This window comes from Streptomyces armeniacus, from assembly GCF_003355155.1.
Lineage (GTDB): Bacteria > Actinomycetota > Actinomycetes > Streptomycetales > Streptomycetaceae > Streptomyces > Streptomyces armeniacus.
This window is the reverse complement of sequence record NZ_CP031320.1, coordinates 6,322,287-6,435,900: the sequence shown is the minus strand read 5'-3', so window position 1 is coordinate 6,435,900 and position 113,614 is coordinate 6,322,287. Positions and strand designations below refer to the sequence as shown.

The 113,614-nt window shown below is 69.6% G+C and carries 111 protein-coding genes, 3 tRNA genes, 3 pseudogenes and 1 CRISPR repeat array (1 of these 118 running past the window's edge); of the genes and pseudogenes, 54 read left to right on the top strand and 63 right to left on the bottom strand.

Going from position 1 to position 113,614, the window contains the following annotated elements:
* The 4 genes from DVA86_RS27990 to DVA86_RS27975 form a co-directional block, all read right to left on the bottom strand.
* Positions 1-221, bottom strand: partial view of a PPOX class F420-dependent oxidoreductase gene (locus DVA86_RS27990; RefSeq protein WP_208882454.1) — the 5' portion only. It extends 184 nt beyond the left edge of the window; 221 of the gene's 405 nt are visible here — the first part of the coding sequence; its start codon is at positions 219-221; its stop codon lies beyond the left edge, outside the window.
* A 115-nt stretch (positions 222-336) separates the two neighbouring features.
* Positions 337-858 carry a 2-C-methyl-D-erythritol 2,4-cyclodiphosphate synthase gene (gene ispF, locus DVA86_RS27985; protein WP_245997763.1) on the bottom strand — a complete coding sequence of 174 codons (522 nt, stop codon included), beginning with the start codon at positions 856-858 and terminating at the stop codon, positions 337-339.
* 19 nt (positions 859-877) lie between these two features.
* The gene (ispD, locus tag DVA86_RS27980; RefSeq protein ID WP_208882452.1) at positions 878-1,636 is read right to left on the bottom strand and encodes a 2-C-methyl-D-erythritol 4-phosphate cytidylyltransferase; all 759 of its coding nucleotides are present in this window, start codon (positions 1,634-1,636) and stop codon (positions 878-880) included.
* Positions 1,637-1,998: 362 nt separating this feature from the next.
* Entirely contained in the window at positions 1,999-2,481 is a 483-nt protein-coding gene (locus tag DVA86_RS27975; RefSeq protein ID WP_121517532.1) for a CarD family transcriptional regulator, read from the bottom strand.
* Between the two features lie 510 nt (positions 2,482-2,991).
* Here DVA86_RS27975 and DVA86_RS27970 point away from each other — a divergent pair.
* Positions 2,992-3,768 (top strand): DUF461 domain-containing protein, encoded by a 777-nt coding sequence (locus DVA86_RS27970; protein ID WP_208882451.1) that lies wholly within the window; start codon positions 2,992-2,994, stop codon positions 3,766-3,768.
* A 121-nt stretch (positions 3,769-3,889) separates the two neighbouring features.
* Here the strand turns inward: DVA86_RS27970 and phoP are convergent, their stop codons facing one another.
* Positions 3,890-4,561, bottom strand: coding sequence for a two-component system response regulator PhoP (phoP, locus tag DVA86_RS27965; protein ID WP_484421926.1), 672 nt, complete (start codon positions 4,559-4,561; stop codon positions 3,890-3,892).
* Positions 4,562-4,566: 5 nt separating this feature from the next.
* Positions 4,567-5,859: a two-component system sensor histidine kinase PhoR gene (phoR, locus tag DVA86_RS27960; protein ID WP_208882448.1), complete on the bottom strand. Its 1,293-nt coding sequence runs from the start codon at positions 5,857-5,859 to the stop codon at positions 4,567-4,569.
* Between the two features lie 194 nt (positions 5,860-6,053).
* Here phoR and phoU point away from each other — a divergent pair, with 194 nt between their 5' ends.
* Both phoU and DVA86_RS27950 read left to right on the top strand, forming a co-directional pair.
* On the top strand, positions 6,054-6,749 hold the full coding sequence (phoU, locus tag DVA86_RS27955; RefSeq protein WP_208882447.1) for a phosphate signaling complex protein PhoU: 696 nt from the start codon (positions 6,054-6,056) through the stop codon (positions 6,747-6,749).
* Positions 6,750-6,892: 143 nt separating this feature from the next.
* Entirely contained in the window at positions 6,893-7,042 is a 150-nt protein-coding gene (locus DVA86_RS27950) for a hypothetical protein (RefSeq protein WP_208882446.1), read from the top strand.
* 48 nt (positions 7,043-7,090) lie between these two features.
* Here DVA86_RS27950 and DVA86_RS27945 read toward each other — a convergent pair whose 3' ends face one another.
* Complete coding sequence (locus tag DVA86_RS27945) at positions 7,091-7,852, bottom strand: phosphoglyceromutase (RefSeq protein WP_208882444.1); 762 nt, start codon at positions 7,850-7,852, stop codon at positions 7,091-7,093.
* 174 nt (positions 7,853-8,026) lie between these two features.
* Between DVA86_RS27945 and DVA86_RS27940 the strand changes: the two genes are divergently transcribed.
* Positions 8,027-9,331 carry an MDR family MFS transporter gene (locus DVA86_RS27940; protein WP_245997762.1) on the top strand — a complete coding sequence of 435 codons (1,305 nt, stop codon included), beginning with the start codon at positions 8,027-8,029 and terminating at the stop codon, positions 9,329-9,331.
* 873 nt (positions 9,332-10,204) lie between these two features.
* Here the strand turns inward: DVA86_RS27940 and DVA86_RS27930 are convergent.
* The 11 genes from DVA86_RS27930 to DVA86_RS27880 all read right to left on the bottom strand — a co-directional run bounded on the left by DVA86_RS27930 (position 10,205) and on the right by DVA86_RS27880 (position 18,175).
* Positions 10,205-10,588 (bottom strand): pilus assembly protein TadG-related protein, encoded by a 384-nt coding sequence (locus tag DVA86_RS27930; protein ID WP_245997278.1) that lies wholly within the window; start codon positions 10,586-10,588, stop codon positions 10,205-10,207.
* Positions 10,589-10,656: 68 nt separating this feature from the next.
* Positions 10,657-11,157 carry a TadE/TadG family type IV pilus assembly protein gene (locus DVA86_RS27925; protein WP_222623376.1) on the bottom strand — a complete coding sequence of 167 codons (501 nt, stop codon included), beginning with the start codon at positions 11,155-11,157 and terminating at the stop codon, positions 10,657-10,659.
* Positions 11,154-11,504, bottom strand: a complete 351-nt coding sequence (locus DVA86_RS27920; RefSeq protein ID WP_222623375.1) for a pilus assembly protein — start codon at positions 11,502-11,504, stop codon at positions 11,154-11,156. The genes DVA86_RS27925 and DVA86_RS27920 overlap by 4 nt, the downstream gene beginning before the upstream one ends.
* A gap of 137 nt (positions 11,505-11,641) precedes the next feature.
* A complete protein-coding gene (locus DVA86_RS27915) occupies positions 11,642-11,830 on the bottom strand; it encodes a hypothetical protein (protein WP_208882441.1) in 189 nt (62 codons plus the stop codon).
* Positions 11,831-11,870: 40 nt separating this feature from the next.
* Positions 11,871-12,767, bottom strand: a complete 897-nt coding sequence (locus tag DVA86_RS27910; protein ID WP_208882439.1) for a type II secretion system F family protein — start codon at positions 12,765-12,767, stop codon at positions 11,871-11,873.
* Positions 12,764-13,666 (bottom strand): type II secretion system F family protein, encoded by a 903-nt coding sequence (locus DVA86_RS27905; protein WP_208882437.1) that lies wholly within the window; start codon positions 13,664-13,666, stop codon positions 12,764-12,766. Before DVA86_RS27905 ends, DVA86_RS27910 begins: the two co-directional genes overlap by 4 nt.
* On the bottom strand, positions 13,663-15,114 hold the full coding sequence (locus DVA86_RS27900; RefSeq protein WP_245997277.1) for a TadA family conjugal transfer-associated ATPase: 1,452 nt from the start codon (positions 15,112-15,114) through the stop codon (positions 13,663-13,665). Before DVA86_RS27900 ends, DVA86_RS27905 begins: the two co-directional genes overlap by 4 nt.
* Positions 15,111-15,923, bottom strand: a complete 813-nt coding sequence (locus tag DVA86_RS27895; RefSeq protein ID WP_208882436.1) for a MinD/ParA family ATP-binding protein — start codon at positions 15,921-15,923, stop codon at positions 15,111-15,113. The genes DVA86_RS27900 and DVA86_RS27895 overlap by 4 nt, the downstream gene beginning before the upstream one ends.
* Positions 15,924-15,934: 11 nt before the next feature.
* The gene (locus DVA86_RS27890) at positions 15,935-16,540 is read right to left on the bottom strand and encodes an SAF domain-containing protein (RefSeq protein ID WP_208882434.1); all 606 of its coding nucleotides are present in this window, start codon (positions 16,538-16,540) and stop codon (positions 15,935-15,937) included.
* A gap of 217 nt (positions 16,541-16,757) precedes the next feature.
* On the bottom strand, positions 16,758-17,426 hold the full coding sequence (locus DVA86_RS36025) for a hypothetical protein (protein ID WP_281279328.1): 669 nt from the start codon (positions 17,424-17,426) through the stop codon (positions 16,758-16,760).
* Between the two features lie 368 nt (positions 17,427-17,794).
* A complete protein-coding gene (locus DVA86_RS27880; protein WP_222623374.1) occupies positions 17,795-18,175 on the bottom strand; it encodes a hypothetical protein in 381 nt (126 codons plus the stop codon).
* A gap of 664 nt (positions 18,176-18,839) precedes the next feature.
* Between DVA86_RS27880 and DVA86_RS27875 the strand changes: the two genes are divergently transcribed.
* Positions 18,840-19,547, top strand: a complete 708-nt coding sequence (locus DVA86_RS27875) for a cupin domain-containing protein (protein WP_208882432.1) — start codon at positions 18,840-18,842, stop codon at positions 19,545-19,547.
* A 1,163-nt stretch (positions 19,548-20,710) separates the two neighbouring features.
* Here DVA86_RS27875 and DVA86_RS27870 read toward each other — a convergent pair.
* The 4 genes and pseudogenes from DVA86_RS27870 to DVA86_RS27855 all read right to left on the bottom strand — a co-directional run.
* Positions 20,711-22,735: a coiled-coil domain-containing protein gene (locus tag DVA86_RS27870; RefSeq protein ID WP_208882431.1), complete on the bottom strand. Its 2,025-nt coding sequence runs from the start codon at positions 22,733-22,735 to the stop codon at positions 20,711-20,713.
* Complete coding sequence (locus DVA86_RS27865) at positions 22,732-23,307, bottom strand: ABC-three component system middle component 2 (protein WP_208882429.1); 576 nt, start codon at positions 23,305-23,307, stop codon at positions 22,732-22,734. Before DVA86_RS27865 ends, DVA86_RS27870 begins: the two co-directional genes overlap by 4 nt.
* Positions 23,308-23,353: 46 nt before the next feature.
* Positions 23,354-24,328 (bottom strand): serine/threonine protein kinase, encoded by a 975-nt coding sequence (locus DVA86_RS27860; protein WP_245997274.1) that lies wholly within the window; start codon positions 24,326-24,328, stop codon positions 23,354-23,356.
* 103 nt (positions 24,329-24,431) lie between these two features.
* Positions 24,432-24,745 (bottom strand): annotated as a pseudogene (locus DVA86_RS27855) (XdhC family protein); the annotation flags it as partial.
* 181 nt (positions 24,746-24,926) lie between these two features.
* Here DVA86_RS27855 and DVA86_RS27850 point away from each other — a divergent pair.
* Positions 24,927-25,097, top strand: a complete 171-nt coding sequence (locus DVA86_RS27850) for a hypothetical protein (RefSeq protein ID WP_208882428.1) — start codon at positions 24,927-24,929, stop codon at positions 25,095-25,097.
* Between the two features lie 49 nt (positions 25,098-25,146).
* On the opposite strand, the gene DVA86_RS27845 is transcribed toward DVA86_RS27850, so the two are convergent.
* Positions 25,147-25,521, bottom strand: coding sequence for a YybH family protein (locus tag DVA86_RS27845; protein WP_245997273.1), 375 nt, complete (start codon positions 25,519-25,521; stop codon positions 25,147-25,149).
* Between the two features lie 285 nt (positions 25,522-25,806).
* Complete coding sequence (locus DVA86_RS27840; RefSeq protein ID WP_208882426.1) at positions 25,807-28,650, bottom strand: SAM-dependent methyltransferase; 2,844 nt, start codon at positions 28,648-28,650, stop codon at positions 25,807-25,809.
* A gap of 439 nt (positions 28,651-29,089) precedes the next feature.
* Here DVA86_RS27840 and DVA86_RS27835 point away from each other — a divergent pair.
* Positions 29,090-30,024 (top strand): annotated as a pseudogene (locus DVA86_RS27835) (SDR family NAD(P)-dependent oxidoreductase).
* A gap of 632 nt (positions 30,025-30,656) precedes the next feature.
* On the opposite strand, the gene DVA86_RS27830 reads toward DVA86_RS27835, so the two are convergent.
* The 6 genes from DVA86_RS27830 to DVA86_RS27810 all read right to left on the bottom strand — a co-directional run bounded on the left by DVA86_RS27830 (position 30,657) and on the right by DVA86_RS27810 (position 33,379).
* Complete coding sequence (locus DVA86_RS27830; protein ID WP_208882424.1) at positions 30,657-30,827, bottom strand: hypothetical protein; 171 nt, start codon at positions 30,825-30,827, stop codon at positions 30,657-30,659.
* Positions 30,824-31,999, bottom strand: coding sequence for a methyltransferase domain-containing protein (locus DVA86_RS27825; protein WP_245997270.1), 1,176 nt, complete (start codon positions 31,997-31,999; stop codon positions 30,824-30,826). Before DVA86_RS27825 ends, DVA86_RS27830 begins: the two co-directional genes overlap by 4 nt.
* Entirely contained in the window at positions 31,996-32,118 is a 123-nt protein-coding gene (locus tag DVA86_RS36020; RefSeq protein WP_281279327.1) for a hypothetical protein, read from the bottom strand. Before DVA86_RS36020 ends, DVA86_RS27825 begins: the two co-directional genes overlap by 4 nt.
* 65 nt (positions 32,119-32,183) lie before the next feature.
* A complete protein-coding gene (locus tag DVA86_RS27820; RefSeq protein WP_208882423.1) occupies positions 32,184-32,345 on the bottom strand; it encodes a hypothetical protein in 162 nt (53 codons plus the stop codon).
* A gap of 207 nt (positions 32,346-32,552) precedes the next feature.
* Positions 32,553-33,023 carry a hypothetical protein gene (locus tag DVA86_RS27815; protein WP_208882421.1) on the bottom strand — a complete coding sequence of 157 codons (471 nt, stop codon included), beginning with the start codon at positions 33,021-33,023 and terminating at the stop codon, positions 32,553-32,555.
* Positions 33,020-33,379 (bottom strand): hypothetical protein, encoded by a 360-nt coding sequence (locus DVA86_RS27810; RefSeq protein ID WP_208882419.1) that lies wholly within the window; start codon positions 33,377-33,379, stop codon positions 33,020-33,022. The genes DVA86_RS27815 and DVA86_RS27810 overlap by 4 nt, the downstream gene beginning before the upstream one ends.
* Positions 33,380-33,655: 276 nt before the next feature.
* On the opposite strand from DVA86_RS27810, the gene DVA86_RS27805 reads away from it, so the two are divergent.
* From DVA86_RS27805 to DVA86_RS27790, 4 genes are all read left to right on the top strand, one after another.
* Complete coding sequence (locus DVA86_RS27805) at positions 33,656-34,975, top strand: helix-turn-helix domain-containing protein (RefSeq protein ID WP_245997268.1); 1,320 nt, start codon at positions 33,656-33,658, stop codon at positions 34,973-34,975.
* Positions 34,976-35,363: 388 nt separating this feature from the next.
* Positions 35,364-35,436 (top strand) — tRNA-Glu (locus DVA86_RS27800).
* A gap of 42 nt (positions 35,437-35,478) precedes the next feature.
* Positions 35,479-35,553, top strand: a tRNA-Asp gene (locus tag DVA86_RS27795).
* A 4-nt stretch (positions 35,554-35,557) separates the two neighbouring features.
* Positions 35,558-35,631 (top strand) — tRNA-Phe (locus tag DVA86_RS27790).
* A gap of 86 nt (positions 35,632-35,717) precedes the next feature.
* Here the strand turns inward: DVA86_RS27790 and DVA86_RS27785 are convergent.
* The 11 genes from DVA86_RS27785 to DVA86_RS27735 form a co-directional block, all read right to left on the bottom strand.
* Positions 35,718-36,920: a site-specific integrase gene (locus tag DVA86_RS27785; protein WP_208882417.1), complete on the bottom strand. Its 1,203-nt coding sequence runs from the start codon at positions 36,918-36,920 to the stop codon at positions 35,718-35,720.
* Positions 36,920-37,111: a helix-turn-helix domain-containing protein gene (locus tag DVA86_RS27780; protein WP_281279326.1), complete on the bottom strand. Its 192-nt coding sequence runs from the start codon at positions 37,109-37,111 to the stop codon at positions 36,920-36,922. The genes DVA86_RS27785 and DVA86_RS27780 overlap by 1 nt, the downstream gene beginning before the upstream one ends.
* Positions 37,112-37,437: 326 nt before the next feature.
* Entirely contained in the window at positions 37,438-39,411 is a 1,974-nt protein-coding gene (locus DVA86_RS27775) for a YfjI family protein (protein WP_208882415.1), read from the bottom strand.
* A gap of 87 nt (positions 39,412-39,498) precedes the next feature.
* Complete coding sequence (locus tag DVA86_RS27770) at positions 39,499-40,068, bottom strand: hypothetical protein (RefSeq protein ID WP_208882413.1); 570 nt, start codon at positions 40,066-40,068, stop codon at positions 39,499-39,501.
* 53 nt (positions 40,069-40,121) lie between these two features.
* Positions 40,122-40,361 (bottom strand): hypothetical protein, encoded by a 240-nt coding sequence (locus DVA86_RS27765; protein ID WP_208882411.1) that lies wholly within the window; start codon positions 40,359-40,361, stop codon positions 40,122-40,124.
* A gap of 59 nt (positions 40,362-40,420) precedes the next feature.
* A complete protein-coding gene (locus DVA86_RS27760; RefSeq protein WP_208882409.1) occupies positions 40,421-40,615 on the bottom strand; it encodes a hypothetical protein in 195 nt (64 codons plus the stop codon).
* A 21-nt stretch (positions 40,616-40,636) separates the two neighbouring features.
* Positions 40,637-40,891, bottom strand: a complete 255-nt coding sequence (locus tag DVA86_RS27755; protein WP_208882407.1) for a hypothetical protein — start codon at positions 40,889-40,891, stop codon at positions 40,637-40,639.
* A gap of 140 nt (positions 40,892-41,031) precedes the next feature.
* A complete protein-coding gene (locus DVA86_RS27750) occupies positions 41,032-43,266 on the bottom strand; it encodes a cell division protein FtsK (RefSeq protein WP_208882405.1) in 2,235 nt (744 codons plus the stop codon).
* Positions 43,267-43,389: 123 nt separating this feature from the next.
* Complete coding sequence (locus tag DVA86_RS27745) at positions 43,390-44,358, bottom strand: DUF2637 domain-containing protein (RefSeq protein ID WP_208882402.1); 969 nt, start codon at positions 44,356-44,358, stop codon at positions 43,390-43,392.
* Entirely contained in the window at positions 44,358-44,675 is a 318-nt protein-coding gene (locus tag DVA86_RS27740; protein WP_208882401.1) for a hypothetical protein, read from the bottom strand. Before DVA86_RS27740 ends, DVA86_RS27745 begins: the two co-directional genes overlap by 1 nt.
* A 98-nt stretch (positions 44,676-44,773) precedes the next feature.
* A complete protein-coding gene (locus DVA86_RS27735) occupies positions 44,774-45,130 on the bottom strand; it encodes a hypothetical protein (RefSeq protein WP_208882399.1) in 357 nt (118 codons plus the stop codon).
* Positions 45,131-45,465: 335 nt separating this feature from the next.
* Here DVA86_RS27735 and DVA86_RS27730 point away from each other — a divergent pair, with 335 nt between their 5' ends.
* The 6 genes from DVA86_RS27730 to DVA86_RS27705 all read left to right on the top strand — a co-directional run bounded on the left by DVA86_RS27730 (position 45,466) and on the right by DVA86_RS27705 (position 52,377).
* Positions 45,466-45,822, top strand: coding sequence for a GntR family transcriptional regulator (locus tag DVA86_RS27730; protein ID WP_208882397.1), 357 nt, complete (start codon positions 45,466-45,468; stop codon positions 45,820-45,822).
* Between the two features lie 173 nt (positions 45,823-45,995).
* Positions 45,996-47,498, top strand: coding sequence for a helix-turn-helix domain-containing protein (locus DVA86_RS27725; protein WP_484421923.1), 1,503 nt, complete (start codon positions 45,996-45,998; stop codon positions 47,496-47,498).
* 11 nt (positions 47,499-47,509) lie between these two features.
* Positions 47,510-48,058 (top strand): GNAT family N-acetyltransferase, encoded by a 549-nt coding sequence (locus DVA86_RS27720; protein WP_208882395.1) that lies wholly within the window; start codon positions 47,510-47,512, stop codon positions 48,056-48,058.
* An 80-nt stretch (positions 48,059-48,138) separates the two neighbouring features.
* Complete coding sequence (locus DVA86_RS27715; RefSeq protein WP_208882393.1) at positions 48,139-48,867, top strand: SAVMC3_10250 family protein; 729 nt, start codon at positions 48,139-48,141, stop codon at positions 48,865-48,867.
* 44 nt (positions 48,868-48,911) lie between these two features.
* On the top strand, positions 48,912-51,047 hold the full coding sequence (locus DVA86_RS27710) for an AIPR family protein (RefSeq protein ID WP_208882391.1): 2,136 nt from the start codon (positions 48,912-48,914) through the stop codon (positions 51,045-51,047).
* Positions 51,037-52,377 carry a serine/threonine-protein kinase gene (locus tag DVA86_RS27705; RefSeq protein WP_281279325.1) on the top strand — a complete coding sequence of 447 codons (1,341 nt, stop codon included), beginning with the start codon at positions 51,037-51,039 and terminating at the stop codon, positions 52,375-52,377. The genes DVA86_RS27710 and DVA86_RS27705 overlap by 11 nt, the downstream gene beginning before the upstream one ends.
* Positions 52,378-52,498: 121 nt before the next feature.
* Here DVA86_RS27705 and DVA86_RS27700 read toward each other — a convergent pair whose 3' ends face one another.
* A complete protein-coding gene (locus DVA86_RS27700) occupies positions 52,499-53,848 on the bottom strand; it encodes a hypothetical protein (RefSeq protein WP_245997265.1) in 1,350 nt (449 codons plus the stop codon).
* Between the two features lie 302 nt (positions 53,849-54,150).
* Here DVA86_RS27700 and DVA86_RS27695 point away from each other — a divergent pair, with 302 nt between their 5' ends.
* The 3 genes from DVA86_RS27695 to DVA86_RS27685 all read left to right on the top strand — a co-directional run bounded on the left by DVA86_RS27695 (position 54,151) and on the right by DVA86_RS27685 (position 55,874).
* A complete protein-coding gene (locus DVA86_RS27695; RefSeq protein WP_208882388.1) occupies positions 54,151-54,585 on the top strand; it encodes an ATP-binding protein in 435 nt (144 codons plus the stop codon).
* A gap of 783 nt (positions 54,586-55,368) precedes the next feature.
* The gene (locus DVA86_RS27690; protein WP_208882386.1) at positions 55,369-55,593 is read left to right on the top strand and encodes a hypothetical protein; all 225 of its coding nucleotides are present in this window, start codon (positions 55,369-55,371) and stop codon (positions 55,591-55,593) included.
* Positions 55,590-55,874 (top strand): DUF7848 domain-containing protein, encoded by a 285-nt coding sequence (locus tag DVA86_RS27685; RefSeq protein WP_484421922.1) that lies wholly within the window; start codon positions 55,590-55,592, stop codon positions 55,872-55,874. Before DVA86_RS27690 ends, DVA86_RS27685 begins: the two co-directional genes overlap by 4 nt.
* Before the next feature lie 165 nt (positions 55,875-56,039).
* Here DVA86_RS27685 and DVA86_RS27680 read toward each other — a convergent pair whose 3' ends face one another.
* Positions 56,040-56,801 carry a GntR family transcriptional regulator gene (locus DVA86_RS27680; protein WP_208882382.1) on the bottom strand — a complete coding sequence of 254 codons (762 nt, stop codon included), beginning with the start codon at positions 56,799-56,801 and terminating at the stop codon, positions 56,040-56,042.
* Between the two features lie 78 nt (positions 56,802-56,879).
* Here DVA86_RS27680 and DVA86_RS27675 point away from each other — a divergent pair, with 78 nt between their 5' ends.
* Both DVA86_RS27675 and DVA86_RS27670 read left to right on the top strand, forming a co-directional pair.
* Complete coding sequence (locus DVA86_RS27675) at positions 56,880-57,176, top strand: hypothetical protein (protein WP_208882380.1); 297 nt, start codon at positions 56,880-56,882, stop codon at positions 57,174-57,176.
* Positions 57,177-58,280: 1,104 nt separating this feature from the next.
* Positions 58,281-60,131, top strand: a complete 1,851-nt coding sequence (locus DVA86_RS27670; RefSeq protein WP_208882378.1) for a lipase family protein — start codon at positions 58,281-58,283, stop codon at positions 60,129-60,131.
* 344 nt (positions 60,132-60,475) lie between these two features.
* Here the strand turns inward: DVA86_RS27670 and DVA86_RS27665 are convergent, their stop codons facing one another.
* Complete coding sequence (locus DVA86_RS27665) at positions 60,476-60,874, bottom strand: DUF3592 domain-containing protein (protein ID WP_208882376.1); 399 nt, start codon at positions 60,872-60,874, stop codon at positions 60,476-60,478.
* Between the two features lie 127 nt (positions 60,875-61,001).
* Between DVA86_RS27665 and DVA86_RS35590 the strand changes: the two are divergent.
* Positions 61,002-61,205: pseudogene (locus DVA86_RS35590) on the top strand (IS110 family transposase); the annotation flags it as partial.
* A 14-nt stretch (positions 61,206-61,219) separates the two neighbouring features.
* A CRISPR array of direct repeats spans positions 61,220-63,335; the repeat unit is 29 nt; unit sequence GGGACCAACCCCGCGTCCGCGGGGAGCAC.
* Between the two features lie 58 nt (positions 63,336-63,393).
* Here the strand turns inward: DVA86_RS35590 and DVA86_RS36140 are convergent.
* From DVA86_RS36140 to DVA86_RS27620, 9 genes are all read right to left on the bottom strand, one after another.
* The gene (locus DVA86_RS36140) at positions 63,394-63,627 is read right to left on the bottom strand and encodes a hypothetical protein (RefSeq protein WP_245997264.1); all 234 of its coding nucleotides are present in this window, start codon (positions 63,625-63,627) and stop codon (positions 63,394-63,396) included.
* A 524-nt stretch (positions 63,628-64,151) separates the two neighbouring features.
* The gene (locus tag DVA86_RS27655; RefSeq protein WP_208882373.1) at positions 64,152-64,466 is read right to left on the bottom strand and encodes a lantibiotic dehydratase C-terminal domain-containing protein; all 315 of its coding nucleotides are present in this window, start codon (positions 64,464-64,466) and stop codon (positions 64,152-64,154) included.
* 19 nt (positions 64,467-64,485) lie between these two features.
* Entirely contained in the window at positions 64,486-64,698 is a 213-nt protein-coding gene (locus DVA86_RS36005; RefSeq protein ID WP_208882372.1) for a lantibiotic dehydratase C-terminal domain-containing protein, read from the bottom strand.
* Positions 64,688-65,185: a lantibiotic dehydratase C-terminal domain-containing protein gene (locus DVA86_RS36000; protein ID WP_208882370.1), complete on the bottom strand. Its 498-nt coding sequence runs from the start codon at positions 65,183-65,185 to the stop codon at positions 64,688-64,690. Before DVA86_RS36000 ends, DVA86_RS36005 begins: the two co-directional genes overlap by 11 nt.
* Positions 65,186-65,615: 430 nt before the next feature.
* The gene (locus DVA86_RS27640) at positions 65,616-66,158 is read right to left on the bottom strand and encodes a DUF6368 family protein (protein WP_208882368.1); all 543 of its coding nucleotides are present in this window, start codon (positions 66,156-66,158) and stop codon (positions 65,616-65,618) included.
* Between the two features lie 165 nt (positions 66,159-66,323).
* Positions 66,324-66,941 carry a hypothetical protein gene (locus tag DVA86_RS27635; RefSeq protein WP_208882366.1) on the bottom strand — a complete coding sequence of 206 codons (618 nt, stop codon included), beginning with the start codon at positions 66,939-66,941 and terminating at the stop codon, positions 66,324-66,326.
* 368 nt (positions 66,942-67,309) lie between these two features.
* Positions 67,310-67,690 carry a hypothetical protein gene (locus DVA86_RS27630; RefSeq protein WP_208882364.1) on the bottom strand — a complete coding sequence of 127 codons (381 nt, stop codon included), beginning with the start codon at positions 67,688-67,690 and terminating at the stop codon, positions 67,310-67,312.
* A 105-nt stretch (positions 67,691-67,795) separates the two neighbouring features.
* The gene (locus DVA86_RS27625; protein ID WP_208882362.1) at positions 67,796-68,476 is read right to left on the bottom strand and encodes a hypothetical protein; all 681 of its coding nucleotides are present in this window, start codon (positions 68,474-68,476) and stop codon (positions 67,796-67,798) included.
* A 17-nt stretch (positions 68,477-68,493) separates the two neighbouring features.
* Positions 68,494-68,910, bottom strand: coding sequence for a hypothetical protein (locus DVA86_RS27620; protein ID WP_208882361.1), 417 nt, complete (start codon positions 68,908-68,910; stop codon positions 68,494-68,496).
* Positions 68,911-69,099: 189 nt separating this feature from the next.
* Between DVA86_RS27620 and DVA86_RS27615 the strand changes: the two genes are divergently transcribed.
* The 3 genes from DVA86_RS27615 (at position 69,100) to DVA86_RS27605 (ending at position 71,066) form a co-directional block, all read left to right on the top strand.
* On the top strand, positions 69,100-69,942 hold the full coding sequence (locus DVA86_RS27615) for a helix-turn-helix domain-containing protein (protein ID WP_208882360.1): 843 nt from the start codon (positions 69,100-69,102) through the stop codon (positions 69,940-69,942).
* The gene (locus DVA86_RS27610) at positions 69,939-70,157 is read left to right on the top strand and encodes a DUF397 domain-containing protein (RefSeq protein ID WP_208882358.1); all 219 of its coding nucleotides are present in this window, start codon (positions 69,939-69,941) and stop codon (positions 70,155-70,157) included. The genes DVA86_RS27615 and DVA86_RS27610 overlap by 4 nt, the downstream gene beginning before the upstream one ends.
* 75 nt (positions 70,158-70,232) lie before the next feature.
* The gene (locus DVA86_RS27605; protein ID WP_342776417.1) at positions 70,233-71,066 is read left to right on the top strand and encodes an ATP-binding protein; all 834 of its coding nucleotides are present in this window, start codon (positions 70,233-70,235) and stop codon (positions 71,064-71,066) included.
* A 194-nt stretch (positions 71,067-71,260) separates the two neighbouring features.
* Here the strand turns inward: DVA86_RS27605 and DVA86_RS27600 are convergent, their stop codons facing one another.
* Positions 71,261-71,656: an ATP-binding protein gene (locus tag DVA86_RS27600; protein ID WP_208882355.1), complete on the bottom strand. Its 396-nt coding sequence runs from the start codon at positions 71,654-71,656 to the stop codon at positions 71,261-71,263.
* Between the two features lie 270 nt (positions 71,657-71,926).
* On the opposite strand from DVA86_RS27600, the gene DVA86_RS27595 reads away from it, so the two are divergent.
* The 16 genes from DVA86_RS27595 to DVA86_RS27520 all read left to right on the top strand — a co-directional run bounded on the left by DVA86_RS27595 (position 71,927) and on the right by DVA86_RS27520 (position 86,241).
* A complete protein-coding gene (locus tag DVA86_RS27595) occupies positions 71,927-72,406 on the top strand; it encodes a helix-turn-helix domain-containing protein (protein ID WP_208882354.1) in 480 nt (159 codons plus the stop codon).
* 23 nt (positions 72,407-72,429) lie between these two features.
* Positions 72,430-72,936 (top strand): hypothetical protein, encoded by a 507-nt coding sequence (locus DVA86_RS27590; RefSeq protein WP_208882352.1) that lies wholly within the window; start codon positions 72,430-72,432, stop codon positions 72,934-72,936.
* A gap of 12 nt (positions 72,937-72,948) precedes the next feature.
* A complete protein-coding gene (locus tag DVA86_RS27585; RefSeq protein ID WP_208882350.1) occupies positions 72,949-74,181 on the top strand; it encodes an MAB_1171c family putative transporter in 1,233 nt (410 codons plus the stop codon).
* Positions 74,150-75,559, top strand: coding sequence for an amidase (locus DVA86_RS27580; protein ID WP_208882348.1), 1,410 nt, complete (start codon positions 74,150-74,152; stop codon positions 75,557-75,559). Before DVA86_RS27585 ends, DVA86_RS27580 begins: the two co-directional genes overlap by 32 nt.
* Positions 75,560-75,918: 359 nt before the next feature.
* Entirely contained in the window at positions 75,919-76,461 is a 543-nt protein-coding gene (locus tag DVA86_RS27575; RefSeq protein WP_245997261.1) for a hypothetical protein, read from the top strand.
* 278 nt (positions 76,462-76,739) lie between these two features.
* Entirely contained in the window at positions 76,740-77,282 is a 543-nt protein-coding gene (locus tag DVA86_RS27570; protein WP_245997260.1) for a hypothetical protein, read from the top strand.
* 216 nt (positions 77,283-77,498) lie between these two features.
* Positions 77,499-78,062, top strand: a complete 564-nt coding sequence (locus DVA86_RS27565; protein WP_245997256.1) for an SAF domain-containing protein — start codon at positions 77,499-77,501, stop codon at positions 78,060-78,062.
* A complete protein-coding gene (locus DVA86_RS27560) occupies positions 78,062-78,850 on the top strand; it encodes a hypothetical protein (protein WP_208882345.1) in 789 nt (262 codons plus the stop codon). Before DVA86_RS27565 ends, DVA86_RS27560 begins: the two co-directional genes overlap by 1 nt.
* On the top strand, positions 78,847-80,160 hold the full coding sequence (locus tag DVA86_RS27555; protein ID WP_245997254.1) for a TadA family conjugal transfer-associated ATPase: 1,314 nt from the start codon (positions 78,847-78,849) through the stop codon (positions 80,158-80,160). The genes DVA86_RS27560 and DVA86_RS27555 overlap by 4 nt, the downstream gene beginning before the upstream one ends.
* Positions 80,160-81,068: a type II secretion system F family protein gene (locus DVA86_RS27550; protein WP_245997252.1), complete on the top strand. Its 909-nt coding sequence runs from the start codon at positions 80,160-80,162 to the stop codon at positions 81,066-81,068. The genes DVA86_RS27555 and DVA86_RS27550 overlap by 1 nt, the downstream gene beginning before the upstream one ends.
* Entirely contained in the window at positions 81,065-81,955 is an 891-nt protein-coding gene (locus DVA86_RS27545) for a type II secretion system F family protein (protein ID WP_208882341.1), read from the top strand. The genes DVA86_RS27550 and DVA86_RS27545 overlap by 4 nt, the downstream gene beginning before the upstream one ends.
* 40 nt (positions 81,956-81,995) lie before the next feature.
* Positions 81,996-82,190 carry a hypothetical protein gene (locus DVA86_RS27540; RefSeq protein ID WP_208882340.1) on the top strand — a complete coding sequence of 65 codons (195 nt, stop codon included), beginning with the start codon at positions 81,996-81,998 and terminating at the stop codon, positions 82,188-82,190.
* A gap of 5 nt (positions 82,191-82,195) precedes the next feature.
* Complete coding sequence (locus DVA86_RS27535) at positions 82,196-82,603, top strand: TadE family protein (RefSeq protein ID WP_208882338.1); 408 nt, start codon at positions 82,196-82,198, stop codon at positions 82,601-82,603.
* The gene (locus DVA86_RS27530) at positions 82,600-83,040 is read left to right on the top strand and encodes a TadE family protein (RefSeq protein WP_342776377.1); all 441 of its coding nucleotides are present in this window, start codon (positions 82,600-82,602) and stop codon (positions 83,038-83,040) included. Before DVA86_RS27535 ends, DVA86_RS27530 begins: the two co-directional genes overlap by 4 nt.
* Positions 83,037-83,495, top strand: coding sequence for a pilus assembly protein TadG-related protein (locus DVA86_RS27525; protein ID WP_245997249.1), 459 nt, complete (start codon positions 83,037-83,039; stop codon positions 83,493-83,495). Before DVA86_RS27530 ends, DVA86_RS27525 begins: the two co-directional genes overlap by 4 nt.
* 247 nt (positions 83,496-83,742) lie before the next feature.
* The gene (locus tag DVA86_RS27520) at positions 83,743-86,241 is read left to right on the top strand and encodes an AfsR/SARP family transcriptional regulator (protein ID WP_245997247.1); all 2,499 of its coding nucleotides are present in this window, start codon (positions 83,743-83,745) and stop codon (positions 86,239-86,241) included.
* Positions 86,242-87,246: 1,005 nt separating this feature from the next.
* Here DVA86_RS27520 and DVA86_RS27515 read toward each other — a convergent pair.
* The 4 genes from DVA86_RS27515 to DVA86_RS27500 form a co-directional block, all read right to left on the bottom strand.
* Positions 87,247-87,918, bottom strand: coding sequence for a GNAT family N-acetyltransferase (locus DVA86_RS27515; RefSeq protein WP_208882336.1), 672 nt, complete (start codon positions 87,916-87,918; stop codon positions 87,247-87,249).
* A complete protein-coding gene (locus DVA86_RS27510) occupies positions 87,915-89,222 on the bottom strand; it encodes a lysine N(6)-hydroxylase/L-ornithine N(5)-oxygenase family protein (RefSeq protein ID WP_208882334.1) in 1,308 nt (435 codons plus the stop codon). The genes DVA86_RS27515 and DVA86_RS27510 overlap by 4 nt, the downstream gene beginning before the upstream one ends.
* A 50-nt stretch (positions 89,223-89,272) precedes the next feature.
* Positions 89,273-90,886: a pyridoxal phosphate-dependent decarboxylase family protein gene (locus DVA86_RS27505; RefSeq protein ID WP_208882333.1), complete on the bottom strand. Its 1,614-nt coding sequence runs from the start codon at positions 90,884-90,886 to the stop codon at positions 89,273-89,275.
* A 268-nt stretch (positions 90,887-91,154) separates the two neighbouring features.
* Positions 91,155-92,450: a DUF1015 family protein gene (locus tag DVA86_RS27500; protein WP_208882331.1), complete on the bottom strand. Its 1,296-nt coding sequence runs from the start codon at positions 92,448-92,450 to the stop codon at positions 91,155-91,157.
* Between the two features lie 198 nt (positions 92,451-92,648).
* On the opposite strand from DVA86_RS27500, the gene DVA86_RS27495 reads away from it, so the two are divergent.
* Positions 92,649-93,674 (top strand): HAD hydrolase-like protein, encoded by a 1,026-nt coding sequence (locus DVA86_RS27495; RefSeq protein ID WP_208882330.1) that lies wholly within the window; start codon positions 92,649-92,651, stop codon positions 93,672-93,674.
* A gap of 79 nt (positions 93,675-93,753) precedes the next feature.
* Here the strand turns inward: DVA86_RS27495 and DVA86_RS27490 are convergent, their stop codons facing one another.
* Both DVA86_RS27490 and DVA86_RS27485 read right to left on the bottom strand, forming a co-directional pair.
* Complete coding sequence (locus DVA86_RS27490) at positions 93,754-94,653, bottom strand: siderophore-interacting protein (protein ID WP_208882328.1); 900 nt, start codon at positions 94,651-94,653, stop codon at positions 93,754-93,756.
* 47 nt (positions 94,654-94,700) lie between these two features.
* Entirely contained in the window at positions 94,701-95,723 is a 1,023-nt protein-coding gene (locus tag DVA86_RS27485) for an ABC transporter substrate-binding protein (RefSeq protein ID WP_208882326.1), read from the bottom strand.
* A gap of 130 nt (positions 95,724-95,853) precedes the next feature.
* Between DVA86_RS27485 and DVA86_RS27480 the strand changes: the two genes are divergently transcribed.
* The 8 genes from DVA86_RS27480 to DVA86_RS27445 all read left to right on the top strand — a co-directional run bounded on the left by DVA86_RS27480 (position 95,854) and on the right by DVA86_RS27445 (position 105,269).
* Complete coding sequence (locus DVA86_RS27480; protein WP_208882325.1) at positions 95,854-96,918, top strand: FecCD family ABC transporter permease; 1,065 nt, start codon at positions 95,854-95,856, stop codon at positions 96,916-96,918.
* Positions 96,915-97,952, top strand: coding sequence for a FecCD family ABC transporter permease (locus DVA86_RS27475; protein WP_208882323.1), 1,038 nt, complete (start codon positions 96,915-96,917; stop codon positions 97,950-97,952). The genes DVA86_RS27480 and DVA86_RS27475 overlap by 4 nt, the downstream gene beginning before the upstream one ends.
* 74 nt (positions 97,953-98,026) lie before the next feature.
* Complete coding sequence (locus DVA86_RS27470) at positions 98,027-99,031, top strand: ABC transporter ATP-binding protein (protein WP_245997243.1); 1,005 nt, start codon at positions 98,027-98,029, stop codon at positions 99,029-99,031.
* 95 nt (positions 99,032-99,126) lie between these two features.
* Entirely contained in the window at positions 99,127-99,576 is a 450-nt protein-coding gene (locus DVA86_RS27465) for a hypothetical protein (protein ID WP_245997242.1), read from the top strand.
* Positions 99,577-99,589: 13 nt separating this feature from the next.
* A complete protein-coding gene (locus DVA86_RS27460) occupies positions 99,590-100,405 on the top strand; it encodes a TlyA family RNA methyltransferase (protein ID WP_208885243.1) in 816 nt (271 codons plus the stop codon).
* Positions 100,402-101,310, top strand: coding sequence for an NAD kinase (locus tag DVA86_RS27455; protein ID WP_208882321.1), 909 nt, complete (start codon positions 100,402-100,404; stop codon positions 101,308-101,310). Before DVA86_RS27460 ends, DVA86_RS27455 begins: the two co-directional genes overlap by 4 nt.
* A gap of 472 nt (positions 101,311-101,782) precedes the next feature.
* On the top strand, positions 101,783-103,534 hold the full coding sequence (gene recN, locus DVA86_RS27450) for a DNA repair protein RecN (protein ID WP_208882320.1): 1,752 nt from the start codon (positions 101,783-101,785) through the stop codon (positions 103,532-103,534).
* A 412-nt stretch (positions 103,535-103,946) separates the two neighbouring features.
* Positions 103,947-105,269: a glycosyltransferase family 4 protein gene (locus DVA86_RS27445; protein ID WP_425470937.1), complete on the top strand. Its 1,323-nt coding sequence runs from the start codon at positions 103,947-103,949 to the stop codon at positions 105,267-105,269.
* 79 nt (positions 105,270-105,348) lie between these two features.
* On the opposite strand, the gene DVA86_RS27440 is transcribed toward DVA86_RS27445, so the two are convergent.
* Positions 105,349-106,398, bottom strand: coding sequence for a LacI family DNA-binding transcriptional regulator (locus DVA86_RS27440; protein WP_208882318.1), 1,050 nt, complete (start codon positions 106,396-106,398; stop codon positions 105,349-105,351).
* A 110-nt stretch (positions 106,399-106,508) separates the two neighbouring features.
* Between DVA86_RS27440 and DVA86_RS27435 the strand changes: the two genes are divergently transcribed.
* Both DVA86_RS27435 and DVA86_RS27430 read left to right on the top strand, forming a co-directional pair.
* Positions 106,509-107,546 carry a glycoside hydrolase family 16 protein gene (locus DVA86_RS27435; RefSeq protein ID WP_245997241.1) on the top strand — a complete coding sequence of 346 codons (1,038 nt, stop codon included), beginning with the start codon at positions 106,509-106,511 and terminating at the stop codon, positions 107,544-107,546.
* Positions 107,543-108,712 (top strand): beta-1,3-glucanase family protein, encoded by a 1,170-nt coding sequence (locus DVA86_RS27430; protein ID WP_245997238.1) that lies wholly within the window; start codon positions 107,543-107,545, stop codon positions 108,710-108,712. The genes DVA86_RS27435 and DVA86_RS27430 overlap by 4 nt, the downstream gene beginning before the upstream one ends.
* 121 nt (positions 108,713-108,833) lie before the next feature.
* On the opposite strand, the gene DVA86_RS27425 is transcribed toward DVA86_RS27430, so the two are convergent.
* Together DVA86_RS27425 and DVA86_RS27420 are read right to left on the bottom strand one after the other, a co-directional pair.
* Positions 108,834-109,874 (bottom strand): NAD(P)/FAD-dependent oxidoreductase, encoded by a 1,041-nt coding sequence (locus DVA86_RS27425; RefSeq protein WP_208882316.1) that lies wholly within the window; start codon positions 109,872-109,874, stop codon positions 108,834-108,836.
* Between the two features lie 52 nt (positions 109,875-109,926).
* A complete protein-coding gene (locus DVA86_RS27420; RefSeq protein WP_208885238.1) occupies positions 109,927-111,738 on the bottom strand; it encodes a glycoside hydrolase family 15 protein in 1,812 nt (603 codons plus the stop codon).
* A gap of 331 nt (positions 111,739-112,069) precedes the next feature.
* On the opposite strand from DVA86_RS27420, the gene DVA86_RS27415 reads away from it, so the two are divergent.
* Positions 112,070-113,614: CTP synthase (locus DVA86_RS27415; RefSeq protein ID WP_208882314.1), on the top strand; the 1,545-nt coding region annotated here is incomplete at its 3' end.

The following is a 113,614-nucleotide window of genomic DNA, read 5'->3' as shown; positions in this document are numbered from 1 at the left end:
GGCTCGTCGGCCGGCTGCACCACGACGGACACGCGGGGGTCGCGGCGCAGGTTGGCGGTCTTGCGGCGGTCGACGGTGGTCGAGATCAGCAGGTCGTCGCCGTCCCGCTTCACCCACACCGGGGAGACCTGAGGGCTGCCGTCGGGCTGGATGGTGGCGATGCTGACGAAAGTGCGGTCGTCGAGGATCTTCTTCAGGCTGTCGGAGAGCGTGGCTGACACGTGTGGGGTCCTCTCGGGAGGTTGCTGCTGACGCTTCGGGTACCGCGATTATGCGAACCACACGCGTGCACGCTGTGTTCCCACGCGGTGACGCGACCGTACGGGCAGCGGCCGGTCAGTGCGCCCGTACAAGCAGCGCCGTCGCGACGGCCGCCAGCCCTTCGGCCCGGCCCGTGAGGCCCAGGCCGTCCGTGGTGGTGCCGGACACCGAGACGGGCGCGCCGGCCGCGTCCGACAGGACGCGCTGCGCCTCCGTACGGCGGCGGCCGATCTTGGGCCGTACGCCGATCACCTGGATCGCCACGTTGCCGACGCGGAAGCCCTCGGCCCGTACGATCCGCGCCGCCTCCGCGAGCAACGTGGCGCCGGAGGCGCCGGACCACTCGGGGCGGCCGGTGCCGAAGTGGGCGCCGAGGTCGCCGAGGGCGGCGGCGGAGAACAGCGCGTCGCAGGCGGCGTGCGCGGCGACGTCGCCGTCGGAGTGGCCGGCGAGCCCGTACTCCTCGCCCTCCCACAGCAGCCCGGCACACCACAGCTCCCGCCCGCGCTCGAAGGCGTGCACGTCGGTGCCGACGCCGACGAGCGGCAGCGGGGGCATGGGGCCGGCCGGCCCGGCGCCCGTCGGCCGGGCAGCCATCGGTTCAGAAGCCATCGGTTCAGAAGCCATCGGTGATCCTGCGGCGGGCGAGCACGGCCTCGGCCAGCACGAGGTCCAGCGGCCTGGTCACCTTGAACGCCTCCTCGTGCCCCGGCACGACCACGACCTGCACCCCGAGCCGTTCGACCATCCCCGCGTCGTCCGTCGCACCCTCGCCCTCGCGGGCGACCTGCTCGTGCGCCTCCACCAGCGTCTTGCGCGCGAAGCCCTGCGGGGTCTGTACGGCGCGCAGCAGCGCACGGTCGGGCGTGCCGACGACCGGTTCGGGCTCGCCCTGCGGCACCTCGGGCGCCACCTCCTTGACGGTGTCCGAGACGGGCAGCGCCGGAACGACGGCGGGCGCGCCGTCCCGTACGGCCGAGGCCACCGCGTCCACCGTCTCGACCGGCACCAGCGGCCGGGCGGCGTCGTGGACGAGGACGGTGCCGATGTCGTCGGGGAGGACGGCGAGGCCGAGCCGTACCGAGTCCTGGCGTGTGCCGCCCCCGGGCACGACCAGCACCTCGACACCCTCGAGGGTCTCGGGCAGCAGCTGCCCGTCCAGCAGCGTTCGGACCTCGGCGGCGCCGTCCGGGGGCGCGACCACGACGACGAGGGAGACGGCACGGGCGCGCGCCATGGCGCGTACGGCGTGCACCAGCATGGGCGTGCCGTTCAGCGCGCGCAGGGCCTTGGGGGCGCCGGGGCCCAGTCGCACGCCTCGGCCCGCTGCTGGAATCACGGCTGCGGTACGGGAGTTGGGCGACTCGGATGACATTGGTTGCACGTTCAGGTTTGTTTCCTCAGCCGAGATGGGTATGGCCTCAGCGTGCCGGGCGCGATGCCTCGATCGGCCCCTTCCGTGACGACCGGTCGAGCCAGCAGCCCGGGCCCGGCACACCAGCAGAAGAGGCAGAGCACAGCGCACCTTACCCAGGCGCCCGTAGCAATACCGACGGCAGTCCACGCGGACGCGGCCGTACCAGCAGACATGCCGACCGAGCCCGGACATACCGAGGGGCCCGGTTACGGACCTTCGGTCCCCGGGCACCACGGTATATGTGTGCTGTTGGGCACGTGACGGCTTCGGACCTTCAGACGAGTCGGTCGGACACGACGTCGGGCGTCAGCCATCGGGTATCAGGAAGCGAGAACCTCGTCGAGCAGGGCCTCGGCCTTGTCCTCGTTGGTCTTCTCCGCCAGAGCAAGCTCACTCACGAGGATCTGACGCGCCTTCGCGAGCATGCGCTTCTCTCCCGCGGACAGCCCGCGCTCCCGCTCGCGGCGCCACAGGTCGCGGACGACCTCGGCCACCTTGATGACATCACCGGAGGCGAGCTTCTCGAGATTCGCCTTATAGCGCCGGGACCAGTTGGTCGGCTCTTCGGCGTACGGTGCGCGGAGCACCTCGAAGACCCTGTCCAGACCGTCCGAACCGACAACATCCCGAACGCCTACGAACTCCGCATTGTCCGCCGGGACACGCACCGTCAAGTCGCCCTGCGCAACCTTCAGAACCAAGTAGGTCATGTCCACGCCTTTGATCTGGCGAGTTTCGATAGCCTCGATCAGCGCGGCCCCGTGATGGGGATAGACCACGGTGTCGCCAACCTTGAACGTCATGTGTCAGGTACCCCTTCCGTGACTATCCATGCTAACACGGGAACGGCCCGTTCTGAATGACGTTTTCGCAGGTCAGGGCATATTTCGGGGCTTGACAAGCGGGCCCGTATCGTGCTGCGGACGGCGCGCGGGGCATGGTATTCGCAGGTCGGGACCGGTCTGCGTACGGCATCAAACGCGCGGGTCATGTGAGAGTAAACCTTGTTTCGCCGTGCGTTTTGCCCGTTTTGTCCATACAGCGGGTGGCGTCCGTTCGGCTGTTCCCGAGAATTGATCAGCGTTCGAGTTGATCAATTCAGCCACGTGCTCACATTCTTTCCGGAGAATCACACGCAAGGATGTTCCCCCCGATATTCGACCGGCCGCGCGCCGCCGCCCGCGCGGCCCGGGAGGGGTGGGTGCGGGAACGGCGCCCGGGGTCGGTAACCTGAGCCCGCCAGCAGATCACCACCGTCCGCGACCGGGCACGCCGTTCGGCCGCCAGAGCTCGTCCAAGGAGATGCCGCCGCCGTGAGCAGCAGCCTTCGACGCGGCACCCTCGCCGCCAGCGCCCTCGCACTCTCCGTAGCCGCCCTCACCGCCTGTGGCGCCGGGAACAACGCCCAGACGCTGGGCGTCCAGCCGGACAACGCCGCGACCTCCGTCGGCGACATCGAGGTCCAGGCCGTCAACGTCATCACGTCCGGCGAGGGCGCCGGACCCGCGTCCGTCACGGCGCGCATCTTCAACGCCGGCAAGAAGGCGCAGACGCTGGAGCAGATCCGCATCAACGGCACCAGTCTCAAGGTGGAGTTGAGCCCGGCCAAGGGCGAGCGGGGCAAGACCCTGCGCGTGCCGGCCGGCGGTGAGCTGGCGCTCGGCGGCAAGGACAACGCGTCCGCCGTCATCACCGAGGGCACGTCCGCGCTCAAGAACGGCGCGGCGCAGGCGGTCACGTTCGACTTCAGCTCGACGGGCGGGGTCAAGCTGCGGGCCCTGGTGGTGCCCAACACGCACACCGACTACAAGCCGTTCGGGCCCAGCGTCCGGCCGTCCGAGCCCGCCGAGACGTCGCCGTCCGGGCAGCCGAGCGGCGAGCCCGGGGGCTCGCCCTCCCCGACGGACACCGCGGGGAACGAGGGCGGCGCCGACGAAGCTGCGACCGAGGGCGGCGCCAACGAGGGCGCCGGCAACGAGGAGCGGCAGCCCGGCGCCGACGAGTCGGCCCAGCCGGGCGCCTCGGGCGCGCCCGAGGGCGGCGCGGAGGAGCCCGCGGCGGGCACCGACGGCGAGCACGCGGGTCACTGACAGCTCAGCACGCAGGCGCGCCCGCCCCGCGTACGGCGGGCGCGTCAGCGCGTACGCGGCTGCCTCAAGAGGTCGGCCCCACCGGGTCGGCCCCGGGGGTCGGGGTCGGGGGTCGGCGGGCTCAGGGCTCGAACTTGTAGCCGAGGCCGCGCACCGTCACCAGATACCGCGGCGCGCCCGGGTCCGGCTCGATCTTGGCGCGCAGCCGCTTCACGTGGACGTCGAGCGTCTTCGTGTCCCCTACGTAGTCCGCGCCCCACACCCGGTCGATGAGCTGCATACGGGTCAGCACGCGGCCCGCGTTGCGCAGCAGCATCTCCAGCAGGTCGAACTCCTTGAGCGGCAGGTCGACCTTCCCACCCGAGACGGTGACGACGTGCCGGTCCACGTCCATGCGGACCGGCCCCGCCTCCAGCGCGGCCGGGGTGACCTCCTCGGGCTCGCCGCGGCGCCGCAGCACCGCGCGTACCCGCGCGACCAGCTCGCGGGAGGAGAAGGGCTTCGTCACGTAGTCGTCGGCCCCTATTTCCAGCCCGACGACCTTGTCGATCTCGCTGTCCTTCGCCGTCACCATGATCACCGGTACGTTGGAGCGGCCGCGCAGCTGGCGGCACACCTCCGTGCCCGGCAGCCCCGGCAGCATCAGGTCCAGCAGCACCAGGTCGGCGCCGTTCCGCTCGAACTCATCGAGCCCTTCCGGCCCCGTGGCCGCGATGGCGACCTCGAAGCCTTCCTTGCGCAGCATGTACGACAGTGCGTCGCTGAACGATTCCTCGTCCTCGACGACGAGCACTCGGGTCACGGGAGGACCTCCGGGGCAGAAAGGTGTTGTTCAGAAGTGAAGGTCTCGTCGCCGTCTTCGTCGTCGAAGTCGGCGGGATCCTGCAATGCGCCGCTCAGGCTGTTCCGGCCGCGCCGGTTCGCCTCGGCCCTCTCCCGTGCACTGCCTGCTTCCGGCAGCCTCAGGGTGAAGGTGGAGCCCTGTCCCTCGGCGCTCCATACGGTGACCTCCCCGCCGTGCGAGGCGGCCACGTGCTTGACGATGGCGAGGCCGAGGCCGGTCCCGCCGGTTGCGCGGGAGCGGGCGGGATCGACGCGGTAGAACCGCTCGAAGATCCGCTCCTTGTCGGCCGACGAGATCCCGATGCCCTGGTCGGTCACCGCGATCTCGATCAGGTCGCCGCCTGGCGCCGCTATCCGGCGCCCGGCTATCCCGACCCGCGTACGGGCCGGGGAGTAGTTCACGGCGTTCTCGACGAGATTGCCGAGCGCCGCCGCGAGCTGGCCGCGGTTCCCCCATACGTGCAGGTCGGCGGTGCCGCCCGAGGCCAGCGTGATCTGTTTGCTGCTCGCCGTCTGCCGGCACCGGTCGATGGCTTCGTCGACCAGCCCTTCCACGGAGATCGGCTCCGAGTCCTCCAGCGGGTCGTCGTTCTGCACCCGGGAGAGGTCGATCAGCTCCTGTACGAGGCTGGTGAGCCGGGTCGCCTCGTTCTGCATACGGCCCGCGAAGCGCGTCACCGCCTCCGGGTCCTCGGCCGCGTCCGACACCGCTTCGGAAAGCAGGGACAGGGCGCCGACCGGGGTCTTCAGTTCGTGGCTGACGTTCGCCACGAAGTCACGCCGGACCGCCTCGATGCGGCGGGCCTCGGTCAGGTCCTCGACCAGCAGCAGCACAAGACGGGAACCGAGCGGGGCCACCCGGGCGGACACCGCGAGGGCGTCGCCGCGGCCGGAGCCGCGCCGGGGCAGGTCCAGCTCGATCTGGCGTATCTCCCCGTCCCGACGGGTGTCGCGGGCCATCAGGAGCATCGGCTCCACGGCGAGCTTCCCGCCGCGCACCAGCCCCAGGGCGTACGCGGCGGAGCTGGCCTTGACCACGGCGTCGGACTCGTCGAGCACGACGGCCGAGGAGCGGAGCACGGACAGGACGGTGTCGACGCCGGGCGGCAGCACGGCCTCGGAGTGCAGCGAGGTCCGCGTCGGCCGGGCCTGCTCGCGCTCACTCCAGCGGAACGCCAGCATGGCGATCACACCGGTGCAGACACCGGCGATCGCTGCCGCTGCGGCAACCGCCGCGTTCACGTCCATGCGTCCAGGTTATGCGGCATCTGGGACACCGCCCCAGCCCTTCCTGCGTGGACTCGAACACTCGTCCCCCAGAGTTCACCTTGGTGTCGGGGCTGATTCACTTAGGAGGACGGAAGCGGACGCATTACGCCCCGAACGTGGAAGCGTCGGGGGCCCGTGCTCCCATGATTACGCCATGCGAGGGAAGGACACTCATGCGGGACGCGTACCACGAGGAGCTGGACTCCATCAGCGACAGCCTGGTCGAAATGGCCCGGCTCGTCGGCTCCGCGATCGGGCGCGCCACGACGGCGATGCTGGACGCGGACCTGAATCTCGCCGAGAACGTGATCGCGGCGGACGAGAAGGTGGACGACCTGCAGCGCGACCTGGAGACCCGGGCCATCCAGCTGCTGGCCCGGCAGCAGCCGGTCGCCACGGACCTGCGGATCGTCGTCACCTCGCTGCGGATGAGCGCCGACCTGGAGCGCTCCGGTGACCTCGCCCAGCACGTGGCCAAGGTCGCCCGGCTGCGCTTCCCCGCCTCCCCCGTGCCGCGCGACCTGCAGGCCACGCTGCTGGAGATGGGGCAGCTGGCGCAGCGCCTGATGGCGAAGGCGGGCGAGGTCATCATCACCAAGGACGTCGACCTCGCGCTCCAGCTGGAGCAGGACGACGACAAGATGGACGACCTCCACCGGACGCTGTTCCAGCACCTGATGGACGACCGCTGGCAGCACGGCATCGAGACCGCCGTGGACGTCACGCTGCTCGGCCGCTACTACGAGCGGTTCGCCGACCACGCCGTGTCCGTCGCCCGCCGCGTCGTCTACCTGGTCACGGGCGACTACGCCGACGAGCTGGACGGCGTCGCCACCACGGACGGAACGGCGCCGGTCGAGAGCGCGTGAGGGCGGCCGGGGGCGCGTGAGCCACGCAGGGGCGCCCGGGAGCGCCCGGGTGCATCCGAGCGCGGACGATGCGCCGCCGACGCGCCGTTGATGCGGCGCGCGGGCGGCTGTGCAATGGGCACACGCCTGCCGAGGAGGAATTCATGGCCGACTCCCCGAACCAGCCCGCGTCCCCCGCGCCCTCCGAAGACCGCCCCCGGCTGCCCGTGCTCGGCGCCTGCGGCTGCGGCCCCGGCTGCCGCTGCGGCTGCCAGTCCGGGGGCCCGTGCCAGTGCGGCGGATGCTGCGGCTGACGTACGGAGCCCGGCCGTGACGGAACGGCCGGGCACCGCCCGTGGGCTCTACTTCTTCTTGCCCTGGTTCTTGACCGCCTCGATCGCGGCCTTCGCCGCGTCCGGGTCGAGGTAGGTGCCGCCCGGGTTGACGGGGCGGAAGTCGGCGTCCAGGTCGTACGAGAGCGGGATGCCCGTCGGGATGTTGAGGCCCGAGATGTCCTCGTCCGAGATCCGGTCCAGGTGCTTGACCAGCGCGCGCAGCGAGTTGCCGTGCGCCGCGACCAGCACCGTACGGCGGGTGAGCAGGTCCGGGAGGATGCCGTCGTACCAGTACGGCAGCATCCGCGTGACGACGTCCTTCAGGCACTCGGTGCGCGGCCGCAGCTCGCTCGGGATGTCGGCGTAGCGCGCGTCGTCGCTCTGCGACCACTCGGCGCCGTCGGCCAGCTCGGGCGGCGGGGTGTCGTACGAGCGCCGCCACAGCATGAACTGCTCCTCGCCGAACTCGGCGAGCGTCTGCGCCTTGTCCTTGCCCTGGAGCGCGCCGTAGTGCCGCTCGTTCAGCCGCCAGGTGCGGTGCACCGGGATCCAGTGCCGGTCGGCGGCCTCGAGGGCGAGGTTCGCCGTGCGGATGGCGCGCTTCTGGAGCGACGTGTGCACGACGTCGGGCAGCAGGCCGGCGTCCTTCAGCAGCTCACCGCCGCGGACCGCCTCCTTCTCGCCCTTCTCGTTGAGGTTGACGTCCACCCAGCCGGTGAACAGGTTCTTCGCGTTCCACTCGCTCTCGCCGTGGCGGAGGAGGATCAGCTTGTACGGTGCGTCGGCCATGCTCCGAGACTAATGGACCCGTACGGGGGACCGGTTCCGGGCCCTCGACCGTGCCCGTACGGGGCCCGTGCCGCGGCCGATTGACGCTCCCCGTCAATCCGGTGGCTCCGCGCACGCGGCGCTACGTAACGTGCGTATGCCGGTGGGCTGCTTACGGTCAGGGGGGTGCGGGCGATGGGCATGTCCGGTGCCAGGCTGCGGCGGGCGGTCTCGGAGAGCGTGGGCGGCCTGCCGCGCCGGTTCTGGTGGCTGTGGACGAGCACGCTCGTCAACCGGCTCGGCGCCTTCGTCGCCACCTTCCTCGCGCTCTATCTGACCGTCGAACGCGGCTACTCCGCCTCGTACGCCGGCCTGATCGGCGCGCTCTACGGGCTCGGCAGCGTGGTCTCCTCCGTCGGCGGTGGCGTCCTCGCCGACCGCCTCGGGCGGCGCCCCACCCTGCTGCTCGCACAGACCTCGACGGCGCTCTCGGTGGCGGCACTCGGCTTCGTCGAGCACCCGGTGGCCATCGCGGCGCTGGCCTGGACGGTCGGCCTGGCCACCAACGCCTCGCGGCCGGCCGTACAGGCGATGATCGCGGACATCGTCGCCCCGGAGGACCGGGTGCGGGCCTTCGCGCTCAACTACTGGGCGATCAACATGGGTTTCGCCGTCTCCTCCACGGCGGCCGGGCTCATCGCGCAGTACAGCTACCAACTGCTGTTCCTCGGCGAGGCCGTCATGGTGCTGGCCTGCGCGGTCGTCGTCTTCGTGAAACTGCCGGAGACCCGCCCGGAGCATCCCGAGGGTGCGCGGAACAGCGACCGTACGGAGGCGGAAGACACCGCCGTCTCACATACCGCCCCGACGGCCGTCTCGATCTGGACGGTGCTGAGGCACGGACGCTTCATGACCGTCGTCGCACTCAACCTGGTGATGGCGCTGCTCATCCAGCAGGCGTTCGTCGCGCTGCCGGTGTCGATGGGCATGGAGGGCTTCTCCAGCTCCGACTTCGGGCTGGTGATCGCGGCGAACGGCGTGCTGATCGTGCTCGTACAGATCCCGATCACGCGTGTCATCCAGCGCCGCGACCCCGCCCGCATGCTGGTCGTCTCCGCCCTCCTCACCGGCTACGGCTTCGGGCTGCACGCGTTCGCGGACTCCGTCGCGTTCTACCTCGTCGCGGTGTCCGTCTGGACCCTCGGCGAGGTCATCAACTCCCCCACCCAGATGGGACTCGTCGTCCGCCTGTCGCCGACGCACGGGCGCGGCCGGTACCAGGGCGTGTACGTGCTCTCCTGGTCGCTGGCCTCCCTGCTCGCGCCGCTGCTCGGGGGCTTCGTCATCGACCGCTTCGGCCCGGACGCCCTGTGGGGCCTTTCCGCGCTGCTCGGCACGGTGATGGCGGTCGGCTACGGGCTGCTGCGCGGCATGCCGTCGTCCCCGGAGGAGGGCGGGGGCGGAGACACGGACGGGGGCGTGTCTCTTATGCACATCTGAGTCTGCCGACGCAGGGCTAGGTGGAGGTGTGGGGGGCCGGGAGTTGGCGAGGGAGGAGGTTTCGGGGGCCGTGGCGGGACGTGATCGTCATGGTCGGGAGGCTGTGGTGTGTCGGGGAGGTGGAGGATCCAGCCGGGCCGGAGCAGGTTGGGGTTCGTCAGGGTGCGGCCGTCCGATTGGGGGCGGCCTTCGTTTCGGGAGAAGAGTGCGGGCCAGCGGGTTCCGTCGCCCAGTTCGCGGTCGGCGATGCGCCAGAGGCTGTCGTGGATGCCGTTGTGGGGTGGGCGCACCACGACGGTCCCCGGCTCCTGCGGTGGTGTTCGCGGCGCCGTCCCGGCTCGTTGCCCGTCGTGGACGGCGGTCGTCGGCGGAGACGGTCGTTCCGGGAGAACGGTGCGCGTGATGGCAGCGGGGTGTTCAGCCGCGGTGGTAGCGCCTGCGGGCGCGGCGGGTTGAGCGGCACGGCTGTTCGTCAAGGCCAGGAGGACCGTCGTCAGGAGTGCGGCGGCCAGGGTGTGCAGGGGACTGGCGGGGCGCGCGAGGGGCAATTGGGCTGTGCGTACGGTCTCGACGGCGGTGCGGGCGAGGTCGACGACGAACGCCGTCCAGGTGGGCCACAGCGCGCACGCGAGGGTGTGGAGCAGCACGCTGGTGCTGAGCGGAGTGAGCAGGACGGTCTGGATCTCGTTCCAGGTCGGCCAGTGGTCTGGGAGGGGCCAGCCGATGTAGACCGTCAGTGCCCAGGGGATGCCGGCCGTCACGGCCACGAGCAGGAGCGCAGCCAGCAGGGCGCGGACAAGCTCGCCGGTCCGGTGCAACTGCCTGCTTTGGGAGCTGCGTTGTGGGCGGGAGCGCTGAGCCATAGCTGTCGGCCTAGGGTTCTGGGGCGCTGACGCCGTGGCGGGGGTGGGCGGTGCCGGAGGCGGTGACGGTCAGTGTGTCGAGCCCGGCGACGTGGAGGAGTTGGGTGCTCTGGTGCGCGGTGACGGTGACGGTCACCTCTTGCTCGGTGACGGTCACGGTGCCCGTATCGCCGGTGGCCGCCAGGTAGTTCTGCGCCAGGGTGCGGGCCTGCTCGGGCCGCAGGCGTACGGTGCCGTCGGCGCGGTAGGCGGCCAGGTCGATGGCCTGGACTCCGGCGCGGGCGGCTTCTTGGGCTTCGCCCAGGGCGCGGACCTTCGCGGAGAGCGCGAGACCGCCGTCGACGGCGAGTCCGGCGAAGAGCACGACGACGGTCGCGAAGAGGGCGACGAACACGGTGACTTGTCCCCGGTCCCGTCCCGTCAGGCGACGGAAGCGGGCGCGGCGGCATGGGGTGGCCGGGATCACGGGGCCTCCCTGCCGGGCTCGGCGGAGACGGCTGACGCGTGGCTGGGGGACGCTCCGCGGTGGAGGTCAACCTGCGCGGCGGATTGGGCCTTCACGGCGGTGGTGCCGGGGACTTGGAGCAGCGTGAGGTCGTGGAGGCCGACGGTGCAGGAGAGGGTGACGGTCACGGTGGAGCCGGGTTTCAGGCTGCCGCGGGTGTGCACGGTGAAGGACTGGCAGCTGATTCCGGCCTCGTCCAGGGCCGCGGCGGCGGTGGTGCGGGCCTGGCTGGCTGCGGCTGTGGGGTCGCGTTCCTGGCTGGCGGCGCGGCTGGCCTGGTGGGCCGCGTCGTCGATGCGAAGCCGCGTATCGGGCAGCCGGACGCAGTAGACGACGAAGAGGAACTCCAGCAGCAGCACCGGGATGAGCATCACCAGTTCGGCGGTCGCCGATCCACGATCGGCGCGCCCACGGCGCAGCCGACCGGCGCATGCCTGCCACAGCTGCAGGCTGTTCACGGTGTGACCTGGCCGGCGGGGCGGAACTTCTCCACGCGCCCGGCCGCCTCCGCGCGGACGGGCAGGCGGAGGAAGGGAACGACGCTGCTGGCGGTTCCCTCCACGCGGACCGAGGCTTCGTCCGCGCCGCGCTCCACGCCTACGCGTACGTCGCGCAGCGGTCCGTCGCCGAGTTCGGTCAGGACGTGTTGGGCTTCAGCGTGTCCGGCGCTTTCGGTGCCGCCTTCGACGCGGGTGGCGGCCAGGGTGTGCGCGGCGGTGGCCTGCGCGACGTGCAGCGCGTGCCCCCACACGACGGCCTGCGTGATCAGCAGGATCAGGGTGAACAGCAGCGGCACGACGATCACGTGCTCGGCCGTAACCGACCCCCGGTCCTCCCGCGCTCGCGCGGCAAGGCGTCGCAGATGTGGATGCAGGCGGCGTATCCGGAGCAGGAGTCGCCACGGCGGCCGTACGGCCGCGAGGGAGCGCATGGCGGCCGGGCCTATTCGAAGCTGACGGAGCGCGCGGCGTCCAGGATCTCCGGGCCGAAGATTCCGCCGACTGTCAGGGCGAGTCCGGAGAGCACGGCGGTCCAGATGACGGTCTCCGAGGTGTAGCCGAGGTCGTTGTGGGCCAGTTCGTGGAGTGCGGCGGCGATGCGGGCGCGGATCTTGTTCAACAGCGGGTGCACGGCGGGTCTCCTTCTCGTTCATCGGCGTGGTCCGGCCCTTTCACAGGGAGGTGGTGACTTGGGTCAGGGCGGGGTAGAAGACGAAGAGGATGAAGCCGACCGCCATCAGCGTGGTGGGCAGTGTCATCCGCTCGGTCGCCGCGTTCGCGTCCGCCTCGGCTGTGCTCGCGTCCTGGTGGCGCAGCGCTGCCGCTTTCGCGTTCAGGGAGGCGCGGACTTTGGCGCCCTCGGTGCCGGCCAGCGAGAGCGCGGCGGCGAGTTCGGACAGCTCAGGAACGTGGAGTTCCTCGCCGAGTTGTCCCAGGGTCTGCCAGGGTGAGGTGCGGGTGACCTGAGCGGTCTCCAGTGCGCGGCGCAGTTGCTGGAAGGCCCAGCCGTTGCCGACGCTGCACGCGGCGTGCAGGGCGCCCTCGACTCCGGCTCCACCGGCGAGCAGCAAGTGGACCAGGTTCAGGTAGGCGCCGAGCGCGTGCCGGAACTCGGCGCGGCGCCGGGCGGCTTCACGACGTGCCGTCGCATCGGGAAGGACGAAACCGGCGGCGGCCAGGGCCAGGGAGCCCCCCAGCGGCATCACCCAGGGCAGCGGGCGACCGGCGAGGACGAGGGCGAACTCGACGGCCGCGGGCATCAGAAGGCCGGTCAGTGCCAGTGCCGCCTTCTCGGCGAGATGGACCTCCACCGACCGTCCGGTGATCGCCAGATCCCGGTGAAGAGCACGGCCCGGCAGACCCGAGGCACGCAGAGCGCCGACGAACGGCTTGCCCAGGTGCTGGGCCCAGCCTCCGTGGTCGGCGGGCAGAATGGGCGGCGGCGGGGCGGGCTCGGCCTGCAGTCGGCCCATCAGCGCGGCCAACGGCTCCCGGGGCGGGATCAGCCACACCGTGACCGCCCACAGTCCCGCGCCGATGCCGGCGGACAGCAGCAGAAGCAGCGTCACCGCTTCACCTCCCCGCCTACGCTGGCCTCGGCCAGGCCGTGGCCGACGGTGTCCAGGTCGGCGAGGAAGCGCTGCGGTTCCTCGATCCGCGCGATCCGGCGCAGCCAGACGAAGGCCCCGGCGAAGATCGCTCCGACCACGAGCAACATCAGCTGCCCGGCCGCGGTGTCGTAGGGGCGCAGGAACTCCGCGTTCAGCACGGTCAGCCCTCCGGCAAAAGTGAGGGTGGTGGCCATCACGGTGCGCACGGTGGTGCGCATCCGGGCGCGGCTGGCCTCGATCCGCTGCCGCATCTGGACCTGCGCCCGTGCGGTGGCGGCCAGTTCGCCCAGCAGCGGGGCGAGTTGACGGGCCTGGTGCTGCGAGGCCAGCAGCAGCGCGGCGATCACCAGATCCGCACTCGGGTCACGCAGGTCGGCCTGCAGCCGCCGCAGCCCGGTGCTCAGACGTTCTCCGGCGGCCAGGTGGGCCGCCAGCCCCTGCATGTGCGAGCGGACGGCCTGCGGCGCGGTATGCGCGGTGGCCATGATGGTCTGCTCCAGACCGGCCGCGGCCGACAGAGTGTCCCGGAGCATCTCCGCCCACCCCGCGATGCCTTCGACCTGAGCGGCCTTCTCCTGATCGACCGCCGTGGTATTCCACACGTGTGGCAGGTTCCAGGCGGCCAGCGCCACCAGCAGAGCCCCGGCCACCCAGCCGGTGACGACCCCCGTCACGATTCCCGCAGCCGCGGCCAGCAGCCGCCACCGCCGCGGGCGCGGACGCCGTACTGCCGTACAGCCCTGCCATGGTGCGGGCCGGGCGGCGGGGAGCGTGCCGCGCCAGGCCCGTACAAGGAGAATCAGGCCCATGCCGAGTCCGAGACCGCACAGGCCCAACAGGGCCACGTAGCCGTTCACACATCCCACCCGCCTTCTGTGTGGTGGAGCGTCTCGGGGTCGAACCCTGCCGTGACGAGGTCTTCAAGGGTTTCGGTGCGCAGCGGCACATCGGGCACCGCCCGGCCTTCCAGGCCCGGGTGGAAGACCTCGTTGGAGACGATCTGCTTCTCATCCGCGTCCACGACTTCCCGGACGGAGGCGACCACCCGGCCGCCGTGGCGGGGGGTGTCCAGGTGCACGACGAAGTCGAGCGCGGAGGCGACCAGGAGGTTGGTGGCCTCCAGCGGCAGCCGCTCGGGGCCTTGCGCGGCGTACGCCGCGAGCTTGGTGAACGCGCCACGGCTGCTGCTGCTGTGCAGGGTGCCCATCGAGCCGTCGTTGCCCTGGCTCATGGCGTTGCACATCGGGATCACCTCCGGCCCGCGGACCTCGCCGACTATCACCCGGTCCGGAGACATCCGCAGTGCCCAGCGCACCAACTCCGCCTGGTTAACCGCGCCTTGGTCCTCGACGTTCGCCTCCCGCGCCTGCATCGCCACCACGTCCGGATGCGCCTCGGGGTCCGTGTTCAATCCGAGTTCGAAGGTGTCCTCGATGGTGATCAGCCGCTCCCACTGAGGGATCTCGCTGGCCAGGGCCCGCAGCATCGTCGTCTTCCCGATCGCTGTGCCCCCGGTGACCAGAACGTTCTTCCGCGCCCGCACCACCGCTCGCAAGAAGCCCTCCAGCCGCACATCGATGGTGCCGATGCGGCGCAGTTCGGCGAGCGTGACGGTGCGGAAGCGGTGCCGGCGGATCGACAGCGCTGGGCGGGCGGTGACCGCCATCACCGCGAACGCCCGCTCCCCGCCGGGCAGATGAAAACTCACCCCCGGGGTGCCGCGGTCGAACCGCCGCTCCTCCACGCCCGAGCGGGCGGCCAGATCACGGATGAGCTGGATCAGTTCGGTATCCGATCCGGTGATGGGCGGCAGTTGTTCGCGGTGGCCGTTCGCGTAGCGGATGAAGACCCGGTCGCCCGTGATGTTGATGTTCTCGATCTGCGGGTTGCGCAGCAGCGGCTCCAGCCCCGCCAGGCCGAAGACCTCATCCAGCACCTGCGCAATGAGGTGCTGTTCGGTCTCCGGCGCGACGACAGTGCCACCGGCGGCGAGCTCGGCTTGGGCGTGCGCCTCGGCTGCCTCGCTCAGGATCGCTTCCGCCTGGCTGCGGCGTTCCGCTGGTGTCATCGGCGGCTGCCCGGCATCCTCCCGCGCGCGGATGCGCTCGGAGAGCCGGGCCGAGAGCTCCTGGCGCAGTCGGCGCTGCAGCTGCTCCACCGTGGAGTCCACCGGCACTCCGGCACCTGCCAGGTCGGCCGGCCCCGGCAGCCGCATTCCGGGGTCGTGCCGCGCAGTGGCGGCGTACTCCTGGGTGCCGATCACGCCGAAGGCGGGCAGAGCCGGATCGTTCTCGTGTCGGTTCATCGGGGCATCCCGTTCGGCGAGGACACTGACGGGATCTGTCCCGGCACCGGATGGACGTCGCCCCGGCGTGACGGGGTCGGCGGAACGTGCTCACCCGCGCTCGGCGCACGACTGCGGGTGCTGACCCGGGCGGCAAGCTCGGCCATCACCCTGCCCATGGCCGAGCGCCCCGGCCTCGTGCGCGATCCGGGCTGCCCGGACCACGCCCCGGCGCCCTTGGCATCCTCGGGGATACGGCCCAGGACCTCGATCCCCAGTTCCGCGGAGATCTCGGCGCTCGGGTAGCCGTCGCCGACGAGCACGAAGCAGGACCTGTGCGACCAACGGGTCGCCTCCTCCCACCGGGTGGCGACATGCGCGAGGGCGTCATCGCGGGCGCGGGCCAGCAGCAGCATCACATCCGCCGAGCGGAGCACAGGCAGTGCCGCGGAGTCCGGGCCGATCTGGCCGCAGTCCGCGATGACCACCACTCCGGCCCGGTCCGCAGCGCTGCGCAACACCGGCAGGGGCGCGTTGGTGAGCGCGTGCAGCGCGCCGTGCGCCTGCCGGGCACCGGCTGGCCCGGCCACGACCGGCAGCCCGCCCGGCAGCCGCTGGGTGTGCTGCCACACCAGCCCCGGCTCCGCCGTACGCCGGGCCGCCGCCGCCAGACTCACCAGCCCCGGCGACAACTCCAGGCGCCACCGCGCCAGCAGATCCCCGCCGGCCGGATCGGTCTCCACCACCACCGGCTGCTCGGCATCCGGCCATCGCGCCGCCAGTGCCACACACGCCGTGGTCACCCCGGGCGAGCCCTTCACGCTGCACACCGTCACCAGCGTCACTGCCCACCCCCAGGGACCACGACCACACTGACCTGCCCCTGCGGCGCTGCGGCCACCTGCTGCGCTTGGTCCGCGGGCAGCTGCAGCGAGATCACCGTCGTCTGCTTGCTGTCCTTGGCCCGTACGTCCGTCACCGTCGCGCTGTGCGACGACGGTGACGAGGTCTCGCCGTCCGCCCCGGTTCCTGTCTCGTTCTCGGGGGCGATCACGACCAGCACCTGGTTCCCCGGCTTCACCGCGGCGGGGAACTGCCCGTCCTCCAGCCCCACGGCGGCCACCGCCTGCCCATCTGGCGGCACTTGGGCCTTCCCCAGCGCCTCGCGGGTCAGAACCGCACCTGCGGGGAGGCTGTAGGCGAACGGACGTCCCTCCACGCTCGAGAGCGCGTCCGCCCGAATCGGTGTGAGGCCGCTGTCCGCCGACACGCTGACCTCGCGCACGTCCTTCGCGGACAGCTCCTGCCCCACGCCCACCGGGTGCGCCAGCACGAGTACCGCCTCCCGGTCTCCCAGCTGCGTGCCCGCCACCACCCCTCCGGCCGCGCAGCCCAGCACCAAAAGCAGCCCCAGCAGCAGGTACGGAAGCTGTCGGCGCCGACGCATCGCGGACACCCGAGACGGCGCCCCACCACCGCTTCTGCCCGGCGGCGGCCCGCCCAGCGCGGGCGCGCTCTTTGGGTGCGCGGGCGTACGGGTCCTCATCACGGCCACCTCCGGGCAAAGGGGTATCCAGCACCGCACCCATCCGGGCACGGTGATCACAGGTCAGATCTGCAAGTTGTCCTCTCGCCCCGACCAAGACCGGGGCCGGAGCGCGGGGTTACTGGCGGTCGGTGTTGACCGCCTGGCTCTCCTCGACCCGGAAAGCGGCGCTCGATGTCGTCGTCAACCCCGGGAAGGCGCCGGATTCCCCGGCCCCGGACCAGGCCAGCGACCAGCGCACCGTCGCGGAAACCGGATACGCCTCATCCGGCTCCCCCGCCGACGAAGCGCGGTAGGTGTGACCGCAATCGGGCGACGCGTTCTTCGGCTGCGCAGCCCCCTTCGCACCCGGGCCCGTACCGTACGGCGTGCCGGGACCCTTGCAGGTGCGGGAACTCCCATCGCCCATCGACCAGTCCACCGCCGTGGGGCGCGCGGTCACCGTCACCGAAACCCCCGGCACCGAGGCCGTCGCCGACACCTTCCGCCACCGCCCCCGCTCCAGCCACAGCCAGGTCGGCAGGTTCACCAACTGCTCCGCAGCCGGACTCCGTTTGATCGACAAGGACGGCAACCGCAGCTGGCTGCGGGCCTGTTCGGCGAGCGCCGTCGGCGACACCTCCGGGCCGTCCTCCTCTTCGCCGTCGGGAATCCACACCGGCGGCTGGTAGAGCGCATCTCGTACCCCGCCCCCCTCGCACCGGTACACATACCAGGCACCCTTCTCACCCGGCTTCGGCTCGGCAGCGGTTTCGGCCGTCGGCGGCTCGGCCGCGGACTCGAACACGGCGGGCTGCACCGCAGGAGCACGGCCAGAAGACGGACCCTCGTAGGCGGCCGGCGAATCCGTCGGCGGCTTGTATCCGCTGCGCTCGTACGAGCAATCAGCCCGATTCCAATCAGGATTGGAATACTCGGGCTCCTCGCGGCGCCTGTCGCCGCTTCCCCCGCTGCCCTCACTTCGCTGATCAGGATCCTCGCCGTGGCCCTTCGGCGGGACACCGCGCTCACTTCCCTCACGGCCCGCACCCAGCTCACAGCCCGGGTGAGGGTTCTGGTCACATTGGACCGAGCCCCAGCCGCCGTCAGCGAAGGCAGGAATCGCGCTCGCGCCCACGATCGCAAGCGACAGGCTCGCGACGGTCACAGTCCGCCTCAGCACGAGTCCACCCCCTCGACGGCGAAGCGGGTGACCTTCCACCCTTGACCCGACTGCTTCTTCACCTCGGCCGTGATCGCCTGACGCCCCCCGGGCTCTTCGTCGGCCAGTTCACCGCTGTCCTTGCGGTACTTCAGCCAGTGGGAGGAATCTCCGCAGTCGGAGATCATCACCGTGTCCGGATTCGTCTTGGGATCTGTCGACGTCACCTTCGGCGAGTTCTTCGGAGACCCCTTGGTAACGAGCCCGTTGAGGTGATCGGCGTACATGCCGCGTGATATGGCCGACAGTGCGTCTCCGGTGGCGTACTCGGAGAGCTTCGGCGAGCGCCAATCCGAGGTCTTCCCGGCCTCCGCCATGGTCTGCCACATCCCCACGTACGCCTCCGTAGCCTGCCGACGAGCCGTCTCCGCTGGAGACGTGGGGCTCGACTCGGCCGACGTCCTGCTCGGCGTCGCGGACGAATCCTCCGCGCGCTTCGGTCCCGAACCGGACGCGCCCGTATGGCACCCCGAGGCGATCAAGGACGCCGCCGTCATAGCGACGATCAACCAACCGGCCCGGCTCTGGTCTTGTCTCCGGAGACCGTCCAATCGCACGGACACGGCACACCTTCTTTCAGATGCGAGACGGCAGTTACGACGCGCTCGTTGTGTGGGCGCACAACCTGCCTACCGCACCGCATCACGACGGATCTACACGATGTTCGAGATGGCCGCCAAGACGATGACCGCACCCTTCAAGGGCCTGTCCCCGCGGTCGTGCACTCCGCTTCCCCGTTCTGCCGCCGACACTTTGTCGCAGCTCAGATGCCCCGCCGAAGAGAGCTGAGGGAGCCGCGAGAGGCTGTGGTGGACGGCCCGCCGAGGGCTGCGCAGCACCGTGGCGGCAGCGGCGTGCACAACCGGCTGACCGTTGCGGCGGCACCGTGCACAGCCATGCAGCAGCGTGCACATCCGCGTGGTGCACCAGCACAACGACAGCCCTTTGCGGCCCTCCGTAACTTCCTGCCGACCCACGACTCGCAGGTTGGAGGAACCCGTGCTCGTAAACCAGTGGCATGTCGTGCGCACAGAGGACCTGGCACACCTTGAACCCCAAATCCTGGCCCCTGGTGTCACCTCGTACGTCCTGGACTGGTCCTCGCCGTTCCACGGTTCGCCGCAGCAGCCGGCGGAGGCCGTCATGCGGTTCCAGCCAGGCACCATCCTCGAGGAACCTCTCCGCCACACCGGGCCTTCACGCATCATCGTGCTCAGCGGCAGGCTCCGGGACGAGAGCGGCTCCTACGACCCGTTCACCCGGATCCACGCCCCCCGCGGCTGCGTCCACTCCCCGTACAGCGCCATCGGCTGTCTCCTGCACTTCAGGTCGCTGGAGATGGGCGCGGACGAGGACGCGACGACGAGCCTTTCCGGCTGGGATGTCGTACGGCCGGAGGATCTGGAGCGGTTCCAGCCGCAAGCTCTCTCCCCTGGAGTCACCGGGTACGTCCTGTCCTGGTCCTCTCCGAGCCCCGGTCCTCCACAACCGGTGGAACTCATCGTGGACTTCGAGGCAGGCGCCCGGTTCGAGCAGCCGCGTCAGCATCGCCACGCTGCCAAGGAGACCCTGGTGCTCGGCGGCAGGCTTCGCGACGAGAACGGCTCCTACGACCCATTCACCCGGATCCACGCGCCCCGCGGCTCCGTTCACACGCCCTACAGCGATATCGGCTGCCGCGTGCATATGACGGTCCGTGCCCGGTGAACCGACAGTTGCCGGCCCGAGTCCGAGAGAAACCACGCATGGACTCGGCATCCGCACCGTGTCAGCCCAGCACAGAGGCGGCGCCCACGGCCTTCGAGTTGCCCGCTGACCGGGCCGCTGATGCGTACGGCGTCGACCGATCAGACCCACACTCGCGCTGCCTCTGCGGTGACCGGGCAGAGCCTCAACGGCCGGGGGCGAGCCCGAGCACCACCCCGCGTGTTCTCAGCTGAAGCGAATACCTGGGGCAGGACGGCAGCGCTGATGCCACCTGCCCGTCGGGCAGGCCGTTACGCGAAGCACGAACTCCGCGTAACGGCCCGACTCACATCCCGAGCCCGGTCCACGGCGTCCAACCCGGCCGGTCTCGGTTCCATCCACCGCACGGCGCTGCCGTGCGAGCGAACGGAGACACATTCTTGCGTACATCACTCCAGCGCGTCGCGGTAGCGGCCGCTGCTCTCGCCACGATCGCCACAGGTGCCCTCGTTGCGGCGCCGTCAGCCTCAGCGCTTCCGAGCGCGTGCGACTCCACCTGGCAGAACCCCCAGGGCAGCAGGGCGATGACGACAATCCACCTGCGTACTGGCCCCAGCACCCGGTACGTGTCAAAGGGGCTGCTCGCCGACGGGACAAAGTTCACCAGGTACTGCGAAACAGACAGCGGATGGTCCTACGGAAAGGTGCGCGGCGGCGCTAATTCCGGTAAGTGGGGATGGACATACGCCGACCATCTGGAATGGCCCATCTGATCTCGATTGGAGCCGGCCGGGCAGGATGCGCACGGTGATTCCCGCGCGCCCTGCCCGGCCGCTTTCCGGCGTGGTTTTGACAGCCGTTCGTGGCCCCGCGTTTGAGTCAGGTGTCCTTTGACAGCGAAGTTTGTCGTGTGGAGCCTGTTGATCTGGGCCGATTAGGTTGGATGTCAACCAGTGGTGGTGTTTCTGGGAGCTGACATCACTTCTCGCCTCCGCCGCCCTCTACCGCGCCATGGTCCGCCCGCCTGTCCGAGCCTCGGCAGTCACCGATGCTGACCCACACGCGGCTGCCGGGCTGACGTCAGAGTCGAGTCCGCGTTTCAAACGCTGAGTGAGTGATCCGCAACGCTGCGCCTTTGGGGGCAGCCTGCTACCGAGGGAAGGCCCTGTGGCTGGGAGGGCATTTCACGCGTCGACTTCTGCCTCTTCGTCCGCGCTAGTTTCGTCCTCGATCAGCCCGTACGGCGGACGGTCCTCGTTGCGGCTGTAGCGCACCACCACGCTGCCTTCCACCAGCGGTGGCGGGCTGTTGTCGGCGACGATGAGCTGTGCTCGGCTACCGCGCTCTGCGAGCCAGAGGGAGAGGTGGTGGTAGAAGTCGTCGATGGCGACGGCGTCCGCGATCACGGCATCGAGGGTGCCGCCGTGGCCGAGGTTTTTCTGGGGGCTATCGATCATGAGGAATCCCGGGTGTGCGGCCCCTGCTTCGACGGCGATCTCGAAGACGGCCAGCTGCCAGGCCAGGGTCAGCAGGGTGCGGGCGCCGGAAGAGGCTTCCTGGTAAGGCTCACCGCGCACGAAGGGGGTGAGGTTCGTATTGATGAACGGCGTACTGACCTTGGGGTAGCGCCAGGCTCGCAGGAGCTCACCGTACCGGCTGCTGATCTTGGCGATGACCCGATCGCGGTCGTGGGAGGCGTCTCCGAGCCGTGCGAGTTCCTCGCGGAGACGGGCGATCTGGGCTTCGTGGCGTTCCACGGCGTCGGCCCGTTTGGCAAGTCCTTCGCGGAGTTTGACCACGCTCTCGGCCTGTTCGAGTTGTCGCAGGACCTGTTCGCGCCTCCGGTGGAGGTCGTCGCGGGCGGCGAGGAACGGTGAGACGGAGGGCGACGTCGCGGCGTCCAGCGCGGCAGCGGCTTCCTCTTCCCGAACGGCCGCCTCTTCCGCCCGGAGTTTGAGTGAAGCGAGCGAGGCGCCGAGCTCGTCGATGTAGCTGGTGATCTCCTTGAGGCGGGCCTTGGTGGACCGGGTCTCGGCCGCGACGTCCACCCGGTTGTCCCCGGCTTGGCTGCCGGTGTCGGCAGCGCCCAGGACCAATGCCCCATCCTCTGCGGTCAGTTCGTGGTGGCAGAGGCTGCAGCGTCCGTTGTCGGCGGTGGGGGGAGCCGACAGCCGGTTCAGGCAGGCGGGGCAGGTGGTGACGCTCAGGGGGTCGAAGATCTGTTGTGCTTCGCCGAGCATGCCGAGCTTGAGGAGATCGTCGGCGTACTGTGCTCGGAGAGGCATCAGGCGTTGGATCTGCGTTTCGCAGTCCCGCAGGACCGCTGCCGCCCGTTGCGAAGTCTGGGCCGCCTCTTTGTGCTGGTGGCGCAGCTGGGCCGCGAATTCGGTTCCGGCCTGCGCCTGGCGGTCCAACTCCCTGAGCCGGCTCGTGATGTCAGCCAGCTCCCGTTCGTGAACGGCAGGTGCGGGTTCATCATCCAGTGCGGTGGGAGCCTGCTCCACGACGAAGGTACGGGCTGCTGCGAGTTCGGCCTTGGCGCGGTTGAGCCGGCCGCCGAGTGACTGGATGCGCTGGCCGAGTTCGACGGCGCGGTCGTCGTGGACTCCGAAGGCGACGTCGACGACTTGCCGCAGTTTGTGCTTGCGCATGTAGTCGTTCTCGAACAGGAAGTTCTTGTCCGCGACGCGTTCGTTGGGAAGGAAGGCGAGCCACATCAAGTCGCGGAAGCTGAGCGGGTCCGTGCGGGATTCGTTGTTGGTGGGCGCTTCGCGTAGCTGGACGCCTTCGAGCTTGCAGTGGCTCAGAAGGAGGGAGGACAGGCTTTCCGGTTCTCCGGGCGGGTCGATGGGCCTGCTCTCGGCCCTGGCTGCGGGCCTGCTGTCCAGGGTTCCGCGGCGTACGAAAGCGACCTTCGAGGGCTCTCCGACCGACCGCTCGATCACGTGCGGGGCGCCGGAGAGCTCGACCTCCAGGAGGCATGAACGGACCCTTCGCAGCACCTCCTGGTGGCGGGGGTGCCGTTTTGCGCCGAGCCCGTAGGCGATGAACTCCAGTACCGCTGTTTTGCCGGAGCTGAACGCCCCGGCGATGACGGAGAGGTTCCGTACTCGCTGTTCGGCGGTGAAGTCGACGTCGTAGGACCGCTCCATGCCGACCAGGCGCAGACGGCGGATCCGGATGCCGGGTAGCGGCTCCATGGTGATCATCCCTCCCAGGACGTTTCCAGCAAGGGTCCTGGCCCCAGGACGCTCATGAGGGCGGCCGCGGGTCCGACGGGTCCGTCCGGCCTGAGCCACCGTGCGGTCTGCTCGCGCAGCCTTTTGTCGCTGAGTTTGCGGAGCTGGCGGACGACGAGGTCCGCGGCGGTAGCAAAGGAGGTGGCGTAGGTGGCGGTGAACTGCCCGCCGAGGTGCTGGCCGGCCTCTGTGATCGAGTAGGTGAGGGAGCCGTTGCTATTTCGGATCCGGCAGCACCCATAGGCGACCAGGAGCGCCAAGTCGTGCTGGATCCGTTCTCGCCGGCTTGTGAATCGCTGTGAGGAAGACGCGTAGGCAAGGACCTGTGGGTCGAATCCGGCCAGCCGGAGGAGGCTCGCGTCCCGGCCCTCGGAGGGAACTACGAGGAAGGGGTTCGCGGACAGGAAGTCGTAGTACCCGATGCGTTCCAGGGTCGCCCCGTTCGCGTCCTGCGCGGCGACGGCGTCAAGGAGCAGAAGCAGTTGAGCGAGACGAAAAGGTACCTCGTCCTCGGGCATCACAACCGGCCGGTCTGCTTGCACGGCAGCTCCTCATCAGTGGTCGAGCGATACGGACGGACGCGAAACCTCAGTCGTCGGCATGACCGCTCGCGATCTGCCGCCAGTGCCTGACCCACCCCGCCCGCCGGTTGTCGACCAGGCGGTGGACCAGACCCCAGCTGTGCGTCACCTCCAGACGCAGCACCTTGGGCAGTTTGTCGTGCTCACCGCGCACCTCGCGCCATACCCGGCCGTGCAGAGCTGCGAGAGTGCCCTCGGCCGAGCACTCGTTGAACTGCATCTCCCACACCCCGTGAAGGGTGGAGTCAGCCGAGCTCAGTGCGGCAACCTCGGCCGGCACGCCCTTGTGTGCGACTTCGCGCGCCACCAGGTCGGCGTTGAAGAACTGCCGTTTCGCCGAGTCCAGTTCGACGTGGCCGGCCTCGGTCATCTGGCGCACGAACAAGGCCGAGTCGAGCGCCGCCGCCTTGTCCTCCTCCACGTCCAGCACGAGGCGCATCTGCTCCTGAGCGGGGGCGGCGGGTGCCGTGAAAACTTCGAAATAGGCGCGGCGTACCTGGTCACCTTCGGGGCTCTGCAGCTTCTTCACGAGCGTGGTCTCGTCCCACAACTCGATGACGAGACCGTGCTCCCTTTCCTTGCGCTTCTTCCAGCCGTCCCACCATTTGGCTGCCGGACCGTCCATACTGGAGGGGATGCACAGGATCCAAAGCGTTATGGTGTGACCGTTGGCTGCCGCGGCTTTCAGCGCGTTCGTGAGTGACTTGCGAATCTGGTCCGACTGGCTAATTGTGGTCTTCGGCATGAAGTACTTGGACTGCCACACCGTGATCGAGCCCCCGAGGTCACCCGCGAAAGCGTCGATTCCCCAGTCGCCCGGATTCACCGCGATCATCCGGACGTTCGGATTGGTCGCACTGGCGAGCTGCGCGAGCATCTGCTCGAAGTCGGCCCGTGCCCCGTCCGCGCTTCCGGTCCGCAGTTCGTGCACGCCAAAATGGATGGGCGGAACACCAGCTGCCACCGGCATGGAGTTGTCCAACCTGCACCCCCGCATCCCGCAGGCAACCCGAACGAACCGCGTTCAGCGGGCTGTTCACCCTGCGCCACACACAGTAACGGCCGTCAGCGTACGCGTTACGGAATCACTCGATCAAGGTGCTTGCGGCCGGCAGTGTCCCGGCAGTGGCACGGTGGATGGGGCCGGTGTGCAGAGACAGCGGCAGTCCACTCGTCCCGTTGGCGTGGGCGATGATCTCCGTGGTGATGGACACGGCCGTCTCCTCGGGAGTACGTGCTCCCAGGTCGAGACCGATGGGGGAATGCAATACGGCTAATAGTTGCTGTGCGCCTCGAAACCGGCCCTCCCGCAGGAGGCGCTGGCGCTCCCCGTGGTGCGGCGGGAGCCCATCGCGCCGACGTAGCCGACGGGCAGCGTGGGCGCGCGGCGCAGGAGAGGATGAACACTTCAGCATCCCGCGGAACGATCCAGTCGTCGGCACGGACATCGACGACCACCGCCGAGCCGTCCACCCGACGCACGAAGAAGTCCGGGGCATGCCGACGCTCACGTGCCCCGTGGTGCCAGCGCAGGCCAGAACGGCTGGGACGTCATCCCCATCACAGCAGGATCGAAGTCCATGAACACCAGCCGGTCGCGCTCCAACCACGGCTCGAAACCGACGTGCTGCCCCCTCGTCGCCCAGTACCCCCCGGGGAGATTCCGCCCACCCCACGACCACCGAAACGGCTGGATCGGCACCGACTCCTACCGCCTCGCCCACACCAAGACCCAGCAGGCCACCGGCTGATTCCGACAGTCCAGGACCCCGACTCGACCGCAGGGAGCGGACCCGCAGATCAGGAACTCAAGTGCTCGTGCTGCATCTTCCATGCCCCGTCCCGCTTCACGATCACCTTCGTGCCCCGTCCCTGCCCGGAGCGAGGCTGGCCGTCGACCAGACCCGTCCAGAAGAAGCGATACCGGCAGACAGCGTGGTCGGCAGCCACGGCAACCCACTCAAGATCTTTAACTTCGTACACCTCGTCCTGGATGGCCGCGAAGGTCTGCTCGATCGCTCTCGCGATCCCCTCCAGGCCCCGATAGGAACCGTCGGAGAACCAGTAGACGGCATCCGGAACGATCAACGGCACGACACGATTGATGTCGTGACTGTTATTGGCCTGCTCATACCGCGTCATGAACGCCGTGAGCTCGGCAGCAAGATCTGACATGGGACACCCTCTCCGGCAGCGTCAGGGACAGCATCACGCATGCCAATCCGCGTGGCCCGGGGGGCCAAATCGCACTGACAGATCATGACCCAGAGATCACTAACTGGGGGCCGAAACTCATTGACGAGCAGGGGCCAGCCATCACTGTCGAAGCCACCGGCGCTCTTCCCGAACTCGTTCGCCGGGAGTCCGCGTCCTGCGACAGGTAGCGAACGAATCCTCGACAAGGACCGCCTTACGCGCGTGGAGCGACCGATCGGGGGAATGACCCGGCGCCGCTTGCGGTCAGCGTACGAGGCCGACGCCGCACACAATGTTGACCTGGTTGTCATCGAGGCCGGTGCTGGTGGAGTTGTCTGGCCGCCAGCGGTGTACCGCCACGGCGCCGGGGTCGACCAGTTCCAAGTCGTCGAACAGCTCGAGGAATTCCTCCCTGGTGACTGTCGAGCACTGGTGGCCGGCCTCCCGGTAGAGCGCGGCCACACGCGGTGGTGTGTCGGCGTCGAACGCGGTGGTGGCGTACGTGACGGTCAGGGCACTGCCCGTGGGCATGCCACTCAGCAGGCTACGGACGAGGTGAAGAGGCGCCCGGTCTTCGACGAAATGCAGCACCGCGTTGAGGAGGACGGCGACGGGCTGGTCCAAGTCCAGCGTGTCTGTGAGCTGCGTGCGGATTTCGTTCGGCTCCCGTAGGTCGCCGTCGAGGACCACAACGCGACCCTGAGGTGGGCTCTGTGCGAAGACCTGCATGTGGTTGCGGACTTCGGGCTCGTTGTCCACGTAGACGGTCCGGGCGTCGGGATGGATCTCCTCGGCGATCTCGTGAACGTTCGGCGCGCAGTACAGCCCGCAGCCGATGTCGAGGAACTGGCGGATTCCCCGCTCTTGCGCGAGCCAGCGTGTGGATCGGCGTACGAAGCCGCGGTTCTCGTCCGCTGCCGCCGTCGCCGTGGGGTAGATGCGCCGGATGCGCTCCATGAGCTGCCGATCGCTGGAATGAGCGTCCTTTCCACCGGTGGACATGGATGCGTCGTACACGCCGGCGACGCGCGATCCCGGGGGCAGCGGTGCCTCGGGGTCGGGACAATCCTGCTCCAGGGTTATACGGCTCGCGACGGGATCCGGCGCCAGCCTCCCAGGCCGCGAGTCGCTGATGGCGAGCGCAAAATACAGATCGTCGAGGGCGCTGCCGGAATCCTGCCGTTCGCGACCGTTCTTGGCGGCGTCCGGACAGGGAACCAGCGGTCGCGAGATCGCGCCACCGCACCGCCTGAGCCGCTCCCTGACCGTATTTCGGTGCAGCCCCAGCTCCAAAGCCGTCATGGTGGTATCTGCTTCGCAGTCCAGCCAGGTCGTCAGGAGTTCCTGTTGCTCGTCGGTGAGATGGACGAGCAGGTGATCGGCCCATTCCGTCACTTCAGGAGTTGCGAACAGGGCCGCCAGTGTCGGTGTGGCCAGCGGCTCGAGATCCGGCTTGGGCAGGCAGGATCGCTGCAGGGCCAGGCTCATCACCGCACGGTCCCCGAGCCGCTCGGGGTCCAGGCCGACGAGGTCCATCAGCATGTCGCGGTAGCGGGAGACGGTGTTGCGGTGCGTTGGTTCCACGTCACTCTCCAGCAGCCGCGTCAGTGCCGTACTCCAGTGCTCCTCCAGGGCGGGCATGGCCGTTGCACGCTCGACCTCAGCGGCTGCTTCTGGGTCGATTTCGCTGCCCAGCAGACGGGAGGCCTGGGTCGGGCCGAAGGTGAGCGCCAACTGCGTCAGGTCGTACAGACGTCGCCGCTCGGCGTCCGACAAGGCGTTCAGTTCCGAACGGTCCAGAAGGGCCGCCGCCCAGTACCAGGCATCGTCAGGGAGTTCGCGTGCCAGGGACGCGGCGCTGCCGTCGTGCACCGCGACGTTGTCGCCGCCGGGTGCCGTCGCCTGGGCCAACGCGTGGATGGCGCATGTGTACCCGCGAGAGGTGCTGCCCCACGCGACGGGCTGGCCGACTCCCAGCGCCCGCCCGCGGACCCGCTCGACGAGGGGCCGCAGGAACTCCGCCAGCCGCGTGGCGGTGCCTACGGCGGATGGAAGAAGGATGATGACGTGCGCGTACTCGGCGGGGCAGAGCACGACGAGCGCCGTCCAGCCGAGCGCCATTTCGACTTCGGCCGCAACCGCGATCCGCTCCTCACCGGGCGCAACCTGCAGCACGCCAAGCTCAACGCCGCCGTCGGCGATGCTCTCCTCGTCTGCAAGGAAGCCGGGCAGGAGGGGCGCCGCGGCACGCGCGGCCTGCGTCACCTTGCCCGCCATCAGATCTTGCAGCACGCTGACACGGATCATCGCTTCCGAGTGCTCCAGGCGCTTCTCCCTCGCGCGCAGAGCCAGCGGCTGCCGCAATGGGTGTACCAGGCCGACCGACTCCCGTATCAACGTGGCCAAATGCGCGGGCCAACCCCCAGGGCGCTCGGCGGCCAGCACCTCGTAGGGCGGTGCGCTGCCCACTGGATGCAGCAGAAGCGGCGGGTTCGCATCCAGGACCTTGGCGCTGTGTTTCTGCCCTGCCGCGATGTCATCGAGCACCGCCGTGTGCTGGGCCAGGTCCCCCCAGTCACCGCCGCCGCTCAACAGGCGGACCCGGCCGCCCACCTGCTTTCCCAGGTTCCTCAGCAACGGGAGCGGCCCCTCACCCTGTCGGTGCAACCGGCCGAACTCGTGCAGCAGGGCGTACGACTGCCCAGCGCCGGAGGCCAGTGCCTTGACCTGTCGCTCCAGCAGTCTGGCCCGCACCTCGACAGCACTCCCGTACTCCGTCGGCACCAGGAGGGGCAGACGGTGTCGGCTCGCCGCCGTGACGAGTTCAGCGGGGAACTCACCCCGGGCGAGCCCGGCTACCACGATTGCCACGACCCCGCGCTGCGCGAGCTTTCCTGCCCACCGTGTCCATACTTCGCCGTCCTTGACCACGGCCGGCCCCTGGCAGACCAGGATCGCGTACCTGAGCTGGCCGTGTTGGGCAGGCTCCCACTGCCCGTCGCACAGGACCACTTCTTCAATGGCGGCATCGGTCACGTAAGCGGCATGGGACGCGGCCGTCTGATATTCCGGCTGCGTCCCCGCTGTCAGCTCACCCAGCGTCAGCATTCGGACCCCCGTCCGTTGGTCACAAAGCGTGCCACGGGGGCTCTGGTCAAGTAGACCCCGGGCAACTGCCAACTCTCCCTACCACAGATGAAGCTAGGTCGCACCGAACGGTTAGAGCGGCGAAACATCACTCCCAGTCATGAACGCCGACACCTGCAGTGCTCGCTGCGTGTGCGCTTAGGTGCCGGAAGGCTGCTGCAACGTCTCCCGCGCCAGGGGCCCGTCGGCGGCAGCGGAGTCGTTCGGGTAAACCTCTCCGCATTGAGGGCTGTTGGGCGACGGGTGGCGCCATATACCGCGCCCATGACCACGATCGCGCGCGGGGTCCGCATGCGCGCAGGGATTTCCCTACTCAACGGGACACCGGCCGGACGGAGGGCGAGCTGGAGGCTAGCGTCAAGGGCTGGTGTACCCACCACGACGGACGGAAGAGGGAACATTGAGCGTGAACCTGGACGGCCGTACCGCCATCGTCACCGGCGCCGGAAAGGGTCTGGGACGGAGCAAGGCGTTGGCACTCGCGGCGCGTGGCGCCCACGTCGTCGTCAACGACGTGGGCACGACCGCCGAGGAGGTCGCCGCGGAGATCACGGCCGCGGGTGGGGAGGCGGTCGCCGTGATCGGGGACGTCGGGGACTGGTCGATGGGAGACCGCTTGGTCCAGGCCGCGCTGAACCACTTCGGCAGTCTGGACATCCTCGTCAACAACGCGGGCGTGCTGCGCGACAGGGCACCGCTGCCCGATCTCGACGAGTCCGGCTGGACGAGACGATGCGCGTACACCTCAAGGGACACGCCGCCGTCGCCCGTGCGGCCGCGGTGCACTGGCGGGCGGCCAGCGAGGCGGCCGGAGGCCCCGTCTACGGACGCGTCATCAACTGCTCCTCCGAATCCTTCCTTTACGGCCCCGTGGTAGAGCCGGGCTACGCCGCTGCCAAGGGCGGCATCATCTCGTTCACCCTGGTGATGGCGCAGACCCTCGCCCCGTATGGGGTTCGGGTCAACGCCATCTGCCCGCGCGCTATCACCGACATGACCGAATGGTTTTTCGGCCCGTTGAAGCCCGCTGACGCCGACGGCAAGCCCGATTTCCTCGCGCCGGAGCGCGTTGGCGAGTTCGTCAATTATCTCGCCTCGCCCGCCGCCGACAAGATCAGCGGCCAGGTCTTCGTCGTCTATGGCGACATGGTCGCGCTGCTGGCGGCCCCCACCGTAGAGCAGAAGTTCACCGCTACGGATGGGCACTTCACCCCGGAGGAGCTCGACGCGCAGCTGACCCCGTACTTCGCCGACCGCGACCCGCGCCGCACCTACGTTGCCAGCGGCGTCGCCGCCCTCGACACCACCGGAGCACGATTACCGACCACCAGGTAACCGACGAACCCGAGGCTCATCGTGCCTGCTGGTTGGGCTGCCGTCGTAGCACGTGTGCAACGAGGGCCTCGGTGTCCCGCAGGTCGGTCAGCACTGTGTCCGCTCCCGCTGCGCGAAGAGCTGCGGCGGGGCTGTGCCCGATACGCGCGCCCGCTCGTCGCGAAATCCGGTCCAGGGTGACCTCCACAAGCTGCGAGCGCACGTCGTCGTCTTCCCTGTACACACCCACCTCCCACGATGTGCCGGTCCAGCCCGAACGTCGCCAACTTGATTTCAGCGACGCGGCGGACGTTGGCGGTCAGGGCGGCCTGCATCGCCTCTTGCTCCCGGGCGAGGGTGTCCAGGGCTGAAGCGGCGCCCGACAGGCAGAACGCCCTTCGCGCAGGTCGGCGCCCAGCTGGTGATGGCCGGCCACCAGATGCTCCGCGAAACGCTCGAAATCGGGGCGCTCGTAGCCGGTCTCGCGTATGGTCTGCACGTCCTTGACCTGCGGTCCAGACGTCTGGATGAGGTCGCGGGGCCAGGTCTCGAAACGTGCAGAGCTGCTAGCGGGGTCTCCTCGCAGTGGTGGTGGGCAGGCGGACAGCTTAGGGAGCCGAGCACCCCTGATCGGGGTCCGAAGCGTGGCGGCGTCAGCGGACAGACGCGGTGTACGCCAGCAGCGCCACCCCGAGACCGATGACGATAAGGAACGCGATCAGCCAACAAGGCACGCCGAGCAGCCGCAGTCCCTCGTCGTCTTCGTGCGGCGGTATGTCCGCGCACTCCGGGGCCCGGCACACGCGCACACTCCGGATCTTCACTGGTGCGGCCTCCTCTGGGTCGGGGACTGGGCGGATGGCACCACCCAGCTGTTGTCCGGGTCGTCCAGCCAGGCGCGCTGTCCGCGCGCGGTGGTGGTCAGCCCGAAGCGGTCGTGCCCGGGGCGCCCGCCTTCCGCCCACCAGACGAGTGCGGACTCGGCCTGGTCCCATAGGCGTCGGGGGCCGGACTGCCACACCGTGGCCTCGCGCTCGCCGTCGCGGAACAGGACGCAGGCCCACGACCGGTCGGTGAGGCCGTAGAACCAGACGGGCCGGGCACCGTCGCGTTTGTCCGCGACCATGCGCGTGCAGTGCGGGACGGTCAGCCCGAGCACGAACTGCACCGCAGGGAACCGGCCTTCGCCCAGCACCTCCGCCTCGGTGACGGTGGTCGCCGACTGGTCGCCCGCGGCCACGCTGCCAGTGACGTACGCGCTGTGGTCGACGTACGTTTGCCGCTGGCTGCGGAGCTTCATGAACTCCACCGGGCCGGTGAACCGTCCACTTGCGGAGCGGCCGTCATCCGCGACGACCAGGCGCACGAGCGCGTCCTGGTTGCTGAAGCGGCTCCCCCACGGCGCGACGATGACGGCGCCGGGACGGCACTGCTGCAGCCAGGCGTACGGGATGCTCCGCAGCCCGCAGGTGGCGATGACGCGGTCGTACGGGCAGCCCGGCGGGTGCCCGTCGGCGCCGTCCGCGTTCACGACCTCCACGCCGAGCCCGGCGCGGGAAATGGCCGAGCGCGCCTGGTTGGCGACGCCGGAGTCCACCTCCACGGACACCACGTTCCAGTTGCCGAGCTGGTGTGCCAGGAGCGCCGCGTTCCACCCGGTGCCCGTGCCGATCTCGAGGACGCGTTGGCCGTGCTGTGCGTCCAAGTCGTTCAGCATGCGCATCACCACGGACGGCATGGACGCCGACGAGGTCGGCACCCGGCCAGGGTCCGGGCCGACGTGCTGCCCGTCGTCCCATTGCGTGACGAGCGGAACGTCTGCGGCGGCGTACTGCTCCCACACCTCGGGGCGTTCGCTGCGTCGTACGGCGAACGACTGGCCGGTGTTCATGTCGTAGGGCCAGATCAGGTCCGGCAGGAAGGCGGCGCGCGGGATTTGGGGGGCGGGCAGGGGCCAGGCCGCCGCGGCCTGGCCCCTCGCTTGCCCGCAGTTCACGCGGCGGGCCGGATCTCGTCGTCGGGGCGCCGGTTGGTCGGGCCGCCGTCGGGCGAGGGCCGCACCGGCGGTCCGGGCCAGGGCTCGCCCGGTGTGGTGCGCAGCATGTGGTTGATCATGTGAGTCTCCGTTCCTCGGTATCGGTGTTGCGGTGGCCCGCGCCGTGCCTCGGCGCGGGAGTCGGTCAGCTCTGGCTATCTTCGCCGTAGAGCCGTTCAGGGGTGTGCTGCCGCGTGTACCGGTCGGTCAGCGTGCCCTGCGTGCGTTGCGGCGTCGGCTTGCCCTTGTCGCGCTGGATCTCGCCCTTCGCCGCCTTGACAGTCTGGTCCTTGTTGTTCTTGCTCACGCCGCTCCTTCGTCTCCGGTCGGTGGTGATGTCCCGCGCCCCGGCCGCGCGCGCTCGTGACGGTGACGCGGCCGGGACGCGGGGGCCCGTCCCGGGAGGGAGCCCGGAGCGGGGTGCGCCATGCGATGCCGTCCCGTGTCGGCACAGCGAGGCGCCGGGGAGACCCTGGCCGCTCGCCCCGGGGGAAGCTGGCGCGGCCGGGGCCGGTCAGTGGACGGCGTGGACGTCGGTGTCGATCCCGCGCGCGTCCAGCCGGTTGAGGGTGATCTGCACGCTGCCCACGGCCACGGTCAGGTCGTGCAGCACCAGGCGTACGGCCTCCTGCCGCCACCCCTCCGGCAAGGCCTCCAGCCGATGCAGCACTTCTTCGGCTTGGTCGAACTGGCTCTTCAAATCCGTGCGGTACGGGCTGCGCCGCGCCGTTCCGGCGCACACCTTCGCGGTGTACTCGGCCAGTTCAGCCAGCTCGGGCCTGGCCATGCGGAACGGGGCGTGCGCCGTCAGGACTGCCGCGCGGTGGGCCGCCAACGTCTTCTCCCACATGCCGCAGGCTGTGAGGGCGGTGTGCATCACGTGACCCGCCCTTCCCGCCGCGTCGTTGGGGTCTGGCCAATCCTCGCACGCGGTGCCACGCAGCGCGGCTACGAGCGTGGCCAGCTGCTCCACGACGGCGGTCACCGCTCCACCCCCGCGCCGTGCCGGTCGAGGGACACAGCGACCGCCGCGGCGAGGGCGTCGTGCAGCAGCGCCGCGTCGGTCAACCGGCGGTCAGCGGTGGGTGGCAGCGCCCAGTGCACGCCGAAGCTCCGCGTACGTCCGGCCGGGGGCACCGCCACGTACGTCGCGGCGCCGAGCACCGTCACCGGCAGCAGATCCCAGCCCACCGCGGAGCCCGTGCGTACGAGCCAGTACAGGTGATGCGACCAGCCGTCACGGATCACCGCCCCCGAGCCTTCGCCGAGCCGCGACAACGCCCGATCCCCCAGATACGCGGGCGCTTTCACCGCATCCCACGCGACGCCCGCGGACTGCATCTCGGTATCCGGGCCGGGCGGAGGGGCCCACGGTTTGGACGCGGCTGCATGCCCCGCCGAGAGGGGCGCGGCCGCGTCGTGCGGCGATAACATCATCACGTCGACTCCTTGGAAGTCGTCCACGCCCCGGGGCCCAGCACGGCCGCCGGGGTTGACTTGTTCCAAGGGTCGAACTGTCCTGACGTGAAGCGCTTCCCGCCCACGGGCATACCCATGATGGGTACGATTCCGGGAAGTTGACCCCGCAGACTCTTGCGAGCAGGGAAGGGTGACGCCGTGATCGATTACGAGCCACCCACCGCCCTGCCCCGGGATCTTCTCAACGACGCGGAAATGCTTGTCGCGCTTGAAGCGCACGACTTCGGGACGGTGTTCCGTCTGGCGCGGAAGCGCGCAGGCGTCAGCTACTCGAAGATCGCGTCGGAGTGCGACATCAAGCCGGAGCGCGTGGGAACGCTTGCACGCGGGCGAGGCAGGATCAGTTCGTTCGACAAGATCGTGCGCATCGCGGACGCGTTACGCCTTCCCGGACACACGGTCGGTCTGGCTCCCCGGCCGTGGGAGGTGGAGGGCGGGCAATGTCTGCTGGAGGGGCCCAGCGCGCAGAATGGAGATCAGGTGCGGCGTCGGACGTTCGTTGGCAACGCCTCCATCACGAGCCTCGCGGTGGCTGTCCCCAAGCTCACGGAACGGGACACGCCACGGCGCATCGATACCCCGGCGGTCGAGGCGCTGAGGGAGCGAGCGGCACGACTGCGACGGCTCGACGATGTTCTCGGTGGCGCGGACACTTACCGCGTGTACCTGGGGGAATACCAGCACACCAAGTCGTTGCTCCGGACGGCTACTTGCGCCGAGGCCGCAGAACGCGGGCTCCTCTCCGTTCTCGCCGAACAAGCACAGCAAGCAGGCTGGGCCGCATTCGATGCCGGCTGGGGACCCGATGCCGTCAGCCTCTACAAGGAGAGCCACGCCGCCGCTAAGGAAGCAGGCGATCGCAACCTCGCGGGGAACGCGTTGGCATTCATCGCCTACCAGGCCATCGCAGATGACCGATCCGGCGCCGTACAGATCGCAGCCCGGTCCTGCGACACCATCAGCACCAGCACCCCGTCAGGCGTTCAGGCCCTCTTCCACGAGCGGAGGGCATGGGCGTGTGCCGTCGCCGGGCTGAAGCACGAGACGGAAACAGCACTCGCTTCCGCATACACGGCGCTGGACGAGGCGACCAGCGGTGAGCAGCAGCCCGACTGGGCGGCGTGGGTCGACCGGACAGAGTTGGACATCATGTCGGGCCGGTGCTGGACGGAGCTGCGTCGACCGCTCCGAGCCGTACCGGTTCTGGAGGACGCCCTCTCCCGGTACGACGACGCCCACGCACGGGATAAAGCCCTGTACATGTCATGGCTGGCCGCCGCATACCTCACCGCAGGCGAAGTCGAGCAAGCCGGCGTCGTCACCGCACGAGCACTGGACCTGGCCGCCGGTGTGGCATCCGTTCGCCCGAAGCAACGGCTCGCCCCGGTGCTGGCCCAACTGCGCCAGCACCGGGACGTGGCCACGGTCAGAGGCGCCTTGGAGCGGGCTGGAGCCTAGATGAATGAGTCCGATGTTCTTAGTGGTCGTAGGCGATGAGAGATCGTTTGCTTCGGGCTCCGGTGGTCCAGTTGTGCCAGATGGCCGTGGCCAGGGCGAGGAGGCGTTGACCGGTGCGGGCGATGCGTATGAGCGCCCGCGTCCGGCCCCCCCCGCGCCCCCACCGCCCGGGGTCCGTACGGCCCGCCCGCGCGTGGGCGGGCGTACGAGGCGGGGCGCACGGGTCCACCCCCGTACGGCGCCCACCCGTACGGCCGCCCGCCCGCGCGTACCCCACCCGCGACGCCCGCGCCCTCGCACCCCCCGAAAGTGTTTTGGCGATCTGTCTCGCTATCCCATATGCTTCTCACGTCCCCGAGGCGCCGGCAGGCGCCCAGGTGGGCCATCAGCCCTCATCGTCTAGTGGCCCAGGACGCCGCCCTTTCAAGGCGGTAGCACGGGTTCGAATCCCGTTGGGGGCACGCAACACCTGTGCGAGACTGGTGCTCGCATGCATGAAGCTTGGTCCTGTGGAGCAGTTTGGAGTGCTCGCCACCCTGTCAAGGTGGAGGCCGCGGGTTCAAATCCCGTCAGGACCGCTGCGGCTGGGTAGCTCAGTTGGTACGAGCGTCCGCCTGAAAAGCGGAAGGTCGCCGGTTCGACCCCGGCCCCAGCCACTGCCGCTGAACAGCGAAAAGGCCCCGACGGGCGAGCCCGTCGGGGCCTTCTTCTGCACTTCTACGCCAACCCGTACGCCAACGGTTCAGCTCAGGCTGTCTCCGAGCTTGTCCAGGCCCTTCCGCATCTCGTCCAGCGACGCATGCGCGTACACGGTCATCGTGACCTCGATACCGCTGTGTCCGGCGATCTGCTGCACGATGTGCGGCGGGACGCCAAGGTCCAGCAGCAGCGTCACGCACGAGTGCCGTAGGTCGTGGAACCGGATGTCCAGCCCAAGACGCTCACGGAGCGGATACCAACTGCGCCGCAGGTTGTCCGGCTCCAGCGGGGTGCCGACGCGGGACGTGAAGACGAGCCCGTTCTCTGTCCAACCGTCTCCGGCGGCTGCACACTCCTGCGCCTGTCGCTCCTTGTGATCTTCGAGTGCCTTCACCACCAGTGGCGGCAGGGGCACCGTGCGGACCGACGACCGGGTCTTGGGACGTACGAGACGCAGCTCACCTTCGACGCGCTGGAGTGACCGCTCGACCACGAGCGTGCCGCGTTCCAGATCGACGGCTTCCCAGAGCAGCCCCAGCAGCTCACCGCGCCGCATGCCCATCGTGACGGCGAGCACGTAGAGCGCGTGGAGCCGGTCGGCTGCCGCCGTCTTCAGCAGCAGCCGGGCCTGAGCGACGCTGAGGCCCTTCCCCGTGTCGTAGGTCGGGGTCGGCACCTGTACGAGCCGGGCGACGTTCCGCATGATCAGTTCCTCACGTACGGCGTTCTGGAGAGCGTTCCGCAGCACCGCGTGGATGGACTGCACCATGCGGCGCGAGAGGACCGAGCGGCAGCACTCCCCTGCCGCGCAGCAGCGGGGCTCGGTGCGGTCGGCGTCCCATCCGTGCTTGCAGCACTGGCACTCGCCGGCGACCCTGCCGAGCCAGGCCCGCACCTCAGCCGCCCGGAGCGTTCGCAGCTTCTTGCGACCCAGGCCGGGAACGATGTGGACGCGGACAACGCTCTCGTAGCCCTGATAGGTCTTCGGTCGACGGCTGGGCTTCACCACGCTCGCGAGCCAGTACGTGAGGTATTCCTCGACCTTGGCGTTCGTGTCAGGCACGGGCACGCCTTTGGCATCTTGTGCCTGAAGCTCCGTGACCTTCGTTCGTACCTCGTCGCGTGTCTTGCCGTAGACGGAGATCCGTTTGCGGAAGCCGCTGGCCGTGGTCACGTACGTACGGCCGTGGTACAGCCCGTCCTTTCGACGGGTGATGCTTCCTTCTCCGTTGGCGCGCTTGGCCATCAGGCTGCTCCCTCCATCTTGTTGCGGATGTACGTCGCGAGCGAATCCACAGGGACGCGACGGGACCGGCCTTCCGTGAAGCTCGGCAGCTTGCCGGAGCGGATGAGGTCGTAGACCTTGAAGCGGCTGAGCCGAAGCGCGGCCATCACTTCGGGAACGGTGAAGACTTCGGTGCTCGTCGGCTGCTGCAAAGCGCTCCTTTCGGTCGTACGAACAGGGGTGCGCGCCGCAGAAACCGCAGAATCCGCAGAAGTGCGCGAACCTGGGCTCTGACCTGGGGAGTTGGGGTGCTGCGGGGTCGTGCCGCGGAAAGGACGGGAAGTGCCGCAGAAATCGCCTGGGGCCTCCGCGCCGGGGCGGGCCGGGGGCACGTCGGTGGATTTGTGCGGCGGTTGCGCCTGTTTCTGCGGCAGCCGGGCCACTCCGCCGTGCGGGGTGCTCCGCTGCTGGTCAACGTGAGTGGACCCTGATTTCTGTTGCTTCTGCGGTTTCTGCGGCTGAGGGTGCGTGATCACAGTCATGCGTGCCCCTCCCGCACCTGCGGGTGGATGACGTAGCGCGGAGCCGGGGGCCGGCCGCGCTTGTTTTTGCGGGGTGGCGTGTCGACGCGCAGATAGCCGTGTTCCTCCAGGAGCGCGACGGCCGGTTCGAGGTCGGCAACCGTGGGGAACTCCGAGCGCGACAGCTTCGCGAACAGATCGCGACGGCTCACCGACTCCCAGCCGTTCGCGGCCAGTACGTCCAGCAGCGAACGGGCGCGGGTCTGGGCGGCGTCCGCGCCCATGAGGTCGAAGACGGTGAGGGCGTGGGCGGCGAAGTAGTCGGCGACCTCGATCGCGGCCGTCATCGTGGTCCCGTCGATGGACCGGCCGTAGCCGTCCTCCAGGTGCGCAGCCATGTGCAGGAGTCCCGCGATACGGGCTGCCGTACCGGCCAGCTTGCCCGCCCACTTGCCGACGTGGCCGAGCTTGCCGCCCTTCGCCCGAAGCTGCGGCTCAAGGTGCCGCTCGTAGGCGACGAGGTACGCGCCTGCCGCCTCATCGAGTCGGAGTACGGCCGGGTCCGTCCGGTCCGCGAGGGAGAGCGTGAGGGCGATGACGTTGCGCTCGTAGCGGGCGGCGACGGCGTCCGGTACGGGTGCCGGGTTGATCTTCCGGTAGCCGACGAGGGATTCCGGGAGCGCGTACAGGAAGCGGGCGAGGAGCCCGCGGCCGTCGAAGCCGCGGTTCTTGCCGATGTCCTCCAACACGTTCGGCTGGACAGCCAATCCCATGGTGAGCGCGGGCGCCTCGATGAACTCTTCGCGCGTGCGGCGGTCGATGCGTAGCCGGTCCCCGGCGTGTCCCTTCAGGAACACTTCCATGTTGGGTGTGCCGGAGTAGCGCCCGGCGATGATGTCGAAGATGCCGCCCTCCGCCGACATCACGGCGAGCCGTCCGCCCTGTTCGGCCAGCAGGGAAGAGACGGTCTCCGGTGTGGCGTCATCCGCGAGCAGCCGGGGGCACGGCGGCACGGCCAACGACTTCGCCGTCTGCGCGAGATCGATGGCCTCCGCGACGAGGGCGTCTTGCTGCGGGCCCTCCGCGTTCGCAGCCTTGGCCGCCGCCTTGTCGGCAGCCTCCTGCGCCATCTTCGCCGTCAGCTCCGCTTCGACGATGCGGCCGGCGGCCTCGTCGACGAGCTTCCGTTCCGCCTCGTACAGCGGGCCGGTCATCGCGGAGAACACGGCCGACTTGCGGTTGGCCGGCGGCAGCGCCACGACCACGTACAGGTTCGTCGGCTCGTGCCAACGGCCCCGTACATGCACGACGCTGCGGCCACCCGCCGCCGTGGCGAGCACGCTCAACGCCAGCGAGCCCGCCAGGCCCGTCGGAGTCTGCGTCTCCTCCGCGAGCGCAGCGCAGAACTCCGCCAGCCAGCCGGGCAGCGCGTGCAGCGGGAAGGCGGGCAGTGCAGGGCGGGAGCTGAGCGGGATGGGCTCCTGCCACGTCTCCGGGGACTTCTCGTCGCTCAGCGCGAGCGCTTCGCGCACTTCGGCCGCTGTGGCGTCCGGCGTGGATGCCGCCTGTACGAGTCGCGTACCGGCTTCGATCAGGCGGCGCCGCTCGGCGAGTTCGCGCACGATCTCGGCGTAGTACGTGGCGTTCGCCGTCGTCGGTACGGCATCCACAAGGCTGTGGATATAGCCCGGACCGCCAACGCGGTTCAGCTCACCGAGCTTGCCGAGGTGGTGCGTGAGCGTGATCGGATCTACGGGTTGGCCTTGCTCGTGCAGGGCGACGAGCGCGCGGTGGATGGTCTCGTGCGCGGGCCGGTAGTGGTCCTCCGGGCTGATCGTCGCGACGACTTCGGGGATCACGCGGGCGGCGAGCATCATGGCGCCGAGGACGGCGGCCTCCGCCTCCAAGTCGGCAGGCGGACCGCCGCGTTCGGGCAGCTGTGTCAGAGCGCGCACATTGCCGTACAGCGCTCCGGCCGGGTCGGATGGCATCCTGGGAGCCTCCTGTTTCCAGGTTGGGAGTGGGAGACCGGAGGCGGCGGAAATCCTTGGTCGGTTGGCCGCCGCCTCCGGGCGTAGCTAGGAGCCGGAGCGCTGCTGGTCGTCGGCACCGGATTCGGCGGTGCGCTCACGCCAGAGCGCGTATTCCTGGCGGACGTATGGGCGGTACGAAGCGCCCTTCACCTCGGCGGGCGGCACCGGCCCGCGTGCGGACCCGTGGTCCTGGTCGAACTGGGCGAGCCGGTGGGCGGAGGCTTCCGCCTCCGCGGCCGTCTCGGTCGCCCTACCGGATCCGGGCTCGCGTTCGTCAGCCAGCGCGATGCGGTCGTCCATGGCGGCCTTGCGAAGCCAGAACTCCCGCTCCAGCACCCTGCCGAACGAGCCGCTGAGCGCCGCGTCCACCAACCAGTCGATCTCCGCCAGGAGGGACGGGGCGTCCGCGTACGGTGTGCCGTCCGGAGCAGGAGGAAGCCGGTCGGAACGCGGTGCCTGCTGGGCGGCGGGCAGTTCCGCGGAGGCGTACAGCCGTACGTGGTTGGAGTCCCGCGCGGCCGTCTGCCGTACCGGACCGATCAGGAAGGTACGGGACAGGGCGTTGGTGATCGGCTCTGCGTCGTCGGGCTCGCAGATGAGTCGGATTTCGAACAAGAGCTGTCCTCCTTGAGACGTTGCCGCGTGGCGGCCGGATCGGATGAGTGGGTTCATGCCTGCTGACCGGTCTCGTCAGCGCCGCGGGGCGCCAGTTCGGCGAGGAAGGCGGGCAGGGTCGTGCCGAGGATGGCCAACCGGGTCTCGATGCCGTGCCAGGACTGCGGGTCGATGGCCATGAGTGCCGAGGCGGCTCCCACACGGTCGCCGTGTTGCATCGCTTCCAGCGCTTCGCGGAAGTGGCCGACGGCGGTCATGGAGACGGCGCCGGGGGCAGTGAGGTCGTAGCTCACGCGGGTTTCTCCTCTCGGATGGGCTACTTGCCGATGTCGGCGGGGACGAGGAACGGCTTCTAGTTGCCGGCGTCTTCGACGGCGGTGGCGAAGTTGTTCACCAGGTCGTGGACGGCGGGCGCGGCGTCGGTGGACGCGAGGTAGAAGCCGAAGAGGACCGCGAGGATGGCGCCCCCGGCGGTGAGGCTGCGCATCTTCAGCGCGACGAGGAGGGCGACGCCCAGGAGGAGCGCGATGGAGACGGAGATGTTCACGGTGGGTGCCTTTCGGTGGGGTCAGCGGGTGCCGTCGCGGTGGATGCGGCGGGCGACGTTCCAGAGGTGGCGGCCGGTACGGATGCGGATGCGGTCGCCGTGGCAGCGGCGGCACGTACGGCCGGGCTTGAGGTGGCCGGTCAGACGGCCGCGCTTGAGGTGGAAGCCGAAGCCCTTGCACTTCCGGCAGTTGCCGAACGGGCTGACCGCGCATAGCGCCGTGTAACACAGGGTGAGGAAGATGAGGCCGGGTATAGCGGCCACAAAGGAAGACATGAGAGCGCCTTTCAGGGCGATTTCAAGGGTCAGGCAGACCAGGTCGCTAGTCGCTAGCGACCTGGTCAAGCCGTGTTTTCTTCGCTAGCGAGGTTGCTAGCGCTAGCGAGTGGCCTCGCTGGCGCCAGCAACTTCCGGGGCTAGTCCAAAGCGCGATTCCTGTTGCGCTCCGTAAGTGCCGCATGGACGTGGTCGCGGACGATCCCGCGGCGCGTGACCGTCTTGCCGTCGATGCGGCGGCCGATCTGCTCGGTGCGAATGCCGTACGGCTTGAGCGCGGTGGAGAGCTGGTCGGCCTTGGCGCGGCCCTCCAACTCGGCCCAGGCGCCGTACGTTTCGGGCTTGCGCTCGGCAAGGCGGTCCACGATGACCTCGGACCACACCTTGACGTCCGTCGCGCCGCTGCCGAGGACGGCGGCGACGTCGTGCAGGAGCACGTCCGTTCCGGCTGCGGGAGCGTCGCCGACGGCGTCGCCGCTGAGCGTGCCCGCGTCCTCGCGGAGCTTGCGGGCACGGGTGAGGATGCGGTCGGCGTCGCGGCCGTCGGCGAGGAACGTACGGACGTTGCCCGCCTCGTCGGACATGCCCTTGAGGATGCCGACGCCCTTGTGCGACTTGAGGAGCTTGGACGCGTCCAGGCCCTCACCGTGCGAGCCGGCGCCCAGGACGGCTTCCGAGACCTGGTAGGCGCTCACGCGCAGTGCGAACCGGGCTTGGTGCTGGTCGCGCAGCTCGGAGGGACACGCCTTGTCGTCCGGCTTCTGCGTCGAGGTCTCCATCGAGACGCCGACGGCCGGGGCCACCCGTACCAGGAAGACCAGGAGTTCCAGGATCTCTTTCCCGTGGGTGGGATGGGTCAGGTACTCCTGTACCTCGTCCACCACGACCAGCGTCAGCGGCATGTTCAGCTTGGGATCCCGCGAGATCTCCGGGGTGAGCTTGCCCTCCGGGCAGATGTGGAGCGGGAGTTCGGAGAGCCGGTGGTACCGGTCTTCGACGTCCGCCTTCAGCTCTCGCAGGGAGTTGAGCAGGTGCTCCACCGGGTCGAAGCCGTTCTTCGGCACGATGCCGAACCCGATGCGGTGGGCGACCTTTTCGAACTTCCGCCAGTCCGGCGACGCCTTCCCGTCGAAGACGATCAGCCGTACGTGTGGATCGAGCGCGGCGGCCAGCGCGATCGTACGGGCACTGAAGGTCTTCCCCTGCCGGGGCACAGCGCCGACGAGCAGCGACGTCCACAGCATGGAGATGTCGACCTGGTTGCCGCGCTCGTCCAGGCCCCACGGGAACGGCTTCCAGAAGTCCACCCGCGTCGCGCCCAGCAGGGGTGTCGGACCGGCGGGTACGGCGAGCGGGTCACGGTCGGCGATCCACAGCACCACGCGGCGGTTGCTGGTCCCGTCCGGATCAAGGAAGAGCTGCGTCGGCGCGATGTCGATACCGGACGCGAGGGCGCCGTGCGCCTTCATGGCATCGGCGAAGGTCTTGCCGAACGGGAGGTCGACCACCACCCGCCAGCCGTCGCCGTCCCGCCCGATGGGGCGGGGGAAGGTGATGCCCTGATCCTTCGTCGTCAGCTTCGCCGCCATGAACGCGCGAGTGATGATGTCGCTGGACAGCTTCCGTTTGCGGAAGGTCACCTTCGCCGGGTCGATCAGCGGCCGGTCCGCCGGGGCGCCGGCGAATCCGCACGCCGAGGTCAGCGCCGCGACGGCGAGCGCCAGCAGCCACGTAGGCGCGAGCACGTACAGCGTGAGTGTCGCGGTCAGCCCGATGACGCTGGAGAGGCCGGCCACCGCTGTGCGGAGCTTGACCCGTGCGTCCCGCAGGCGGGAGAGCTTGAGGTATTCGGCCGCGTCCTCGTCACGGACGGCCGCCAGCCGCAGCGGCTTGCCCTCGGCATCGGACACCCAGCGTCCGGCCGCCGACGACCAGCGCCACAGACCGCGCGGGGAGTACGCCAGGATCTTCGGCGTGTAGACGATCGGGAGCCGTACGGCGTGATAGCCGGTGGTCGCCGCGTAGTGGCGTACCGCCCACTTCCACACGGCTTGGCGTTCCCTGGGCGTGCGGAGCCATTGGGGGAGGACCGGCCGTCGTGCCTTGTCCCTGGCCTCCATCCATTCCTGGAGAGAGACCGGAAGGGTGTCGCGGGGCGGGTCGACGGAGTCGCCCTCCTCCGCCTCCTGGTCCTCGTCGTCCGGCGTGTCGTCGGGCAACTCGGCTTCCCACTCGCCGGGTTCCGCGGACTCGGGCGGATCCTGCTCGGGCGACTGCTTGCGCAGGGGAACGACGTTGTCGTACGCCGTGCCGGGCGCCTCCTCGTCGTCCGGGTCACGAGGGTCCGGCTGGCTGTGCGTCTGAGTCTCAGACACGATGGCGGTGCCTCCAATCGAGAGGTTGAGAGGTCACCGGAGCCCGGCCGCTGCTCTGGTCGGTCGTGACCGGGCTCCGGGCTGAAGACGGGATCTGTGGGGCCGTACGGCGGCGGGAATCGCTCAGGACGGGACGCGGTCTGAGCCGCGGAACTCCTGGAGCCGCGTGGCGACCCAGCCGACGGACCAGCCGGTCGCGTCGGCGAGTTGGCGGACGCTGATGCCGCCGTTCATGTGGTCGCGGATGAACGCGCGTGCGTCGTCCTCCGCGAGCTTTTCCGGAGCGGGGATCTCGGCGTTGTCCTCGCGGGACTCATGACCGTTCACGGCGTCGTTCGTCGAGTTCACGAACGCCGGGCGGGCTTGTTCACGAACCGCGCGCGTGGCCTGGGCGCGCTCCTTCCGCTCCCACAACTCGCGCTCGGCGTGCTCCCGTTCCTGACGCCGTTGGTCCTCGCGTGCCCACTCTTCGCGCCGCATCTGAGCAGCGTGTTCGCGCTCCTCGCGGCGCTCGGCCGCCTCACGGTCGGCGCGTTCCCGCTCCGTCCGTTCAGCGTGTTCACGGGCCTCGCGCTGGGTGCGTTCACGGGATTCCCGCTCCCGTTCACGCACCTGCTGTCGCTGGCGTTCACGCTCGGCCGCCGCTGCGGCACGTGAACGCTCGATCTCGCCCAGCGTCCGGGCAAGTGCCTCTCGGTAGGCGCGTGTTGCCTCGGCGGTGACGATCAGCAGCAGCGGTGCTACGGCGTGGACTGCCGTGCCGACCATGTCGCCCCTCAAGGCGCTGTCGGCGGTGTTCAACAGCAGGGTCATCAGGCCGGTCATCCACCGGAGCACGGCCGGCCACGGTCCGCCGTTGCCGCCCAGCCGGGCGAGTACGGCGTCGAGGCGGACCACGATGACCACGGCGGCGTCGACCACCAGCGGCAGGATGGGCGCGGTCCATTCCCAGCCGGGCGGGGAGACCCGTTCGACCAGCGGCGTGACCGTGAGGACGGAGAAGAGCACGGCGCCCGCCGTGATCGTCCATGTTCCGAGGCTCAGCGTCCGCTCGACGGAGCGCAGTTGCTGAGGACTCAGCGGCTCCGGCATCAGTGCGCCGCCTCCGCCGCTGACATCCGCTGCATCGGAAGGACGAGCGGGGGCGACGTCAGTACGGCCGCGAGCAGGCCCACGACGAATTCCCGTACGGCGTCGGCCGCCAGCGCGGTGACGCGGTCGTACAGTTCCGGCTCTTCCGTGAGGATGTCGCGCGCCGCGTGCTCGCGGGCGGAACGCTCCTCGGCGGTCTCGCCGTCCTCGGGGCCGAGCCACAGGTCCAGCGGGGTGCCGAGGGCGAGTTCGAGGGCATCGACGTCGGAGGCACGCTCCTGCCCCACGGTGAACGACTTCACCGGCTTCATTGCCATGGCTGAACTCCTGGTTCCAGGTTGGGAGAGGGAGGCAGCTGCGGCGACGCGGAACGTGGTCGGTTGGCCGTCGGCCGCAAGCTGGCTGGCTGGCTGGATCAGACGCGGATGCGTCGGGGGCGCAGAAAAAGGCTCGTCAGAAGGCTGACGACGCTGGCGCTGGAGCTGAGGGTCAGCGCCGCACTCAGCACGAGGCCGGCCCCGAGCTGGCCGACGGTGACGCCGGTCAGCATGCCGACGATGACGCCGACCGCGATGAAGACGAGGTACGTCACTTCGGTGGTCTGGGTCTTCGGCATCGAGCCGCGGGCCACCATCTCGATGTCCGTCGGGTGCGCGGTCCGGACGGTGTCCCCGCTGGTCCGGAGGAGGACTGCACCGGGCGCCAGTCCTGCCACGGTGCCGAGTTCTTTGTCTCCGCGGACGCGGACGACGTCGCCAAGGGCAAGCATCATGAGCTCGTTCTCCTTTCCGTACGGCGGAGGGCCAGGCATCCCCTGGCCCGGAGACCGCTCGTCGTAGACGAGTGGTCATGACCCGCGACGCCGCAGTTCAGGCGGCATCGCGGACCAAAATCACTCGGCTTCAGCACTCTGTTGAGTTCTCAAGGAACCGGCGCTTCCTTCGGACCCGTTTCGCGGGGCCCTCCGTGCGCTGCACACACGTCGCCCCCTTCGTGGAGGCATCGTTCACGGATACGTAGAAGCATGTGCTTCTACGTATCAATCCGCAAGTAGGCGGTACTGCTCTGCGCTAGGACGTATCAGGGATGGGTACGCTCGGCAGGGTGATGAGTGCAGAGGACGACCCCCGCATGCCCTCCGAGCAGCTAGCCGATGACCTGCGTAAACAGATCAGGAGCGGCGCCATCAAGCCCGGCCAGAAGCTTCCTTCGGTCCGGGAGATGGTCAGGGACACCGGCCTCGGCTCGGCGACCGTTCAGAAGGCTCTGAGCCGCCTGCGGAACGAGGGCCTGGTCTTCACGACGCAGCGCGGCAGCTTCGCCCACGACTCGGACACGGCCAACAGGCCGGCCGCTGCGCCTGTCACCCAGGAGCAGTTCGCCACCTTGGAAGCGCAACTGCGCGAACTCGCCCAACGCGTTCAGACCCTTGAGTCCGAACGGACCGGCCGCACCGACGCGTAGAGCGTTCAGCCCCGCCCCGACTCCGTCGTGGCTTATCATCACGCCTTCACCCCTCTCCGTTGCTGCGACAACTACGCCGCGTCGATACGCTGTTTGCGGCGTGTGAGTCAGTTGTACGGCTGCCGGTAGCGAGTCCAGAAGACTGTCCATGTGCCCAGGACCGAATCGGTCACATGGACACGCGGGGAGGGCGCGACATGGGGCAACAACCCAAGATCCTGACGCCGCACTTGGGGCCGGAACACGAACTGGGCGCGGAGATGCGAGCCCTGCGCGAACGCCAACGCCTCTCTCTCAAGGGCTTGCAGAGCCTGATCAGGTTTTCCGCTGGTTACATCGCCCGCTGCGAGCGTGCCGATCAGCGCCCCTCAGCGGATCTGATCACTGCCTGCGATCACCATTTAGGGGCGAACGGTTCGCTCATCCGCCGCTACCGCGAGCTGTTCGGCGACCGCGATGGATCCGTGGGACCACGTGTCCATGTGTCCAATCCCGAGTCCCATGTGTCCAACGGCCATGTGTCCCTGGCATCGGGACAGGACCCCCAGGCAGTCTCAGGGCAGGGGTTTTCCACCCCCGCCCGTACGCTCCAGACCCCGGGACCTTTGGGGCCGGCCGCAGAGGAACGGCCCTCTGGTCTGGTCGTCGCGACGGGCCAGCCCGACGCCGACAGGGAGCTGATCAGCTTGGCCGCTCGACGCGCTAAGTCCTTCGCCATGCTGGCGAACCAGGGGAACCTCACCGCCGAGGCCCTGGACCAGATTCATGACGATGTCCGCAGGCTGGCCTACGACTACCCCCAGCGCCCCCTGTCCGACTTGCTGGGCGACCTCGTACAGACCCAGGAGACCCTTTACAACATCCTGGAGAACCGCCAGCGCCCTGACCAGGCCCGGAAGGTCTACTTCCTGACCGGCGTCGTCGGCGGTCTGCTCGCCAAGGCGAGCCACGATCTTGCCGACCCGCACGCCGCCATGGCCCAGGCCCGCACCGCCTTCCTGTGCGCCGACCACGCGGACCACAACGGGCTCCGCGCTTGGATCCGCAGCCTCCAGGCCCTCGTGTCCTACTGGGCCGGACGGCACCGCGAGGCGATCAACTTCACCCAGTCCGGCACGGAGTACGCGCTGCGCAGCAGGAGCACCAGCGCCGTTTCCCTGCCCATCAACGAGGCCCGCTCCTGGGCCGCCCTGGGGAACTCCGAGCAGGCGTACGCCGCCATCCGGCGCGCGGAGGACGCCTGGGACCACATCCAGCCGGACGAGGTGGACGAGCTGGGCGGGCTCTGCACCTTCAACCAGAACAAGACCATCTACTACGCGGCCGACGCCCTCGCCTGGCTTCCCGCAGAATCATCGGCGGCGCAGGAGTACGCACAGCGCGCGGTCGATGCGTACGCGGACGAGAGCAGCCCCGACTGGGCATTCGGCGATCAGGCGGGAAGCCGCTCCGACCTCGCTATCGCCCGCGTCTCCGCCGGCGAACTGGAGGGAGCCGCGGAGGCGGTCGCACCGATCCTTGAGCTTGATCCGGAACACCGGATCAACGGCATCATCACCAGCGCTCAGCGCGTCCACAAGGCTCTCAGCAGCTCGGATCTGGCCGTGTCGGCAGGCGAACTACAGGAGCAGATCGAGCTGTTCACGCGCACTCCGCTCAAGTCTCTCCCTCGATGAAGGAGCACGAAATGCCGCAGGGTGTCCAGCTCTCCGGGGACCTGGTTGCCATCCGGGAGTTCGACATGGCCGACGTCGAGGATGTGCACAAGGTCGTCGGCGACGACCGCGTGACGGACTGGCTCTCGTACGACAGCCGGGACCTGGACGCGGCGCGTGCCATGGTGAAGCGCATCATCGGCTTCGCCGCGGAGGAGCAGCGTACGGACTACTCCCTGGCAGTCGTGCGCCCCGCCGACGAACGGGTCATCGGCTTCTGCCGAATCGGCCTGAGCGGCGTACAGGCGGGCAAGCTCGGCTACGCCATCGCCGCGGACGAGTGGGGCAAGGGCTACGCCACGGACACAGCCCGCACACTGGTCGAGTTCGGCTTCACGAAGCTCGGACTCCACCGCATCAGCGCCGCCATCGCCCCGGACAACGTCAGCTCCTTCCGCGTGGTGGAGAAGCTGGGCTTCACGCGGGAAGGGACGCTGAGGGACCACGTATTCACGAACGGAGCGTGGCGGGACAGCGTCCTGTTCTCGCTCCTCGCCCCGGAGTGGGAACGCGGGCGCTAGCCGTTGGTGCGAGGTGGCAAGATGGGCGCCTGGTTGTGTGACTGACAGACTGAGAAGCGGAACAGCCGGGAGCAGCGCTAGTGCGTGAGATCGTCTATTTGTCCGAGGGCAAGCTGAGCGCGTTCCTGCCGGAGCCTCGACTGGCCGTTCCCACCATCAAGCTGCACGCGGGCGTATCGATGGCCGGGATCAACGTGGAGAGCCCCGCGACGGACCTCCAACGGGACCTGTTGCGCCACCTCAAACGGGTGGAGAAGGACCTGGCACGGCGCGCGCTCTCACACCTGGAGCCCGAGCTTGCTCCCGGCCGCTGGGTGCAGTTCGAGGCCCCGCTGAGCTGGATCACGCTCCGCGGCAGGTTCCAGGACCTCGTGCTGTTCGTGGACCCACCCCCCAGCCCTCCCGAAGCTGGCGTCACCCGTCGCTTGCTGCTCCACGGGTCGGCCCGTCACCTGAGTGGTCGTCCCCCCGTCCAGGTCGACGGACCCGCGTTAACAGACCTAGAAGGCGGAGGCCACAGCGCCGGTAAGCTCTTCGTCACGCAGGCCGGACATGTCCTTGCCGAACTGGCCCGCGCCCAGGGGCCGCTCGGCCCCGACGCACAGGACGATACTTCGCCGGGACCGGCTCCATCCCTGTCCCGCGCTGGCATCCGCGATCTCCTCACAGCCCTCGACGCCGAGAGCACCGAGGTCAGCACCTCCGCACTCATGATCGGCTACGCCAAGGTGAGTGCCCTGTTGCCCGCGACGGCCACCGAGGGAGGCTGTCTGGTCGCGAGCCCCTTGATCGTGGAGTACGTCAACTAGTGTGCTGGCCGCGCGGAGCCGGAGCGTTCCAGAAGGAGCACGCCATGGAACACGGGACTGAAGCCCTTCCCGGTATTCCCCTGGAGGTCCGGCAGATCCGTACCGCCCTGGTACGGGAGTTCGTCGGCCTGCTCGACATGGACGACATCACGACGGGATCCCCGGTGCAGCGCGAGAGGGTCTTTCTCTCGCGGGCCCTGGCCGCGAAGGCGGTGCAGCTGGTCGCGGACGCTACAGCAGCGGAGGCAGCTGCGGTGGTCGTCGACGGAGCGGACGACCAGGGTATCGACGCCGTGTTCGTCTCACCCGCAACCATGGAGATCTGGCTGGTCCAGGCGAAGTGGAGCGACCAAGCCGCCGCCCGGATGGATAGCAATGCCGTCCACCAGTTGCTCCACGGTGTCCAGCAACTCTTCGACTGCCGGTACGACCAGTTCAGCGCAAGGTTCCAACAACTGGTCCCCAGGATCCAGGCGTTGCTCCGCGAGCCAGCCCTTCGGGCCCACCTGGTTTTCGCCGCTTTGGGCGACGAAGTCCTTTCATCCGAGGCAGACGACCTGTTGCACGAAGGCGTGAGCGAATTCAACCAGTGGGGGGAGCTGCTGGACTTCCGGATTTTGGGCGTTCCCGACTTCCACGCAATCGTACAGAGGGGGTCCTTGCCCGAACCCGCAACGATCACCGCCACATTGTCGGACGGCTGGCACATGAACTCGACCCCCTACCAGACGTATCTCGGCACGGTGAGCGCCGAGGAACTGGCCGGGTGGTATGAGCAGCACGGCACGCGGCTCTTTGACCAGAACGTGCGCTTCGCGCTGGGTGCGACCGACGTCAACGCGACCATGGTTGATAGCCTGCTAAACGCCCCGCAGGAATTCTGGTACCTCAACAACGGCATCACGGTGTTGTGCGACTCTGTCCGGACTACGTATATCGCCCGACCCTTTCAAGGCCAGCCGGTTCGGCTGGAGTTGGGCAACGCACGAGTCGTGAACGGCGCTCAGACGGTGGCCGCTGCCCGTCAGGCCTACGAGCAGGAACCGCGGGCGGTCGCTGAAGCGCTCGTTCCGGTCCGCTTCATCTGCCTGGACGGAGCCCCGAACGACCTGGCACAGCGGATCACACGAGCGACCAACACGCAGAACCACGTCGAAGCGCAGGACTTTGCCGCGCTAGATCCCCAGCAGGAGCTCATCCGTCAGGACCTAGCCTTGTCGCTGGGCAAGTCGTACGTCCTCAAGCGCGGCAGCCCGGAGCCGTCACCGGCCGCAGGGTGCACCATGGCCGAGGCGGCGCTCGCCCTCACCTGTGCCTACCCCAATGCCGCGCTGCTCGCCCGGTACCAGGCGGACGGCGATGTCCTGTGGCGCAGCGCCTCGGGCGGCTTCTACTCCCGGCTCTTCGACAACCGGCCGGGCGCGTTGCAGATCTGGCGGTCCGTCAGTCTGTTGCGCCAGGTCCGTGACGAGCTGGCGATCCTGGCCGACAGTCTAGAAGGGCGCGAGCGCGTGGTTGCCGATCGAGCCGAACTGTTGGTCGCCCACGCGGTCTTCCAGCTGATCGGCGGCGACGGAATCGATGAGCCAGGGGACGATTGGGATGCGCGCGGCCACGGAGCCGTGAAACGGACCGGCGAGACCCTTGTCGCCCTCACCGATAGCCTGGCCGTTCGCTATGGCCAGCACGCCTTCGTCACCCGGATCTTGCGCGACGAGCAGAGTTGCCGACACCTCGTCTCTGACGTCTTGCAGACCCTGCGACACGGAGCTGGAAGAAGACTTATCACCCCGCCGCGTCCGAATCGTCGGCGGCGTCCCAACACCGTGCCCCTCCTCGTCCAGCACCGGCTCATCGACGACGGTGCCCAACTGATCTACCGTCCAGGCATCGTGGAGCGGGATGCCGTGAGCGCGTGGCTCGGCGGGGGTCCTGAGCGGTATTTGGCCACCTGGGTCAACGACACCCGCAAGCCCTTGATCTGGGCGCTGGACGGCCGACGCTACTCGCCATCCGGACTGGTGCTGCAGATCTGGGAGAGAGCCAAATGGGTCGAACAGCCCGCGGCGGTGCAGGGTACGACGCGGTGGTACCTACCTGGCGAAGGCACACTGGCCGATCTCGCCAGCGAGCTGCTGGCGGACGTGGAAGCGTCGGGCGACGGTCCTGGTGTGGAGTGACGGGCACGTTCTCGGCGAGCGCTACGAGCTACGCCGACGACTCGGCCGTGGCGCCATGGGGGACGTCTGGCTGGCGTACGACCGCCGATCACGGCGAGCAGTTGCCGTCAAAGGCATCCATCGGGAACTGCTAGACCCCCGTCACCCCGAGGAACTCATCCAGCGCTTCACACTCGAGGCCGACCTCCTGGCACGTTGGAAGCACCCGGGCATCCCGGCGTTCCTCGACGCACGCGTGGATTCCGTCGCAAGCGACGCCTATCTGGTGATGGACCACGTCCTCGGACGGGACCTCACCCAGGTCATCGCGGACGGACATCGCTTATCCGAGGACGAGGTTGTGTCCCTCGCTGTCCAGATCTGCGACGTCCTCGAACATACCCATGCGATCCCCGTCATCCACCGGGACCTCAAGCCCGCCAACATCATGCTGACCGACCGTCACCGAGTCATGGTGCTGGATTTCGGCGTGGCCAAGGTGTTCAGGACAGATCAGACACGGCTGACCCAGAACAACAGGGTCCTGGGCACCGTCGCCTACATGTCGCCCGAGCAGTGTGAGGGACGCGATGTCCATCCGCGCAGCGACCTGTACTCCCTGGCCTGCGTTCTCTACGAACTGCTGACCGGCATACCGCCCTTCGGTGACGCGAATTTCGCCCGGGTCTTGCACTGTCATCGGTACCAGACGCCGGAACCGGTCAGTCTGCTGCGTCCCGGTGTCTCCCCAGCGCTGGAGGCCGTAATCATGGCCGGACTGGCGAAACGGGCGAGCGATCGCCCGGCCACCGCCCGCGAATTCCGGAGACGGCTTGAGTCTCCGCACGAGTCCCTCGTCACATGCCCGCCCGCCTTGTACCGCTCGCGTCCTCCACTCTCCGCCCCAGATAGTCCGGTGATCGAGTCGCTTCCTACTGCCGTCCGGATCACACGCGCGCAAGCGCTCTTCGAGGAGGGGCTCATTTCACAAGCGATGCCGACGTACGCACGCCTCGCACAAGACCTTGCAGATCTCGGCCCGGAGCACTCTGAGGACGCGGTACGGTGCCGCTTCGGTATCGCAAAGTGCCAGAGGCACCTCGGCTACCTGGAGGAGGCCCTCAAGGCCCTCGCGGCCCTCGCGGACGAGCTGCGGTCCCGGTCTCCTGATGACCGCCTGCTGCTCGAGGTCCGATTCCACGTCGGTCAACTGCTCCTCGACCTGGGAGACGAACATGGCATCACTGAGCTCGCCGAGGTCTTCCAGGCCCTGACAGCCGCTGCTCGTCCGGAGGACGCGGCAATTACCGCCGAGGTCCGTCGGGCACTAACTCGCGCCACACTGGGGTGACATCTGGACGGCTCGAGATCGCTTCTCCGGGCAGGGGGGCTATACCGAGTGCCGGTTGGCCATACATCAATCAGTGTCCCGGGTCAGCGGAGTACATGCCCTAGTCCTTGTTGGTAGACGCCTATCGAGGCAGTGCCGGCCGCGGGGGCTGGTACATCTCGATCTCGGTTCGCAGGTCGCGCGCAACGACGGCGTCCCGTGCGGGGCCGCGCCCCAGGGCAGCGCGTACGCGTTCGGCGGAGACGACGATGCCGTTGTTCCGGAGGCTGGGCGCGAGGTCGAGCACCGGTCGGACAGCGTCGGCCGTGCCGTCCAGGTCGCCGGAGTACAGGCGGACGAGTGCGAGGTTGCACCGGGCGCCGGCCTGGTCGCCGAAGGCCCACGCGGGGTCGTCGGGGTCGCTGAATCCGCGAACAGCGGTCTCGGCGCGATCAACGATCTGTGCATCGCCGTGTCCGAGCAGCACTTCCGACTCGACGGCGTAGTACAGCTGCTTGATCTCCGGGAAGGTCAGGAGGCCGCCCAGTGCGTCCAGGTCGTCCGGCACCACCTGCTCACGCAGGTTCTCAGCCCGCTGGTTCGTCGAACGGACCGCTTCTTCGTCGCCGAGGAGTGCCGCCGCGCGAGCCTCCAGGCTGGGGAGCCACACGCTGACCGTCCCCCGCAGGCGGCGATTCCCCGCGGCTCCGTGCCGCGCGTAGTGAAGCGCGTCTTCGGGCCTGTTGGCCCAGTAGGAGATGAGCGACTTGAGCCCGTCGACCAGGGCGACGAGCCCCGGGTGCTCGGTCTGTTTGGCGCAGAAGCCGGCGGCTCGGGCCTGCGCCATGGCCACCTTGGAGTCGCCCATGTCGTGTGAGCCCTTGGCCATGAGGAAGGACAACACGGTGGCCATGAAATGGAGATCGCGGGACTGCGAAGGGCGAGCGCGTCCGCTCTCCAGGAGGCGAAATGCTTCGTCCTGCGCCTTCGCCAGGTCTTCCCAGATCTCGGACAAGGGCACCCTTGGGTACTCCTCGGTGATGCGCTTCACCTCGTCGGTGAGAAACCCCATGGTTTCATCGCCCAGTTGGTCGCGCTCCGCTCCCAGAGCGAAGTCGATTGCGCGTCGTGCGGCCATTGCGCCCGTCCTTCTCATCTCGTTCAGATCCCTACCGCTCGCGGCATGGTCTTCGGCAAGTGGCGCGCTGAACAGAGGAGCAGCGGCAGGAACGGCCCCCTCGGGAACATCGCTCCACAACTGCTCGATGCTGTAGCCGAGCAGGTGGACCAGCACCCTGCGAGCCTCACGCTGCGGCTGTCGTTTTCCGTAGTACCAAGCCTCGAATGTCGTCTTCGCCGGAGCGAGGGTCGCCAGCGATGGCTTCTCCTCGAATTCGGCCACCTCACGAGCTGCCTGCCTGAAATGCGGCAGGAAGGCACCGTGGTCGCGCCACTCCCGTTGGTCGAGCAGGTACCGGAGCAGCGTAGGCATGGTGCCCCCTTCGTCCCCTACGTCCAACACGTCATTCGCCCAACGGTAGAACCGCCGCACCGTCAACTTGCCCTGAAACAGCGGTGATCAGTGATGTCGAGGTCACTCCGAGGAAGAGCCGAGGTTTGATGCTCCATTCGGGGTCCGAACCCGGGGTCGAGATGCGGGTGGATCTGGAGCGGTGGCCGTTGCGAGGGTCTTAGCAGTCCTTGCCGAGCGTGTTCGTCTGAACACAGCTTCGGCACTGGGGGTCAGTTGCGTCCCCCTGATCCGCCCCCGCGAACGCCACTCGGAGAGCGCCGATGACCTGCACCACAGACGTCGCACCGGCCTCATCAACCTCGGGCGAGGCAGGCGTGATCGGCTTCGAGATGAACTTCCTGCCCGCTGAGGTCCAGGTGGGACACATGCGGTGGTTCACCGCGCGCCACCTGAACCGTTGGGGACTCGGCCACTTTGCCGACGACGCCGCACTCGCGGTCTCTGAACTCGTCACCAACGCGGTCCGGCACGGCGGCGGTCGCCCGGTCGGATTCAGGGTGACGTGCTCGGACCAGGAACTGCGCATCGAGGTCTCGGACGGCAACCCGGCGCCGGCACACGTGTGTTCTGCGGTCCGGACGGAGGAGAGCGGGCGCGGTCTGCTTCTCGTCGAAGCGGTCACGGACAGCTGGGGAGTGAGTCCCGACGGTACGACGACGTGGTGCGCGTTCTCGATCTCCCAGGGGAGGTCGTGATGGCGGCAGTGCAAGATCCCATCAGCAGCATGGCCCTCACGAGCGCAGGACGAGGGCACGAGCAGGAGACCCTGCGCGGGTCGGGAGTCGGCGGCCGTCGTCGAGAAGGCAGCACAGCCGTGACCCGGCGCCTTCGGTACGTCCCTTCGCAGTCGAGCAGCCGGGAGAGGCTGTGGTGCCTGCCGCGTACGACGGCCGCCCGGAACCGGCACAACCTGGCGACGGCAACCCCTGGAAGTACGGGCCGTGTTGGCTGTGGTGCGGCCACCGGCACACAGAGGTCTTGTGGATCGGCCCCGTTACGACGGCTGGCCACGTGGAAGCTGCCCTCTACGCCTGCGGGCAGTGCATCTCCCGCCTTCACGACATGGCGTGGGACTACACGGAAGCCGTCGCCGACGCTCCGACTGACGCCCACGGGCGCGGGCTCCCGCTCTACACGCCGACCAGCGCATGCCGTCCACCCTCGTCCCAGTCGCGTCCCGGCCGGCATCGGCGGCCTCGTACGCCGCTCGGTCGCCGACTCCGCGATGCGTTCGCGGGCCGCCCGGCGAGGGCGCACACGTCAGCTCGTACCGAGGTGGCATCACGCTGAACGGCTCCCGCACGCCCAACGGAGCACCCTCGGCAGGGCCGCGGACTCCAGCACCAAGCCCATGGCGACCGTTCCGGGAGAAGGGTCGCGCCCCGGGCCCCGCACCGGCTGTCGGACGAAGGACAGCACGGCAGCCGGTGCGGCAGCACGACGACAACCGAGCAGTACGAATGCGAGAGGACCACGGCATGGCGACGCAGCGACGAGCGGTGAAGAAGGACCGGGAGGCCGAGGAGGCACGCGAGGAGCTGCGCGCGGCGCTGCGGCGTGCGGGTATCCAGCTGCCGTCGATGGACGTGCGCCCCGCGACGCGTGCCGACGGCTCCGGGTACGCCCTCGTGAGCCTCGGCGACTGCGCGCCCGTCGTCGCCCGCGACCTGGCGGCTGTGATCGAGAAGGGGGCAGCGCGGTGACCCCCGGTGCGTTTCGCCAGGCTCCGTATGGCGTCGTGCGGGACGAGGCGACGGAGCCCACGTACGAGGCCGAGTGCGCCTCGGGCGAGATCACCTGCTGCGAGAGCTCTGGGGCCCACCGCCACACGGAACCGGTCGAAGTGTGGATGCGCCAGCATGCCGCTGACACCGGTCACCGTCGCTACCTGCGGCTCTTCTCGGACTATGCGGTGGTCCTGGAGCCCACGGAGGAGTCGACCCGTTCGGACATGCCGGAGCGGTCGGACAGGGGCTCGGTATGACACTCGTTCCCCCTGCTGGCCGCCGGCGGCAGAGCCACGCAACGTCCAGGACCGCGACGTGTGAGCACCGGCAGATCGAGAAGCGCGACGGCAAGTTCTACTGCCGCGCCTGCACACGACAGATCTATCTGTGACGACGACACGGTTCTCTGTCGACCCACACGTTCAGCTCTCGGAACTGACCCGCACTTCGTAGACGATCTCGGAGTGCGCGGCCGGCACGACGATGTCGGCTGTCTCAACCGGGCGACCGTCAGTTCCGTAGTACGTGCGCTGGATTCGAGTGACGAGCGCGCCACGTTGTACGCCGAGGAGCTGAGCCTCCATCACTGTCGCCTGCCCGGGCTCCGGCTGCTCGACCGCGTGGCTGATCTCAACCCCGATCTCCGCCATGCGCTCGATGACGCCTCGTCCCGCGAGCGGTCCGGCCTCGGGAAGCACGACGATCGTGCCTCCCGTGACGGCGTACGGCTCCCAGCTCGTCGAGAGCTGGACCGGTCGGCCCTCGGCAAGGAATTCGTAGCGCGTACAGACGCACCGGTCGCCCTCGTCGATCCCGAGACGCGCCGCGATCTCCGGCGGGGCCGGTGCGTTGGCGTTGGTCTGGTTCTCCCACGTCCCCGTCTTGCCGAGGGCAGCCATGCATGCGCGGAACGGAGAGCCATCGCGCTGGCCGCTGAGGGGCGAGCGAACCATACGCGTGCGCTCACGTCGTTCGGCGACGTAGGTGCCCGACCCGGAGCGGCCTTCAAGAACCCCTTCGGAGATCAGTAGCTCTTGGGCGCGGCGCACCACGGCGTCGCCTACCTCGTACTCAGCTGCCATCCGTGCCCGCGACGGAAGCCGCTCCCGGGGTGCCCACTCACCGGCGGCGATGCGTTGCCGGAGCAGGTCAGCAATGTGCAGATACGGCGGTTGCTCGGGCATGTGGAAAATCTAGCCCACCAGCTTTAATCTAGATAGCTAGCTTCACTTCTCGTGATCAGCGAGCGCCGAAGGGACGCCATGCCTGAACCCATCGCTCGCGCGCACTCCATCGCCGCCGCTCTCGCCACCTCTGGCCTCGAACCCCGCGTGATACGCCAACGCGACTCGCTCCGGGTCGAGGTCGACGCACCCGAATCACTGTCCCGAAGCGGCTGGAGCGCGGTGCTAGCGGCTCTGAGGCGGGGTGACGACTTCGGGCACGAGGCGACCGCTCAGGGGGCCGTGCTCTGGTCCCTCGTCCGCGCCGAGCCCTCTCTCCCCGACTCGGATCTGGGAGAGGGCCACCCCGAGGAAGGGTCTAATGGCACGCACTGAACGACAAATCGCAGTGTGCGCCGAACCGCATCAGGTGCAACTCGGCGACGAGATCCATGTAGGCGGTCGGCAGATGAAGATCACGGACATGCAGGACTTGCCAAGGGGTGGCAAGCGGTTAACGTTCGCGTCTGGCGAGGCCCTGTATGTGAACTCCGGGACTCAACTCACAGTTCTTCGCATGCCTGAGGGCTGGTAGGACAGAGCTTGAGTGCCCATGGCGTCGGCGTATGCCAGCGGCGGCAGACAGCGAGGCACAACCCATGGCCCTCACTCCGTCGCACCCACTGACTTGGTCTCATGGCACGGGCTTGTACGGCAGCACGTCGTCAAGCGGCCGGACGCTCCCGAGTGGCTCAAGACGACCGCACCACCTAGGCCCCTGAAGGCAGCTCCTACCTCGCTGAGTATCCACCTGCGTTGCAACGACCGCGTACAGCGGCGAACAACCACGGGCGCCCAGCGACCTCCCTACGAGGCTAGAAGCGCTCCAACCACGCCGGCCCTTCCTGAGGCATCTCTCCACCCAGAGAGTTGCGGATTAGGGCTAGTCTCCTGAGTAGGCCAGCCCTGACCCGTTTTGAGTATCTGTACGGATGCGGTACGCCCTCAACGGGCTGCATGATCTGCTACCGGTCAGGTACGAACAGCGGGGAGGGCAGAGTGAAGTCATCGAAACGGCGACGCAGTCGGGATCGTGCAAGCAAGGCAGCACGGGCGAAGCCTGCCTCCCAGCGCAATAGCAATCGAGACGTTGACGAGACCCGAGTCGGATACCTCGTCGTCCATGGAGTCGGGAACCAGCATCGGCACATCGGCTCAAGGCGCTCCGTCCTGCACCAAATGGCCCGAAGTATCGTTGACCCGATCGCTAAGGCGTACGGTACGTCAACGGTTACCTGGACCGAGACGCCAGAGTGCAGGAATAGATCCGCCGAGTGGCCGCTCGGGGCTCCTGCTCACGCCACCGTCGAAATCACCGCGCCTGGACAGCAGAAGGGGTCGGTGCTAATCGCAGAGGCAGTTTGGGCAGACCGCTTTCTTCGGCCACCGTGGTATCTTCGACCGCTGCTGACACTGCTCTACCTTGTGTGGTGCTTGCCTGTGGCACTTCTGCTTGTCGGCCCAGACCGCCGCGACCGCAGCTTCTGGGCGCCCACCGAAGTCTCGTTCAAGCGCACCTTCCAAATATCCCTAAGTTCCGTACTGTCGCCTAGCGCATTTTTTAGCAGTCCTGATGTTCGCCACACGGGTCGTATGGCTTGGCGGTTTCTGACTTCGCTCGTGCTTTTGTCCGCGTTCATGGCCCTATTCTTCAAGCACCCTTGGTGGACCGCCGGCGGAACCACCTGCCTGATCGTTCTGCTCAGCACGCGGCTGAATGTCGCAGACCATGTGATCATGGCTGCCACGCGAGACAAGGAGCGCGAGAGGTTGCTCGACTTCTTGGAAGATCGACTGCACTGGATGCGGAAGCATTGCGACGAGATCGTGTTCATCGCTCACTCACAAGGAGGTTTCCTCGCTCACCAACTCATGGCACGTCACGGAGGCCGTAACCAGGAGAAGGTAATCCGGATGGTGGGTGTCGGATCAGGTCTTAAACCCATCTGGATTCTCCAGCAGATGAGGCGCCCACTCGTCGCAGTCGTTGCATGGATGATCCCTATCGCGTCTCTCTGTCTAACCTGGGGTGCCTCTCCGTTCATCGAACCAGGGAATTCGGAGATTGCGGCGGGCACTTTGATGCATGTTCAGGCGATTACACCTTCGCTGGCGATGCCGCTGATCGCACATTCCAGCGATTTCGTCACAACCATGCAAAACGACGTGGTGGAGGCGACGAATCGCATACTTTCGGGCGTTCTCGTTGTCGGGGAGATGACCTGGGAGCGGTGGACCGCCATCGGGGTGAGTGTAACGCTAACAATTGCATGCGGACTGATCCTCAGGTTTCGAATCCTCAGCGAGGCAAGGACACCCCTCACTCTACCGTCAACCAACAGTTCAATGCAGCTTGTGTGGGAGGAGTACAGCAGCCAGCATGATGTAGTCGGCAGAATGCTATTGCCCACCCTTCCGCAGGGCGTGGAGCGAGAGGCTACGCCTGTACTCGGCCACCCACTGAGCGACCACACTGCATACTTCGACAGTGATGGGCTACTCGTGCGCCGGCTGGCGACCGGAATGCTTGCTGACCTCGAATCCTCGACAAGCAGAGGCTTCGGTGCGCGGCCGTGGGCAGAAACGGTGGCGCGATACGAACGTACCTTGCGAAAGCAACATGACCGACGACGTTGCTTTCAAGCAGTTCTCATGCTCTGGGTAGCATCAGCCGCGTTGCTCCCCCGTGTCGCGCGTGGGGCGACCCTCGTTGAGGCAGCCATCGGGAGCTGGTGGTTTCTTGCAGTGGCGACGATGGCGCTCAGCACCATATTCACCTGGCAAGGCCGGAAGAGTCACCGGGAGCTCACCGCGATGCTCGACGCTGAGTTGCGTGGCGAGCCACAACCCAAACCGCCTGTCAGGATCGTTAATCCCGAACACAGAACCACTGCGACACTGGCACTGACACTGGGCACCGTGTGTGCCTTCTTCGGGGCCCTGGGACTGACCCTCCTGTCGGATCTCCAACCGACGTGGAATATCCATTCACCCGGCGCGGCATTGCTCGCTGCAATCATATTCGCCACCCTTGCTGCTGCGACAGGATCCGGATATCGGGTTCAACGACGTTGGGTTCTCGGTGCAGGACTGCTGGCCTGCATCCCAGCGCTGACGTCCAGTGGTCCCTATAGCCCAGACACCCCATCCTGGGCAACAACTCCCGGAGTAGTTCTCGCCGTGGTTGTCTTGGCGGCAACCACAGTCGCGCTGATCAGCGTGTCCAGGGCACGTGTGGTAGCTCTCCCAGGACCTTCCTCCGCACTCGGCTCCGGGGCAGTACCGCACTGATCAGCCTTGGCAGGGCCGTGAGGCGAGGTGATGTGGGAGAAGATCTTGGACCACCCGAATCCATGACACCTGTCAGCCCAACGCATACCGAGCTCTGGCAACCGCCATCGCTGCCGATCTGGCGTACGCCAACGGGTACGCCAACAGCGGCAAACAACGACACACAACCGATGACTCCGGAGAGCGTCGTACCAGCTCAGTCCTAGCTAAGGCGCGGCCTGAAAAGCGGAAGGTCGCCGGTTCGACCCCGGCCCCAGCCACCGTCGCAGAACAGCAAGAAGGCCCCGACGGGCGAGCCCGTCGGGGCCTTCTTTCGCGCGTTGGTCCGTCAGCGGCCCCGTGGGTCACATCTTCAGCAGGCCCAAGATGATCATGACAGATCCCACCGCCATGAAGAGGGGACCCACAGCAACCAGCAGAAAGAGGTGCACGCCCGCCCGTTCAGCGGTCTTGTGCGGGCGGAGCGGATCGTAGACGACGTTCACCTCACGCCCCGGTTTCGGGCCGGGGAAGGACGAGAACGCACTCGTACGCTCGATCGTGCGACCGTCCTGCGAGGTGAACCGGAACCGCCCGGCACGGCTCTTGATCTGCGGATCGGGCCGCATCACGTCCTCGGTGCCCACGAAGACAGCACGAGCGCGCCGGCGCCGTGGGAACCAGCGCAGCAACTTGATCCACTCCACCGCACCGTTGATCGCGATAAACGCACCGATGACGATCATGGCGACATGGGCGACCACGCACGCTCCCTCCCCTCGTAACCGTCAAGAGGACGCGTCCCCTTGGCGTCCCGCGTCCCCGAGTACGCGGCTCAGCAACCGCCGCCGCCACCACCGCCGTCGCCGCCACCGCAGCCACCGCCGCCGCCACCGTCGAAGCCGCCCCCGCCGCCGAAATCGCCGCCGCCGGAGCCTGTCTCTCACACACATCTCTCCCCCCCTTCGACGGCTCCGCTGCCGAGCTCGGGGGACGCAAGCCCTCCTCCGCCTGGCCCGACAACGGATCAACGTGCTCTTCGCGATGCTCCGCGACGGCGCCTTCTACGAACCCAGAACCCCACGCCTCGCTTGACGAAAGACATAGAGGCACCCCCCCCCGCGTCCGCGGGGAGCACACCCCTTGCGAATCCCTATCGAAGAGGGATACGGGACCACCCCCGCGTCCGCGGGGAGCACCTCGCCACCCTCCACCACCTCGACCAGGACGCGGGACCACCCCCGCGTCCGCGGGGAGCACGTCCCGCTCATCCACGGCGAGACGACGCTCTCGGGACCACCCCCGCGTCCGCGGGGAGCACGCGGGCTGGCCGTCCATGATCTCCCGGGCCAGGGGACCACCCCCGCGTCCGCGGGGAGCACCTGTGTACCGAACGCCGCGCGGTGGAGCGGGCGGGACCAACCCCGCGTCCGCGGGGAGCACACGAAGTCCTGTTTCGCTTTGGTGCTGGCGTGGGGACCAACCCCGCGTCCGCGGGGAGCACCGAACCGTTCCACGCTCACCAGGTGCTCCCACGGGACCAACCCCGCGTCCGCGGGGAGCACAGACGGCGTAGTCGTCGGCCAGCACGCCGCCGAGGGACCAACCCCGCGTCCGCGGGGAGCACGTGACCTTTCCGTACGCCCAGTCGAAGCCCTTGGGACCAACCCCGCGTCCGCGGGGAGCACCCGACAACGCGGGCGGCCTGGCCCATCGCGGTGGGACCAACCCCGCGTCCGCGGGGAGCACCTGCTGTTGCACGGGGAGCAGGAGACGGTGAGGGGACCAACCCCGCGTCCGCGGGGAGCACGCCGACCGGCTTCGGGCCGAGGGGTACGGCGAGGGACCAACCCCGCGTCCGCGGGGAGCACGTCGAGGTGTCCAGCGACTGCGTCATCGCCTTGGGACCAACCCCGCGTCCGCGGGGAGCACCCATTCGAACCGCCCGCTCTTCCGAGTTGGTAGGGACCAACCCCGCGTCCGCGGGGAGCACTCGTTGACGGCGCCTGTAACGGTCTGGACGATGGGACCAACCCCGCGTCCGCGGGGAGCACTTGGGGATCGGCGCCATCGTGCCGTAGGTGGAGGGACCAACCCCGCGTCCGCGGGGAGCACGGACAACCTCCTCTCTGTGGTCCGTGCCCTCGGGGACCAACCCCGCGTCCGCGGGGAGCACGCCATTCCCCTTGCATTTCCCCCGAGATTTCAGGGACCAACCCCGCGTCCGCGGGGAGCACCTCCCGGCCGTGGACACGGCGGGGTGGCGCAGGGGACCACCCCCGCGTCCGCGGGGAGCACCGAGGGCATCTTGACGACCAGCCCGCGGGGGAGGGACCAACCCCGCGTCCGCGGGGAGCACATCACGACGACCGCGCCACCCCGGTTGCCGTTCGCCCGGCGGGGGGGACCAACCCCGCGTCCGCGGGGAGCACCCGTCCGTTCGGCCGAGCTCGGTTCCGACCCTGGGACCAACCCCGCGTCCGCGGGGAGCACCTCGAAGAGGGCCGGATGCGGAGAGGGGTCCGGGGACCAACCCCGCGTCCGCGGGGAGCACCAGCACGATTGCCGATTCGGCACTTCCTGGCCGGGACCAACCCCGCGTCCGCGGGGAGCACGACATCGACCCCGCGAAGAGGGGACTCAAGGCGGGACCAACCCCGCGTCCGCGGGGAGCACTGGGAGAGGGTGAGCTGGACGCCGGGGAAGTGGGGACCAACCCCGCGTCCGCGGGGAGCACCGGGGATGCCTTGATCAGGTCGTCCACGCCGGGGGACCAACCCCGCGTCCGCGGGGAGCACTGCAGCACCGTGTCCGCGCACTGCAGTGCCGCGGGACCAACCCCGCGTCCGCGGGGAGCACTGGCGTGCCCGCGCCAACGGCGACAAGACCGAGGGACCAACCCCGCGTCCGCGGGGAGCACCTCCGCACCCGCAAGGACAAGCCGGATGCCCCGGGACCAACCCCGCGTCCGCGGGGAGCACCGTCGGTGAGGCGCTGTGCGGCCCGCTGAAGCGGGACCAACCCCGCGTCCGCGGGGAGCACCTGCCCGCGACCACGATCGGGTCGGCGGCGGCGGGACCAACCCCGCGTCCGCGGGGAGCACGCCACGGCCTGGGTGACCATGACCGGCACGTCGGGACCAACCCCGCGTCCGCGGGGAGCACACCCTTCAGGGCATGCAGCGCAGCCGCGGCGTGGGACCAACCCCGCGTCCGCGGGGAGCACCCTCAGCGGCCTGGGGTTTTGCCTTGCGAGGGTGGGGTTCTGAGCAACTATTGCCGATTCAGTCATATTGCCCATAGCGGGCAGTCAGCTGAACTTGCGTCGTTTCGCCACCTTGCTCCATCCAGTGGGTTGATGCGAACTGCTGGTCCTCGACGAGGGGCGAGCGCGGACGTGCCCACTCTTCCAGCAGGCGGCATGCCGCTACCAGGGCCTCGTACTGGCCGGGAACGGTGTGTCCGGCGCGGGCGCACAGGGCGAGGAGCGCCACGGGGCCGGCCACGCCGTGGGCCATGCCGAAGTTCCCGTGGCCCAGGGGCCAGCTGGTGTCCGGCTCACCGGTTGGGCCGTCGAGTCCACCAGCCGGGGAGGCTGTTGCCTTCGACGGTGAGGGGGTGCTGGAGGAGCTGTACGAGGTAGCGCAGAACGCCGTCGAGTAGGTCGGGGTGCGCGGGACAGCAGGTACGCGCCGAGTCCGGGTCGGATCAGGTCGCATTCGCGCATACGCGGCGGCTGACCTGAGTCCATGCGGCGTTGTGCTGCCGACAGCCGCTCAGTGACGAGCGGACGACCGATCTTGCGGTCCAGCTCGTCCAGAGCGGAGCGATAGGCACGGTGGCTGGCCTTGTGCAGGGCGTACGCGACGGCGGCCGGCCCCGCGGTACAGGCTCGCGCTCGACGGATCAACGGTCGCCGTGCGCCCTGTCATTGTGAGCGCAGCGGCGTGCGCCGCTTTCCACGCGCCGCTGTGCTGTGCCAGGACGCCGTGGTAGACGACGGTTCCGGCGACACCGCGACCGAGGTCGTGCACGAGATCGCTCACGTGCCCACCCGCCGTTCACGGATGGAACGGCACACCTGGCGGGCGGCGTGACGGCAGGCGGCCTCCACTTCTCGGTCAGGGTCCCTCAGCCGGTTGTGGTGCATGTGCAACAGTGACTCCAGCACCGCTTCGAGCTGGCCGTCACGGACGTGAGCCGCATAGCGGACCAGGGCGCCTCGGCGCGGCTGGTGTGCGGCGTCCAATCGGGGAGTCCAGCCCTCCTGCTCCTGAAGTACGCCAACGCGGGCGTACTCAACGGTCTGTCGTGTCACGTCCGGATCACTCGTGACGCGTGCGAGTGTGATGGCCATCCAGCGTGTACCTTCTTCGTCACCCAGGGCCCCAGGCGAGATCGATCATGCTGAGGGAGCACGGCGCTTTACGGTCCATGCCGGTGAGGTCGGACAGCGCGTGCCGGGCGGTGTCACTGTCGGCCACGAAGACGTCCTCGGCGGCGGCCAGGGCTGCGCCGGTGCCGTAGCAGCCGATCTCGGGCCGGTAGCCGTCGAAGACGAGCCGCGAGGCGAGGGCATCACCTTGCATCTGTTCCCCCCCATCGTGCGATGGCGTGCACTACCTGTGCGTGCCGGTGCGGGTCGAGGGCGGCGATCCGCAAGCGCAGGTGGTCTTCCTCGTGGGGCGTGCGGTAGCGAACGAACCAGCAGTCCGGGGAGCCCAGTTCAGCAAGGAGGCTCGGCAGCCGGCGGGTGAGGATCTGATCCATGACGTTCGGATGCGTGAACACCTTGGCCTGCACCCAGTGCTGTCGGCTGTCGCCGGGGTTGGGCAGCATCCGGTTGGTCAACACCGGTGCCGTCTCCACGTCCGGGTGGGGCAGCGGCGGCCGGGCGGAGATCAGCGACACCACCATCTCATGCGCGTGCCCGATCCAGCCGAGATCCCGTTCGCTCGGAGCTTCGGTCAGATCGGCCTCTGCGTGGCGCTGGAGGTGGCTGTGGAGGATGCGTGCGTGCAGCGGTTCGCTCAGGTCCAGGCGCAGGGTCCGGTCGTCGTCGCGCAGTTCCAGCACCCGTGGGCACTTCCATGCTCCCCGGCACGTGCACGGTAGTACGCGATCTGCCGGTCCAGCCAAGCCCGGTCAACAGGTGCCGCACCCATCACGGAACCACCCCGCGCCGATGCGGCGAACGATCGGCCGTCGTCGTCTCCGCAACACGGGATAACAGCATCCTCGTACTCAACTGAGTGGCCATACCACCCCGTACATGTCCCGGCGAGAGCCGCGGTAATCGAGCAGCTGTGCCCCTCAGATGAGTGAGCTGTCCCACTCACGGGAAGAGGTACGCCCGCCAGGTACACGGCATCCGGCAGGACCTGGGCGCCGCTCACCAGCATTGCGGCGAGGTTGCCTTCTGGGCAGGTCGATAGTCCGCAAGATGGGCATCGCCCGTGTTGCGCAAGCGGGTACGGCTCACCTGAGCCGGCTGGCCGAGTTCCGGCTACTTCAGGAGCCGGAAGCCGGGCTGCTGAGCCCATGCTTTGAGGAACTCCGCTGAACCGTACGCGGCAGGCCACGGATCGGTCATCGTGGCGATGACGCCGGGAAGGCCGGCCACCACCGGCACCTGGTCGTTCCTCAGTTCGGCGTTGACGACACCACCGACCACGTCCATGACGGCGGCGGTCAGCAGGGCCGTGACGACGTGGTCGACGGGACGGTTGCAGAAGGCGACGACGTCGATGGCGTGCGTCGGCGTGAAGCCGATGAGAGGTTCCTGATCGACTTCGTCGGCGTGTTCGGCCTTGAAGACGGACTCGTCGCCGATACCGGGCCCCATGACGGAGACCAGGACGGGCCGCCGTCCGTCGACGCCCCCAGTCTCGTAGATGCCGAGGCTCTCCGCGCGAATGTTCAGGTCGTACTCGCCGACCCGCTTCTCCTCGAACCGTGCCGAGGAGCGAACCAGAAGTTCGCGGAGCCGCTGAATCGCCGAGAGGGGAACGGCCTCCGCCAACTCGATCACCAACACCGGTCCGCTCATGCTCGGAGCCTAACCAGCCGGTGCTGCTCTCCCCGCCTCATTGCTCAGTGTGCGTGAACGACGCCACATCAGAAGGAACGGTGAAGCCGAAGGTGCTGTTGGCTATCGGCCAAGAGCACGCGGGGTCGTCTGGCCGAAGCCAGACGGCCGAGTCGCGTCCCTGGGTTACAGGCTGGCCTGCCGGAGCGCAGTCGCGAGCTTCCGTGCTTCTTGGGGGTGAAGGCTGCTGCTGATCTCGACGGCGGCGTCCCGGTCGCACCGTAGGCAGTCCGGGTGAACCACGATGTCCAGGACCGCTGTGCGTCCGGTGTTCTCCATGATGGCGTTGCGGAGCCGGGCTCGTACGTGTTGTGCCTGGGGCCACTCTTCGATGGCGCCTTCGGGCTGGTAGGGCGGGGCGCCCAGGCTGTGGGCGAGGGCTTCGGCAGTGGCCACGGTGAGGGTGCCGAGGTGCACCCGGCGGTCGCGTACGGTCAGTTGCGGCACGTGCAAGCCGTGCACCCGCAGGGCCTCCCGGAGCGCCTCCTCCGCGGCGAAGGCGCTCTTGAGCCCTCGCCGCAGCAGTGCCGCGAGGGCTCGCGCCTGCGGGTGAGCGCGGGTGCTGATCTCGATCACGGACACCAGGCCGTCGTCGACCATCGACAGCCGCGGTACCGGCAGGCCGGCGGCTGCCAGTACCTCGCGAAGCTCGTCCATCGCCTGGAACCACTCCGGAGTCCGCTCTGCTGCGGAGGTGCTCGGGGATGCGGGCTCTGTGGGCACGGGCGTGTTGTTCACCGTCATGTACTTCTCTCTCTTGCTCTGCGGGTATGAAGTGGGCCGGAGCCACGAAAGCGGGTTCGTCAGCGGGGCCGATCGGCGTGGATTCGCGCAACTGCCGGAGTTGGCCCCGCCCACGACGCGGGGTGGTCAGGCGTAGGCCCATTTCGAGGGTGGTGCGGGCGATGACCGGACTGCGGGATCGTGAGGAGCGGTGTCGGCGTCGCGCGAAAAGTGGGCCGTTGGCGGCAGGTGAAAAGTGGGGCCCGCCTCCGTTGGAGGGGTCCGCGCTGCGTCCCACACACGAGCACGGCCAACGGAGGCGGGTGGTCAAGGGGATCGCCGGTTGGCGCCAGGCGCGAGGATGAACAGGGCGGATGTGACTGAGGTGATCACCCTCTCGCTCCCGCGTCGCAGGCGGTGTCGGCGACGTACGTCGCCATGCTGGGCGGGCGGAAGCGGTAGTCCGCCTCAACTCCCAGCCGCAGGAGCGTCAATCGGAGTGCGGCACGCTCGTCGTCCGTGCTCGCCAGCTCGGACTCCGAGTTGGCGATGAGCAAGTCGACTGCCCCTTGATTCAGGAAGGGGAGAACCTGGTTCGCCCAGACCTTCCGGTCGGTCAGCGGGGTGGACGGGGGAACGGGCTCGGCGAAGTGAGCGACAGTGCGTCGGCCGCGCGCTCTCGCGTAGCGGATGAGAGGGGCCAGCACTTGATCGGGTGGTAAATCGCCGTGGCAGATGTAGAGCACGGCGAGGCGCCGTGGGCCGGACATGGGGGGCTCCAAACGAGTATGAGGGTGGCTGAGCGGACAGCGACGAGAGCGGTGCTCAATGCGGCGGTCGCGATGACCTGCCGATCGGGTTCCGACGCTGGTGCTTCACGTCGACGCCCGAGGTGGCGGCGTGGCCCGGTCGGAGGTGGGATTGGCGGCCAGATGCTCCAGATGGGCCAGCAACGCGGCTGCGCAGCATGCCAGTTTGGCCAGGTATGCCGTGTTGGCGGCTTCGTCCGCGCGGCCGTGAAGTCGGCGTCGTGCTTCCTCTGCGGCCAGGAGCGCACTGCGCTGGGCATGATCCGGGCGTCGGCCTCGGGCGCGAGCCTCGACCTGCGGGATGTAGTCCTCGACTGCTTTTTTGATGAGTTGGAAGTCGCCCGAATGGACCGTTCCGCTGCGAGCCGGGGCTAGGACGCGGGCAATCGCGTCGGCTACCAGGTCCGCTGACGGAGGCGGAGATGTGGGGTGCGGTGTGGCGCTGGTCTCCTGGAGTGGGTAGTGGGCGAAGAGTCCGTGCTCGATCAACCACGTGCGCAGTACGTGTTGGCGCCTGGTGTTGAACGCGAGCTGTGTCTCCGTGGGCGCGACCACTCCGGTTGCTGCGCCGGCCTCCAGCAGGGTGGCGGCATGCCGCCACTGCGGGCGGGTCTCGGCTTTCGTGTGGAGTGCGCAGGTGTCGAAGAAGGAGCGGTGCACCTCGAACCCCGAGTCGTGGGCATACGTCGCGAGACGGTTGAGAGTCGTGGTCGGGCTGGCCAGTTCGTGGCAGGCGTAGAGCACCACGCGAGAACCCGGCCGCATCACGGCTCCTCCGTTGGAGCCCAGCCCGTCATCCGGATCAGGAGGGCACGCAGCGCGTCGCGGTCGACGAATGGTGCTTTCGGGGTGGGGCGCGAAAGCCAGGTGATCGTCTCGTCCGCGTGCCCGTACGCCGGAATCCGGACGGTGTCCTCAGCGCTGAGCTCGCGGATCCCCGGGGGCCAGCGGAAGGCGGTGTCGGGGCGTGGTGGCACGAGAAAGAGCGTGGCTTCGGTACCGAGATCCTGTTGCAGGATCGGGCCGGGGTTGCCGCCGGCTGCTTCGCACAGGGCAGCCGCTGTTTCGGAGCCGCGCTCTCCGGCGATGCGTACCGCGTCGAAGTAGGGGCCGGGTTTCGCCGTACGGATGCCGGCTACCGGGACCCACTCAGGGCGCTCGGCGGCCTCTGCGGTGCCCAACTCAGGGCTCTGAACTGGTTGTTCGCTCGGCTGTGTTTGTTCTGTCACGTGACGTAGCCTGCCTGCCGGGCATTACTGTGACCACCTTCACAGGCGAGACGCATGGTTTGGGCCATTCGCGATTCGAGCGTGTATCGCCTTGTCGTGGAAGGGCGTTCGCGGGTGGCTGTGAGAGAGACAAGGTGTGCTGTGACCAGCGAAGACACACAAGACGCACAAGACAGCGGCGGCAAGAACCCGATCAGTTACGTGATCTTCGGCCGTCAGCACCGGCGGCTGCGCGAGCATGCCGGGTTCACCGTGCAGCAGCTCCACACGGCGAGCAGCTACTCAGCGGACCTCATCCGCAAGATCGAGCGCGGCGACCGGAGAGCCCAGCCGGACTACATCCAGAAGGTTGAAGAGGTCCTGGGTACCAACGGATTGCTGCTCGTCGCCAGCGAGGAATTGGCGAAGCGCCTTCAGTGGCCCGACTGGTTCGAGAAGTACGTGGAGGCGGAGGCGAACGCCCGCAGCCTTCAGTCGTACAACACCCAGGTGATCCACGGTCTCCTGCAAGGCGAGCAATACGCCCGGGCTGTACTCAGCGCGCACTACCCCACGCTGGACGACGACGCGGTCGAAGCGCGAGTTGCCGCCCGGCTGGATCGCCAGTCGCTTCTGACGCGCAAACCGACGTGCATGCTGAGCTTCGTCATCGAGGAGTGGGTGCTACGCCGTCCGATTGGCGGGAAGGCTGCTATGAGGGAGCAGCTCCAACACCTGATCGGGTGCGCCCGCATGCGCAACGTCGCCATCCAGGTGCTCCCGACAGCTTGCGAGACGCACGCTGGATTCGACGGTCCGATGACGCTCCTGGAGACGGGGGAGGCCAAGCGAGTGGCGTACGTTGAAGGACAGGCAGGGGGCGCTTGGGGAACGGCTACGGAAGAGGTCCGAGTGCTTGAAGGCCGGTATGGAATCATCCGTGGCCAAGCCCTCAGCACTGAGGACTCGTTGAGGTTCGTTGAACAACTTGCGGGAGAGCTATGAGCGCCGAGGAGACCACGCACGGGACCGCTGACCTGGCGTGGTTCAAGTCCAGCTACAGCGGCAGCAACGGCGGAGAGTGCATCGAGGTCGCGGCCTGTCCGGAGACCGTCCATGTACGGGACTCCAAGGACACCTCCAGGCCCTGCCTGATAGCACCGCCCGAGTCCTGGGCGGCGTTCGTCACGTACGCCGCGCAACACGGTGTCTCCCACTGACGTACGAGGGCTGTGCGCCGAACCGATGCAGGCGAACCGTCGCTCGCGCGGTCGAGCTGTGAACCGAAGCGGTCGATGCCCCGTCGCCCTGAGGCCCGGGGCAGCGCAGCGAGCATGTCGAGGTTCTTGAAGTCCTCTGACGAGTGCGGTTCCGCTCGTCGTTGGGACCACGGTGTCGTGGTCGCGGTCCGAATCGCGATCACCGGGAGGCGGCATCGTGCCCTCGCTCACCCTCAGCATCAGCGTCTTGTTCGTGCTGGCTTGCGTACCCATTGCCTACATCCCCGTTCGTACCTGCCTAGAACCCGGTCCGGGTCGGCATCGGCGGGGCGGCGGACGCCACGCCGCCCGCAGGGGTGCGCGGTGAATCCGGACGCTCGCCCGTGGCGCGGCACTGTGATCTACCGCTGGGGCGAGGAAACGGCGAACCCCACTGCGGGGGCGAGAGCGGCGCTCAGTGATGCGCTCACGGCCGCCGGTGTCGAGGGTGAGGCCAGAGAAGACGCGCAACTCGCTCTGTCGGAACTCGTTGCGAATGCGGCCGAGCATGCGCAGGGCCCGTACGAGGTCCGGCTGCGCATGACGGCTGAGACATGGGTCTGTGAGGTTGCGGACGGAGATACTCGCCTGCCCCGGTTGTCAGCGGGCCCACCGTCCGTTCCGTTTCACCCCGAGAAGGCAGGCTTCGGCGGGGGAGTGGAGGAGTGTCTGCTCGGCCTGCTGGAAGAACGGGGGCGTGGCTTGCGGATTGTGGACTACCTGACGCGCGGAGCTTGGGGCTTCCGCGTATCGGAGGCGGCGAAGGTCGTTTGGTTCGCCATCCCAGGCTGTCCACCCCGGCCGTGCGGGCGAATTGCTGAGGCTCCTGGCCATCCGTCTCGTTCCGCCCCGATGGTGACGGGTGAGTAGCGGCGCGGAGCTGCTGCCCTCACTGGCGGTTGACCAGGGCGTCAGCGAACCCCCAGGGCTTGCCATGCGAGGGCCGGACAGGCGACGAGTAAGCGGTTCAGGGTCGGCGCACGGCATGCAGGCTGTCAGGGAAAGGAAGAGCCCGCTCCGCCGCCACGGGGGTAAGGCGGCGGAGCGGAGTTGCGGGCCGAGGTTCACCTCGGCGTCATCTGGGCCCACATGACCTTCGCATGCGGGCCGGGGCGGCAGCCGTGATCAGTGGCCAGGGCCGCGACGATGTGCAGTCCGCGGCCGGACTCGGCGCACAACTCCGGGGGAGGAGCGTGGACCTGGCCTGGTTGGGCGTCCTGCACTTCGATGAGGACGTTGTCGCCTGGGGTGGACAGGGTGAGTGTGATGTCCCCGCCGACGTGGATGAGGGCATTGGTGACGAGTTCGCCTGCCACGAGTACGGCGTCGTCGATTCCGGCCGCGGAAATGTGCCACGACTCCAGCGTGGTGCGGACATAGTGGCGTGCGGCGCTCACCGGTAGGGCTGCGTCGATTCCGGCCAGACGAATGCGAAAGAGCTTGTCCACGAGCGTCGTCATGTGGCCCCGCTTCCCGAAGCTGTCCTTTCCCGGTGTGCGGACGATGGTTGTATCCAGTCCAGGGGAAGATGGTCACGTGTGTGGAAGAGGCAGGAGATGCTGTGGAGTACCGACGCGCTCATGGCCGTCCTTTGGGAGGTATGGCTGCGAACAGCGAACACAGGTCACGTCTTGAGGTTGGATCCTGACCCGACGGGCCCGATCCACCCCAGCCGTCCACTAAAGTGACATGGAACAGATTGAGCGTCAACTTTTGTGAATCGAGGTGCGATGACCAGCGGTGAAACGCCCCAGCCGGACGAGCCGCGGCTGGAGGGAGCGGTGTTGGACGGTGAATCCGTGGCTGACCGGCTCAACAGGCTCTTTGAGGTGGTTCATCCGCCAGGTCGCGGCGAGTACACCAATCGGGAGGTTGCAGCCGGAATTCGCGCTCAGGGCGGCGAGACGATTTCGGTCAGTCAACTGCACTATCTACGAACAGGAGAGCGAACAAATCCACGACGGGACACGCTGGAAGCTCTGGCGACTTTTTTCAAGGTGAGTCCCAGTTACTTCTTCTCGGGTGCCGAGGGTGCGCAGATCGCAGCCGATCTAGAGGAGTTGCGGCGACTGCGGGCCAGTGGCGTACAGCGGATCGCCGCTCGAACCGCTGGCCTGTCAGATAAGAGTCTGAATGCATTGCTTCATCAGATCGAGCATTACCGCGATTTGGAAGGGCTGCCGCCGGACGAGGATACTGAAGCTCGGTGAGTCACCGATTGAGGACCTGAGCCATGGACAGTACGCAACGCGCCTGCCGCGAGTTTGTTCACTCCTTGGGGCTGCCTCGGGTCGACAGCATCGGGAGTCTCATTCCCGTCGTCGAACGCAGAACCGGCTGTCGTATTCGCGTCGAGGAGGCTCCGCGTGAGTGCGACACGGATGTGTGCGGGCTTTGGATCCGGGCCCACGATGTTGATCACGTGTTCGTCCACCGGGACACGAGCCGCGCGCACCAAGACCACATCATCGCGCACGAGCTGGCCCACATCCTGTGCGAGCACCGGCCGCCGGAGGCCGGTGGGATCACGCTGCCGACCACCATCACCGAGCGCCTGATGCCCAGCCTCGATCCTGAGCTGATCCGGATGATTCTCGGGCGTACGAACTACGAGTACCAGGACGAACGGGAGGCAGAGCTGATCGCGTCGCATCTTCAGCACCGCATCCACCGGCCAGCGCCGCCCGAGGTTGATCCGGCCGACCGCGTCGCACACACGCTCCTGCGTCAGCGCGGATAAGCGGAAACCGGCGTGCAGCAGCTCCACCCCCTGTGCTTCGCACTGACCACCGTCGGCTTCGTACTGCTGCTGTGGCCGCCGCGCCGCCTTCGTACGGATCCCGCGCTCGCGGCCCTCTGCGCGACGTGGGGATTCTCCGCCCTCTCGTTCGCCGTGTCCCTGGAGCCCGTGTGGAAGGCGCTGGACGCGGCACTGGGACGCCCCTCCACAGGCGCTCAAATCGCGTACGGATCTGTCGTCGCCCTGATGGCCTGTCAGCTGGTCACTCTGGCGTACTGGTCGCTGCCCCGGGAAGCAGCCCGTGCACGGGCCCGCCTCAGCCTGGCCGCCGCGGCGATGCTGATCGCCACGCTGACCGTGCTGTTCTTTCAGCTCACCCCGCGCAGCTCGACACCGCAGGGATTCACCAGCGCCTACGCGCATACGGGTACCTATCAGGCGTATCTGACGCTCTACAACCTCGCCTACGCCGGCGGTGAGATCCTCCTCGCGGTCGGCTGCATCTCTGTTGCCCGGCGTACTGGACAAGTGTGGGTGGCCCGCGGATTGCGCCTCGCCGCCGTCGGAGCCGTGCTGACCCTCGGCTACAGCAGCGTACGGCTGGCTGTCGTCCTCGCCGCGCTGGGCGATCGCAGACTGCCCGCCGGCGCCGAGTCGGCGGCGTGGATCTGCGCGGACGGAGGCACCGTGCTGGTGCTCGCCGGGTGGTTCGTTCCCACGCTCGCACACGTCGTGGCCCCTCAAGTACGTGCCTGGGCGCGGGCTCACCGGGACTTCCGACGCTTGGGCCCGCTGTGGTCCGACCTGTGCGCGGCCGTGCCCACGATCGCACTCGCCCCGGCGCGGACGGCCGCCGCTGAGACCCTGCGGCTGCGGGGGATCAGCTGGCATCTCTACCGACGTACCACCGAAATCCGGGACGGCCAGTGGGCGCTGCGGCACTACCTGGAGGCGTCGGTGCGACGGGAAGCCGAACACCACCGTCAGGCCGCGGGCCTGACGGGCCAGGAGCTCGCCGCCGCTGTCACAGCTGATCAGCTCCGGCACGCGGTGCGCGCCTTCACCCACCACCAGGCGACAGGGCACCTGACCGAGTACGCCGATGCGCCGTTCCGCGAGACCACGCGCACGCCGGATGATGAGGTGACCGCCCTGCTGCGTATCGCCGACCACTACACAGCTGCCGCACCCAAGTGGGAGACACCGGAACCGTATGAGCGATCTGACCACATGCTCGGCCCGTGACCAGCTACGGGCGCTTGACCGCGGCGAGGTGAGCAGCCGCGAACTGACCGCCGCGCACCTGGAGGCCATCGCCGCGCATCCCGAGCGCAACGCGGTCGTCACCGTCGACGAGCCCGGCGCGCTGGACGCGGCGGAGGCTGCCGATGAGCGGCGGGCTCGCGGCGGGCTGATCCCGCCGCTGCTGGGCCTGCCCATGACGGTGAAGGACTCGCTGGAGACCGCCGGACTGCGGACCACCTGCGGGTCTCCCGGCCTGGCCGACCACGTCCCCGAGCGTGACGCCGACGCCGTCGCCCTGCTGCGTACCGCCGGGGTGGTGCTCATGGGGAAGACCAACGTTCCGCCGATGTGCCAGGACATCCAGACGGGCAACCCGCTGTTCGGGAGCACCCGCAACCCCCACGACCCCACGCGTACGGCAGGCGGTTCCTCCGGCGGCGCGGCGGTTGCCGTGGCAACCCACCTCACCCCCTGGGAACTCGGCAGCGATCTCGCAGGCTCGCTCCGGCTCCCGGCGCACTACTGCGGTACGTACGGGCTGCGCACCAGCGGCGGCATCGTGCCCACCCGAGGTCACATCCCGCGCCCACCCGGTGCGTACAACTCCACCGACATGACCGTGCTCGGCCCGCTCACCCGCACCGCCGACGACCTCGACCTCGCGCTCGACGTGCTCGCCGCGCCACGCCCCGCCGACCAGACCGCGTGGCGCCTGGACCTGCCGGGGCCCCGCCACACCACCCTGCGCGAGTACCGCGTCGGCGTGTGGGCGGACGACCCCCACTGCCCGGTCAGTGCGGAAACCCGGGCCCTGCTCGACCAGGTCGCGGAAGAACTCCAGCACGCCTGCGACCACGTGGACGACACCACCCGGCCCGTCGAAATGGCCACCTCCGACCGGCTGTTCACACGCCTGCTGTTCGCGGGTGCCTCGGTGGGCGCCGACGAGAACACCTTCTCCTCGGCGGTCAGAGCCGCCGAGGAGAAGCCCGAGCATCCCTTCCTCCACGCCCAGACGATGCGGCACCGGGAATGGCTGCTCGCGGACGAGGACCGTCAACGCTTCCGGGCACGGTGGGCCGAATACTTCCGGCACGTCGATGTCCTGGTGACGCCCGCGGCCCCCACCGAGGCCGTACTCGATCAGACCGGCATGCCGATTTCAGAGCGGCACATCACCGTCGACGGGGAACGCCGCGGCTACTGGGAGCAGACCGCCTGGCTCAACCTGGCTAGCCTCGTCTACCTTCCAGCGGCGACCGTCCCGTTGAACTTCACCCGGGACGACCTTCCCCTGGGAGTACAGATCATCGGTCCCTATCTGGAAGACCGGACTGTTTCACGCTTCGCCGGACTCCTCACGGCCCGGATGCACTAGACGACCCCAGCTCGCCTGGCCGGAGGCAGCGAGCCCCGCGGCGTGGGCGAAGGAGAGCCGAGTGAGTAGCCCGGTGATGCCGTGGGCCAGGCGGATGGTTGCGCCGACGGCTGCCGGAGAGGCCGTGGGCGACTTTCTCGCTGCGGTGTCGTCAGCTGTTACGGCAGGCGGGCTAGTTGACCCATCGAATATAACGAATGGGTAACGGCACGAAACTGCTGGCTGCAATCGCGGTTTACCACGGCGTACACAAAAGTGGCTCTCGGTCGAGCTGAGAATCACAAGAGTGGCTCCGGGTGGAGTCAAGTGAGTGGTGCTTCAGATGCGGCCTTTGCCGAAGAGGTGGCGGGGTTTTGGTCATGGTGCTCTTGTCGGACCGCAGGGTTGCGGCGTGCTTCGTCGCGTTGATCGCTGGTGTGACGATGGTCGGGTGTTCGGATGGTTCGTCTGACGCGAAGCCCCTTCCGGGTGCGTCGCTCCGGGGAACGGCCTCTGCGTCGAATAGCGAGAACCGGCACACCGAGGCACTGGCTGCCTATCGCGCGATGTGGCGGGATCTGACCGAGGCGGCTAAGACGTCGGACGCTGCCTCGCCGCACCTTGACGACCACGCTTCAGGAGCAGCACTCGACACGTTGAAGCAGGGTCTTGAGAGCGCGAAGAAGCAAAAGCTTGTCGTCAGAGGTACTCCTCGATTGCATCCGGAGGTCGACCGGGAGTCCGCGCACAAAGTTGAACTGTGGGACTGCGTGGACAGTACGCGCTGGCTTCAGTACAAGCTCAGCGGCGAGTTGAAGAATGACGTCCCGGGCGGCCATGCCAAGGCGGAAGTCACCGTGGAGCGGGATGGGCATACGTGGAAGGTCACCGCGTTTGCCATGTACCGGACCGGCACGTGTTGAGGGCCGTGATGAGGGCCGGTAGCGTAGCGCTTCTCAGTTGCCCCTCTCTCGCACTGGCTGTCAGCTCGGCATGGGCGGATAGCGGCACGGAATTCTTCGGTGCCGGTACGACGTGCGCTCATTCGCAATGTGAGACCACGGTTTGGCGGAAGGCGAGTAACGCACCGCCATCTGCCGATGGCCCGGCGCCTCCCGTCCGCCGGGGAACTTCCGGCGGCGGCGTGGCGGAGAAGCCCGATTTGAGGTCGGCGCACGGATTCGTTGGCGGTCGGGGCTCGATGGCGCCGCTGCCGGTTGTCCCGAAGTCGAACAAGACGGCTCAGCCGGGCGGGAAGAAGGTGCCCGCGGAGGTCGTCGTGCAGCGGGCGGTGACGGAATTGAGATTGCCGAAGCCCGTGCCGCGTACGAGTCCTGCCGAGGACTTCACGCAGGTGGTGCATGTGCCGACGTGGATGTGGGTCGAGCGTGACGGCTGGGGGCCGGTCTCGGAGACGGCGGAGGTGGAGGGGGTGCGGGTGACGGCGACGGCGATGCCCCGGAAGGCGGTGTGGCAGATAGGAGACGGCCACTCTGTGGTGTGCAGAGGGCCGGGCACTCCGTGGGCGGAGGGCTTCGACGCGGGGGCCTCTTCGCCGGACTGCGGCCATACGTACCGGCGGTCGTCAACTGCGGAGCCCGACGGGAAATTTCGGGCCAAGGTGACGGTGACGTGGGACGTGGCGTGGAGGGGCGCCGGTCAGGCCGGAACGGTGCCGGGAATGGCCATGACCGCCGAACTGCGGTTGGCCGTCGATGAGGTGCAGGCCGTTGTCTCGGCCTGACGGTGAGGCGTAACCGCCTGGCGCAGCCGAACAGCGCTTGAGTCAAGTTTCTTACCTCTGGGGTGAATTGTGGGTACCTCTATGACTTCTCCGCCGCAGAAGGGCCTGGGCGCCCAGGTGCCCGGTGCTCGATCGGCGGGCCCGGGGCAGCGGCCCGATCCGCCTGCGGGCGCGCGTCGGCGTCGTCCGGGCTGGATCTGGGGTGGCCTCGGCGCCGTGCTCGTCTCGGCGGTGGGGTTCACCTGGGTCGTCTCCACGGTGGGGGAGCGCCAGGAGGTGCTGATTCTGGCGCGGGATGTGGCAGCCGGTCAGGTGCTGACGACGAAGGACCTGCGGTCCGTGAAGGTGGCTTCTGATGTCGGAGTGATCCCGGTCGAGAGCCGTGGTGAAGCGCTGGGGGAGCGCGCCCGGGTGCCGCTTGTCGCGGGGGCTCTGCTCTCGCCGAGGATGATCGGCAGGTCAGCCGTTTTCCCGCCGCAGGGCAAGTCGCAGGTCACGTTCGCGGTCGAGGCGGGTGCTGGCCCTTCGGACCTGGCCCGCGGTGACCGCGTAGCGGTGTTGCCTGGCCCGGACGGTCAGGCTGTTGCGACGGAGGAAGAGCAGGGCCAGGAGCCGGAGAGCTCGGTGGTGGGCACCGTGACGGGCGTACGGTCTCCGCAGTCCGCCGGAGGCGTACGTGAGGTGCGGGTTCTGGTGGATACCGCCGCAGTCCGTACTGCCACCGATATCCAGCATCCACGGGTCGTGGTTCTTCCGGCGCAGGGCCGGGAGGCGCCCTGATGCGGAGGCTGTTCGCGATCGGATCGGTCGCCGGTGCGCCGGGGGCGACCACCGTGGCGCTGGCGTTGGCCGCTGCCTGGCCCCGGGATGCTGACGGCGGCGTACGGCCGGTCGTCATCGAGGCCGGCATATGGGGTGGAGACCTCGCCGCCCGGTTCGGGCTGCCTCATACCCCTGGTCTGCTGGACGTGGCCGCGGCCGTACGGCAGAGCCATCCCGGGTCGCTGCTCGGCGCGGTCCACGAGCTGCCGTTCGGCGTTCGTGCGGTGCTCGCCACAGCGGAGCGCGGTCCGTGTACGGAGGCGGTGCGGCTGCTGAGTACCCCGGACGGGCCCTGGGTGCTGCGTGGTGAAACACGGGACCAGGGCAGTGTTCTGGTCGACGTCGGGCGCATCACCGTAGAGCCTCAAGGGCTGTTGGAGACGGCCGACGAGGTTCTTCTCGTGGCTCGGGGCGGGGCGGAGTCCTTGGCGCATGTGTACGCGCACCGGTCCCACTTTTCGGCGTTCGCTGGGCGGTTGAGGCTGCTGGTGGTGGGGCCCTGCCCTTACGGGCCGGAGGAGATCAGCACGGCGCTCGGCGTCGAGCGGGTCACGTTGTTGCCCTGGGACGCGAAGACGGCCGTGGTGCTGAACGGGAGTCGGGAAGGACGGCTGCCTGCTGGAGGGTTCCGTACGCCGCCGCTGATGGCGGCGGCGGGGAAGTTGGCCGAGCAGATGTCCTCACAGCCAAGCGAGTTGCCGCTCCCGTCGCACACAGCGGCCGTGGCTGAGGGGAGCGACTGGTGATCGTTTCACCCGCAGCAGACCAGGCGAGTGCGCCTTCGGAGCCCGTCGCGCAGGCGCTGCAGCAGCAGGTCGTCGCCCGACTCGCCGCCTACGCCGACGAACGCGAGGCCGCCGGACTGCCTCCGGAGGACGAGACGCAGCGTCAGGCCACCCTCGCCCGCCTGCTGGACGAGGAACTCGGACAGCACCGTCGTGACGCGCTCTCCCGTGGCGGCCAGGGACTCGACGCCGCCAGCGAGCAGCAGATCACCCAGACCGTCACCGACGCCCTCCTCGGAGCGGGGTCGTTGGAACGGCTGCTGGCGGACGAGAGCGTCGAGAACATCTGCGTCAACGGCTGCGACACCGTATGGGTACGCCATGCCGAGGGGACGTGGCGGCGCTCCGCACCCGTAGCGGCGTCCGATGCCGAGCTGATCGAGCGGATCCGGACTCTGGCGGCGCGTACCGAGGGGGAGGAGCGGCGGTTCGACCGCGGTGTGCCCCGGCTGAACCTCCAGCTTCCCGACGGGTCCCGGCTGTTCGCGGTCATGGCCGTGACCGGTCGGGTGTCGCTGACGATCCGCAGGCACCGGCTCAAGCGGGCGACCATGGCCGATCTTGTGCGTCTCGGTGTCTGCGACGACGCTCTGGCGCGGTTCCTGGCGGCCCTCGTACGCGCCCGTAAGAACCTCGTCGTGGGCGGTGGCACCAACGTCGGCAAGACCACCGTGCTCCGGGCCTTCGCGTCGGCCATCCCACCGTACGAGCGGCTGGTGACGATCGAGGACACCTTCGAACTCGGCCTCGATGCCGACGTGGCGGCTCATCCGAACGTGGTCGCGATGCAGGCCCGCGAGGCCAACATCGAAGGTGCCGGAGCCGTCGACCAGGCGGAGCTGGTGCGGTGGGGGCTGCGCATGTCGCCGGACCGGGTGATCGTCGGGGAGATCCGCGGCAGCGAGGTCATCCCGATGTGCAACGCCATGAGCCAGGGCAACGACGGCTCGCTCTCGACGATCCACGCGTCCACCTCGCGCGGCGTGTTCACGAAGCTCGCGGCCTACGCTGCGCAGTCTCCCGAGCGTCTGTCGCTGGAGGCCACCAACCTCATGGTTGCCTCGGCCGTCCACTTCGTCGTCCACCTCGGCTGGGACGCGCACGGGCGCAGATGCGTGGACTCCGTGCGCGAGGTCATCGATGCGGACGGACCGCAGATCGTCTCCAACGAGGTCTACCGCCCTGGTCCCGACGGCAGGGCCACGCCCGCCACCCCGCTGACGGCGGAGACGTACGCGGAGCTCGCCGCTGCCGGATGGGAGGCACGCTGATGGGCACCTTCCCCGCCGCCGGGAGCGGGGTGATCGCCGCGCTGCTGGGTGCGTGCCTCGGCGCGGGACTCGTAGCACTCGCCCACGGCCTCCGGGGCCGGCCCGAGAGCGAGGAGACCGACGAGCGAAGCCGCGGGCTGCGGCTCATGGCGAGGCTGCCTGCGAGTTGGCGAAGCGGCCCCCGCGTCGCCTTCGCCGTGTTCGCCGGTGCCGCAACCGGTGCACTGACCGGATGGCCGGTCGCCGGTGTGCTCACCACCGTCGGGGTACTCACGTTGCCCGGCCTGCTCGGCCCCGACCGGCAAGCGGCCCGCCGTACCGAGCAGATGGAAGCGCTGGCGACCTGGACCGAAATGCTCCGCGACACCCTCTCGGCCGCCGCCGGTCTGGAACAGACCGTGCTGGCCACCGCCGACATCCCGCCCGCCGCGTTGGAACCCGAGCTGCGAGGGCTGGCCACCGGGGTCCGAGAGGGCCGCCCGCTGCACGAGGCGCTGGAGGACTTCGCCGACGAAGTCGGAGACCCGTTGGCCGACGTGGTGGTAACCGCGCTGGTCATGGCCGCCCGTAAACAGGCGAGTCAGCTCGCGGCACTTCTGGGCGAGCTCGCGGAATCCGTACGGGAACAGGTCGCCATGCGCCAGCGCATCGAGGCCGGACGAGCCAGCGTCCGTACGGGCGTCAGGGTCACCGTCGCCGTCACGCTCGGCATGGCGCTGGGGCTCGTCGTCCTCAACCGCCCCTACCTGGACCCCTTCAACACCGTCACCGGGCAGGGCGTCCTGGCCGCCGTGGGCATCCTCTTCGCCCTCTCCTTCACCTGGCTCAGCACGATCAGCCGGATCGAAGAGCCGGAACGGCTGAATCACCCGGCACGCACGGGCGCGGCAGCGGGAGGCGCACGATGATGATCCCCCTGCTCGGCGCACTGTTCGGGGCCGGAGGCGCCGCTCTGCTGTACGGGCTGCGACCACCGCGCGCCACGCTCAGCGATGTCCTCACGGCCCTGGACACCCCGGCACCGCCACCTCGTCCGTCCTCTTCCGCAGACGAGGAATGGGCCACCCGGCTGGGCCGCAAGGCAGTCCCACTGGTCCGCGCGCTCGGCTTCCCCACCCCCACCCTCCGCGCAGACCTCGCCACCTGCGGCGTGGAGGTGGAGCGGCACCTGGCCGGCCAGGCGACCTGCGCGGTGGCCGGGCTCCTCGCACCGTGGTGCGCCACCGCTCTCTTCCACTTCGCGGCAGGCACACCGACCGGCTGGTGGACGCCCCTTTCCGCCTCCCTCCTGCTGGCGGTCGTCCTGTTCTTCGCCCCGGACCTGACCGTACGACGGCACGCGGCAGCACGGCGCCGGGAGATGCGGCACACCCTCGCCCTCGTCCTGGACCTGACGGTCATCGCCCTGGCCGGAGGCGCCGGCATCCAGCAGGCACTCGGCCAGGCCGCAGCAGCACCAGGAGGCTGGGCGGCGGCCAAGCTACGGCACGCACTGCACCGTGCGGAGCTCACGCGTACCAGCCCGTGGCTTCACCTGTCCGACCTCGGCCGCCACCTCGCCGTACCGGACCTCTCGGAACTCGCCTCCACCTTGGAGCTCGCCGGAAGCGAAGGGGCGAAGGTCCGCTCGTCCCTGGGCGCGAAGGCCCGCGCGATGCGGCGACGACGCATCACCGAGGCCGACGGCGCGGCTCAGGCCGCCACCGAGCAGATGTCGCTGCCGTTGGTCGGCCTGTTCGCCGCCTTCTTGCTGCTGATCGGCTACCCGGCCCTCGCCCACGTCCTGTCCACCTGACGCCCTCAAATCGCCGTCCACGACCCGCAGAAGGACCCACATGCACCAGATCGCCATCCTGGCCCAGGCCCTGCGCGCGCACACCGCCCGAGTCCGTCACCAGGCACGCCGAGACGACGGCTACACGACGGAGACGATCGTCGTCACCGCCCTGCTCGCAGCGCTGGCGCTTGGCGTCGTCGCCGTCGTCGCCTCCAAGGTCATGGGCCGGGCCAACGGCATCGACCTGGGCTGAACGGCGTGCGCCACCGCACCCGCCTTCGATACGACGACCGGGGCGCCGTCAGCGTCCAGCTCGTTCTCGTCGTTCCCGCGCTGCTGATCCTCTCCCTCCTCGCGGTCCAGTTCGCGCTGGTCTGGCACGCGCAACACCTCGCGCAGTTCGCCGCGCAGGACGCGCTCGCCGCCACCCGCGTGAAGGACGCCGGAACAGCAGACGGCCACGCCGCCGCCCGAAGCCGCCTGAAGACGCTGGGCGGGCGGGTGTTCACCTCGCCCGAGGTCACCGTCCACCGATCGAAGACCCACGCCGGCGTGCGGATCGAGGGGCGGGTACTCCACGTCGTACCCGGGCTGAACCTGCACGCCTCCGGCGCCGCGTCCGGACCCGTCGAACGCCTCACCACGCCCACCGGAGAACAGCCGTGACCACTCGGCGGACCGCCCTGCGCAGAGAAGCCCGCGGTGAACGGGGCTCGGCCACCGTGGAGATGGTCGCGGTCACCCCGTTGCTCATCCTCCTCGCCCTGACCGTCGTCGGACTCGGACGGCTGGTCGACGCACGGCTCGTGGTCGGCGACGCGGCGCACCAGGCCGCCCGCGCCGCCTCCCTGGCACGCACCGAGAACGCGGCGCGCGACGCCGCACACGAAGCCGCCTCCACCGCACTCCGCGACGCCCGCTCGTCCTGCACACATCCCCAAGTCCAGCTCGACACAGGAGGGCTCAGGCCCGGCGGCACCGTCAGCGCTACGGTCAGCTGCACCGCCGACCTCGGCGACCTCACCCGATCGGGTATGCCCGGCAGCCTCACCCTCAGCGGCGAGGCGATCTCGCCCGTCGACACCTACCGGAGCGCACCATGACGGCGAGGACGAGCGCTCGTATCCAGGCCGTGGTCGGTCAGCGACTCGCGCTCGCCAAGCAGGACGACCGGGGCCAGGTGACCGCGTTCGTCGTCGGCGCGTTCGCCGCGGCGTGGCTGTTCGCCGGAATCGTCGTCGACGGCGGTCTCGCGATGGCCGGGGCCGCTCGCGCGCAGGACGTCGCACAGGAAGCGGCCCGCACCGGCGCGCAGAAACTCGACGTCCGCCAGCTGCGCCATCAGCACGTTCGCCTACGTCACACAGCCGCCGAAGATGCCGCCCGAAGATACGTCGAATCCGCAGGCGACGCCGGGTCCGTATCCGCACGCGGCAACACCGTGACCGTACGCGTCACCCACCACCAGCCCACCCAGATCCTCCAACTCGTCGGCCTGCGCACCCTCACAGCCCGCGCGAGCGCCACCGCGCACGCCGAACGCGCCACCTCGCACTAACCGCCCACGACCGGCGCGAAAGGCAGACCCCGACGTGCACCATCCCTCCCTGCTGCGGCAACGTGCGGCCGCAGCCTTCACCGCGCTGGCCACCGGGAGCCTCGTTGTTGCGTTGCTGGCCGGGATGCCGTACGTCCTGTGGCACACCACCGGCTCACCCCAGTCAGAGCACGTCGCCTCCTGGCACGACCTGACCGAACGGCTCGCGCAACCGGTCACCGACCCCCTCGTCCTCGACCTGCTGTCCATGGCCGCCTGGGTCTGCTGGATCGCCTTCGCCCACACAGTCATCCGGGAGACCTGGTGGTACGCCACCCACCTGACCCAGCTCCTCCGCGACCGTGGAACGCACCGTCAGCACCTCGCCGACCTCCCGCTGAAGAGGTCGTTGGCGGCGCTGTGCGTCGGCACCCTCATCCTGGCCCTGCTCAGCCTCTGGCGGCCCCAGCCCGCCACCGCTCACGTGCCGACCGCAGTGGCGGAGCCTTCCAGCACACAGCCCGCGGCTGCCGCCCCTCAACACCCAGGCGCACCGCAGTACGTGGCCGGCGAGCCGACTGGGGCCGAGAAGGGAGCCGCCGCGTCGGCCGATCGCGTCGAGTACACCGTGGTCGAGGGCGACACTCTGTGGGATATCGCCCGTACGCGCCTTGGCGACCCGCTCCTGTGGCCACGGATCTACGCCCTCAACAAGGACCGCCCCCAGCCCGACGGACAGCGACTCGGAGAACCCGACGACATCCGCCCCGGCTGGCAACTGACCCTGCCCGTCGCACAGAGCTCCCGGCCGGCCCCTCCACCCCGTCAGGAATCCGATCAGCACGCCTCAGCCGAGGAAAGCACCACTGCGACGCCGCCGACCGTACGTGCTCCCGAGCCCGGCCCCACTCCTCAACGCATCCGCCGCGGAAGCGAGCCCGAGGGCACGTCCGTCTCCAGGGCCCGCCCCGGGAACGTACCGGGAGCGGCATCGATCAGCGTGGGAGAAGCCAGCGTCATCGGAATCACGGCAGCGGCCGGACTCCTGGCAGCCCTGCGCTGCTGGCGCATCCACCAGCGCCGCCGCACCGGCCCCGACACCACCACGACGCCCACACCGCTGAGTTGCACCGTAGAGCGAGCCGTGGACGCCGCCCGCGAGGCCGCGTCCGTGACCACGCCGACCGACTCCGACAGCCTCGTCACCCGCCGTACCCCGCCCGCCGCACCGAAGCCCGCACCCTCGATCACCATCGGCACCACGAGCGACGGCGAAGCGTCGGTCAAACTGCTCGCGCACCCCGCCGGATGCGCCTGGACCGGCCCAGGCGCCGACGCCGCCCTACGAGCACTACTGATCGGCGTCCTCACCGCGGCCGAGCGGCAACGCCCCGCCCCCGCCCACACCCGCGTCCTCGTACACCGCGAAGTGGCGGAGAATCTCCTGCCCGGGCTCCCGACCGAGTTCTCCGCGCTGGCCCAAGCAACCGACACCGCTGACGCCGTACGGCGAGCCGAGGAACACCTCCTCGCCCACGCCCGCCACGCTGCCAGCATGAACGACGGCGCCCAGAACACCGTCGATCCCGACCCAGGAACGCTGCTGCTGATCACGCCCCTCGACTCCGCCAGAACCGGGCAGTTGGAGGCCCTCGCCGCGCGCAGCACGCCCGACACCCTGATCGTTCTCACCACCGGCGGGGCTCTGCCCGGCGCTCCGAGCTGGCACATCGCCTCTGACGGCACGACAGCGATCCCAGGTGCCACGCGGTCCCAGCCGGTAGAGCTGTTCCGGCTCACCGACGATGCCGCAGGAGACCTCCTGAACATGCTGCTGGGAGCCCACGGCAGGCACCCCAGACCGCGGACACCACCCACCGCCGAGGACTCCGAAGGCCAACCGGAGGAACAGGAAGCCGAAGTCGCAACGGCCATCGGCGAGACCGAACCGTCGAAACCCCGACTACCGACCGTTCCCGCGCCTTCGTCGCCCGCACCACCGGAGCAGTCCAAGCCCGTCCGCCTGAGCGTCCTCGGCCCGCTCCTCGTGCACGTGAAGAACAACCCGGAGCCCATCGGCAACCACCTCAGAACCGAGAGCCGCGAATTCCTTACCCTGCTCGCGGCGCACCCCAACGGCCTGCTGGCCACCGACATCGCCCGCAGCCTTCACCTCGACGAGGACCCCGATCAGATCGCCCGCGACATGAAGAACCTCCGTCGGGCGATCCGCCGCACCCTGCGCAGCGCGACTGGAATCACGAGCGCGGAGTTCATTCTTCGCCACGGGGAAATCCACAAACTCAACCCCGAACTCGTCGAAACCGACCTCGCAGACTTCCAGGACCTAATGAAGAAGGCTACTCACGGCGACGTCGCAGCAGAGGAATTCTCGGCGTTTCGCCAGGCGGCAGAACTTTACCGAGGACCTTTCGCCGCAGGATGCGAACATCTATGGGCCGATGGTCTACGAGAACACCTCACCATCCAGTTCTGTGACGCCGCCGTACGCCTGGCCCACCGCGCCGAACACACCGGCGTGCAGGACGACCAGGGCACCGCCCTGACTGCGCTCGAAAACGCCCTCGGCCACCACCCCGACAACGAACGCCTCTACACCGCGGCCATCCGCCTTCACCAGGCCGCCGGCCGCGACGAGGCCGCTCACCGCACCTACACCAGGCTGGAACGACACCTGGCACAACTGGACCTGAAGCCCGACCCCGCCGTACGTGCGCTGCTCTCCAGCCGGACCGGAGCCCGTTGAACATACGCTGCCCACCGGGTTAGGAGCCGAGGCGGCTCGGTGGCGTTTCGGCCGTCGTTTCCCTCGTCGTTCCCGGCCTCGCTCCCGTACGCGCCCTTGGATACGCCACCCCTGGCTGCCCCTTCCGCGCAGGCCGGACGGCATACGAGCCGTCGGCGCGCGAGGCCGACTGTATATCGGTTGAATCGGTCACCCCGATCTCTGCTCAACGGCGGCCGGCCAGCGAACTCGCTGCGGTTCGACCGCCTCTGCCAGACAGCCGTCGTCTATCCCGTGCACCCAGATCCATCCTCACCTCCCCACCCCTTCACCCACGCCGGCGCCCTGACCTCTCCCGCAGTTCCTCGGGCCCGTACGAGGAGGGCATCTGAGCCGTGCGCGGGCCCGGGGGCGCACCAGCTACACGTACGACATTGATTCGGGCGTGAACGATGAAAAGCAGCTAATCCCTGCTGTGCGTGCCTTCGGGTGAATGCCAAATTGCCTATCCATGTGCCATTCCTTCGCTTCGGTCGTGCCACACGCCGCCCACGACGCTTCATGTCGTAACCCCGGGAATTCACGACGCAAGGTGTCGTGAATTCCCGAGAATTCCAGCAATTCGCAGCCCTGTTTCCGATTGAGGCCCCCGGGTGTGCGAGCTATGGTCGTCGTGTTCCTGAAAACAGGGAACGGAAATCCCCCGAAAATTCCGCACGGAAATGCGGTGACGGGTGAAGTGCGCCGAAAACCAGGGTGCCTCCGTTCCCCGGTACACGGAAGGCCACAGCAATGACGAATACCCCGACTTCCCCCAGCCCGACCACCTGTCTCTTATAACAATTTTATGATGCCAACCTAGCCCTACCTATAAACCTTGGGTGGAGCCGTGGAATTAAAAAAACAATAACTAACACGTGCGTAGATATCAACTATAAATATGGCAGCAATGCAGCAATCCTACTGTGGACCAGACGATTGACTAAAGCACAGTACAGGTCAAAACGATATCAGAGTGACGAATCACTACAGCACCATCAGCGCGAGGCCTGCGGCGATGAGGGGGTAGACGGCCCAGGGCACGTCCCGCATCTCCGGCACCTGGGCCATGAAGATGAGGATGGCCAGGTACTGGTCGCGGGTGCACATGCTGAGGTACGCGTCCTTGTCAGGCAGCGAGACCGTCCGCTCGATCCGGAATCCGACGGCCGCGTTGAGCGCGTGCACGCCGGTGTTGCGTACGTCGGGCTCGACCACGACGCGGTCCACCTCCGGGTCGGAGAACAGCAGCTCCATCACCGTCGTGATCACCGCGCGCGTGAAGCCGTGCAGCGGGCGGTCGGTCGGCGCGCACAGGAAGTGCATGCCGATGTCGCCGGGCCGGATGTCGTACACGCCGTCCAGCTCGTACGAGGGGTGGTAGCGCTCGACGAGGAACGCGGGCGTGCCCTCGTGCAGGCCGAGGAACGCGTCGTCGTCCGGGCGCGCGGCGATCTTCCGGAACTCCTGCTCGACGTCGGCCGGTTCCGCCTCCTGCATCAGCCAGTACACGGACCGGGGGTGGGTGAGCCAGCGGTGCAGGAGCCGCGCGTCGCGGGGCGGGTCGACGTGCCGGAGGGCGAGTTCGCCGAGCCGCGGATCCGTACGGGCGAACACGGTGCCGTCGTGAAGGGTGCCGGTGGTGCTGCTGCCGGTCATGCGGGCTGTGCCTCCGTTCCGGGCGCGACGAACTGCTGGAAGGCGATGGACCGTTCCACCGGGTAGTGCTCGCGGCCGAGCAGCTCCCGGATGATGCACGAGTTCCGGTACGCGCCCATGCCCAGGTCGGGGGCGATGAAGCCGTGCGTGTGCAGCTCGGCGTTCTGTACGTAGATCTCCTGCCCCGCGGTGTCGACGCTGTAGTTGCGCCGTACGGCGAACCGCCCCTGCTCGTCCCATTCGATGCGGTCGTGGACGGGCGCGAGGAAGGCGGGCAGCTCGTAGCGGTAGCCGGTGGCGAGGACGAGGCCCTGTGTGCTGAGCGAGAAGTCCTGCTTCTGCTCCTCCTGGCGCAGCTCCAGCGTGTACGTGCGGCGGGCCGCGTCGTACGTGGCGCCGGTCAGCGCCGTGTTCGTCATCAGCCGGGTGGGGCAGGGGCGGCCGAGGCTCTTCTGGTAGAGCAGGTCGAAGATGGCGTCGATCAGCTCGGAGTTGATGCCCTTGTAGAGGTTCTTCTGCGACGCCACGAGCCGGTCGCGGGCCTCGGCGGGCAGCGAGTGGAAGTAGTCGCCGTACTCGGGCGAGGTCATCTCCAGCGTGAGCTTCGTGTACTCGAGCGGGAAGAAGCGCGGGGAGCGGGTGACCCAGGTCAGCTGATAGTCGTACGCGTCGATGTCCTGCAGCAGGTCGTAGTAGATCTCGGCGGCGCTCTGGCCGCTGCCCACGATGGTGATGCTGTCCTTGAGCTGGAGGGCCGCCTTGCCCTCCAGGTAGCGCGAGTTGTGCAGCAGGTCGCCGCCCAGGTCGCGGCAGGGCGCGGGCAGGTGTGGCGGGGTGCCGGTGCCGAGGACGATCCGGCGGGCGCGGTGCGTCGTACGGGTGCCGTCGGCCGTGGCGGTGGTGTGCACGGCGTAGACGGCGTCGGCGGGCTCGTACTCGACGGAGGTGACGCGCTGCCCGAAGCGTACGGAGGACAGCTTGCCGGCGGCCCACCGGCAGTAGTCGTTGTACTCGGCGCGGAGCGGATAGAAGCTCTCGCGGATGTAGAAGGAGTACAGCCGGCCGGACTCCTTGAGGTAGTTGAGGAAGGAGTACGGGGAGGTGGGGTCGGCGAGCGTCACCAGGTCGGCCATGAACGGGGTCTGGAGGGTGCTGCTCTCCAGCAGCATGCCCGGGTGCCAGTCGAATCCCGGGCCGCTCTCCAGGAACAGCCCGTCCAGCTCCTCGATGGGCTCCGTCAGACAGGCGAGGCCGAGATTGAACGGGCCGAGGCCGATGGCGATGAAGTCGTGCGGGGTCGACACGTGGTCTCCGGGGGTGGGGGACGGGAACGGGAGCGGCGGGCCGGCGGTCGTCAGCCGGCGTGCCGCCCGTACACGTACTGGCCGGCGTGCTCCGCGAGGAGTTCCAGGACGGCCGTGATGTCGCTCAGCGACGTCTGCGGGTTGAGCAGCGTGAACTTGAGGTAGTGCCGCCCGTCCACCACGGTGGCCGCGACGACGCCCTCGCCCGAGGCGGACAGCGCCTCGCGCGCGTGCAGGTTGGCCCGGTCGCCGAGGACCGCGGGGGTGCCGTCCGGCGGCAGCCAGCGGAACACCAGCGTGCTCAGCCGGGGCCGGGTGACGACCTCGAACCGGGGGTCGGCGTCCAGCAGTTCCCAGGCGGCGGCCGTACGGTCCACCACGGCGTCGAACAGCTCACCGACGGCGTCGGCGCCCATGACGCGGAGCGTCATCCACAGCTTGAGCGCGTCGAAGCGGCGGGTGGTCTGGAGCGACTTGTCGACCTGGTTGGGTATGCGGTCCTCGGCGCTGCGGGCCGGGTTGAGGTAGTCCGCGTGGTACGTGGCGTGGCGCATCGCCGTACGGTCGCGGACCAGCACCGCGCTCGAACTGACCGGCTGGAAGAACGACTTGTGGTAGTCCACGGTGACCGAGTCCGCCCGTTCGATGCCGTCCAGGAGGTGGCGGCGCCGGGAGACCAGCAGCCCGCAGCCGTACGCCGCGTCCACGTGCAGCCAGATGCCGTGGCGCTCGCAGAGGTCCGCGATCCCGGGCAGCGGGTCGATGCTGCCGAAGTCCGTGGTGCCCGCGGTGGCCACGACGGCCATGGGGACCAGCCCGGCCGTACGGCAGCGGGTCAGCTCGCGGGCGAGCGCGTCCGTACGCATCCGGCGGTCCTCGTCGCACGGCACGGAGACGACCGCGTCCTCGCCCAGGCCCAGCACGGTGGCGGACTTGGCGATGCTGAAGTGGCTGCACTCGGAGGTGAGGATGCGCAGCCGCGGCAGGATCTCCGGCTTGCGCAGCGGCGTCGCCGCGTTCTTCTGCTCCATGCGGCACGCCTCGTCGCGGGCGAGGAGGAGCGCGTGCAGGTTGGACTGCGTGCCGCCGCTGGTGAACACGCCGTCGGCGGCCCGGCCCAGGCCGATGCGGCGGGCCGTCCAGTCGATGAGCCGGCGTTCGATGAGGGTGCCGCCCGCGCTCTGGTCCCAGGTGTCCAGGGACGAGTTGACCGCCGACAGCACGGCCTCGGCGACGACCGCCGGGATGACGACCGGGCAGTTGAGGTGGGCGAGATAGCGGGGGTGGTGGAAGTACACCGCGTCCCGGAGGTACACGCGTTCCAGCTCGTCGAGCGCGGCGGCCGTGTCGCCCAGCGGCTCGTCCAGGTCGATCCCGGAGACGGCGGGCGCGAGCTGCGCCGGGGTGACGCCGGTGAACGGGCGCTCGGTGCGGGCGAGTCGGGCGGCGACGCGGCCGACGCCGTCGGTGACGTGACGCTCGTAGCGGTCGGTCGAGGTGTTGGTGAGGAGGTGGGTCACGGTGCTCGGGGTGCTTGGGGCGCTCGGGCTGCTTGTGGTGCTCGGGCTGCTCGCGGCGGTGGCCGACGGGCGACCCTTGCGGGGCCCGGTGCCCGCTCCGGGGTGTGGGGGTGGATCCTCGGCGGGATGCGCGAGGAAGCTCATGGACGTGTCCTCCTGGTGCCCTGGTCTGGTGCCCGGCCTGGTCCGATGCCGTGTGGGGACGGCATCGCGCAGGCATCCGGGCAGCCGGGAGTACCTGTACCTCCCGGGGATAAGGGCAGCCTAACCTAAGCTCTGATGAGGACGTCGAAGGGGGTGGGGAGGGGCGGAATCCGGCCAGGCAGTCGCCGTGCCGCGTCAGGAAGTTGAGGCCGTACGCGGGTCCGTACCCGGGGCTGTACCCAGGTCTGAACGCAGGCCCGTACCCGGGTCAGTGCTCCGGGCCGGTGCTCGGGTCCGTGCCGTCGTCCAGCGTGCGCAGCACCAGGCCCGTGGCCGGCTTGGGCCCGAACGACGTCGACTTCCGCGGCATCGTCACACCCTGCCCCGCCAGCCCCCGTACGGTCTCCTCCGTGACGGGCCGCATCAGCACCGCCGTACCACCGTGCTGCCGCGCCTGGTCGACCGCCGACTCGGCCGAGTGCAGATAGCTGATGTCCGACGGCTGGTCCGGGATGCGCCAGACCGCGTCGAAGAGTGTCGAATGCAACACCGTCGCGTCCAACTGCCGCCACGCCTCCGGCCGGTCCGTGCGGACCGTACGGGCGAGCAGCTCCGGATCCGCCCCGTCCAGCAGGTGGAACTCGTCCGGGCCGGAGGACAGCACGAAGGCGTTCCCCTGCGCCGCGTCGAGCGCGTCGAGCGCCTCCAGCGCGCGCGGCAGCGGCCCGGCGACCGTACGGGCGCGGAACGCGCCGTTCAGCCGCGCCAGCGCGTCCCCCAACGGGAGCCGGGGCAGCACCCGGTGGATCGCCCGGACCTGGAGCGGGTACCGGGCCGAGTCCACCAGCAGCACCAGCCCGTGCGCCCAGCCGGGCTCGCCCGGGTGCTCGTCGCGCAGCTGGAGGTAGGTCGCCCAGCGGTGGTGCCCGTCGGCGATCAGCGCGTCGCGGCGGCCCAGATCGGCGGCCACGGCGGCCAGTTCGGCCGGGTCCGTGATCGCCCACAGGCGGTGCGCGAAGTCGTCCTCGGTGGTCGTGGCCAGCAACGGCTCGCGGGTGATGGTCCGTTCGAGCACATCGGTCGCCGTCGGTTCGGTCGTGGCGAACGTGTCGTGGCCGCGGTACGTGAGCAGCAGCGGTTCGAGGTTGGCGGCGGCCTCGCGCATCAGCGCGGCACGGTCCGCGACGATCTCCGGCACCACCCCCTCGTGCGGCAGCACCGGGCCGTCGAGGCGCAGCGCGCCGATGAGCCCGCGCTGCAGCATGTCGCCGCGGCGCTGCTCGTACGCGTACAGCGCGGGTTGGCCGTCCCGCGCCAGCACGCCCTCGGCCCGCCAGTCGCGCAGCGTGTCGGCGGCCTGGCGGTGCCGGGCCGCGGGGTCGAGGGTGTGCGGAAGGATGAGCCGGACGATGTTGTACGGGTCCGCCGTCTCCAGATGGTGCACGCCGTCCGGCCGGACCACCACGTCGTACGGCGGCGAGGTGACGGCCGCGAGGCTGCTCACCCGGTCCTGGGCATAGCGCAGCCCGCGGAAGGGGCGGAGATCGAGTCCGGCGTCGCTCATCCGACGATGCTATGCGGTCTGCCGGGCGGGGGGATCTTGCGCCCGATGTTTGTACGACCGTGCGCCGGTTTACCCCGCACGGCTCCGGGTGGAGGCCGGCGTTCCGGGGGCGGGGGCGGACATTGCGCGGGTGCGGGTTCGGGTGCCGTGGCCGGAGTGGGGGATGATCGGGGCGTACCCGACACCGTGAGGAGACCCATGCTGCGAGCTTCCGGGCAGGCGCTGCACGAGGCGTACGACACCGCGCTGCTGGACCTCGACGGCGTGGTCTACGTGGGCGGCGCCGCCGTCCCGCACGCCGTGCCGTCACTGCGGGCAGCCGACGGCGCCGGCATGCGTCTGGCGTACGTCACCAACAACGCCGCGCGCACGCCCGAGACCGTCGCCGAGCACCTCACCCGGCTCGGCGTGCCCGCCGGCCCGGACGACGTGGTCACCTCCGCGCAGGCCGTCGCGCGCGTCATCGCCGAGCAGGTGCCGCAGGGCGCGCGCGTGCTGTGCGTGGGCGGCGAGGGGCTGCGGGTGGCGCTGGCGGAACGCGGCCTGCGCGCCGTCGAGTCCGCGGACGACGCCCCGGCCGCCGTCGTGCAGGGCTACGGCGGGCCCGAGATGCCGTGGGGCAGGCTCGCGGAGGCGGCCATCGCGGTCGGGCGCGGGGTGCCGTGGTACGCGTCGAACGCGGACCTGACCATCCCGAGCGGCCGCGGTATCGCGCCGGGCAACGGCGCGGCCCTGGAGGTCGTACGGCTCGCGACCCGCTGGATGCGCGAGCCGCCGGAGCCGGTGGTGGCAGGGAAGCCGCTGCCGCCGATGCACCGGGAGACGATCCTGCGTACGGGCGCGGAACGGCCGTTGGTGGTCGGCGACCGGCTGGACACGGACATCGAGGGCGCGTACGCCGGGGGCGTGGACTCGCTGCTGGTGCTGACCGGCGTGACGGACGCGCCGCAGCTGCTCGCCGCCGGGCCGCGGCACCGGCCGGCGTATGTCGCGGCGGATCTGCGGGGGTTGCTCGCACCGCAGCCGCAGCCGCAGGTCGCGGGCGAGGGCGCGGGGTTCCGCTGCGGGGGATGGACGGCGCGCGCGGACGAGGGCGCGCTGGTGCTGGACGGGGAGGGCGAACCGCTGGACGGGCTGCGGGCGTTGTGCTGCGCCGCCTGGACGGCGGCGGACGCGGGCGCCGCGTGCGACGCGGGGAAGGCGCTGGCGCGGCTCGGGCTGTGACCCGCCGGGCGGTGCCGCGGCCCGCCGGGCGCCGCCGCCCGGCCTCGTCCCGTACCGGCGGCGGCGCCCGGCCTCGCGGTCAGTCCTCGGCGTTCACGGGATTGCCCGCCAGCGCCTCCGCGACGAGCTGCTCCTCGGTGGAGCCCAGGCGCCAGTAGCCCGTGAACTTGACGGCCTTGCGGTCGAATCCGCGCTCACCGACCAGATGCCGCCGCAGTGCCTTCACCGTGCCCGCTTCCCCGGCGATCCACGCGTAGGGCGTGCCGGACGGGAGCTCCGCCGTACGGAGTGCCGCGAGGGCGACGTCCGTACGGCTCGCACCGGCGGGCGCGTCGTCCCGTACGAGCCAGGTGATCTCGGCGTCGGCGGCGGTCGGCAGCGTCTGTACGTCCTCCGCGTGCGGGACTTCCAGCCAGACACGGGCCTTCGTGCCCGCGGGCAGCCAGTCCAGGATGCCCGCGACGGCGGGCAGCGCCGTCTCGTCGCCGCTGATGAGCATCCAGTCCGTGGCGGGCGGTGGCCGGAAGTCGACGGCGGCGTTGTCCGGCACCAGCGGGCCCAGCACGGTGACCCGGTCCCCGGGCCGCGCCGCGGCGGCCCACCGCGCGGCCGGGCCGCCGGCGTCGCCCACGGAGCCAGGGGCGCCGTGCAGCGCGAAGTCGATGTCCAACTCGTCCGCTGTGCGGCGCTGTTCGCGGACGGTGTACGTGCGCATGATGCCGCGTACGTCCGGGTCCATCGCCTGCCACTCCGGGAACCAGCTCTCGCCGGACCCGACCGGTACGACCGGGGCCTCCTGGCCCGGCTGCGGCAGGAACAGCTTGAGCCGCTGGTCCCTGCCGCCGGACACGAGGTCCTTCAACGTGCCGCCGCCGAGGGTGATCCGCATCATGGACGGCGTCACGCGGCGGGCCCGCACGACGCGCAGTTCGAAGAACTCGAAGGGCAGAGTGGGTGCTTCGGGTGCTGCGGTGCTCATGGAACGGAAACCTCCCGGTGGGGAACCATGGATGACCTGCGGTGGACTCAGCCGGTCTTCTTCGCGTCCTGAACGGTTTTGGCGAGGTTCTCCAGCAGCGGCAGCGAGCCCGCGTACGAGAACCTCGGTTCGCTCGCCCACGGAATGACCTGGTCCGCCTTGACCGCGGGCAGGTCGGTCCAGGCCGGGACCTTCTCCAGGGCGTCGGGCTGGAGGGCCTGGCCCCGGTTGTCGAGCATGATCACGTCGGCGTGGTACTTGTCGGCGTTCTCCCAGCTGAGCGGCTCGAAGTAGCCGGCCTGGTCGAGCTTCTTGGGGACGACGAGGTCGACGCCGAGCTCGCGCAGGTACATCAGGTCGGCGTTGACCTTCGGGGTCGAGACGTAGAAGAGGTCGCGGCTGCCCGAGGCGGCCATCACCTTGAGCCCGCCCTTCGCCTTGGCGGCCTTGCGCAGCGTCTCGGCGGCCTTCTCGAACCGGGCCTTGGCGTCGGTGATCTTCTTCGCCTTCGGGTCGGCGCCCAGCGATTCGGCCAGCTCCGCGTAGCGGTTGATGATCGTCAGCAGCGACACCCGGGACGCCTTGATCGCGACGCTGGGTGCGAGCTTGAGGATCTTCCCCTTGCTCTCCTCCGGCACGAACCAGAGCGCGTTGGGCTCGTACGTGTTGGTGATCAGCAGGTCGGGGCGGAGCTTCGCGTACTTCTCGATGTTGAACTCGCCATACGCGTTCCCGATGATCTCGAGCTTGTCCACGTCGAGCTCGCCGGCCTGCGGGTCGGGCTTGCCGTTCTTCAGCTTCGTCGGCCCGAAGACGCCCACCACCTGGTCGTCGACGCCGAAGTCGTGCAGCGCGGCGGCCGTGCCGGTGAACGCGACGATACGTTTCGGCTGCCCGTCCAGCTCGACCTTCTTCTTCCGGTCGTCGGTGAACGACCAGGCGCCCCCCTCGCCCGAGCCCGAACCGCCGCCGTCCTCCCCGCAGGCCGCGAGCAGGGCGCTGAGGCCGGCCGCGCCGCCTGCGGCGAGCAGGCCGCGGCGGGTGAGAGGGGAGGTGCGGGAGCGTGACATGGAGAGCCTTCCTCGGAAAATCGCGGGGGGACCCGTGGGCCCGAATGCGGGGTTAGGTTAACCTAACCGAAGTCGTTGTCCAGTGGCCGGGTGACCGAAATCGCACCCCGCCAGATCCGGAGCCCCGTACGTGTCGCTCACCAAGTCCCCGCAGACAGAGACGGGTTCGACGGCCGCGCCGCCGACCGCCGCACGGCCACCGGGCGGACGGTACGCACTGCGTGCCGCCGGGCTGCTCGGCGCGGTCCTGCTGCTGTGCGTCCTGCTCGCGCTGAGCCTCGCCGTGGGCGCCAAACCCCTTTCGCTGAACGAGGCGTGGCGCGGGCTCACGGACAGCGCGTCCCCCGAGTACACCGTCGTGCACGAGATGCGGCTGCCGCGCACCCTGCTGGGCCTGATGGCCGGAACCGCACTGGGCCTGGCGGGCGGTGTGATGCAGGCGCTGACCCGCAACCCGCTGGCCGACCCCGGCCTGCTGGGCATCAACGCGGGCGCCGCCGCGGCCGTCGTGTCGGCGATCTCGTTTCTCGGCATCACCTCGTTCACCGGCTACGTGTGGTTCGCCTTCGCCGGTACGGGCGCGGTGTCCGTCCTCGTGTACGTGGTCGGCGGCGGCCGCGGCGCGACCCCCGCCCGGCTGGCGCTCGGCGGGGCTGCGCTGAACGCGGCGCTGTTCAGCTATGTCAACGCCGTACAGCTGCTGGACACCGCCTCGCTGGACAAGATGCGCTTCTGGACGGTCGGTTCACTCGCCGGCGCGCACGCCGACACGGCGCAGAAGGTCGTGTGGTTCATCCTGCTCGGCGTCCTGCTGGCGCTGGCACTCGCCCGCCCGCTGAACGCGCTCGCACTCGGCGACGACTCCGCACAGGCCCTCGGTGCGCACCCGGCCCGTACGCGCGCGGGCGGCATGCTCGCCGTGACGCTGCTGTGCGGCGCCGCCACGGCGGCCTGCGGGCCGATCGTCTTCGTCGGGCTGATGGTGCCGCACATGGTGCGCACCCTGACCGGGCCCGACATGCGGTGGGTGCTGCCGTACTGCGCGGTGCTCGCGCCCGTACTGCTGCTCGGCGCCGACGTGCTCGGGCGGGTGCTCGCGCGCCCCTCCGAACTCCAGGTGGGCATCGTGACGGCGGTGCTCGGCGGGCCGTTCTTCCTGTACTTCGTGCGGCACCGGAAGGTGGTGCGGGCATGAGCGTCATACGCACCGCGGGCGGCCGCTCCGTCGCGTTCCGGCCACGCGCGCTCGCCGTCGGACTGGGCTGCCTCGTGGTCGCCGCCGTCGCCTCCGTGTTCGCGATCGGCAGCGGCAGCGGCGACTACCCGATGACCACCGGCCAGGTGCTCGACACGCTGCTCGGCTCGGGCAACCCGGCCGACGAGTTCATCGTCAACGACATCCGGCTGCCCCGCGTCGTCACCGCCCTGCTGGTCGGCGCCGCGCTGGCGCTCGGCGGCGCGGTCTTCCAGTCCGTCGTACGCAACCCCCTCGGCAGCCCCGACGTCCTCGGCTTCACGCACGGCGCCGCCACCGGCGCGCTCACCGTCATCGTGGTGTTCGGCGGCGGCAGCCTCGCTCTGGCCTGCGGCGCGGTGGCCGGCGGCCTGGCCACCGGGCTGCTGATCTACGGGCTGGCCTGGCGGCAGGGCGTACACGGCTACCGGCTCGTGCTCATCGGCATCGGCATCACGGCCATCCTCACCGGCGTCAACGGCTACCTGCTCACCCGCGCCCAGATCACCGAGGCCGCCCGCGCCGTGCTGTGGATGACCGGCAGCCTGGACGGCCGCGGCTGGGACGACGCGGTGCCGCTGCTGATCGCGATGGCGGTGCTGCTGCCCGTCGTCCTGCTCGGCTGCGCACGGGCGATGCGGATGCTGGAGATGGGGGACGACGCGGCGTTCGCGCTGGGCGTCCCCGTGGAGCGGATACGGCTGACGGTGCTGGCCGCGGCGGTGCTGCTGGTGTCGTTCGGCGCGGCGGCGGCCGGGCCGGTGGCCTTCGTGGCGCTGACGGCGCCGCAGGTGGCACGGCGGATGACGAAGGCGCCCGGACCGAACCTGCTGCCTTCGCTGTGCACGGGCGCGGCGCTGCTGGTGATCGCGGACCTGGCCGCGCAGCGGGCGTTCAGCGGGCACCAGCTGCCGGTGGGCGTGATCACGGGCGTGCTGGGCGGCGGCTATCTGGTGTGGCTGCTGGCCACGGAGCGCAAGGCGGGGCGGATATGACGGACACGGCTGAGACGGCGGCTGGCGCGGTGCGGAACGGGACCGGGAAGAGCGGGACGAGCCGTAAGAGCGGGATGAACGGGAAGAGGGACGCGGAGATGGAGCACTCCGGCGACGCCGGAAGCGGCACCCGTACGGCGACCGAAACCGAGACCCGTACGGAGACGGGAACCGAGTCCCGTACAGGGGCGGGAATCGAGTCCCGTACGGAGACCGAAGCCGCGACCCGTACGGAGACCGAAGCTGCGCCCCGTACGGTGACCGGCAAGGGCTCCGGCGCGGGCGCCGGCACGCGGCTGGGCGGGGGCGGGCTGACCCTCGCGTACGACCAGCGCACCATCGCGCGGAACCTGGACGTCGCCGTCCCCGACGAGTCGTTCACCGTGATCGTCGGCCCGAACGCCTGCGGCAAATCCACCCTCCTCCGCGCCCTCTCCCGGATGCTGAAGCCCGCCGCCGGGACGGTGCTGCTGGACGGCACCGACATCCACACCCTGCCCGCGAAGCGGGTCGCCCGTACGCTCGGCCTGCTCCCGCAGTCGTCGATCGCGCCGGACGGCATCACCGTCGCGGACCTCGTGGCGCGGGGCCGCTACCCGCACCAGGGGCTGCTGCGGCAGTGGTCGCGCGACGACGAGCGGATCGTCACCGAGGCGATGACGTCCACGGGCGTCGCCGACCTGGCCGACCGCTTCGTGGAGGAACTCTCCGGCGGGCAGCGGCAGCGCGTGTGGATCGCCATGGCGCTCGCGCAGGAGACGCCGCTGCTGCTGCTGGACGAGCCGACGACGTACCTCGACATCGCGCACCAGATCGAGGTCCTCGACCTGTGCGCCGGGCTGCACGAGTCGGGCCGTACGGTGGTCGCCGTACTGCACGACCTCAACCACGCCGCGCGGTACGCCACCCACCTGATCGCGATGCGCGACGGCGCGATCGTCGCCGAGGGCGAGCCCGCCGAGGTGATGACCGCGGACCTGGTGGAGGAGGTCTTCGAGCTGCCCTGCCGCGTGATCGACGACCCCGAGTCCGGCACCCCGCTGGTGATCCCCGCGGCACGCGCCCGCGTACGCGCGTGACGCGTCCGGGCTGACACGCGTACGGCCTCGACCTCGGGTTCGGCACGGTGTCCCGGCGCCCCGCGCTGTCGGTGGCAGCGGGTAGCGTCGGGTGCATGAACGAGCCGATGCACGGCGCCGAGCCGGAGCAGTACGCGGAGACGGGCGCCGGGCCGTACCCGGCCGCCGTGGCCGAGGGCGGTCCGGCGGAGGACGGCGCACTGCCGGAGGACGACCGCGCCGCCGCCGCCGCCATGGAGCGCGGCGAAGACGCCGCCGCCGAGGGCACGGCAGGGGAGCCGGGCGAAGACGCCGCCGAAGACTCCGCTGCGGACACCGCCGGGGACACCGCCGAGGACTCCGTCCTCGATGGCCCCCGCCCCCTCGGCGTCGGGACGGAGCCCACGGGGCATCCTCCCGTGGACGCGCAGCTGAGGCGGCTGGAGGACGCGGACCACCTCGCCGTGTCGGGGCACCTGGAGGTGTACGAAGATGTGCACCGCGGCCTGCGCGACACGCTGACCGCGCTCGACCGGCACGACGACCGGCCCGACCCCAGGAGCTGAACCCCACGTGGCAGTGACCCGCCCGCAACGCAGGCGACTCGACGCGGAACTGGTGCGCCGCAAGCTGGCGCGCTCGCGCGAGCACGCCGGGCAGCTGATCGCCGCGGGCCGCGTGACCGTCGGCGGGGCGACCGCCACCAAGTCCGCCACCCAGGTCGAGACGAGCGCCGCCGTCGTCGTGCGCGCCGACGACAGCGACCCCGACTACGTCTCGCGCGGCGGACACAAACTCGCCGGTGCGCTGGCCGCGTTCCAGCCCCGCGGACTCGCCGTCGCCGGCCGCCGCGCGCTCGACGCGGGGGCGTCCACCGGGGGCTTTACGGACGTGCTGCTGCGGGCAGGCGCCGGCCACGTCGTGGCCGTCGACGTCGGCTACGGCCAGCTCGCCTGGTCGCTGCGCAGCGACCCGCGCGTGACCGTACGGGACCGCACCAACGTACGGGAGCTGGCCCCCGAAGACCTCGACGGCGAGCCCGCGGAGCTGGTCGTCGGCGACCTCTCGTTCATCCCGCTCGGCCTGGTGCTGCCCGCCCTGGTGCGGTGCTCGGCGCCGGACGCGGACCTGGTGCTGATGGTCAAGCCGCAGTTCGAGGTGGGCCGCGAACGGCTCGGCAGCGGCGGCGTGGTGCGCAGCGCCGCGCTCCGCGCCGAAGCGGTGAGCGCGGTCGCGGCGCGGGGCGCCGCGCTCGGCCTGGGCGTGCTCGGCGTGATCGCCAGCCCCCTCCCCGGGCCCTCCGGGAATGTCGAATACTTTCTGTGGCTGCGCGCCGGGGCGCCCGAACTCGACCCGGCTGATCTCGACCGAGCTGTGGCGGAGGGGCCGAAGTGACGACGACACAGACCGAGGGCCGTACGGTCTTCCTGCTCGCGCACACCGGACGGCCCGCCGCCATCCGCAGCGCCGAGCTGGTCGTGCAGGGACTGCTGCGCTGCGGCATCGGCGTACGCGTGCTGGGCGACGAGGCCACGGACCTGCCGCTGCCGGAAGCGGTGGAGACCGTCGAGGCGAAGCCGGACGTCCTGGACGGCTGCGAACTCCTCGTCGTCCTCGGCGGCGACGGCACGCTGCTGCGCGGCGCGGAGTTCGCGCGCGCCTCGGGCGTACCGATGCTCGGCGTCAACCTCGGCCGCGTCGGCTTCCTCGCCGAGGCCGAACGCGACGACCTGGACCGGGTCGTGGACCGCGTGGTGCGGCGCGCGTACGAGGTCGAGGAGCGCATGACGCTAGACGTGCTCGTACGGAACGACGGGCGGCTCGTCCACACCGACTGGGCGCTCAACGAGGCGTCCGTCGAGAAGGCCGCGCGCGAACGGATGCTCGAGGTCGTGACCGAGGTCGACGGGCGGCCCGTGTCCCGCTTCGGCGGCGACGGCGTGGTGTGCGCGACGCCCACCGGCTCGACCGCGTACGCCTTCTCGGCGGGCGGCCCGGTGGTGTGGCCCGAGGTCGAGGCCCTGCTGATGGTGCCGATCAGCGCGCACGCGCTGTTCGCCAAGCCGCTGGTGACCGCGCCCGACTCGGTGCTCGCGGTGGAGGTCCAGCCGCAGACGCCGCACGGCGTGCTGTGGTGCGACGGGCGGCGCAGCGTGGAGCTGTCGGCGGGGGCGCGGGTGGAGGTACGGCGGGGGGCCGTGCCGGTGCGGTTGGCGCGGCTGCATCACGCGTCGTTCACGGACCGGTTGGTCGCGAAGTTCGCGCTCCCCGTAGCCGGCTGGCGCGGCGCCTCGCCGTAACGCGCGCCCCCGCTTCCCGCACGGATACGCCTGGGCGTACCCCTCCCAAGCCCGTCCGGCGTTTGAGGACGGCCCGGAGCGGCCGCCGGGCGGTGGGTGGTCCGATGGGTGCGTGGGCACGCGGGGGCCCGTTGTGGCCGGGGGGCTGTCGTCATGCGTCGCACCCCCAAGCCCGTCCGGCGTTTGAGGACGGCCCGGAGCGGCCCCCCGGTCGGCGGGTGGTCCGATACGTGTGTGGCCACGCGCGGGTCCGTTGTGGCCGGGGGCCGTCCTCAATCGCCGGACGGGCTTGATTTGGCTGAGGTCTGCCCTCCAGCGCACCGGGCGGGCTGGATGGCATTGAGGCCCGCACGCCCCGTGCGCCGCACGGGCCGAAAGGCAGCCCGGGCGTGGGCGCGCCAAGCGGCCGGGTGCGGGATCGCGAAAGGGGTCCCGTGCAAGACCGGGGGTGGCTTTGCGCGGGGAACCTCGTATGGTCGTATCCGTGTTGGAGGAGATGCGGATCAGAGCCCTGGGCGTGATCGACGACGCGGTTGTCGAGCTCGCGCCCGGCTTCACCGCGGTGACCGGCGAGACCGGCGCGGGCAAGACCATGGTCGTGACCAGCCTCGGGCTGCTGCTCGGGGGGCGTGCCGACGCGGCGCTCGTACGGGCCGGGTCGAAGGCCGCCGTCGTCGAGGGGAGGATCGTCGTGCCGCCGGGTTCGCCGGCGGCCGTACGGGCCGAGGAGGCGGGCGCCGAGCTGGACGACGGCGCGCTGCTCGTCAGCCGTACGGTGTCGGCGGAGGGCCGTTCCCGAGCGCACCTGGGCGGCCGTTCCGCGCCCGTGGGGCTGCTGGCGGAGCTGAGTGACGACCTGGTGGCCGTGCACGGGCAGACGGACCAGCAGGGGCTGCTGCGCCCGGCGCGGCAGCGGCAGGCGCTGGACCGGTACGCGGGCGAGGCGGTGTCCGGCACGCTCGCGGCGTACTCGAAGGCGTACCAGCGGCTGCGTACGGTCACCGCCACCCTCGACGAGTTGACCACCCTCGCCCGCGAACGCGCGCAGGAGGCCGATCTGCTCCGCTACGGCCTCGACGAGATCGCCGCCGCCGAGCCCCAGCCCGGCGAGGACGCCGAACTGGCCGCCGAGGCCGAGCGGCTGGGCCACGCCGAGGCGCTGGCCTCCGCCGCGACCACCGCGCACAGCGCGCTGGCGGGCGACCCCGCCGACCAGTCGGGCCCGGAGGCCATGGACGCGTCGACGCTCGTCGTGGGCGCGCACCGGGCGCTGGAGGCCGTACGGTCGCACGACCCCGCGCTCGCCGCCCTGGCCGACCGGCTGAGCGAGGTGTCCATCCTGCTCTCCGACGTGGCGGGCGAACTCGCGGGCTACGCCGACAATCTGGACGCCGACCCGCTCCGGCTCGCCGCCGTCGAGGAGCGCCGTGCGGCGCTCGGGCAGCTCACGCGGAAGTACGGGGAGGACATCGGCGCGGTGCTGTCCTGGGCCGAGCAGGGCGCCGTACGGCTCGCCGAACTCGCCGGTGACGACGACCGTATCGGCGAGCTGACCGCTGAACGCGACACCCTCCGCGCCGAACTGGCCACGCTGGCGCAGCAGCTGACCGAGGCCCGTACGGACGCGGCGAAGCGGTTCGCGGACGCGGTCACCGAGGAGCTGTCCGAACTCGCCATGCCGCACGCCCGCGTCTCCTTCGAGCTGCGGCGCAGCGACGACCCGGGCGGGCTGGAAGTGGACGGCCGCACAGTGGCGTTCGGGCCGCACGGTACGGACGAGGTCGAGCTGCTGCTCGCCCCGCACCCCGGGGCGCAGGCGCGGCCGATCGCGAAGGGCGCGTCGGGCGGTGAGCTGTCCCGGGTGATGCTGGCCGTGGAGGTGGTGTTCGCGGGTTCGGACCCGGTACCGACGTACCTGTTCGACGAGGTGGACGCGGGCGTCGGCGGCAAGGCCGCGGTCGAGGTCGGCCGGCGGCTGGCGCGGCTCGCGAGGTCCGCGCAGGTGGTGGTGGTGACGCATCTGCCGCAGGTGGCGGCGTTCGCGGACCGGCACCTGGTGGTGGAGAAGACGGACGACGGGTCGGTGACCCGCAGCGGCGTGCAGGTCATGGAGGGCGAGGACCGCGTACGGGAGCTGTCCCGGATGCTCGCGGGCCAGGAGGACTCCAGCCTCGCCCGCGCGCATGCGGAGGAACTTCTCGCGACGGCCCGCGCGGCGGTCTGACCGGCGGAGGCCCGAGCCCGCCCAACTCCCCGCGCCCGTACGCGAACCCGCCACCCGGCGGCCGGGTGCGCCGCCCCCGCCGGCCGCGGTTAGGGTGTGACGCCCGGTCCCGGCGCGGGCGCTGCCGTACGGTGCACGGTGCGGACACCGTACGGTGCACGACTCGGCACCGTACGGTGCACGGTGTGTACGGGGACGCCGTACGGGGACGGGTCGCCTGTCCAGGGCCGGGCGGGGCCGGGGTCGCTCGCGCGGGTGATACGTGACGGGGGCGCGGCCCCTCCTGCCGCATCCTGTCGCACTCGTGGCCGGGACGCGGTGTCTCGACCATGTCACGGACTGGCATCCTGGGCGCAGCGCATCACGCCCCGGCGCACGCCCGTATCTCGCTACCCCCGGAGTCCGACCCGCTGTGAGCCGTACCCCCGATCCGCCTCCTCCTCCGCGCGGGCACGCGCCGGTGCACGTAGTGCAGGTGCTGTCCGGCGCACAGGGTGCGCCGGGCGCGCCGGGTACGCCCTTCGTGCCGGGTACGTCGTGCCGCCGGCGCCGCCTGGCGGCCACGGCGGGCGGCGGTGAGATCCCCTGCGCGAGCACCGGTGTGCACGTGCGTTCGCTCACGGAGGGCCTGGTGGCGCACGGACTGCGCGTCACGGTGTGCGCGCCGTACGGCGCGGAGCAGGCGTACGGGTTCACCGCCGCCGGCGCCCAACTCGCCGAAGTGGGCCACACGGCCGCGCACAGCGCTGCCGCCCAGCCCCCGTCCGTACCGCGGAACGCCGCCCTCGCGTCCCTCCCCGGGCCTCTGCACACGGACGCCGAAACCGTCCTCGCGCTCCGCCGCGCCTGCGCCGACGCCGACCTCGTGCATGCTCACGGTCTGCACGCCGGGCTGCTCGCCGCGATGGCGCTCGGCCGGCGGCGGCGCCACGTGCCGCTGGTCGTCACGTGGCACACCAGGGAGCACGCGTACGGCGCGCACCGCGGCCTCGTACGGCTGCTGGAACGGCGGGTGGCGCGGGCCGCCGGCGTCGTGCTCGGGGCGACCACCGACCTCGTGGACCTGGCGCGCCGCCGGGGCGCGCGCGACGCGCGGCTGGCGCCGGTGGCGCTGCCGTTCCCGGAGCCGCGGTCCGGGTCGTACGACCAGCTGTCCGCCGATCCGGACGCGGCGGCCAAGGTACGGGCGGAGATCGGCGCCGTCGACCGCCCGCTGCTGCTCGCGGTTGGCCGCCTCGACCCGCTCCAGGGCCACGGGACCGCGCTGACCGCCGCGCGCGCGTGGCGCGGGCTCGAGCCGCCGCCGCTGCTCGCCATCGCGGGGGAGGGGCCGCGCCGCGGCGTGCTGCAGGCGCGTATCGACGCGGAGGCGTTGCCCGTACGGCTGCTGGGGCGCCGGGACGACGCGTTCGACCTGCTGGCGGTGGCGGACATCGCGCTGCTCCCGGCACGTTGGGAGGCGCGTTCGCTGCTCGCCCAGGAGGCGCTGCGCGCGGGTGTGCCCCTGGTGGCGTCCGCCGTCGGCGGACTGCCCGAACTGGTCGGCGACGCGGGCCTGCTGGTGCCGTACGCGGACGCCGACGCGCTCGCCGCAGCCGTGACCGGCCTCCTGCGCGACCCCGGCCGCCGGGAGTCGCTCGCGACGGCGGGCCGCGCACGGGCGGCGCGGCTGCCGACGGAGGACGACACGGTGGCGCACGTGCTGAGCGTCTACGACGAGCTGCTGACGCGCTGAGAGAGCGCTGGCGGCGCTGAGCGGCGTCACGGACCCACGCCCGCCGTACCCCGCTGCCGCAACAGCCTTCGTACGGGCGTCAGCTCGACGCCCGTACGACCAGCCGCGCCGACGTCACCACCGACGCCGGCACCCCGTCGGCCCCGCGCGACTCCGGGGCCAGGCCCAGCCGCCGCATGAGCAGTTCGGCCATCATCCGGCCCATGCCCTCCACGTCCTGGCGGACGGTGGTGAGCGGCGGGTCGGCCCAGGCGGCGGGTTCCAGATCGTCGTAGCCGACGACCGCGACGTCCTCCGGCACCCGGCGGCCGTATGCCCGCAGCGTACGGATCGCGCCGGAGGCCATCAGGTCGGATCCGGCGAAGACGGCGTCCAGGTCGGGGGTGCGGTCGAGGAGTTCGGCCATGGCGCGTTCGCCGCCCTCGGCGGTGAAGCCGCCGTGTGCGACGAGTGCCGGGTCGGCCTCCATGACGTCGAGCGCGTCGCGGTAGCCGTGCAGCCGGTCCAGGGCGGAGGTCTGGTCGAGGGGGCCGGTGATGACGGCGATGCGTCTTCTGCCGCGTTCCAGGAGGTGTTCCACGGCCTGCCGGGCGCCGCCCCGGTTGTCGGTGTCGACATACAGCGGGCGCGGTTCCCGGTCGGCGCCGGGCCAGCCGGGGCGCCCGCCGAACACCGTGGGCAGCCCGGACTCGTTGGCCATCGCGGGCAGCGGGTCCTCTGTGTGCAGGGAGAACATCAGGGCGCCGTCGACGTGTCCGCCGGAGAGGTAGCGGCCGATCCGCTCGTAGTCCTTGCGCTGTTCGAGGAGCAGCAGCAGAAGCTGCATGTCGCGTTCCGACAACTCACGGCTGATGCCGCGCAGTTGCTGGGCGAAGAACGGGTCGGAGAAGACGCGGGTCTCCGGCTCGGCGATCACGACCGCCACGGCGCCGGTGCGGCGGGTGACGAGACTGCGGGCGGCGCTGTTGGGCACGTAGCCGAGCGCCTCCACGGACTGCTGGACCTTGTCACGGACCTCTGCCCGCACCCCCGCACCCCCGTTGACCACCCGCGACACGGTGGCGCGGGAGACCCCGGCATGTGCCGCGACGGCTTCGAGGGTGGGACGGGACCCGTGGCCACCGCTCACATCGAACTCCTTTTCCGTCGAGAGGGCTTGACGCTACTCCTCCTTCCCGGCACTGTGCATGGCCATGGCGTGAGAGCGCTCTCACACCCCCCACAATTGGAGCGCATGGCATGAGCATGAAAAATATGAGACGGCGCTGGCTGCTCGCAGCCGTTGCCACGGTCACCGCGTTCGGGGCGTACGCCCTGCCCGCCGCGAACGCCGGCGAGTCGGACTCCGGGAGCTCGAAGAGCTCGCAGTCCGCCCAGACGAAGGCCGGTGCGGACGGCAAGGACGCCAACGCGCTGGAAGAGGTCTGGCGCTCGGACTTCGAAGGCGACGCCGGATCGCTTCCGTCCGGTGACGACTGGATCATCGACAAGGGCCACGGCTACCCCGGCGGCCCGGACAACTGGGGCACCGGCGAGATCCAGGAGTACACCGACAACCCGGACAACCTCCAGCTCGACGGCGACGGCCATCTGAAGATCACGGCGCTGAAGAACGGCGACACGTGGACCTCGGGCCGTATCGAGTCGCAGCGCACCGACTTCGCCGCCCCCGAGGGCGGGAAGATGCGCATCGAGGCCAGCATCCAGATGCCGAACATCACCGGCGACGAGGCCCTCGGCTACTGGCCCGCCTTCTGGACGCTGGGCGGCGAGTACCGCGGCAACTACTGGAACTGGCCGGGCGTCGGCGAGTTCGACATCATGGAGAACGTCAACGGGATCAACTCCGTCTGGGGCGTGCTGCACTGCGGCGTCAACCCCGGCGGCCCGTGCAACGAGACCCAGGGCATCGGCAACTCCACCGAGTGCCCCGAGACCGCGTGCCAGGCCGGGTACCACACCTACGCGCTGGAGCTGGACCGTACCGGCGACACCGAAGCGCTGCGCTGGTACGTCGACGACAAGGAGTACCACTCCGTCACGTCCGCCGACATGGACGCGGAGACCTGGGCCAACGCCACCGACCACGGTCACTTCATCCTGCTGAACCTGGCGATGGGCGGTGCCTTCCCGGACGGTGTCGCGGGGCACGCCACGCCCACTGACGCCACCAAGCCGGGCGCTTCGATGATGGTCGACTACGTCGCCGTGTCCGTAGAGGGCGGACAGGGCGCGCAGAGCAAGGGTGCGAACAGCAAGGAGGGGACGGGCAAGTGATCTCGCGAAGGAAGTTCCTCGGCGGAGCCACGGCCGTGGCGGCGGCCACCGGACTCACACTGGCCGGCGGCCGTGCGATGGGCGGCTCCAACAGCGGTTCCGGCAGCGCGGCGGCGACGCTTCCGCTGAAGGTCGTGAACAACTCGGGCGCGTTCGACGATGCCTCGATCTTCCTCTACATCCTCGGTGAGGTGGACGGCCAGCGCGTACGGCTGACGCCCGAGGGTGAGGCGAAGCCCGTCGAGATCGGCGACAACGGCGAGGACGGCTTCACCGACTACGCGATACCGCTGTCCGACGCCGGCAGCCTCCAGCTGCCGTACATGGACGGCGGCCGGATCTACACCGGGCTCGGCGACAAGCTGAAGTTCAAGGCGGTCGAGGACGGCAACGGCAAGGCGGCGCTCGCCTACCCCGCGGGCTGGGTCGAGTCGGACCCGAACTTCCCGGTGCTGCACGACTGCGCCGAGTTCACGTTCAAGGACTCGGGCATGTACTGCAACACCACCGCGGTGGACATGTTCAGCGTGCCGCTCTCGATCACCCTCAAGGGCCAGAAGGAGCAGACGGCCGGCAAGCTCAAGGCGGGCGGCCGCGGGAAGGCGTTCGAGGCGCTGGCGGGCGGCGCGTTCGGCGACCTGATCGTCGAGGACAAGCGCATCATCGCGCCGAGCCACGGCATCGACCAGGGCAAGTTCCCGAGCGACTACCTCGACGCGTACATCGACGAGGTGTGGAGCGTCTACTCCTCGAAGGACCTGACCGTCACCACCAACCAGGGCGAGTTCAAGGGCCGGGTGAGCGGCAACACGCTCGGCTTCACGGGCCCCGGTGAGGTCACCATCGAGAAGCCGAGCACCCGTGACGTGCTGTTCTGCGACGGCGCCCTGGCCGCCCCGAACGACCAGCTCGGCGGGCCGGTCGCGGCCATCATCGGCGCCGCGCTGAACCGCACGACCCTGGCGGCCCTGGCGAACCAGCCCACCGACGACCCGAGCCAGTTCTACCAGGGCGACGCGGTGCACGAGTACGTCAAGGTCATGCACGAGATCAACGAGGACGGCAAGGCGTACGGCTTCGCCTTCGACGACGTGGCGGGCTTCGCCGCGTACATCGAGGACGGCGCTCCGACGGAGTTCACGCTGACGCTGGACCCGATGGAGTAAGGCGTGTGCGGGGGCACCATGAGCGGGGCGTACGGCGGCACCCACACGCCGCTGTACGTCCCGCGCCCGCGCGTACGGCCCCCTGCCGCCCGGTCCTCCCTCTGCCGCCCGGCCTGCGGTGTCAGTGGGCGCGCGGGCGGCAACGCCGCAGCTCGGGGGCCGGCCTGCCGGTCACGAGTTCGTCCGCGACGAGCCGTCCGACGGTGGGCGCCAGGGTGACGGCGGAGTGCATGACCGCGACGTAGACGGACCGGTCGGGTGTCACGTGGCCGATGAGGGGCCCGTGCGCGGGCATCGGGCGGCTGCCGGTGCGCCAGTCCACCAGGCGGCACCGGCCGCTGCCGCGGAATGCCGCCTTCAGGCGCTGGAGCGCGTCCCGGGCGGCCTGCGCCGACGCCGCCGCTGTGCCGTCGGCGTGCGGCACGACCAGCAGGAGTTCGCCGTCCCGTACCTCCCGGACCTCGAAGCCGGGGGTGGCCACGATGGTCTTGACCAGGCCGGGCGGTGCCGTGACCCGTGCGAGGGTGGCCGGAGAGGCGGCGACGGCCAGGTCGGCGTCCAGCGGCTCGCAGAGCCGGGGGACATCCGTTCCGGCCGTGAGTACGACGGTGCCGGCGGCGTGGAGCGCGGCCGGGGTCAGCACTCCCTCGACGCGCCCGTTGGCCATCTGCAGGGAAGTGACCGCGGTTCCGTGGAGCACGGTGGCTCCGTGGGTGCGGGCGGCTGCCACGAGTGCGCGGGTCAACGCCGCCGGGTCGACGCCCGCGTCGCTCGGGATGTGGGTGGCCTCGTCCGGTGGGTGCCGGAGGTTGGGCTCCAGGGCCGCGATGTCACCGGGCCCGACGCGGAACCGGCCCGGGAGCGGAGCCGAGTCCTCGGCCCTGGTGCCGGACCAGGACAGCGAGCCGGTCCAACGGACGCTGACGTGGGGGAGTTCGCCCTCCAGGCGCCGGTGGTCCGCCAGGACGTACTCGCGGAGGTCCTGCGCTCCACCGGGCCAGTCGCCTCCCGCGCCGCCGATCCAGGCGAAGGAGTTTCCCGTGACCCCGGTGGCCGGCGCGGGCCCCCGCTCCAGCAGGGTGACCGGGACGCCCCGGCGCGCCAAGTGGTAGGCCACGGAGGAGCCGACGATTCCCGCACCGACGACGACAACGCCCGACATGAGGTCCCTCCCGGCAGCCGGCTCCCGTGCTCAGGGCCGTGGAACCGGCGGTTCAGCCCCCGTACGCGCCCGAGGTCGTCAGCCGGAGCGCCGTGTCGATCAGCGGCACGTGGCTGAACGCCTGCGGGAAGTTCCCCACTTGGCGCTGCAGCCGCGGGTCCCACTCCTCCGCGAGCAGCCCGAGGTCGTTGCGGAGCGACAGCAGCTTCTCGAACAGCTTCCGCGCGTCGTCGACCCGGCCGATCATCGCCAGGTCGTCGGCGAGCCAGAACGAGCAGGCCAGGAACGCGCCCTCGTCGCCCTCGAGTCCGTCAACGCCCTGTTCCTCGCCCGCCGTCGGGTAGCGCAGCACGAACCCGTCCGGCGTCGACAGCTCCCGCTGAATGGCCTCCACCGTGCCGATGACGCGCTTGTCGTCCGGCGGCAGGAAGCCCATCTGCGGGATCAGCAGCAGGGAAGCGTCCAGCTCCTTGGAGCCGTAGGACTGAGTGAAGGTGTTCCGCTCCTTGTCGTAACCCTTCTCGCACACGCTGCGGTGGATCTCGTCGCGCAGCTTCTGCCACCGCTCCAGCGGCCCGTCGACCTCGCCGGACTCGATCAGCTTGACCGTACGGTCGACGGCCACCCACGCCATCACCTTGGAATGCACGAAGTGCCGGCGCGGGCCGCGCACCTCCCAGATGCCCTCGTCGGGCTCGTCCCAGTGCTTCTCCATGTAGCTGATCAGCTTCACCTGGAGGAGCGAGGCGTAGTCGTTCCGCGCGAGCCCGGTCATGTGGGCGAGGTGCAGCGCCTCGGTGACCTCGCCGTAGACGTCGAGCTGGAGCTGCCCGGCGGCGCCGTTGCCGATACGGACCGGGGTGGAGCCCTCGTAGCCCGGCAGCCAGAGCAGGTCGCGCTCGCCGAGGTCCCGTTCGCCCGCGATGCCGTACATGATCTGCAGGTGCTCCGGGTCGCCCGCCACCGCACGCAGCAGCCACTCGCGCCAGGCGCGCGCCTCCTCGTGGTAGCCGGTGCGCAGCAGCGAGGAGAGGGTGATCGCGGCGTCCCGCAGCCAGGTGAAGCGGTAGTCCCAGTTCCGGGAGCCGCCGATCTCCTCGGGCAGCGAGGTGGTGGGGGCGGCGACGATGCCGCCGGTCGGCGCGTACGTCAGCGCCTTGAGGGTGATCAGGGACCGTACGACGGCCTCGCGGTACGGCCCGTGGTACGTGCAGTGCTCGACCCACTCGCGCCAGAAGTCCTCGGTGAGGGTCAGCGCCGCCTCGGCGTCCGGCACCGGCGGCGGCTCCTTGTGCGAGGGCTGCCAGCTGATGGTGAGGGCGATCCGGTCGCCGGGGGCGACGGTGAAGTCGGAGTACGTGGTGAGGTCCTTGCCGTACGTCTCGGCCTCGGTGTCCACCCAGACCGAGTCCGGCCCGGCCACCGCGACCGTGCGCTGGTCGACCTTGTGCACCCACGGCACGACCCAGCCGTACGAGAACCGCATCCGCAGCGCCGAGCGCATCGGCACCCGGCCGCTGACGCCCTCCACGATCCGTACGAGCTGCGGGGCGTCGCTGCCGCGGGGCGGCATGAAATCAATCACACGGACGGTGCCCCGCGGAGTGTCCCATTCCGATTCCAGCACAAGGGAGTCCCCGCGGTACCGCCTGCGGTCTGCCGGGGGAGGCTCGCCACCCGTCGCGTGCGCGGGCCCGATCCGCCAGAAGCCGTGCTCCTCGGTGCCCAGCAGCCCCGCGAAAACGGCATGGGAGTCGAACCGGGGGAGGCAGAGCCAGTCAGCGGTGCCGTCCCGGCAGATCAGGGCAGCGGTCTGCATGTCCCCGATCAGTGCGTAATCCTCGATGCGCCCAGCCACGTGTATCTCCACTCAAACCTGCGGCTACGCCCCCCGTGGGACGCCCGAAACCTAACCCTGCCCGTCGGCGTATCCGTGCACGATACGTCGTGTTTCGCTGGACGGCTTCTGCGGCCGACCGGTTCCGCGCGAGCACCGCGGCTCGCGGCGATACGCCCGGGTACGTGCACCCACCATCGCTGATAGCCTGGTGGCCCGTGGACCGGTGGGGCAAGCGGTCTCCGTCCGCCGATGTCGAAACGGCAGCCCCCCGACCGCAGCGACGGCACCTCCGAGCAACGCCCCGGGCTGCCGGTGCGCACCTCACCTCGCGACCCACGGGAGCCCCGCTTTGGCCATGCCGATCCGAACGTCGTCGTCCTCCACGACCAAGCACCTCTTCGTCACGGGCGGTGTCGCCTCCTCCCTCGGCAAGGGGCTCACGGCCTCCAGCCTGGGCGCCCTGCTCAAGGCGCGCGGCCTGCGCGTCACGATGCAGAAGCTCGACCCGTATCTGAACGTGGACCCGGGCACCATGAACCCCTTCCAGCACGGCGAGGTCTTCGTCACCGACGACGGCGCCGAAACCGACCTGGACATCGGGCACTACGAACGCTTCCTCGACGTCAACCTCGACGGCTCCGCGAACGTCACCACCGGCCAGGTCTACTCCTCCGTCATCGCCAAGGAGCGCCGCGGCGACTACCTCGGCGACACCGTGCAGGTCATCCCGCACATCACCAACGAGATCAAGCACCGCGTCCGCCGCATGGCCACCGACGACGTCGACGTGGTGATCACCGAGGTCGGCGGCACCGTCGGGGACATCGAGTCGCTGCCCTTCCTGGAGGCCGTACGGCAGACGCGGCACGAGGTCGGCCGCGACAACGTCTTCGTCGTGCACATCTCCCTGCTGCCCTACATCGGCCCGTCCGGCGAGCTGAAGACCAAGCCCACCCAGCACTCGGTGGCCGCCCTCCGCAACATCGGCATCCAGCCCGACGCGATCGTGCTCCGCGCCGACCGCGAGGTGCCGGTGTCCATCAAGCACAAGATCTCCCTCATGTGCGACGTGGACGAGGCCGCCGTGGTCGCCGCCATCGACGCCAAGTCCATCTACGACATCCCCAAGGTGCTGCACGGCGAGGGCCTCGACGCGTACGTGGTGCGCCGCCTCGACCTGCCCTTCCGCGACGTCGACTGGACCCAGTGGGACGACCTGCTGCGCCGGGTGCACCAGCCGGACCACGACGTCACGGTCGCGCTCGTCGGCAAGTACATCGACCTGCCCGACGCGTACCTCTCGGTGACCGAGGCGATCAGGGCGGGCGGCTTCGCGAACAACGCGCGCGCCACCATCAAGTGGGTCACCTCCGACGACTGCCGCACCCCGGCCGGCGCCGAGAAGCAGCTCGCGGGCGCCGACGCCGTCTGCATCCCCGGCGGCTTCGGCGAGCGCGGCGTGGACGGCAAGCTGTCCGCCATCACGTACGCGCGTGAGAACGGCATCCCGCTGCTCGGCCTCTGCCTGGGCCTCCAGTGCATCGTCATCGAGGCCGCCCGCAACCTCGCGGGCATCGGCGGAGCGAACTCGACCGAGTTCGACCAGGCCGCCGAGGACCCGGTGATCTCCACCATGGAGGAGCAGCTCGACATCGTCGCGGGCGAGGGCGACATGGGCGGCTCGATGCGGCTCGGCCTGTACCCGGCGAAGCTCGCCGAGGGCTCGATCGTGCGCGACGTGTACGGCGGCGAGCAGTACGTCGAGGAGCGGCACCGGCACCGCTACGAGGTCAACAACGCGTACCGCTCCGAGCTGGAGAAGAAGGCCGGGCTGGTGTTCTCCGGCACCTCGCCGGACAACAAGCTCGTCGAGTACGTCGAATACCCTCGCGACGTGCAC

Bases quoted from the DNA above. Each gene is read 5' to 3' on its own strand.
- ispF (WP_245997763.1), bottom strand. From the start codon at position 858: ATGGCTGCCCGGCCGACGGGCGCCGGGCCGGCCGGCCCCATGCCCCCG.
- ispD (WP_208882452.1), bottom strand. From the start codon at position 1,636: ATGTCATCCGAGTCGCCCAACTCCCGTACCGCAGCCGTGATTCCAGCA.
- DVA86_RS27975 (WP_121517532.1), bottom strand. From the start codon at position 2,481: ATGACGTTCAAGGTTGGCGACACCGTGGTCTATCCCCATCACGGGGCC.
- phoR (WP_208882448.1), bottom strand. From the start codon at position 5,859: ATGGACGTGAACGCGGCGGTTGCCGCAGCGGCAGCGATCGCCGGTGTC.
- phoU (WP_208882447.1), top strand. From the start codon at position 6,054: ATGCGGGACGCGTACCACGAGGAGCTGGACTCCATCAGCGACAGCCTG.
- DVA86_RS27950 (WP_208882446.1), top strand. From the start codon at position 6,893: ATGGCCGACTCCCCGAACCAGCCCGCGTCCCCCGCGCCCTCCGAAGAC.
- DVA86_RS27945 (WP_208882444.1), bottom strand. From the start codon at position 7,852: ATGGCCGACGCACCGTACAAGCTGATCCTCCTCCGCCACGGCGAGAGC.
- DVA86_RS27940 (WP_245997762.1), top strand. From the start codon at position 8,027: ATGGGCATGTCCGGTGCCAGGCTGCGGCGGGCGGTCTCGGAGAGCGTG.
- DVA86_RS27900 (WP_245997277.1), bottom strand. From the start codon at position 15,114: ATGAACCGACACGAGAACGATCCGGCTCTGCCCGCCTTCGGCGTGATC.
- DVA86_RS27890 (WP_208882434.1), bottom strand. From the start codon at position 16,540: ATGCGTCGGCGCCGACAGCTTCCGTACCTGCTGCTGGGGCTGCTTTTG.
- DVA86_RS27870 (WP_208882431.1), bottom strand. From the start codon at position 22,735: ATGATCACCATGGAGCCGCTACCCGGCATCCGGATCCGCCGTCTGCGC.
- DVA86_RS27850 (WP_208882428.1), top strand. From the start codon at position 24,927: ATGAACACCAGCCGGTCGCGCTCCAACCACGGCTCGAAACCGACGTGC.
- DVA86_RS27845 (WP_245997273.1), bottom strand. From the start codon at position 25,521: ATGTCAGATCTTGCTGCCGAGCTCACGGCGTTCATGACGCGGTATGAG.
- DVA86_RS27840 (WP_208882426.1), bottom strand. From the start codon at position 28,650: ATGCTGACGCTGGGTGAGCTGACAGCGGGGACGCAGCCGGAATATCAG.
- DVA86_RS36020 (WP_281279327.1), bottom strand. From the start codon at position 32,118: ATGATCAACCACATGCTGCGCACCACACCGGGCGAGCCCTGGCCCGGA.
- DVA86_RS27810 (WP_208882419.1), bottom strand. From the start codon at position 33,379: ATGCAGTCCGCGGGCGTCGCGTGGGATGCGGTGAAAGCGCCCGCGTAT.
- DVA86_RS27785 (WP_208882417.1), bottom strand. From the start codon at position 36,920: ATGGCCAAGCGCGCCAACGGAGAAGGAAGCATCACCCGTCGAAAGGAC.
- DVA86_RS27775 (WP_208882415.1), bottom strand. From the start codon at position 39,411: ATGCCATCCGACCCGGCCGGAGCGCTGTACGGCAATGTGCGCGCTCTG.
- DVA86_RS27755 (WP_208882407.1), bottom strand. From the start codon at position 40,891: ATGTCTTCCTTTGTGGCCGCTATACCCGGCCTCATCTTCCTCACCCTG.
- DVA86_RS27745 (WP_208882402.1), bottom strand. From the start codon at position 44,358: ATGCCGGAGCCGCTGAGTCCTCAGCAACTGCGCTCCGTCGAGCGGACG.
- DVA86_RS27740 (WP_208882401.1), bottom strand. From the start codon at position 44,675: ATGGCAATGAAGCCGGTGAAGTCGTTCACCGTGGGGCAGGAGCGTGCC.
- DVA86_RS27735 (WP_208882399.1), bottom strand. From the start codon at position 45,130: ATGATGCTTGCCCTTGGCGACGTCGTCCGCGTCCGCGGAGACAAAGAA.
- DVA86_RS27730 (WP_208882397.1), top strand. From the start codon at position 45,466: ATGAGTGCAGAGGACGACCCCCGCATGCCCTCCGAGCAGCTAGCCGAT.
- DVA86_RS27725 (WP_484421923.1), top strand. From the start codon at position 45,996: ATGGACACGCGGGGAGGGCGCGACATGGGGCAACAACCCAAGATCCTG.
- DVA86_RS27720 (WP_208882395.1), top strand. From the start codon at position 47,510: ATGCCGCAGGGTGTCCAGCTCTCCGGGGACCTGGTTGCCATCCGGGAG.
- DVA86_RS27710 (WP_208882391.1), top strand. From the start codon at position 48,912: ATGGAACACGGGACTGAAGCCCTTCCCGGTATTCCCCTGGAGGTCCGG.
- DVA86_RS27700 (WP_245997265.1), bottom strand. From the start codon at position 53,848: ATGCCTACGCTGCTCCGGTACCTGCTCGACCAACGGGAGTGGCGCGAC.
- DVA86_RS27695 (WP_208882388.1), top strand. From the start codon at position 54,151: ATGACCTGCACCACAGACGTCGCACCGGCCTCATCAACCTCGGGCGAG.
- DVA86_RS27690 (WP_208882386.1), top strand. From the start codon at position 55,369: ATGGCGACGCAGCGACGAGCGGTGAAGAAGGACCGGGAGGCCGAGGAG.
- DVA86_RS27680 (WP_208882382.1), bottom strand. From the start codon at position 56,801: ATGCCCGAGCAACCGCCGTATCTGCACATTGCTGACCTGCTCCGGCAA.
- DVA86_RS27675 (WP_208882380.1), top strand. From the start codon at position 56,880: ATGCCTGAACCCATCGCTCGCGCGCACTCCATCGCCGCCGCTCTCGCC.
- DVA86_RS36140 (WP_245997264.1), bottom strand. From the start codon at position 63,627: ATGGCCCACGGCGTGGCCGGCCCCGTGGCGCTCCTCGCCCTGTGCGCC.
- DVA86_RS27655 (WP_208882373.1), bottom strand. From the start codon at position 64,466: ATGGCCATCACACTCGCACGCGTCACGAGTGATCCGGACGTGACACGA.
- DVA86_RS36005 (WP_208882372.1), bottom strand. From the start codon at position 64,698: ATGCAAGGTGATGCCCTCGCCTCGCGGCTCGTCTTCGACGGCTACCGG.
- DVA86_RS27640 (WP_208882368.1), bottom strand. From the start codon at position 66,158: ATGAGCGGACCGGTGTTGGTGATCGAGTTGGCGGAGGCCGTTCCCCTC.
- DVA86_RS27635 (WP_208882366.1), bottom strand. From the start codon at position 66,941: ATGACGGTGAACAACACGCCCGTGCCCACAGAGCCCGCATCCCCGAGC.
- DVA86_RS27630 (WP_208882364.1), bottom strand. From the start codon at position 67,690: ATGTCCGGCCCACGGCGCCTCGCCGTGCTCTACATCTGCCACGGCGAT.
- DVA86_RS27610 (WP_208882358.1), top strand. From the start codon at position 69,939: ATGAGCGCCGAGGAGACCACGCACGGGACCGCTGACCTGGCGTGGTTC.
- DVA86_RS27605 (WP_342776417.1), top strand. From the start codon at position 70,233: ATGCCCCGTCGCCCTGAGGCCCGGGGCAGCGCAGCGAGCATGTCGAGG.
- DVA86_RS27600 (WP_208882355.1), bottom strand. From the start codon at position 71,656: ATGACGACGCTCGTGGACAAGCTCTTTCGCATTCGTCTGGCCGGAATC.
- DVA86_RS27595 (WP_208882354.1), top strand. From the start codon at position 71,927: ATGACCAGCGGTGAAACGCCCCAGCCGGACGAGCCGCGGCTGGAGGGA.
- DVA86_RS27590 (WP_208882352.1), top strand. From the start codon at position 72,430: ATGGACAGTACGCAACGCGCCTGCCGCGAGTTTGTTCACTCCTTGGGG.
- DVA86_RS27580 (WP_208882348.1), top strand. From the start codon at position 74,150: ATGAGCGATCTGACCACATGCTCGGCCCGTGACCAGCTACGGGCGCTT.
- DVA86_RS27575 (WP_245997261.1), top strand. From the start codon at position 75,919: ATGGTGCTCTTGTCGGACCGCAGGGTTGCGGCGTGCTTCGTCGCGTTG.
- DVA86_RS27570 (WP_245997260.1), top strand. From the start codon at position 76,740: ATGGCGCCGCTGCCGGTTGTCCCGAAGTCGAACAAGACGGCTCAGCCG.
- DVA86_RS27560 (WP_208882345.1), top strand. From the start codon at position 78,062: ATGCGGAGGCTGTTCGCGATCGGATCGGTCGCCGGTGCGCCGGGGGCG.
- DVA86_RS27550 (WP_245997252.1), top strand. From the start codon at position 80,160: ATGGGCACCTTCCCCGCCGCCGGGAGCGGGGTGATCGCCGCGCTGCTG.
- DVA86_RS27545 (WP_208882341.1), top strand. From the start codon at position 81,065: ATGATGATCCCCCTGCTCGGCGCACTGTTCGGGGCCGGAGGCGCCGCT.
- DVA86_RS27540 (WP_208882340.1), top strand. From the start codon at position 81,996: ATGCACCAGATCGCCATCCTGGCCCAGGCCCTGCGCGCGCACACCGCC.
- DVA86_RS27525 (WP_245997249.1), top strand. From the start codon at position 83,037: ATGACGGCGAGGACGAGCGCTCGTATCCAGGCCGTGGTCGGTCAGCGA.
- DVA86_RS27520 (WP_245997247.1), top strand. From the start codon at position 83,743: ATGGCCGCCTGGGTCTGCTGGATCGCCTTCGCCCACACAGTCATCCGG.
- DVA86_RS27515 (WP_208882336.1), bottom strand. From the start codon at position 87,918: ATGACCGGCAGCAGCACCACCGGCACCCTTCACGACGGCACCGTGTTC.
- DVA86_RS27505 (WP_208882333.1), bottom strand. From the start codon at position 90,886: ATGAGCTTCCTCGCGCATCCCGCCGAGGATCCACCCCCACACCCCGGA.
- DVA86_RS27500 (WP_208882331.1), bottom strand. From the start codon at position 92,450: ATGAGCGACGCCGGACTCGATCTCCGCCCCTTCCGCGGGCTGCGCTAT.
- DVA86_RS27495 (WP_208882330.1), top strand. From the start codon at position 92,649: ATGCTGCGAGCTTCCGGGCAGGCGCTGCACGAGGCGTACGACACCGCG.
- DVA86_RS27490 (WP_208882328.1), bottom strand. From the start codon at position 94,653: ATGAGCACCGCAGCACCCGAAGCACCCACTCTGCCCTTCGAGTTCTTC.
- DVA86_RS27485 (WP_208882326.1), bottom strand. From the start codon at position 95,723: ATGTCACGCTCCCGCACCTCCCCTCTCACCCGCCGCGGCCTGCTCGCC.
- DVA86_RS27475 (WP_208882323.1), top strand. From the start codon at position 96,915: ATGAGCGTCATACGCACCGCGGGCGGCCGCTCCGTCGCGTTCCGGCCA.
- DVA86_RS27470 (WP_245997243.1), top strand. From the start codon at position 98,027: ATGAACGGGAAGAGGGACGCGGAGATGGAGCACTCCGGCGACGCCGGA.
- DVA86_RS27465 (WP_245997242.1), top strand. From the start codon at position 99,127: ATGAACGAGCCGATGCACGGCGCCGAGCCGGAGCAGTACGCGGAGACG.
- recN (WP_208882320.1), top strand. From the start codon at position 101,783: ATGGTCGTATCCGTGTTGGAGGAGATGCGGATCAGAGCCCTGGGCGTG.
- DVA86_RS27435 (WP_245997241.1), top strand. From the start codon at position 106,509: ATGAGCATGAAAAATATGAGACGGCGCTGGCTGCTCGCAGCCGTTGCC.
- DVA86_RS27425 (WP_208882316.1), bottom strand. From the start codon at position 109,874: ATGTCGGGCGTTGTCGTCGTCGGTGCGGGAATCGTCGGCTCCTCCGTG.